General features: G+C 72.8%; 98 protein-coding genes and 1 riboswitch (2 of these 99 running past the window's edge). Of the genes, 51 read left to right on the forward strand and 47 right to left on the reverse strand.

Features of this window, described 5'->3' with window-relative positions; translation table 11 throughout:
* Positions 1–129 carry the end of a DUF998 domain-containing protein gene (locus ABZ621_RS03135; RefSeq protein ID WP_360600117.1) on the forward strand. 645 nt of this gene lie to the left of the window's left edge, so 129 of the gene's 774 nt are visible here — the last part of the coding sequence; its start codon lies beyond the left edge, outside the window; the stop codon is at positions 127–129.
* Positions 126–938, forward strand: a complete 813-nt coding sequence (locus tag ABZ621_RS03140) for an alpha/beta fold hydrolase (protein WP_360600119.1) — start codon at positions 126–128, stop codon at positions 936–938. The genes ABZ621_RS03135 and ABZ621_RS03140 overlap by 4 nt, the downstream gene beginning before the upstream one ends.
* Here the strand turns inward: ABZ621_RS03140 and ABZ621_RS03145 are convergent.
* The 4 genes from ABZ621_RS03145 to ABZ621_RS03160 form a co-directional block, all read right to left on the reverse strand.
* On the reverse strand, positions 923–1,342 hold the full coding sequence (locus ABZ621_RS03145) for a CBS domain-containing protein (protein WP_360600121.1): 420 nt from the start codon (positions 1,340–1,342) through the stop codon (positions 923–925). The two genes, ABZ621_RS03140 and ABZ621_RS03145, sit on opposite strands and share 16 nt — an antisense overlap.
* Before the next feature lie 126 nt (positions 1,343–1,468).
* Complete coding sequence (locus ABZ621_RS03150) at positions 1,469–2,104, reverse strand: DUF305 domain-containing protein (RefSeq protein ID WP_360600123.1); 636 nt, start codon at positions 2,102–2,104, stop codon at positions 1,469–1,471.
* Positions 2,101–2,778: a DUF3105 domain-containing protein gene (locus tag ABZ621_RS03155; protein ID WP_360600125.1), complete on the reverse strand. Its 678-nt coding sequence runs from the start codon at positions 2,776–2,778 to the stop codon at positions 2,101–2,103. The genes ABZ621_RS03150 and ABZ621_RS03155 overlap by 4 nt, the downstream gene beginning before the upstream one ends.
* 64 nt (positions 2,779–2,842) lie before the next feature.
* The gene (locus ABZ621_RS03160) at positions 2,843–3,256 is read right to left on the reverse strand and encodes a hypothetical protein (RefSeq protein ID WP_360600127.1); all 414 of its coding nucleotides are present in this window, start codon (positions 3,254–3,256) and stop codon (positions 2,843–2,845) included.
* Positions 3,257–3,459: 203 nt separating this feature from the next.
* Between ABZ621_RS03160 and ABZ621_RS03165 the strand changes: the two genes are divergently transcribed.
* A complete protein-coding gene (locus ABZ621_RS03165) occupies positions 3,460–4,821 on the forward strand; it encodes a glutamine synthetase family protein (protein ID WP_030755173.1) in 1,362 nt (453 codons plus the stop codon).
* 69 nt (positions 4,822–4,890) lie between these two features.
* Complete coding sequence (locus ABZ621_RS03170) at positions 4,891–5,394, forward strand: GNAT family N-acetyltransferase (protein ID WP_360600129.1); 504 nt, start codon at positions 4,891–4,893, stop codon at positions 5,392–5,394.
* Positions 5,395–5,407: 13 nt separating this feature from the next.
* On the opposite strand, the gene ABZ621_RS03175 is transcribed toward ABZ621_RS03170, so the two are convergent.
* Complete coding sequence (locus ABZ621_RS03175) at positions 5,408–5,839, reverse strand: VOC family protein (RefSeq protein ID WP_360600131.1); 432 nt, start codon at positions 5,837–5,839, stop codon at positions 5,408–5,410.
* Positions 5,840–6,036: 197 nt separating this feature from the next.
* Here ABZ621_RS03175 and ABZ621_RS03180 point away from each other — a divergent pair, with 197 nt between their 5' ends.
* Positions 6,037–7,320: a cytochrome P450 gene (locus ABZ621_RS03180; RefSeq protein WP_360600133.1), complete on the forward strand. Its 1,284-nt coding sequence runs from the start codon at positions 6,037–6,039 to the stop codon at positions 7,318–7,320.
* Positions 7,321–7,370: 50 nt separating this feature from the next.
* On the forward strand, positions 7,371–8,561 hold the full coding sequence (locus ABZ621_RS03185) for a cytochrome P450 (protein WP_360600797.1): 1,191 nt from the start codon (positions 7,371–7,373) through the stop codon (positions 8,559–8,561).
* 17 nt (positions 8,562–8,578) lie between these two features.
* Here ABZ621_RS03185 and ABZ621_RS03190 read toward each other — a convergent pair whose 3' ends face one another.
* Complete coding sequence (locus tag ABZ621_RS03190; RefSeq protein ID WP_360600135.1) at positions 8,579–10,630, reverse strand: PIG-L family deacetylase; 2,052 nt, start codon at positions 10,628–10,630, stop codon at positions 8,579–8,581.
* Positions 10,631–11,027: 397 nt separating this feature from the next.
* Here ABZ621_RS03190 and ABZ621_RS03195 point away from each other — a divergent pair, with 397 nt between their 5' ends.
* The 3 genes from ABZ621_RS03195 to ABZ621_RS03205 all read left to right on the forward strand — a co-directional run bounded on the left by ABZ621_RS03195 (position 11,028) and on the right by ABZ621_RS03205 (position 16,332).
* Positions 11,028–14,015 (forward strand): bifunctional [glutamine synthetase] adenylyltransferase/[glutamine synthetase]-adenylyl-L-tyrosine phosphorylase, encoded by a 2,988-nt coding sequence (locus tag ABZ621_RS03195; RefSeq protein WP_360600137.1) that lies wholly within the window; start codon positions 11,028–11,030, stop codon positions 14,013–14,015.
* Between the two features lie 49 nt (positions 14,016–14,064).
* Positions 14,065–15,009: an RNA polymerase sigma factor SigJ gene (sigJ, locus tag ABZ621_RS03200; RefSeq protein WP_360600139.1), complete on the forward strand. Its 945-nt coding sequence runs from the start codon at positions 14,065–14,067 to the stop codon at positions 15,007–15,009.
* A gap of 126 nt (positions 15,010–15,135) precedes the next feature.
* Complete coding sequence (locus ABZ621_RS03205) at positions 15,136–16,332, forward strand: FAD-dependent oxidoreductase (protein ID WP_360600141.1); 1,197 nt, start codon at positions 15,136–15,138, stop codon at positions 16,330–16,332.
* Positions 16,333–16,403: 71 nt separating this feature from the next.
* On the opposite strand, the gene ABZ621_RS03210 is transcribed toward ABZ621_RS03205, so the two are convergent.
* Positions 16,404–17,312, reverse strand: a complete 909-nt coding sequence (locus ABZ621_RS03210; RefSeq protein ID WP_360600143.1) for a phosphatase PAP2 family protein — start codon at positions 17,310–17,312, stop codon at positions 16,404–16,406.
* A gap of 82 nt (positions 17,313–17,394) precedes the next feature.
* Positions 17,395–18,429, reverse strand: a complete 1,035-nt coding sequence (locus ABZ621_RS03215) for a LacI family DNA-binding transcriptional regulator (RefSeq protein ID WP_360600145.1) — start codon at positions 18,427–18,429, stop codon at positions 17,395–17,397.
* 402 nt (positions 18,430–18,831) lie between these two features.
* Between ABZ621_RS03215 and ABZ621_RS03220 the strand changes: the two genes are divergently transcribed.
* The 8 genes from ABZ621_RS03220 to ABZ621_RS03255 all read left to right on the forward strand — a co-directional run bounded on the left by ABZ621_RS03220 (position 18,832) and on the right by ABZ621_RS03255 (position 32,457).
* Complete coding sequence (locus tag ABZ621_RS03220) at positions 18,832–20,109, forward strand: extracellular solute-binding protein (protein ID WP_360600147.1); 1,278 nt, start codon at positions 18,832–18,834, stop codon at positions 20,107–20,109.
* Between the two features lie 20 nt (positions 20,110–20,129).
* Positions 20,130–21,143, forward strand: a complete 1,014-nt coding sequence (locus tag ABZ621_RS03225) for a sugar ABC transporter permease (RefSeq protein ID WP_360600149.1) — start codon at positions 20,130–20,132, stop codon at positions 21,141–21,143.
* 41 nt (positions 21,144–21,184) lie between these two features.
* Positions 21,185–22,024, forward strand: a complete 840-nt coding sequence (locus ABZ621_RS03230) for a carbohydrate ABC transporter permease (protein WP_360600799.1) — start codon at positions 21,185–21,187, stop codon at positions 22,022–22,024.
* A gap of 50 nt (positions 22,025–22,074) precedes the next feature.
* Positions 22,075–23,730 carry an alpha-amylase family glycosyl hydrolase gene (locus tag ABZ621_RS03235; protein ID WP_360600151.1) on the forward strand — a complete coding sequence of 552 codons (1,656 nt, stop codon included), beginning with the start codon at positions 22,075–22,077 and terminating at the stop codon, positions 23,728–23,730.
* Positions 23,718–24,785 carry a LacI family DNA-binding transcriptional regulator gene (locus ABZ621_RS03240; RefSeq protein ID WP_360600153.1) on the forward strand — a complete coding sequence of 356 codons (1,068 nt, stop codon included), beginning with the start codon at positions 23,718–23,720 and terminating at the stop codon, positions 24,783–24,785. The genes ABZ621_RS03235 and ABZ621_RS03240 overlap by 13 nt, the downstream gene beginning before the upstream one ends.
* A 152-nt stretch (positions 24,786–24,937) precedes the next feature.
* Positions 24,938–26,653, forward strand: coding sequence for a carbohydrate-binding module family 20 domain-containing protein (locus tag ABZ621_RS03245; protein WP_360600155.1), 1,716 nt, complete (start codon positions 24,938–24,940; stop codon positions 26,651–26,653).
* A gap of 78 nt (positions 26,654–26,731) precedes the next feature.
* The gene (gene pulA / locus ABZ621_RS03250; RefSeq protein WP_360600157.1) at positions 26,732–32,029 is read left to right on the forward strand and encodes a pullulanase-type alpha-1,6-glucosidase; all 5,298 of its coding nucleotides are present in this window, start codon (positions 26,732–26,734) and stop codon (positions 32,027–32,029) included.
* Positions 32,030–32,124: 95 nt separating this feature from the next.
* The gene (locus ABZ621_RS03255; RefSeq protein WP_360600159.1) at positions 32,125–32,457 is read left to right on the forward strand and encodes an isomerase; all 333 of its coding nucleotides are present in this window, start codon (positions 32,125–32,127) and stop codon (positions 32,455–32,457) included.
* On the opposite strand, the gene ABZ621_RS03260 is transcribed toward ABZ621_RS03255, so the two are convergent.
* Positions 32,442–33,173, reverse strand: a complete 732-nt coding sequence (locus ABZ621_RS03260) for a TetR/AcrR family transcriptional regulator (protein WP_360600161.1) — start codon at positions 33,171–33,173, stop codon at positions 32,442–32,444. The two genes, ABZ621_RS03255 and ABZ621_RS03260, sit on opposite strands and share 16 nt — an antisense overlap.
* 37 nt (positions 33,174–33,210) lie before the next feature.
* On the opposite strand from ABZ621_RS03260, the gene ABZ621_RS03265 reads away from it, so the two are divergent.
* Positions 33,211–33,633 (forward strand): hypothetical protein, encoded by a 423-nt coding sequence (locus tag ABZ621_RS03265; protein ID WP_360600163.1) that lies wholly within the window; start codon positions 33,211–33,213, stop codon positions 33,631–33,633.
* Positions 33,634–33,637: 4 nt separating this feature from the next.
* Here ABZ621_RS03265 and ABZ621_RS03270 read toward each other — a convergent pair whose 3' ends face one another.
* The 4 genes from ABZ621_RS03270 to ABZ621_RS03285 form a co-directional block, all read right to left on the reverse strand.
* Positions 33,638–34,699, reverse strand: coding sequence for a PDR/VanB family oxidoreductase (locus ABZ621_RS03270; RefSeq protein WP_360600164.1), 1,062 nt, complete (start codon positions 34,697–34,699; stop codon positions 33,638–33,640).
* Positions 34,699–35,583 carry a metal-dependent hydrolase gene (locus ABZ621_RS03275; RefSeq protein ID WP_360600166.1) on the reverse strand — a complete coding sequence of 295 codons (885 nt, stop codon included), beginning with the start codon at positions 35,581–35,583 and terminating at the stop codon, positions 34,699–34,701. Before ABZ621_RS03275 ends, ABZ621_RS03270 begins: the two co-directional genes overlap by 1 nt.
* Positions 35,584–35,686: 103 nt before the next feature.
* On the reverse strand, positions 35,687–37,714 hold the full coding sequence (locus tag ABZ621_RS03280; RefSeq protein ID WP_360600801.1) for a hypothetical protein: 2,028 nt from the start codon (positions 37,712–37,714) through the stop codon (positions 35,687–35,689).
* A gap of 66 nt (positions 37,715–37,780) precedes the next feature.
* The gene (locus ABZ621_RS03285) at positions 37,781–38,581 is read right to left on the reverse strand and encodes a tyrosine-protein phosphatase (RefSeq protein WP_360600168.1); all 801 of its coding nucleotides are present in this window, start codon (positions 38,579–38,581) and stop codon (positions 37,781–37,783) included.
* Between the two features lie 169 nt (positions 38,582–38,750).
* Here ABZ621_RS03285 and ABZ621_RS03290 point away from each other — a divergent pair, with 169 nt between their 5' ends.
* Positions 38,751–39,416, forward strand: coding sequence for a hypothetical protein (locus ABZ621_RS03290; protein WP_360600170.1), 666 nt, complete (start codon positions 38,751–38,753; stop codon positions 39,414–39,416).
* 75 nt (positions 39,417–39,491) lie between these two features.
* Positions 39,492–40,994 carry a PepSY domain-containing protein gene (locus tag ABZ621_RS03295; protein ID WP_360600172.1) on the forward strand — a complete coding sequence of 501 codons (1,503 nt, stop codon included), beginning with the start codon at positions 39,492–39,494 and terminating at the stop codon, positions 40,992–40,994.
* Positions 40,995–41,001: 7 nt separating this feature from the next.
* Here the strand turns inward: ABZ621_RS03295 and ABZ621_RS03300 are convergent, their stop codons facing one another.
* The 4 genes from ABZ621_RS03300 to ABZ621_RS03315 form a co-directional block, all read right to left on the reverse strand.
* Entirely contained in the window at positions 41,002–41,526 is a 525-nt protein-coding gene (locus ABZ621_RS03300) for a winged helix-turn-helix domain-containing protein (protein WP_360600174.1), read from the reverse strand.
* Positions 41,527–41,895: 369 nt separating this feature from the next.
* Positions 41,896–42,927 carry a glutamine synthetase gene (gene glnII / locus ABZ621_RS03305; RefSeq protein WP_360600176.1) on the reverse strand — a complete coding sequence of 344 codons (1,032 nt, stop codon included), beginning with the start codon at positions 42,925–42,927 and terminating at the stop codon, positions 41,896–41,898.
* Between the two features lie 192 nt (positions 42,928–43,119).
* Positions 43,120–44,280, reverse strand: a complete 1,161-nt coding sequence (locus ABZ621_RS03310) for a hypothetical protein (RefSeq protein WP_360600178.1) — start codon at positions 44,278–44,280, stop codon at positions 43,120–43,122.
* Positions 44,277–45,680: a hypothetical protein gene (locus ABZ621_RS03315; RefSeq protein ID WP_360600180.1), complete on the reverse strand. Its 1,404-nt coding sequence runs from the start codon at positions 45,678–45,680 to the stop codon at positions 44,277–44,279. The genes ABZ621_RS03310 and ABZ621_RS03315 overlap by 4 nt, the downstream gene beginning before the upstream one ends.
* 196 nt (positions 45,681–45,876) lie before the next feature.
* Between ABZ621_RS03315 and ABZ621_RS03320 the strand changes: the two genes are divergently transcribed.
* Positions 45,877–46,827: a Gfo/Idh/MocA family oxidoreductase gene (locus ABZ621_RS03320; RefSeq protein WP_360600182.1), complete on the forward strand. Its 951-nt coding sequence runs from the start codon at positions 45,877–45,879 to the stop codon at positions 46,825–46,827.
* 15 nt (positions 46,828–46,842) lie between these two features.
* On the opposite strand, the gene ABZ621_RS03325 is transcribed toward ABZ621_RS03320, so the two are convergent.
* The gene (locus tag ABZ621_RS03325; RefSeq protein WP_360600184.1) at positions 46,843–47,205 is read right to left on the reverse strand and encodes an arsenate reductase family protein; all 363 of its coding nucleotides are present in this window, start codon (positions 47,203–47,205) and stop codon (positions 46,843–46,845) included.
* A gap of 123 nt (positions 47,206–47,328) precedes the next feature.
* Here ABZ621_RS03325 and ABZ621_RS03330 point away from each other — a divergent pair, with 123 nt between their 5' ends.
* The gene (locus ABZ621_RS03330) at positions 47,329–47,604 is read left to right on the forward strand and encodes a hypothetical protein (RefSeq protein ID WP_360600186.1); all 276 of its coding nucleotides are present in this window, start codon (positions 47,329–47,331) and stop codon (positions 47,602–47,604) included.
* Between the two features lie 79 nt (positions 47,605–47,683).
* Here the strand turns inward: ABZ621_RS03330 and glnA are convergent, their stop codons facing one another.
* Positions 47,684–49,105 carry a type I glutamate--ammonia ligase gene (glnA, locus tag ABZ621_RS03335; protein WP_360600188.1) on the reverse strand — a complete coding sequence of 474 codons (1,422 nt, stop codon included), beginning with the start codon at positions 49,103–49,105 and terminating at the stop codon, positions 47,684–47,686.
* Between the two features lie 221 nt (positions 49,106–49,326).
* Between glnA and ABZ621_RS03340 the strand changes: the two genes are divergently transcribed.
* Positions 49,327–49,794 carry an RDD family protein gene (locus ABZ621_RS03340; protein ID WP_360600190.1) on the forward strand — a complete coding sequence of 156 codons (468 nt, stop codon included), beginning with the start codon at positions 49,327–49,329 and terminating at the stop codon, positions 49,792–49,794.
* An 84-nt stretch (positions 49,795–49,878) separates the two neighbouring features.
* Here the strand turns inward: ABZ621_RS03340 and ABZ621_RS03345 are convergent, their stop codons facing one another.
* From ABZ621_RS03345 to lipB, 4 genes are all read right to left on the reverse strand, one after another.
* Positions 49,879–50,589, reverse strand: a complete 711-nt coding sequence (locus ABZ621_RS03345) for a DUF4191 domain-containing protein (protein WP_360600192.1) — start codon at positions 50,587–50,589, stop codon at positions 49,879–49,881.
* A 10-nt stretch (positions 50,590–50,599) separates the two neighbouring features.
* The gene (locus ABZ621_RS03350) at positions 50,600–50,815 is read right to left on the reverse strand and encodes a hypothetical protein (RefSeq protein WP_351109150.1); all 216 of its coding nucleotides are present in this window, start codon (positions 50,813–50,815) and stop codon (positions 50,600–50,602) included.
* A 240-nt stretch (positions 50,816–51,055) separates the two neighbouring features.
* Positions 51,056–52,024 (reverse strand): lipoyl synthase, encoded by a 969-nt coding sequence (gene lipA / locus ABZ621_RS03355; protein WP_360600194.1) that lies wholly within the window; start codon positions 52,022–52,024, stop codon positions 51,056–51,058.
* 102 nt (positions 52,025–52,126) lie between these two features.
* Entirely contained in the window at positions 52,127–52,936 is an 810-nt protein-coding gene (lipB, locus tag ABZ621_RS03360) for a lipoyl(octanoyl) transferase LipB (protein ID WP_360600196.1), read from the reverse strand.
* Positions 52,937–53,255: 319 nt separating this feature from the next.
* Between lipB and ABZ621_RS03365 the strand changes: the two genes are divergently transcribed.
* The gene (locus ABZ621_RS03365) at positions 53,256–54,755 is read left to right on the forward strand and encodes a regulator (RefSeq protein WP_360600198.1); all 1,500 of its coding nucleotides are present in this window, start codon (positions 53,256–53,258) and stop codon (positions 54,753–54,755) included.
* A 13-nt stretch (positions 54,756–54,768) separates the two neighbouring features.
* Here the strand turns inward: ABZ621_RS03365 and ABZ621_RS03370 are convergent, their stop codons facing one another.
* Together ABZ621_RS03370 and ABZ621_RS03375 are read right to left on the reverse strand one after the other, a co-directional pair.
* Positions 54,769–56,109 (reverse strand): NAD(P)/FAD-dependent oxidoreductase, encoded by a 1,341-nt coding sequence (locus ABZ621_RS03370; protein WP_360600200.1) that lies wholly within the window; start codon positions 56,107–56,109, stop codon positions 54,769–54,771.
* A gap of 186 nt (positions 56,110–56,295) precedes the next feature.
* On the reverse strand, positions 56,296–57,210 hold the full coding sequence (locus ABZ621_RS03375; RefSeq protein WP_360600201.1) for a TIGR01777 family oxidoreductase: 915 nt from the start codon (positions 57,208–57,210) through the stop codon (positions 56,296–56,298).
* A gap of 47 nt (positions 57,211–57,257) precedes the next feature.
* On the opposite strand from ABZ621_RS03375, the gene ABZ621_RS03380 reads away from it, so the two are divergent.
* The gene (locus tag ABZ621_RS03380) at positions 57,258–57,758 is read left to right on the forward strand and encodes a GNAT family N-acetyltransferase (protein ID WP_360600203.1); all 501 of its coding nucleotides are present in this window, start codon (positions 57,258–57,260) and stop codon (positions 57,756–57,758) included.
* A gap of 158 nt (positions 57,759–57,916) precedes the next feature.
* On the opposite strand, the gene ABZ621_RS03385 is transcribed toward ABZ621_RS03380, so the two are convergent.
* The gene (locus ABZ621_RS03385; RefSeq protein ID WP_360600205.1) at positions 57,917–58,570 is read right to left on the reverse strand and encodes a TetR family transcriptional regulator; all 654 of its coding nucleotides are present in this window, start codon (positions 58,568–58,570) and stop codon (positions 57,917–57,919) included.
* A gap of 118 nt (positions 58,571–58,688) precedes the next feature.
* Here ABZ621_RS03385 and ABZ621_RS03390 point away from each other — a divergent pair, with 118 nt between their 5' ends.
* The gene (locus ABZ621_RS03390) at positions 58,689–59,483 is read left to right on the forward strand and encodes an SDR family oxidoreductase (protein WP_360600207.1); all 795 of its coding nucleotides are present in this window, start codon (positions 58,689–58,691) and stop codon (positions 59,481–59,483) included.
* Between the two features lie 32 nt (positions 59,484–59,515).
* Here the strand turns inward: ABZ621_RS03390 and ABZ621_RS03395 are convergent, their stop codons facing one another.
* On the reverse strand, positions 59,516–60,040 hold the full coding sequence (locus ABZ621_RS03395; protein WP_360600803.1) for a DUF4240 domain-containing protein: 525 nt from the start codon (positions 60,038–60,040) through the stop codon (positions 59,516–59,518).
* 98 nt (positions 60,041–60,138) lie between these two features.
* Here ABZ621_RS03395 and ABZ621_RS03400 point away from each other — a divergent pair, with 98 nt between their 5' ends.
* Positions 60,139–61,068: an SDR family oxidoreductase gene (locus tag ABZ621_RS03400; protein ID WP_360600209.1), complete on the forward strand. Its 930-nt coding sequence runs from the start codon at positions 60,139–60,141 to the stop codon at positions 61,066–61,068.
* Here ABZ621_RS03400 and ABZ621_RS03405 read toward each other — a convergent pair.
* The 6 genes from ABZ621_RS03405 to ABZ621_RS03430 form a co-directional block, all read right to left on the reverse strand.
* Positions 61,059–62,024, reverse strand: coding sequence for a YafY family protein (locus ABZ621_RS03405; RefSeq protein ID WP_360600211.1), 966 nt, complete (start codon positions 62,022–62,024; stop codon positions 61,059–61,061). The two genes, ABZ621_RS03400 and ABZ621_RS03405, sit on opposite strands and share 10 nt — an antisense overlap.
* A 37-nt stretch (positions 62,025–62,061) precedes the next feature.
* Complete coding sequence (gene aceE, locus ABZ621_RS03410; RefSeq protein ID WP_360600213.1) at positions 62,062–64,764, reverse strand: pyruvate dehydrogenase (acetyl-transferring), homodimeric type; 2,703 nt, start codon at positions 64,762–64,764, stop codon at positions 62,062–62,064.
* Between the two features lie 274 nt (positions 64,765–65,038).
* Complete coding sequence (locus ABZ621_RS03415) at positions 65,039–65,662, reverse strand: GntR family transcriptional regulator (protein ID WP_360600215.1); 624 nt, start codon at positions 65,660–65,662, stop codon at positions 65,039–65,041.
* Positions 65,663–65,794: 132 nt separating this feature from the next.
* Positions 65,795–67,579: a 2-oxoglutarate dehydrogenase, E2 component, dihydrolipoamide succinyltransferase gene (gene sucB / locus ABZ621_RS03420; RefSeq protein WP_360600217.1), complete on the reverse strand. Its 1,785-nt coding sequence runs from the start codon at positions 67,577–67,579 to the stop codon at positions 65,795–65,797.
* A 62-nt stretch (positions 67,580–67,641) separates the two neighbouring features.
* Positions 67,642–69,030, reverse strand: a complete 1,389-nt coding sequence (gene lpdA, locus ABZ621_RS03425; protein WP_360600218.1) for a dihydrolipoyl dehydrogenase — start codon at positions 69,028–69,030, stop codon at positions 67,642–67,644.
* 299 nt (positions 69,031–69,329) lie between these two features.
* On the reverse strand, positions 69,330–70,835 hold the full coding sequence (locus ABZ621_RS03430; RefSeq protein WP_360600219.1) for a leucyl aminopeptidase: 1,506 nt from the start codon (positions 70,833–70,835) through the stop codon (positions 69,330–69,332).
* Between the two features lie 294 nt (positions 70,836–71,129).
* On the opposite strand from ABZ621_RS03430, the gene ABZ621_RS03435 reads away from it, so the two are divergent.
* Genes ABZ621_RS03435 through ABZ621_RS03455 form a run of 5 tightly spaced genes read left to right on the forward strand, consistent with a single transcriptional unit; the run spans position 71,130 to position 77,639 of the window.
* Positions 71,130–73,223 carry a hypothetical protein gene (locus ABZ621_RS03435; RefSeq protein WP_360600221.1) on the forward strand — a complete coding sequence of 698 codons (2,094 nt, stop codon included), beginning with the start codon at positions 71,130–71,132 and terminating at the stop codon, positions 73,221–73,223.
* A 28-nt stretch (positions 73,224–73,251) separates the two neighbouring features.
* The gene (gene pelF / locus ABZ621_RS03440; protein ID WP_360600223.1) at positions 73,252–74,787 is read left to right on the forward strand and encodes a GT4 family glycosyltransferase PelF; all 1,536 of its coding nucleotides are present in this window, start codon (positions 73,252–73,254) and stop codon (positions 74,785–74,787) included.
* A complete protein-coding gene (locus ABZ621_RS03445; RefSeq protein WP_360600225.1) occupies positions 74,784–76,217 on the forward strand; it encodes a hypothetical protein in 1,434 nt (477 codons plus the stop codon). Before pelF ends, ABZ621_RS03445 begins: the two co-directional genes overlap by 4 nt.
* Before the next feature lie 13 nt (positions 76,218–76,230).
* The gene (locus tag ABZ621_RS03450; protein WP_360600227.1) at positions 76,231–76,851 is read left to right on the forward strand and encodes a spherulation-specific family 4 protein; all 621 of its coding nucleotides are present in this window, start codon (positions 76,231–76,233) and stop codon (positions 76,849–76,851) included.
* A complete protein-coding gene (locus ABZ621_RS03455; protein ID WP_360600228.1) occupies positions 76,848–77,639 on the forward strand; it encodes an endo alpha-1,4 polygalactosaminidase in 792 nt (263 codons plus the stop codon). Before ABZ621_RS03450 ends, ABZ621_RS03455 begins: the two co-directional genes overlap by 4 nt.
* Positions 77,640–77,656: 17 nt before the next feature.
* Here the strand turns inward: ABZ621_RS03455 and ABZ621_RS03460 are convergent, their stop codons facing one another.
* Positions 77,657–78,841: a hypothetical protein gene (locus ABZ621_RS03460; protein ID WP_360600230.1), complete on the reverse strand. Its 1,185-nt coding sequence runs from the start codon at positions 78,839–78,841 to the stop codon at positions 77,657–77,659.
* A 68-nt stretch (positions 78,842–78,909) separates the two neighbouring features.
* Complete coding sequence (cobS, locus tag ABZ621_RS03465) at positions 78,910–79,674, reverse strand: adenosylcobinamide-GDP ribazoletransferase (protein WP_360600235.1); 765 nt, start codon at positions 79,672–79,674, stop codon at positions 78,910–78,912.
* Between the two features lie 76 nt (positions 79,675–79,750).
* On the opposite strand from cobS, the gene ABZ621_RS03470 reads away from it, so the two are divergent.
* Positions 79,751–80,515, forward strand: a complete 765-nt coding sequence (locus tag ABZ621_RS03470) for a hypothetical protein (RefSeq protein WP_360600237.1) — start codon at positions 79,751–79,753, stop codon at positions 80,513–80,515.
* Here ABZ621_RS03470 and ABZ621_RS03475 read toward each other — a convergent pair.
* From ABZ621_RS03475 to ABZ621_RS03490, 4 genes are all read right to left on the reverse strand, one after another.
* A complete protein-coding gene (locus tag ABZ621_RS03475; RefSeq protein WP_360600239.1) occupies positions 80,455–81,153 on the reverse strand; it encodes a hypothetical protein in 699 nt (232 codons plus the stop codon). The two genes, ABZ621_RS03470 and ABZ621_RS03475, sit on opposite strands and share 61 nt — an antisense overlap.
* An 8-nt stretch (positions 81,154–81,161) precedes the next feature.
* Entirely contained in the window at positions 81,162–82,952 is a 1,791-nt protein-coding gene (locus ABZ621_RS03480; protein ID WP_360600241.1) for a phosphatidylglycerol lysyltransferase domain-containing protein, read from the reverse strand.
* Between the two features lie 112 nt (positions 82,953–83,064).
* Positions 83,065–84,144, reverse strand: a complete 1,080-nt coding sequence (gene cobT, locus ABZ621_RS03485; RefSeq protein WP_360600805.1) for a nicotinate-nucleotide--dimethylbenzimidazole phosphoribosyltransferase — start codon at positions 84,142–84,144, stop codon at positions 83,065–83,067.
* Positions 84,145–84,226: 82 nt separating this feature from the next.
* The gene (locus tag ABZ621_RS03490) at positions 84,227–85,429 is read right to left on the reverse strand and encodes a bifunctional adenosylcobinamide kinase/adenosylcobinamide-phosphate guanylyltransferase (RefSeq protein WP_360600243.1); all 1,203 of its coding nucleotides are present in this window, start codon (positions 85,427–85,429) and stop codon (positions 84,227–84,229) included.
* A gap of 92 nt (positions 85,430–85,521) precedes the next feature.
* Between ABZ621_RS03490 and ABZ621_RS03495 the strand changes: the two genes are divergently transcribed.
* Positions 85,522–85,728, forward strand: coding sequence for a hypothetical protein (locus tag ABZ621_RS03495; RefSeq protein ID WP_189945085.1), 207 nt, complete (start codon positions 85,522–85,524; stop codon positions 85,726–85,728).
* 60 nt (positions 85,729–85,788) lie between these two features.
* Here the strand turns inward: ABZ621_RS03495 and ABZ621_RS03500 are convergent, their stop codons facing one another.
* The 3 genes from ABZ621_RS03500 to ABZ621_RS03510 all read right to left on the reverse strand — a co-directional run bounded on the left by ABZ621_RS03500 (position 85,789) and on the right by ABZ621_RS03510 (position 88,491).
* Positions 85,789–86,883, reverse strand: a complete 1,095-nt coding sequence (locus ABZ621_RS03500) for a trypsin-like peptidase domain-containing protein (protein WP_360600245.1) — start codon at positions 86,881–86,883, stop codon at positions 85,789–85,791.
* A 163-nt stretch (positions 86,884–87,046) separates the two neighbouring features.
* The gene (locus tag ABZ621_RS03505) at positions 87,047–87,823 is read right to left on the reverse strand and encodes a methyltransferase domain-containing protein (RefSeq protein WP_360600807.1); all 777 of its coding nucleotides are present in this window, start codon (positions 87,821–87,823) and stop codon (positions 87,047–87,049) included.
* Between the two features lie 65 nt (positions 87,824–87,888).
* On the reverse strand, positions 87,889–88,491 hold the full coding sequence (locus tag ABZ621_RS03510) for a DUF3043 domain-containing protein (protein WP_360600247.1): 603 nt from the start codon (positions 88,489–88,491) through the stop codon (positions 87,889–87,891).
* A gap of 282 nt (positions 88,492–88,773) precedes the next feature.
* On the opposite strand from ABZ621_RS03510, the gene ABZ621_RS03515 reads away from it, so the two are divergent.
* The 5 genes from ABZ621_RS03515 (at position 88,774) to ABZ621_RS03535 (ending at position 95,195) form a co-directional block, all read left to right on the forward strand.
* Entirely contained in the window at positions 88,774–89,571 is a 798-nt protein-coding gene (locus tag ABZ621_RS03515) for a PspA/IM30 family protein (RefSeq protein ID WP_360600249.1), read from the forward strand.
* Between the two features lie 21 nt (positions 89,572–89,592).
* A complete protein-coding gene (locus ABZ621_RS03520) occupies positions 89,593–89,871 on the forward strand; it encodes a hypothetical protein (protein WP_360600251.1) in 279 nt (92 codons plus the stop codon).
* 80 nt (positions 89,872–89,951) lie between these two features.
* On the forward strand, positions 89,952–91,193 hold the full coding sequence (locus tag ABZ621_RS03525; protein ID WP_360600253.1) for a histidine kinase: 1,242 nt from the start codon (positions 89,952–89,954) through the stop codon (positions 91,191–91,193).
* Positions 91,190–91,873, forward strand: a complete 684-nt coding sequence (locus tag ABZ621_RS03530; RefSeq protein WP_360600255.1) for a response regulator transcription factor — start codon at positions 91,190–91,192, stop codon at positions 91,871–91,873. The genes ABZ621_RS03525 and ABZ621_RS03530 overlap by 4 nt, the downstream gene beginning before the upstream one ends.
* A 157-nt stretch (positions 91,874–92,030) precedes the next feature.
* A complete protein-coding gene (locus ABZ621_RS03535) occupies positions 92,031–95,195 on the forward strand; it encodes an efflux RND transporter permease subunit (protein ID WP_360600257.1) in 3,165 nt (1,054 codons plus the stop codon).
* A 78-nt stretch (positions 95,196–95,273) separates the two neighbouring features.
* Here ABZ621_RS03535 and nadA read toward each other — a convergent pair whose 3' ends face one another.
* On the reverse strand, positions 95,274–96,458 hold the full coding sequence (gene nadA / locus ABZ621_RS03540; RefSeq protein ID WP_360600259.1) for a quinolinate synthase NadA: 1,185 nt from the start codon (positions 96,456–96,458) through the stop codon (positions 95,274–95,276).
* Positions 96,459–96,704: 246 nt separating this feature from the next.
* Here nadA and erpA point away from each other — a divergent pair, with 246 nt between their 5' ends.
* A complete protein-coding gene (gene erpA, locus ABZ621_RS03545) occupies positions 96,705–97,061 on the forward strand; it encodes an iron-sulfur cluster insertion protein ErpA (protein ID WP_169085577.1) in 357 nt (118 codons plus the stop codon).
* 94 nt (positions 97,062–97,155) lie between these two features.
* Here the strand turns inward: erpA and ABZ621_RS03550 are convergent, their stop codons facing one another.
* Positions 97,156–98,625 (reverse strand): hypothetical protein, encoded by a 1,470-nt coding sequence (locus tag ABZ621_RS03550; RefSeq protein ID WP_360600261.1) that lies wholly within the window; start codon positions 98,623–98,625, stop codon positions 97,156–97,158.
* Positions 98,626–98,692: 67 nt separating this feature from the next.
* Entirely contained in the window at positions 98,693–98,899 is a 207-nt protein-coding gene (locus tag ABZ621_RS03555; protein ID WP_030496813.1) for a hypothetical protein, read from the reverse strand.
* Positions 98,900–99,032: 133 nt separating this feature from the next.
* Here ABZ621_RS03555 and ABZ621_RS03560 point away from each other — a divergent pair, with 133 nt between their 5' ends.
* Positions 99,033–100,007: a carbohydrate kinase family protein gene (locus ABZ621_RS03560; RefSeq protein ID WP_360600263.1), complete on the forward strand. Its 975-nt coding sequence runs from the start codon at positions 99,033–99,035 to the stop codon at positions 100,005–100,007.
* A gap of 135 nt (positions 100,008–100,142) precedes the next feature.
* On the opposite strand, the gene ABZ621_RS03565 is transcribed toward ABZ621_RS03560, so the two are convergent.
* Positions 100,143–101,525: an aminotransferase class V-fold PLP-dependent enzyme gene (locus tag ABZ621_RS03565; protein WP_360600265.1), complete on the reverse strand. Its 1,383-nt coding sequence runs from the start codon at positions 101,523–101,525 to the stop codon at positions 100,143–100,145.
* A gap of 332 nt (positions 101,526–101,857) precedes the next feature.
* Here ABZ621_RS03565 and coxB point away from each other — a divergent pair, with 332 nt between their 5' ends.
* The 4 genes from coxB (at position 101,858) to ABZ621_RS03585 (ending at position 106,314) form a co-directional block, all read left to right on the forward strand.
* Positions 101,858–102,823, forward strand: a complete 966-nt coding sequence (coxB, locus tag ABZ621_RS03570) for a cytochrome c oxidase subunit II (protein ID WP_360600267.1) — start codon at positions 101,858–101,860, stop codon at positions 102,821–102,823.
* Positions 102,820–104,553, forward strand: coding sequence for a cytochrome c oxidase subunit I (gene ctaD / locus ABZ621_RS03575; RefSeq protein ID WP_360600269.1), 1,734 nt, complete (start codon positions 102,820–102,822; stop codon positions 104,551–104,553). Before coxB ends, ctaD begins: the two co-directional genes overlap by 4 nt.
* Positions 104,550–104,948 (forward strand): cytochrome c oxidase subunit 4, encoded by a 399-nt coding sequence (locus tag ABZ621_RS03580; protein WP_360600271.1) that lies wholly within the window; start codon positions 104,550–104,552, stop codon positions 104,946–104,948. Before ctaD ends, ABZ621_RS03580 begins: the two co-directional genes overlap by 4 nt.
* Positions 104,949–105,060: 112 nt before the next feature.
* On the forward strand, positions 105,061–106,314 hold the full coding sequence (locus tag ABZ621_RS03585; RefSeq protein WP_360600273.1) for an Ig-like domain-containing protein: 1,254 nt from the start codon (positions 105,061–105,063) through the stop codon (positions 106,312–106,314).
* 36 nt (positions 106,315–106,350) lie between these two features.
* Here ABZ621_RS03585 and ABZ621_RS03590 read toward each other — a convergent pair whose 3' ends face one another.
* Positions 106,351–106,752: a hypothetical protein gene (locus ABZ621_RS03590; protein WP_360600275.1), complete on the reverse strand. Its 402-nt coding sequence runs from the start codon at positions 106,750–106,752 to the stop codon at positions 106,351–106,353.
* Positions 106,753–106,954: 202 nt separating this feature from the next.
* Between ABZ621_RS03590 and ABZ621_RS03595 the strand changes: the two genes are divergently transcribed.
* From ABZ621_RS03595 to ABZ621_RS03620, 6 genes are all read left to right on the forward strand, one after another.
* Positions 106,955–107,575 (forward strand): heme-copper oxidase subunit III, encoded by a 621-nt coding sequence (locus ABZ621_RS03595; RefSeq protein WP_169085597.1) that lies wholly within the window; start codon positions 106,955–106,957, stop codon positions 107,573–107,575.
* 74 nt (positions 107,576–107,649) lie between these two features.
* Entirely contained in the window at positions 107,650–108,459 is an 810-nt protein-coding gene (locus ABZ621_RS03600) for a c-type cytochrome (RefSeq protein WP_360600277.1), read from the forward strand.
* On the forward strand, positions 108,456–109,508 hold the full coding sequence (locus ABZ621_RS03605; protein ID WP_360600279.1) for a Rieske 2Fe-2S domain-containing protein: 1,053 nt from the start codon (positions 108,456–108,458) through the stop codon (positions 109,506–109,508). The genes ABZ621_RS03600 and ABZ621_RS03605 overlap by 4 nt, the downstream gene beginning before the upstream one ends.
* Positions 109,505–111,130 (forward strand): cytochrome bc complex cytochrome b subunit, encoded by a 1,626-nt coding sequence (locus ABZ621_RS03610; protein ID WP_360600281.1) that lies wholly within the window; start codon positions 109,505–109,507, stop codon positions 111,128–111,130. Before ABZ621_RS03605 ends, ABZ621_RS03610 begins: the two co-directional genes overlap by 4 nt.
* A 130-nt stretch (positions 111,131–111,260) precedes the next feature.
* A complete protein-coding gene (gene trpD, locus ABZ621_RS03615) occupies positions 111,261–112,325 on the forward strand; it encodes an anthranilate phosphoribosyltransferase (protein ID WP_360600283.1) in 1,065 nt (354 codons plus the stop codon).
* Between the two features lie 86 nt (positions 112,326–112,411).
* Positions 112,412–112,528, forward strand: a riboswitch (SAM riboswitch).
* 207 nt (positions 112,529–112,735) lie between these two features.
* Positions 112,736–113,510, forward strand: the 5' portion of a protein-coding gene (locus tag ABZ621_RS03620) for an aminotransferase class V-fold PLP-dependent enzyme (RefSeq protein ID WP_360600285.1). The gene runs 662 nt beyond the window's last position; 775 of the gene's 1,437 nt are visible here — the first part of the coding sequence; the start codon lies at positions 112,736–112,738; its stop codon lies off the right edge, out of view.

Here is a 113,510-nt window from a genome sequence, read left to right on the forward strand (position 1 = left end):
CTCGGCGCCGCCCAGCGCCTCCAGGTGCTGCTCGTCGCCGCCTGGATCGCGCTCCTCGCCGCGTCGATGGCCCGGGAGGCCGCTCGTACGGGCGGAGCCGGCCGTATCGGGGAAGACACCCGACCATGACCTTCGTGCGCCTCGGGGGCCTCGCCCACCACGTCGCCGTCGACGGCGACGGACCCGTCTGCGTGCTCTCCGCCGGGCTCGGCCTCGCCTGGTTCGACTGGGACCCGGTCGTCCCGCTGCTCGCCCCGCACCGCACCGTCGTCCGCTTCGACCGTCCCGGCCACGGCCTGACCCAGGAGAGCACCACACCCCCCACCCTCGCGGGCGAGGCCGACCGGATCGCCGCCCTTCTCGACGCCCTGCGGCTGCCCGGGCCCGTCACCGTCGTCGGCCACTCGATCGCCGGACTGCACGCCGAGGGCTTCGCCCGCCTCCACCCCCACCTCACCGCCGCCCTGGTCCTCGTCGACTCCTCCGTCGAGGACCACCCCCGCCCCGGCGGCCCGGCCCTCGCCGCCGCCGCGGAGGCCGCCGGGACCGCGCTCACCGCCCTCGGCCTGCCCGCCGCCCTCGGCCCCGCGCTGCGCCGCCTCGCCGTCCGCCCCGACCCCGCACCGCCCGCCGAGGCCCGCCGCGTCTACCGCGCCTCACGCGTCTGGCGCGGCGCCCTGCGCGAGAACGCCTCCTACGGCTCCGTCGCCGCCGGACTCCTCGCCCTGCGCCGCGCGCGCCCCCTGCCGCCCGCCGCCCCCGTCACCGTCCTCGCCGCCCCCGACGGCTCCGCCCGCTGGGAGGACCGCCAGCGCACGCTGGCCCGACGGCTCGGCGCCCGCTACGTGGCGGCCGTGCCCTCGGGCCATCTGGTCATGCGGGACGCCCCCGGCACGCTCGCCCGGGTCGTCCTCCAGGCGCTTCAGGAAGCGGCGTAGACGCTCGCGCAGAACGCCTTCAGCTGCTCGTCCGACAGCTGCTGCGTCAGGTCGGCCTCGCTGATCATGCCGACGAGCCGCTTGTTCTCGATCACCGGGAGCCGCCGGATCTGGTGGCTCTGCATCTCCTCCAGGACCGCGCCCACGTCGGCGCCCGCGTCGATCCAGCGCGGCGTGCCCTCGACGATCGAGCCGCAGGTCACCTTCGCCGGGTCGTGTCCCATCGCCACACAGCGGACCACGATGTCGCGGTCGGTGACGATGCCGCACAGCCGCTCGTTCTCGTCGGCGACGGGGAGCGCCCCCACGTTCAGGTCGCGCATCAGCTGCGCCGCGCGGTCGAGCGTCTCGTGTTCCGGGATCCAACGGGCTCCCGGGTGCATGATGTCCTTCGCCGTGGTCATGGGGTGCGTACCTTTCGTCGAACGTCGTTGCACGTACGTCGTCCCCGAGCGCCTCTCATTCTCCTGGCACGCGTCGGCCCCCGCGACCGCAGCGGGTCACGGGGGCCGGGGTCCCGCGGGGCCGGATCAGTCGGTGGCGCCGCGCTTGCGGAGCATGTCCGCCATCAGCGCGATCTCCGACTCCTGGGCGTCGACCATGCCCTGGGCGAGGTCCCGCTGGATGTCCACCGAGCACTTCTGCACACAGCCCTGGGCCATGTGCACCCCGCCCTTGTGGTGGGCGGTCATCAGCCGCAGGTAGAGGATCTCGGCGTCCTTGCCGGACGCCTTCCGCAACGCGTCGAGCTGCGTGTCCGTTGCCATGCCGGGCATCAGCGCGCCGTCCTTGGCGGCGGCGTCACCGGTGACGGGCATGCCCATCCAGCTCATCGGCGCGGTGCCCGACTCGACCTTCGGCAGGCCCCACACGTCGAGCCAGCCGAGCATCATGCCGCGCTGGTTGGCCTGGGTGTTGGCGATGTCGTACGCGAGCCGGCGCACCGACTCGTCGGTCGTCCGGTCCCGGACGATGAAGGACATCTCGACGGCCTGCTGGTGATGGACCGACATGTCGCGGGCGAAACCGGCGTCCGCCGAGGCGGTGTCCGGGGTCCGCGGCGCCTCCTCGCGCTCCGCCGAGGCGACCGTGACGGCCCCCGCGGCGAACAGCACCGACAGGGCGACCGCGGTGACCGCCGCGTACCGGGTGCGACGGGCGCTCACTGGCCCATCCCGGCGCCGCCCATGCCGTCGGCGCCGACACCGCCGGTGCAGGCCGCACCCGGCTCCGGCGTCTGCTTGCCCTGCACGTACTTGGTGAAGAAGGCGTCGACGCGGGGGTCGCTCGCGCTGTCCACGGTGACCTGCTTGCCCCAGGCGGAGAGCATGATCGCGCCGGTCTGGTCGTCGACCGGGCTCATCAGCGTGTACGGGGTGTCGGAGACCTTCTCCTTCAGCGCCTTCACGTCGGCCTCGGCGGCCTTCTTGTTGTACGTCACCCACACGGCGCCGTGCTCCAGGGAGTGCACGGCGTTCACCTCGGGGACGGCCTTGTCGTAGACGTCGCCGTTGCAGTTCAGCCACACCGGGTGGTGGTCGCCGCCGACCGGGGGCTTGGTGTCGTACTTCACGGCGGTCTCGACGTGGTTGCGGCCCAGCTTCGCCGCGTCCCAGGACTGCTCGCCGGAGATGGGGGCCTTGGCGGCGGCCTCCTTGGCCTCCTCCTCGTCGGCCTTCTTCATCAGCACGAAGGTGCCGAAGCCGACGAGGCTCAGCACGACGACGGCGGAGACGCCGAGGGTGAGGAAGCGGTTGCGGCGCTCCCGGGCCTGCTCGGCGCGGCGCATCTCCTCTATTCGGGCGCGGCGGTCGGCGGTGGTGGAGCGGTTGGCGGCCATGGTGATGTCGTCCTTCTGGGAAAGATAAAGAGGGGGAAGTCGTCGTTCGGGGAAAGGCGCGGGCCTAGGTCCGGAGAACTTGAAGGACGTGCAGGTCCGGGGCGCGCGGCCGGACCCCGGGATCCCGCCCGGCACCCTCGCCGGCGAGCGCGTCGACGCGCGGCAGCCGGTCCTCGGTGTGCAGCGGCGGATCGAGGGGCGGGGCGCTGAGCACCGCGGGGGAGAGGGCCGGGAAGAGGGAGCAGTCGCCCCGGTCGTACGGGCAGACGTACGCGGCCCGTCCGGTGCCGGGGACGGGGGTGGCGGTGGGCCCGACGGAGGCCGGGGCCGCGGCCCGCTCGTGCCCCGGATGGCCGCCCGGCCCCGACGGACCGCTCCCCAGACAGACGAAGAGCGCGGCGAGGAGCGTCGCCACGGCACTCACCAGTGCCATGGGACGCGCGTGCCGGTACGGGCGTTCGAGCCGTAGGGCTCCCATGGGCGCAGATCGTAGTGGGAGAGGGGCCTCCGTGGGCCGAACGGGGTAGGACTTCCCCAGGTCCTCGGTTACCTGTGTCACATCCGAACAGGCACTATGGGTGTGCAACGTGCGCGAAACCATGTGGTGGGATGCTCAGGTGCCCCCCGATGTGCCCGAGGCGGTGGGAGCAGGCGGCCTGACCAGCGAGGATGGGTGTGGAAATGGACAAGCAGCAGGAATTTGTGCTCCGTACGCTCGAAGAGCGCGACATCCGCTTCGTGCGTCTGTGGTTCACCGACGTGCTCGGCTTCCTCAAGTCGGTCGCCGTCGCCCCGGCCGAGCTGGAGCAGGCCTTCGACGAGGGCATCGGCTTCGACGGCTCCGCGATCGAGGGCTTCGCCCGCGTCTACGAGTCCGACATGATCGCCAAGCCGGACCCGGGCACCTTCCAGATCCTGCCCTGGCGGGCCGAGGCCCCCGGGACCGCCCGGATGTTCTGCGACATCCTCATGCCGGACGGCTCGCCGTCCTTCGCGGACCCGCGCTTCGTCCTCAAGCGGGCCCTCGCCAAGGCGTCCGACCTCGGCTTCACCTTCTACACGCACCCCGAGATCGAGTTCTTCCTGCTGAAGGACAAGCCGCTCGACGGCTCGCGTCCCACCCCGGCCGACAACTCCGGTTACTTCGACCACACCCCGCAGAACGTCGGCATGGACTTCCGCCGCCAGGCGATCACCATGCTGGAATCGATGGGCATCTCGGTCGAGTTCTCCCACCACGAGGGCGCCCCCGGCCAGCAGGAGATCGACCTCCGGTACGCCGACGCGCTCTCCACCGCCGACAACATCATGACCTTCCGCCTGGTCATGAAGCAGGTGGCGCTCGAACAGGGCGTGCAGGCGACCTTCATGCCGAAGCCGTTCTCGGACTACCCCGGCTCGGGCATGCACACCCACCTCTCCCTCTTCGAGGGCGACCGGAACGCCTTCTACGAGTCGGGCGCCGAGTACCAGCTCTCCAAGGTGGGCCGCTCCTTCATCGCCGGCCTCCTCAAGCACGCGGGCGAGATCTCCGCCGTCACGAACCAGTGGGTCAACTCGTACAAGCGCATCTGGGGCGGCTCCTCCCGCACCGCCGGCTCGGGCGGCGAGGCCCCCTCGTACATCTGCTGGGGCCACAACAACCGCTCCGCCCTCATCCGCGTCCCCATGTACAAGCCCGGCAAGACCGGCTCCTCCCGCGTCGAGGTCCGCTCCATCGACTCCGGCGCCAACCCCTACCTGACCTACGCGGTCCTCCTCGCCGCCGGCCTCAAGGGCATCGAGGAGGGCTACGAACTCCCGGCCGGCGCCGACGACGACGTCTGGGCCCTCTCCGATTCCGAGCGCCGCGCCATGGGCATCGAGCCCCTCCCGCAGAACCTCGGCGAGGCCATCGCCCTCATGGAGAAGTCCGAACTGGTCGCCGAGACCCTCGGCGAGCACGTCTTCGACTTCTTCCTGAGGAACAAGAAGCAGGAGTGGGAGGAGTACCGCTCCGAGGTCACCGCCTTCGAGCTGCGGAAGAACCTGCCGGTGCTGTAGCCCCCTGGCGGGCGCGCGGCGGCGGGAATGGTGTTGCCGTGCGGGGGCGGGGTGTCCAGACTGCCCGGTATGACGATCGAATCCGTCGCCACCGGGCGACTGTTCCTGCACCCCCTGACCGTCGCCGAGGGCGAGCGGGTCGCCGCTCGTGAGCCGTTGCCGGGGGAGCGGTGGGCGGAGGGGTATCCGGGGGTGGGGGACCTCGCCTCGGTCGGCGCGTTTCTGCGGAGGTGCGCCGAGGACGGGGATCCGGGGGCGTTCCGTACGTATCAGATACGGCTCGCGGAGAGCGGGCTCGTCGTCGGAGGGATCGGGTTCCACGGGCCGCCCGGCGCGGACGGGGGCGTGACCGTCGGGTACGGGGTCGTGCCGGGGGAGCGCGGGAAGGGGTACGCCTCCGAGGCGCTCGCGGCGGTGATCGGCATCGCCCGGGCCGCCGGCGCGACCGAGCTGCGGGGTGATGCCGATCCCGCCAACGCCGCCTCCCACCGGGTCATGGAGCGGGCCGGGATGCGGCGCGTCTCGGACGGGGAGGGCGGTCTCGTGCGGTTCCTCGTGGAGCTGGGGGCGTAGGGAGGACCGGTCCTCAGCGGTCCGTGAGGTCCGAGGGGGCCTCCTGGACCACCCAGCCGTTGCCGTCGGGGTCCTCGAAGGTGAGGAAGGAGTTCCAGGTCCCGCCCTTGCCCTCCTCCCAGCCGGCCGCCCCGACGTGCATCACGGGGGAGACGTCGACGCCCGTCTCGACGAGCGCCTCCCGGGCCGCCTCGATGTCGGTGACGCACAGCTGGAGGCCGTGCAGGGTGCCCGGGGCCATCGTCTTCGTGCCGGGCATCTCCGGCATGCCGGAGAGCAGGGCGATGGAGCAGCGCGAGCCCGGCGGGGTCGCCTGGACGATCCGCGTCCCGGGGGCGACCTCGTCGTCCAGGTCGATGGCGAAGCCGCACTTCTCGGCGTAGAACTCCTTCGCCCGGTCCATGTCGGTGACGGGGACCGGGACGACTTCCAGTGTCCAGTTCATGCGACCACCGTCCCGCATCCGGTCCCGTCGTGCACGCCTTCCACGCCCGCGACTTGACGGAAATTCACCTTGCCTCCGGTCGACCGATCTGATCCTTTCGCTCGAAGGCTGAGACGGATCGGGAACGATCGCTTGGGCGTCACCCAACCTCCCTATAGTGAGCCCGCGTTGGCCGCACACCGCAGGAGACAGGACAGATGACGCCCTCCCCCACCGCCGGGCCCGCTTCCGATGCCGCACCTCCGCCCGGGTGCCCCGCGGCCGTCCCGCTCTCCGGGCCCGGCTTCCACACCGACCCGCAGGCCCTCTACCGGTCCATGCGCCGCGAGCACGGCCCCGTCGTTCCCGTGGAACTCCCCGGCGGCTTCCCCGCCTGGCTGGTCATCGGCTACCGCGAGGTCCACCAGGTCACCAGCGACCCCGAACTCTTCCCCCGGGACGTCGGCCTGTGGAACCAGTGGCCGCACGTCCCCGCCGACTGGCCGCTGCTCCCGATGGTCGGACAGCCCCTCCCCTCCATCTACTTCACCGCGGGAGAGGAGCACCGGCGGCACGTCCGGATGGTCGTCCCCGCCCTGGAGGCCGTCGACCCCTTCGAGATCCGCGGCCACTGCGAGCAGCTGGCCGACCGGCTCGTCGACGCCTTCTGCGCCCGCGGCACCGCCGACCTGGTCGCCGCCTTCTGCGAGCCCCTCCCGGTCCTCGTCCTCGCCCGGCTCGTCGGCTTCCCCGACGACGAAGGCGCCGACATCGCCCGGGTGCTGAAGGACCTCGCCGACGGCGGGCCCGAGGCGCAGAACGCCCACCGGCGGTTCGGCGAGCACATGGCCCGCCTGGTCGCCGCCAAGCGCGCCGAGCCCGGCGACGACGTGACCTCCCGGATGCTCGCCCACTCCGAGGAGTTCACGGACGAGGAGTACATGCTCGACCTGATGGCGATCACCGCCGCCGGGCACCTCACCACCGCCGACTGGATCGGCAGCTCCGTCCGGCTGATGCTCACCGAGGGAGAGTTCGCCGACTCCATGGCCCGGGGCCGCCGCAGCGTCGCCGACGCCATGACCGAGGTGCTGTGGGAGGAGGGCCCCACCCAGATCCTCGCCGGCCGCTGGCCGTCCCGCGACACCCGCCTCGGCGACCGGCGGATCAAGGCCGGCGACCTGCTGCTGCTCGGCCTCGGCGCCGCCAACACCGACCCGGTGATCCGGCAGGGCGCCCCCGCCGCCACCCCCGGCGAACGCGGCGGAGGCGGCGCCCACCTCGCCTTCAGCCACGGCGAGTACCGCTGCCCCTTCCCCGCCCAGGAGATCGCCGAGATCATCGCCAGGACCGGCATCGAGGTCCTCCTCGACCGGCTGCCCGACCTCGAACTCGCCGTCCCCGTGGGGGAACTGGTCCGACGCCCCTCCGCCTTCCTGCGCGGCACCACCGCCCTGCCCGTCCGGTTCACCCCCGTACCCACCACTGGAGACCCCTCGTGACCTGCCCGCACGCAGCCGCCCGGGACGCCGCTCCCGTCGTCGTCGACCCGATGGTCCAGGACCTCGACGGCGAGACCGACCGGATCCGCGCCGCCGGCCCGCTCGCCCGCATCGACCTGCTCGGCGTGCCCGCCTGGGCCGTCACCCGGCACGCCGACGCCCGCCGGCTGCTCGTCGACCCCCGGCTCGTGAAGGACATGGCCGCCTGGGACCTGTGGACCAGCGGAGCCGTCACCCACGCCTGGCCGCTCATCGGGATGATCGACGCCGGCCGCTCCATGTTCACCGTCGACGGCGAGGAGCACCGCCGGCTGCGCGCCAAGACCTCCCAGGCGCTGACCCCCCGCCGCCTGGAGGCGATCCGCCCCGACATAGAGAAGTTCACCGCCGAACTCCTCGACGCCCTGGAGGACGCCGGCCGGGACGGCTCCGTCGTCGACCTCAAGTCCGTCTTCGCGCAGCCGCTGCCGATGCGGGTCGTCGGCATGCTGATGGGCGTCGACCCCCAGGCCAACACCATGCTCACCCGGCAGTACAAGAAGTTCTTCTCGATGCTCACCCCGCAGGAGGAGCGGCTCGCCCTCCTCGCCGAGCTCGACGTCTTCTACACGGACCTGGTCCGCGCGAAGACCGCCCTGCCCACCGACGACCTGACCTCGGCGCTCATCCTCGCCGAGGACGGCGGCGAGCCGCTGACCGAGGAGGAGGTCGTCGGCAACCTCAAGGCGATGGTCGCCGCGGGCCACGAGACCACCATCGGCCTCGTCCTCAACGCCGTCCGCGCCCTGCTCGCCCACCCCGAGCAGCTGCGGAAGGTGCTGGCCGGCGAGGTCTCCTGGGAGACGGTCGTCGAGGAGACGCTGCGCTGGGACACCCCCACCACCCACCTCCTGATGCGGTTCGCCACCGAGGACATCGAGGTCGGCGACGCCGTGATCCCCAAGGGCGAGGGCGTGGTCATCTCCTATCGGGCGATCGGCCGCGACCCCGAGCAGCACGGCCCGGACGCCGACGCCTTCGACATCACCCGGCCGGCGCCCCACCGCCACATGACCTTCGGCCACGGCCCGCACATCTGCCCCGGCGCGGCGCTCTCCCGCGTCGAGGCGGGCATCGCCCTCCCGGCGCTCTTCGCCCGCTTCCCCGGGCTGCGCCTCGCCGTCCCGGACGAGGAGCTGCGCAACCTCCCGGTGATGACCCAGAACGACCTGGAGTCCTTCCCGGTCCTCCTCGGCGCCTGACCCGCGCGGGCCCGCAGTCAGCGGGGCGCCGGGACCCAGTGGAGGAGGCCGTCCTGGCCCAGGGCGGCCACCCCGCCCGGGCCCGCCGCCGGGGCGCCCGCGAGCGGGAAGCCCGAGAGGCGCCAGGCCCCGCCGTCCGCCGGCGGGGCCACCGCCAGGCGGCCGGTCCTGGAGCGGGCCGCGACCAGGCCGTCCGTCGCGCTCACCGGGCCGAAGCCGGCGACGTCGCCGGACGGCGGGGCGACCGGGACCGGCCCGGCGGTGCCCGCGAAGTCGGCGGCCTTCGGCGCGCCGGTGCCGGGCTCGCGGGACCAGAGCCGGACGCCGTCGCCGGCCGGCGAGGGGCCCGCGCTCAGCGCGAGCGTGGTCGCCGGCAGCCCGGTCGGCCGCGGCCCGGCGACCCGGCCGCCGCCCGGGCCACCGGTCCACATCAGGACCGAGCCGCGGGTTCCCGCGAAGACGTACGCACGCCCGGCGGCGTCCGTCGCCGCCACCGGGTCGCCGTGCAGCCCGGCGCCGCCGAGGCGGCGCCACGGCCCCCAGCCGCCGTCCGGCGTCCGCTCCCGTCCGGCGAGCCGGTGGTCGCCGTCGCGCAGGAAGAGCGAGACCCGCCCCGTGCCGTCCACGGTCACCGCGGGCGCGCTGATGTCCGGCGTCCGGTCGGCCTCGTCCCGCTTCCCGGGCGTGCCGAGCGAGCGCCACGCCCCGAACCGCCCGCCCGGCGCGGTCTGTTCGACGGTGACGACCTCGCGCCGGTAGCCGGCCGGGCCCGCGAACGTGGTCCGGGTGCCGAAGACCGCGATCCGCCCGTCCGCCAGCCGTACGGTGTCGACGCCGCCGTCGAGCCCGCCGCCGGGCAGCAGCTCGGGCCCCTTCCAGGCGTCGCCCCCGGGCGTCCGGTGCCAGGTCGCGAGCCGCCCGTCCTGGACGCCGAAGGCGCGCAGCCCGCCGTCCGCGCCCGCCTGGAGCCACCCGGTCGAGGCGCCCCGCGCGTACCGCACGGTGCCCGTCCAGCCCCGGCCCTGCGGCCGGTCCGCCATCTTCAGGTCGCCGCACCCCGCCGGGCTGCCGCAGTGGTCGGTCCCGTCCAGCCAGGCGTACGTCCGCAGGCTGCGCAGCTTCTCCTCGGCGGTGCGGCCGTCGAGGGCCTGCGGCAGCTCGGTGTTCGGATAGCCCAGGTAGCTCTGCACGCCGACGCGCGGATGCCCGGGCATCCGCGCGTACCGGTCGAGGGCCGCCTGCGCGAAGCGCGCCCCGTACGCGTGGTCCTGGTGGTCCCGCAGCCGTCCCGTCGCCGCGTCCGTGCCGGGCGTCGGGTCCAGGGTGCGGACGAAGGTGGGCCGGAAGCGGTCGAGCAGCCCCGTCAGGGTGGCCACGACCTGCTCCTTCGAGTACGCGAAGTCGGTGGCGACCGGCGTCCCCGAGGAGCGCAGCGAGCCGAGCGCGGATATCCGGCCGTGCCACAGACCGCGCAGGCTGTGCGGACGGTCGCCGTACGGCGAACCGGCCTCGCGGAGCTGGAGCCACACCAGCCGCACCCCGGGCCGGGCCCGCAGGGTGTCCAGCTCGGCCGCGCCCCCGCCGGCCGTGCGGATCGACGTCCGGTCCCAGGGGCTGGTGCGGTCGCCGGTGACCAGCTCGGCGTACGCGGCGCGGATGCCGTTCTGCCGGGCCTCGGCGTACGCGGGCTTGTCGGGCGCCGTCACGGCGGCCCGCCCGGCGCGGGCGTTGACGCCGTTCGCCTCGCCCGCCGTCAGGTACACGGTGGTCAGCGGGGTCCCGTCGGCGAGCGACTGCGCGGTGTCCGGGTTCATGAAGTACAGGTCGTCGTCCGGATGCGACACGAACTGCACGACGGAGGCCGGCGCGGTCCCCGCCGCCCGCGCGGCCGGGGACACCGACGCCGGCGCCGCGGCCGGTCCGCCGGCCGCCGGCTCCTCCTGCGCGGCCGTCGCCGTGAGCACGCCCGCGAGGGTGCCCCCGGCCAGCAGGGTCGCCATCCCGGCGACGACGGCGGCACGCCGGTGACGGAAGGGGCGTATGAGGCGGGTGTGACGGCGAACGGACATGGCTGCGGGAGGGCTCTCTACCTCGGGAACGGGTACGCGTCGGCGGCGACGGCGGCGGTGCGCGAGCCTCCGGCGGACGCGGTCGTGACGGCCGCGGCGACGGGACGGTCGACTCACATGGCTACAGGGCCGCAGCCGTCGGCGGGTTCCGAAAACGGCCCGATGTGCCCGAGGTCACGTGTGATCCGCGCCGGATCCGGGTAGGAGGACCCGGTTCCGCACGGCCCGCACGAGTCGGCCGAGCCGGTCGAACCGGCGGAGACACACCGACCCCGCACCGCCACTCGCCGGACCCCCTCGCCCCGCCCCGCACGCCCGGAACCCTCCCTGCGGATAGGCTCGATCCGTTCGGTCGGACGGGCCGGACGGGCCGGGCGGGCTGGAGGGAGCGGCGGAGATGACGGTGCCGGGGCGCAGGAGCAGTACGTTCTCCCGTCTGCTGCGGCACGGGTTCACCGATCCGTCCGGGGCCGAGCGGCTCCTCGACCTGCCCGAGCTCGCCGCGCTCCGCGAGGACCCGGTCCTGCTCGACGCGCTGGGGGCCACCGCCGACCCCGATCTCGCGCTGCGCGGGCTCGTCCGGCTGGCCGAGGCGCAGCCCGAGACCGAGCGGGGGACCTTCACCACCACGCTGCTCTCCGCCAAGCCCTTCCGGGACCGGCTGCTCGGGGTGCTCGGCGCGTCCGAGGCGCTCGCCGACCACCTGGCCCGGCATCCCGGCGACTGGGAGACCCTGGTCACCTACGAGGCGGTCGACCTGCACCCGGGGATCGCCGAGTTCGAGCGGGGGCTCGCCGGGGCGGCGGACCCGGTCGCCCTGCGGGTCGCCTACCGCCGCTGCCTCCTCGGGATAGCGGCCCGGGACGTCTGCGGCACCACCGACGTCGCCCAGACCGCCGCCGAGCTGGCCGACCTGGCCACCGCCACCCTGCGGGCCGCGCTCGCCCTCGCCCGGGCGGCCGAACCCGCCGACGCGGCCCAGTGCCGGCTCTCCGTGATCGCCATGGGCAAGTGCGGCGGCCACGAGCTGAACTACGTCTCCGACGTCGACGTCATCTTCGTCGGCGAGCCGGTGGAGGGCGCCGACGAGGGCAAGGCGCTCCAGGCCGCCACCCGGCTCGCCTCCCACCTCATGCGGATCTGCTCCGAGACCACCGTCGAGGGCACCATCTGGCCGGTCGACGCCAACCTCCGCCCCGAGGGCCGCAACGGCCCGCTCGTCCGCACCCTCTCCTCCCACGTCGCCTACTACCAGCGCTGGGCCAAGACCTGGGAGTTCCAGGCGCTGCTCAAGGCGCGCCCGGTGGCCGGCGACCCGGAGCTGGGGAGCGCGTACGTCGACGCCCTCTCCCCGATGGTCTGGCAGGCCGCCGAGCGGGAGAACTTCGTCACCGACGTGCAGGCCATGCGCCGCCGCGTCGTCGAGAACATCCCGGCCGCCCAGGTCGACCGCGAGCTGAAGCTCGGGCCCGGCGGCCTCCGGGACGTCGAGTTCGCCGTCCAGCTGCTCCAGCTGGTGCACGGCCGCAGCGACGCCACCCTGCACAGCGGCTCCACCCTGGACGCGCTCGCCGCCCTCGCCGCCGGCGGCTACGTCGGCCGCGCCGACGCGGCCCAGCTGGACGAGGCGTACCGCTTCCTGCGCGCCATGGAGCACCGCATCCAGCTGTACCGGCTGCGCCGCACCCACCTCGTCCCGGAGGGCGAGGAGGACCTGCGCCGCCTCGGCCGCTCCCTCGGCCTGCGCACCGACCCGGTCGCCGCGCTGAACAAGGAGTGGAAGCGGCACGCCTCCGTCGTCCGCCGCCTCCACGAGAAGCTCTTCTACCGGCCGCTGCTCGACGCCGTCGCCCAGCTGGCCCCCGGCGAGATCCGGCTCAGCCCCAAGGCGGCGGGCCAGCGCCTCGAAGCCCTCGGGTACGCCGACCCCGCCGCCGCCCTGCGCCACCTGGAGGCGCTGGCCTCCGGCGTCAGCCGCAAGGCGGCCATCCAGCGCCATCTGCTGCCGGTGCTGCTCGGCTGGTTCGCGGACTCGGCCGACCCGGACGCCGGCCTCCTCGGCTTCCGGAGGGTCTCCGACGCCCTCGGCAAGACCCCCTGGTACCTGCGGCTGCTGCGCGACGAGGGCGCCGCCGCCGAGAACCTCGCCCGGGTCCTGTCGGCCGGCCGCCTCGCCCCCGACCTGCTGCTGCGCGCCCCCGAGGCCGTCGCCATACTCGGCGACCCCGAGGGGCTGAAGCCGCGCGGCCGGGCCCACCTGGAGCAGGAGGTCCTCGCCGCCGTGGGCCGCGCGGACGACGCCGAGCAGGCCGTGGCCGCCGCCCGCGGGGTGCGCCGCCGCGAGCTGTTCCGCACCGCCGCCGCCGACCTCATCGACTCGTACGGCACCGAGGACAGCCCCCGCACCTCCGACCCAAGCGCCCTCGTCGACCGGGTCGGCGAGGCCGTCACCGACCTCAACGCCGCCACGATCGCGGGCGCCCTGCGGGCCGCCGTCCGCGCCGAGTGGGGCGACGAACTCCCCACCCGTTTCGCGGTCATCGGCATGGGCCGCTTCGGCGGCCACGAGCTGGGGTACGGCTCCGACGCCGACGTCCTCTTCGTCCACGAGCCGCGCGAGGGCGTCGACGAGCAGGAGGCCGCCAAGGCCGCCAACCGGGTCGTCACCGAGATGCGCCGGCTGCTCCAACTGCCCACCACCGACCCGCCGCTGCTGATCGACGCCGATCTGCGCCCGGAGGGCAGGAGCGGCCCCATGGTCCGCACCCTCGCCTCCTACGAGGCGTACTACCGCCGCTGGTCGCTCGTCTGGGAGTCGCAGGCGCTGCTCCGCGCCGCGCCGATGGCCGGCGACGCCGACCTCGGGCAGCGGTTCATCGAGCTGATCGACCCGCTGCGCTACCCCGCGGAGGGCCTCGGCGAGGACGCGGCCCGCGAGATCCGCCGCCTCAAGGCCCGCATGGAGTCCGAGCGGCTGCCGCGCGGCGCCGACCCCACCCTCCACGCCAAACTGGGCCGCGGCGGCCTCAGCGACGTCGAGTGGACCGTCCAGCTCCTCCAGATGCGGCACGGCTGGGCCGAGCCGGGGCTGCGCACCACCCGCACCCGGGTCGCGCTCTCCGCCGCCCACGCCGCCGGGCTGATCCCCACGGAGGAGGCGCAGACCCTCGACGAGGCCTGGGTGCTCGCCACCCGGGTGCGCAACGCGGTCATGCTCGTCCGAGGCCGCCCCGGCGACACCTTCCCCTCCGAGCCGCGCGAACTGGCCGCCGTGGGCCGCTACTTGGGCTACGCCCCAGGTCATGTCGGCGAACTGGTCGACGACTACCGCCGGATCACCCGCCGCGCCCGCGCCGTCGTCGACGAACTCTTCTACGGCTCCTGACCGTTGGGCCGGGGCTGCCGCGCCCCGGCCCGGCCGTTACGATCCCGGCATGCCCCTGCTCATGAGTGATGTGGACCGGTTCGAGAAGGCGCGCCCCCGCCTTGAGGCCATCGCCTACCGGATGCTCGGCTCGTCGGGCGAGGCCGAGGACGCCGTGCAGGAGACCTATCTGCGCTGGCAGGCCGCCGACACCGGGCGCATCGAGGTGCCGGAGGCCTGGCTCACCAAGGTCCTCACCAACTACTGCCTCAACCAGCTCACCTCGGCCCGCGCCCGCCGCGAGACCTACGTGGGCCAGTGGCTCCCCGAGCCGCTGCTCGCCGGCGACCCGATGCTCGGCCCCGCCGACACCGCCGAGCAGCGCGAATCCGTCTCGTACGCCGTCCTCGTCCTCCTGGAGCGGCTGACCCCGAACGAGCGGGCCGTGTACGTGCTGCGCGAGGCCTTCGGCTACGCGCACCGGGAGATCGCGGAGATCCTCGACATCGGCGAGGCCGCCGCCCAGCAGCTCTTCCACCGCGCCAAGAAGCACCTCGCGGACGGACGGGCCCGCACCGAGATCGACGAGGCCGCCGCCCGCAGGATCGTCGAGGAGTTCCTGGCCGCCGCCACCAGCGGCCGTACCGAACCCCTCGTCCGGCTGCTCACCCAGGACGCGTCCGCCATCGGCGACGGCGGCGGCAAGGTGCCCGCCCGGGCGAGCGCCTTCGAGGGTGCCCGCGCGGTCGCCACCTTCCTGCGCGGCCTCTTCAAGCCGAGCGACGCCAAGCGGGCCCTGGTCGGCGGCTCGCCCTCGTTCTACGCCACCACCGCCAACGGCGAGCCCGCGATCGTGGCCGTCGTGGACGGCCGGGTCGTCGGCATCACCTGCCTGGAGGTCACCCCGGACGGCATCGTCGCCCTCCGCAGTCAGGTCAACCCGGACAAGCTGGACCGGGCCACCGCGCGGTGGGCCGCCGAGGGCCACGGGGAGGCCCCGCTGTTCGCGTTCTGACCCCCTCTTTCGAGGTGTGACCCAGGTCACATTCGAATCCTGTCAGGAAACGCGGGGCCGCCCGGTTCAAGGTGCGTCACCACGCCGGAGAAACGGCGCGGACCCCGCCCAGACAGGAGCCCGGTCATGCAGCACCGCATCGTCGTCCTCGGAGCCGGCTACACCGGAGCCGTCGCCGCCGGCCGCCTCGCCCGCCGGCTGCGCCGCGAGGACGTCACCCTCACCCTCGTCAACGCCGAGCCCGACTTCGTCGAGCGGGTCCGCCTGCACCAGCTCGCGGCCGGCCAGGACCTCACCCCCCGCCCCTTCGCCGAGATGTTCGCCGGCACCGGCGTCGAGCTGAAGCTCGCCCGGGTCGCCGCCGTCGACGCCGCCCGCAAGACGGTCGCGCTGGACACCGGCGCCGGACGCGAGGAGCTGGCGTACGACTCCCTGGTCTACGCCGTCGGCAGCGGCTGGAACCACGGGGGAGTCCCCGGCGTCGCCGACCACGCCCACGAGCTGGCGAGCCGCCCCGGCGCCCTCCGGCTCCGCGCCCGGCTCGCCGGGCTGGAGGCGGGCGGGACCGTGGTGGTGGTCGGCGGCGGGCTGACCGGCCTGGAGGCCGTGACCGAGATCGCCGAGAGCCGCCCCGACCTCGACGTGGCCCTGGTCGCACGCGGCGCCTTCGGCGACTGGCTCTCCGAGAAGGGCCGCGCCCACCTGCGGAAGGTCGCGGCCGGGCTCGGCATCACCGTCCACGAGCACCAGTCGGTCGCCGAGGTGGCCGCGGACCGGCTGACCACCGCCGACGGCACGGTCGTCCCGGCCGACGTCACCGTCTGGACCACCGGCTTCGCCGTCCACCCCCTCGCAGAAGGCACCGGCCTCGACCTCGCCGCCGACGGCCGGATCGTCGTCGACGCCACCATGCGCTCGGTCTCCCACCCCGACGTCTACGCGATCGGCGACGCGGCGGCGGCCGTCGGCCCGGGCGGCAAGCCGCTCCGGATGTCCTGCGCCTCGGGCGTCCCCATGGCCTGGCAGGCGGCCGACGCCCTCGCCGCCCGGCTCACCGGCGTCAAGGTGCCCACGGTTCCCATCCGCTACGCCCAGCAGTGCGTCTCGCTGGGCCGCGGCGAGGGCCTGATCCAGTTCGTCACCGCGGACGACCGGGCCAAGGAGAAGGCCCTCACCGGCCGGCTCGCCGCCCGCTACAAGGAGCTCATCTGCAAGGGCGCCGCCTGGGGCGTCGCCCACCCGACCCTCGGCCTCCCCACCCGCCGCCGCCCCCTGGCCCGGCAGCGGGTCGCGGACGCGGTCCCGGCGGAGGCCACGGCCTGAAGGACCGGGCAGCGCCGAGGCCCCCGCCGAAGGGAACGGCGGGGGCCTCGGTCCTGCTCAGGGGCGGCGGATCATCTGCCGGAGCCGACCGGCTCCTCCTGGTCCGCCTGCTCCGCGGGCTTCTTCGGCACCGGGGCGGACGACTCGGGGGCGACGGCGAGCACCGGCTCCACCTGCTTCGACAGGCGGTGCGGCCAGGTGCCGTACCAGAAGTAGGCGACGAGGAAGCCGAAGGCGAGGCAGATCATGCCGCCGACGGCGTCCAGCCAGAAGTGGTTGGCGGTCGCGACGATCACGACCAGCGTGGCGGCCGGGTAGAGCAGGCCCAGGATCCGGGCCCAGGGCGCCTTCGCCAGGAAGAAGATGGTCAGCCCGCACCACAGCGACCAGCCGATGTGCATCGACGGCATCGCCGCGTACTGGTTCGACATGTGCTTGAGGTCGCCCGAGGCCATCGAGCCCCAGGTGTGGTGCACCAGGACCGTGTCGATGAAGTCCTTGCTCTCCATCAGCCGCGGCGGCGCGAGCGGGTACAGGTAGTAGCCGACCAGGGCCACGGCGGTGGTGGCGAACAGGACGGTGCGGAACGCCGCGTAACGGCCCGGCTGCCATCGGTACAGCCACACGAGCACACCGATGGTGACGATGAAGTGCAGCGTCGCGTAGTAGTAGTTCATCGTCACGATGAGCCACGTCACCGAGTTCACCGCGTGGTTGACGGCGTGCTCGAAGGCGAGGCCGAGGGACTCCTCGGTCCGCCAGATCCAGTCCGCGTTCTTCAGCGCCTCGGCCTTCTGCTCCGGCACCGCGTTGCGGATCAGCGAGTACACCCAGTAGCTGAGGCCGATCAGCAGCAGCTCGAACCAGATGCGGGGACGCCGGGGCGTGCGCGCACGCAGCCACGCCCATCGCCCGTCGGCCACGATGGGTGACGACGGGGTCGTCCGGTCGTCCAAACTCTTCACGGTCGTTTCACCCATAGGCAGAGAGTTTGCCAGATCCACGCCCCCCGACCGATCATCCCTCGGTCGGGTGTGCGGCGCACCCTCTCCCTCTCAGGTACTAGGTCCTGGCGGCGGGGGCCGGCGGCGCCGAGGCGGTGGAACCGCGGACGACCAGCTCCGGCATGAAGACGAACTCCGAGTGCGGGGCCGGGGTGCCGCCGACCTCCTCCAGGAGGGCGCGGACCGCCGCCTGCCCCATCGCCTGCACCGGCTGCCGGATGGTGGTGAGCGGCGGATCGGTGAAGGCTATGAGCGGGGAGTCGTCGAAGCCGACGACGGAGACGTCCCGCGGCACCTGCAGTCCCTGCTGGCGGGCGGCCCGGATGGCGCCGAGCGCCATCATGTCGGAGGCGCAGACCACCGCCGTGCACCCCTTGGCGATCAGGGCCGCCGTGGCCGCCTGGCCGCCTTCGAGCGTGTACAGGGAGTGCTGGATCAGTTCCTCGGACTCTTCCAGGGTGAGACCGAGGCGGTCCCGCATCCCCTTCTGGAAGCCCTCTATCTTGCGGAGCACCGGCACGAAGCGCTTCGGTCCGACGGCGAGCCCGATCCGGGTGTGGCCGAGGGCGGCGAGGTGGGTGACCGCCAGCTGCATCGCGGCCCGGTCGTCGGGGGAGACGAAGGGCGCCTGCACCTTGGGGGAGAAGCCGTTGATGAGGACGTACGGGACGCCCTTGCCGCGCAGCTGGTCGTAGCGGGAGGTGTCCGCGGTGGTGTCCGCGTGCAGCCCGGAGACGAAGATGATGCCGGCGACCCCGCGCTCCACCAGCATGTCGGTGAGCTCGTCCTCGGTGGACCCGCCGGGGGTCTGGGTGGCGAGCACCGGGGTGTAGCCCTGGCGGGTCAGGGCCTGCCCGATGACCTGCGCGAGGGCCGGGAAGATGGGGTTGTCCAGTTCGGGGGTGATCAGCCCGACGAGGCCGGCGCTGCGCTGGCGCAGCCGTACCGGTCGCTCGTAGCCGAGCACGTCGAGCGCGGCAAGGACGGATTCGCGGGTGGCGGTGGCCACACCGGGCTTGCCGTTGAGCACGCGGCTGACTGTGGCTTCACTGACCCCCGCCTGGGCTGCGATGTCGGCAAGCCGCGCGGTCATGAGAGTGGACTGTACCGGTCACAGCGCGTATTGCCCACCAGTGGGGCGGTGGCCGCCGGATGCAAGGCCGCCCGCAAGGTCTTGCAGTTCTTGCGGGGCGATACGGGGGGTGGTGGAGGCGGAACGGACCGTTCCGAACCTGGCGGAAGGTTCCGCCGTGCGGCACATACCGGACGAAGGGGCGGAAGGAGCCCCTCCGCGCCGCTGTCAAGCGGCCCTACGGCAACCTTCGGGACACGCCGATGTAACGATCCCCGGTCCTTGCAGAAATTTCACGCAAGGTCTTTCGGCTCGTTTTCATCCCTGTTACGTTCCTGGCAACCCGGAGCGCCGCGAGGGAGCGGTCGCAATGAGGAAGGTTCCAGCCCCTCGTCTCCCCGGGATCATGTTGAAGGAGTTCACATGCGGCGTGGCATAGCGGCCACCGCGCTGGTCGCGGCCCTGGGCGTCACCCTGGCGGCGTGCGGCGGGAGCGACAGCGGTTCCAACGGCGGCTCGAAGGGCTCGGGCGAGCTCTCCGGCACCGTGACGTGGTGGGACACCTCCACGGTCGGCTCCGAGGACAAGGTCTTCAAGAAGCTGGCCGAGGACTTCACCAAGAAGCACCCCAAGGTCACCGTCAAGTACGTGAACGTGCCCTTCGGTGAGGCCCAGAACAAGTTCAAGAACGCCGCGCAGTCCGGCTCCGGCGCCCCCGACGTGATCCGCTCCGAGGTCGCCTGGACCCCCGAGTTCGCCGACCTCGGCTACCTCGCCCCGCTGGACGGCACCGCCGCGCTGAAGGACCAGGACGACTTCCTGGAGCAGGCCGCCGCCTCCACCAAGTACAACGGCAAGACCTACGCCGTGCCGCAGGTCATCGACTCCATGGGCATCTTCTACAACAAGAAGATCCTCAAGGAGGCCGGTGTCGAGGTCCCGAAGAGCATCGCCGAGCTGAAGACCGTCTCCGCCGCCATCAAGGAGAAGACCGGCAAGACCGGCCTGTACCTCCGCGGCGACGACCCGTACTGGTTCCTCTCCTTCCTGTACGGCGAGGGCGGCGACATGGTCGACGCCGCCAACAAGAAGGTCACCTTCGACGACCCGGCGGGCGTCAGCGCGTTCAAGACGGTCAAGGACCTCGTCGACTCCAAGGCCGCGATCACCGACGCGACCAACGGCTGGGACAACATGCAGGCCGCCTTCAAGGACGGCAAGGTCGCCATGATGATCAACGGCCCGTGGGCCGTCGCCGACACCTACGCGGGCAAGGAGTTCGCCGACAAGGCGAACCTCGGCATCGCCCCCGTCCCGGCGGGCTCCGCCGGCCAGGGCGCCCCGCAGGGCGGCCACAACCTCGCCGTCTACGCCGGCTCCAAGAACCTCGACGCCTCCTACGCCTTCGCCGAGTACATGACCTCGGCCGAGAGCCAGGCCAAGGTCGCCAAGGAGCTCAGCCTCCTCCCGACCCGCCAGTCCTCCTACCTGCAGAAGGAGGTGGCCCAGAACGAGATGATCGCGTTCTTCAAGCCGGTCGTCGAGAAGGCCGTCGAGCGCCCGTGGATCCCCGAGGGCGGCAGCCTCTTCGAGCCGGTCAAGGTCGAGTACACCAAGGTCCTCACCGGCCAGACCACCCCGGAGGCCGGCGCCAAGGCCGTCGGCGACGCCTACCGCAAGCTCCTGAAGGACTGGAAGTAAGAAGGAAGGCAGGCCGACTGATGGCTGTGGACACTCCCAGCCAGTCGGTGGCGAAGGCCGCGGGCGAGCACGTCGCCCGCGGCCGGAGCCGCGGAACTGGTACCCCGCGACGGGCGGCGAAGCGCTCCCTCGCCACCCACTGGTACGCCTGGGCGATGGTGGCCCCGGTGGTGATCGTGATCGGCGTGATCATCGGTTATCCGCTGGTCCGCGGCATCTACCTGTCGTTCACCGACGCCAACGAGCGCAACGTCGCGCGGACGATCGGCGTCAACGAGATCCCGGCCACCTACGAGTTCATCGGCCTGGACAACTACACCGACGCGATCACGGGCAGCCAGTTCCTCGGCACCCTCGGCTGGACGGTCGTCTGGACCGTGTCCTGTGTGGCGCTCACCTTCGTCCTCGGCCTGGCCCTCGCCAACATCCTCAACCGGAAGATCGCCGGCCGCTCCGCCTACCGGATGATGATCATCCTGCCCTGGGCGGTCCCCGGCTTCGTCTCCGTCTTCGCCTGGCGCTTCCTCTACGACGAGCGCCGCGGCCTGCTCAACCAGATCCTCTCCGGAGTCGGCCTCGACGCCGTCCCGTGGCTGAACGACCCGCTGATGGCCAAGTTCGCCGTCATCGCCGTCAACGTCTGGCTCGGCGTCCCCTTCATGATGGTGGCCCTCCTCGGCGGTCTCCAGTCCATCCCCGGCGAGCTCTACGAGGCCGCCGAGATGGACGGCGCCAACGCCTGGCAGCGCTTCCGCAACATCACCATGCCGGGGCTGCGCTCCGTCTCCACCACGGTGCTGCTGCTCTCCACCATCTGGACCTTCAACATGTTCCCGGTGATCTTCCTGCTCACCCGGGGCGGACCCGGCGAGGCCACCCAGATCCTCGTCACCCAGGCCTACAAGTTCTCCTTCGAGATCAGCCCGCGCGACTTCGCCCAGTCGTCCACGTGGGGCGTCCTCATCCTGGTGCTCCTGATGATCTTCGCCGCGATCTACCAGCGCGTCCTCCGCAAGCAGGGAGAAGTCTGGTGACCACCACGACCCCCACGGCCCGGCACGCCGCCGCCCCGGCCATGAATGCCCCGATCCGCGGCCGCCGTTCGCCGCTCGCCTCGGTGGCGCTGCACCTCACCCTGATCGTCGCCTCCGTGGTCGCCGTCTTCCCGGTGCTGTGGGTCCTGCTGACCTCGCTCAAGCCCGCGAAGTACGCCACCACCACGGACTTCTTCAAGGAGACGACGTTCGAGAACTACACGAACCTGCTGAGGGACACCCCGTTCCTCACCTGGTTCGGGAACTCGCTCCTCGTCGCCGGACTCACCACGATCGTCGGCGTCTTCATCTCCGCCACCACCGGCTACGCCGTCAGCCGCTTCCGCTTCCCCGGCAAGCGCGGCCTGATGTGGACCCTGCTCATCACGCAGATGTTCCCGGTCGCCGTCCTCATCGTGCCGATCTACAACATCATGGCGTCGCTGGGGCTGCTCAACCAGTCGGCCGGCCTGGTCATCACCTACCTGACCATCGCCGTCCCGTTCTGCGCCTGGATGATGAAGGGCTTCTTCGACGGCATCCCGCGCGAGATCGACGAGTCGGGGTACGTCGACGGGCTCACCCCCTTCGGCACCTTCTGGCGGCTGATCCTGCCGCTCGCCAAGCCGGGCATCGCGGTGACCGCCTTCTACTCCTTCATCACCGCCTGGGGCGAGGTCGCCTACGCCTCCGCCTTCATGGTCGGCGACGAGAACCTGACGCTCGCCGGCGGTCTGCAGAAGTTCGTCAACCAGTACGGGGCCCAGTGGGGTCCGATGACGGCGGCCTCCGTCCTCATCGCCATCCCCGCGGCCCTGGTGTTCCTCTTCGCCCAGCGCCACCTCGTCACCGGCATGTCCGCCGGTGCCGTCAAGGGCTGACGGCCCTGAACGCCGATCCCGTACGCCCCTCCTTACCTCCCAGGGAAGACATGACCCAGCACCTCGCCACCGCCGCCGCCGACGCCCCCACCACCGGCACCGACACCGGCTGGTGGAGAGACGCGGTGATCTACCAGGTCTACCCGCGCAGCTTCGCCGACGGCAACGGCGACGGCATGGGCGACCTGGAGGGCATCCGCAGCCGGCTGCCGTACCTCAAGGAGCTCGGCGTCGACGCCGTCTGGCTCTCCCCCTTCTACGCCTCCCCGCAGGCCGACGCCGGGTACGACGTCGCCGACTACCGGGCCATCGACCCGATGTTCGGCTCGCTGCTCGACGCCGACGCCCTGATCCGCGAGGCCCACGACCTGGGCCTGCGCATCATCGTCGACCTGGTCCCCAACCACTCCTCCGACCACCACGAGTGGTTCCAGCGCGCCCTGCGCGAGGGCCCCGGCTCCCCGCTGCGCGAGCGCTACCACTTCCGTCCGGGCAAGGGTGTCAACGGCGAACTGCCGCCCAACGACTGGGAGTCCATCTTCGGCGGCCCCGCCTGGACCCGGGTCGAGGACGGAGAGTGGTACCTGCACCTCTTCGCGCCCGAGCAGCCGGACTTCAACTGGGAGCACCCGGCCGTCCGCGACGAGTTCCGCTCGATCCTGCGCTTCTGGCTCGACATGGGCGTCGACGGCTTCCGCGTCGACGTCGCCCACGGCCTGGTCAAGGCCGCCGGCCTGCCCGACATCGGCGCCCACGACCAGCTGAAGCTGCTCGGCAACGACGTCATGCCCTTCTTCGACCAGGAGGGCGTCCACGAGATCTACCGCTCCTGGCGGCAGATCCTCGCCGAGTACGACGGACAGCGCGTCCTCGTCGCCGAGGCCTGGACCCCGACCGTCGAGCGCACCGCCAACTACGTGCGCCCCGACGAGATGCACCAGGCGTTCAACTTCCAGTACCTGGGCACTCACTGGGACGCGGCCGAGCTCCGCACCGTCATCGACGCCTCCCTGGAGGCGATGCGCCCGGTCGGCGCCCCCACCACCTGGGTGCTGTCCAACCACGACGTCACCCGGCACGCCACCCGCTTCGCCAACCCGGCGGGCCTCGGCACCCAGCTGCGCACCCCGGGCGACCGCGAGCTCGGCCTGCGCCGGGCCCGCGCCGCGACCCTGCTGATGCTGGCGCTGCCCGGCTCCGCCTACGTCTACCAGGGCGAGGAGCTCGGCCTGCCGGACGTCACCGACCTGCCCGACGAGGTGCGCCAGGACCCGTCCTTCTTCCGCGCCAGCGGCCAGGACGGCTACCGCGACGGCTGCCGGGTGCCGATCCCGTGGACCGTCGAGGGCTCCTCGTACGGCTTCGGCGGCGGCGGCTCCTGGCTGCCGCAGCCGGCGGCCTGGGGGAGCCTGAGCGTCGAGGCGCAGACCGGCGACCCCGGCTCCACCCTGGAGCTGTACCGCAGCGCGCTCGCCGTGCGCCGCGAGCGCCCCGAACTCGGTGCGGGCGAGGCCGTGGAGTGGCTGGAGGCACCCGAGGGTGTGCTCTCCTTCCGCCGCGACGGCTTCGTCTGCACCGCCAACACCACCGGCCGGGCCATCACCGTCCCGCTGCCCGGCCGGTATCTCCTCTCCAACGAGGACATCAGGATCGTCGACGACGCCGCGGAAGTGCCGGCGGACACCACCGTCTGGTGGGCGGTGTGACGATCCCCCCGCCGCGGGGCACCGGCAACGGTGCCCCGCGGCTCGCGGACATCGCGGCCCAGTCCGGGGTCAGCGAGGCCACCGTCAGCCGGGTCCTCAACGGCAAGGCGGGGGTGGCCGGCGCGACCCGGCACAAGGTGCTCGCGGCGCTCGACGTGCTCGGCTACGAGCGTCCCGTACGGCTCAAACGCCGCAGCGCGGGCCTCGTCGGGCTCGTGGTGCCCGAGCTGACCAACCCGATCTTCCCGGCCTTCGCCCAGGTCGTCGAGCAGGTCCTGGCCGGGCACGGCTACACGCCGGTGCTCTGCACCCAGATGCCCGGCGGCGCCACCGAGGACGAACTGGTCGACCAGCTCGTCGAGCGCGGGGTGGCCGGCATCGTCTTCCTCTCCGGGCTGCACGCGGACGCCTCCGCCGACCCGGCGCGCTACGGCCGGCTGACCGAGCGGGGCGTGCCGTACGTCCTCATCAACGGCTACCACGAACGGATCGACGCCACCTTCGTCTCCCCGGACGACCGGGCCGCGGCCCGGATGGCCGTGCGCCACCTGGCCGAGCTGGGGCACGAGCGGATCGGCCTCGCCATCGGGCCCACCCGCTACGTGCCCTCGCGCCGCAAGGCGGAGGGCTTCGCCGCCGAGCTGTACGAGTCCCTCGGCGTGGAGCGGGCGGAGGCCGAACGCTTCGTGCGGCCCACCCTGTTCGGCGTCGAGGGCGGGCACGCCGCCGCCGAGATCCTGCTCGACGAGGGGTGCACGGGCATCGTGTGCGGCTCCGACCTGATGGCGCTCGGCGTCGTCCGGGCGGCCCGCGCCCGGGGCCTCGACGTGCCCCGGGACGTCTCCGTCGTCGGCTTCGACGACTCCCCGCTGATCGCCTTCACCGACCCGCCGCTGACCACCGTGCGCCAGCCCGTGCAGGCCATGGCGACGGCGGCCGTCGGCGCGCTCCTGGAGGAGATCGAGGGCAATCCGGTGCAGCGCACCGAGTTCGTCTTCCAGCCGGAGCTGGTCGTGCGCGGTTCCACCGCGCAGCCGCCGCACGCGGCGCCGTAACTCCTTGCGCAATCCCTTGCGATGGGCGTGCGTGAAGTATTGACCGCACGCCTGTACGCCCCTACGGTCGCGGCTGAAAACAGTTGCTGAGAATTTCGGCAACTTCTTGCGAACAGCTCTCGACACGACAGGGACGTCGTCCAGGAGGAAGCATGGCAAGAAAGACCGTGGCCGCTGCACTCGCCCTTGTGGCGGGAGCCGCTGCGGCCGTCACGGCGAACGCCCCGGCCCAGGCCACCCCGCCGGGGACCAAGGACGTCACCGCGGTGATGTTCGAGTGGAACTTCGCCTCGGTGGCCCGCGAGTGCACCGACCGCCTCGGCCCCGCCGGCTACGGCTACGTCCAGGTCTCCCCGCCCCAGGAGCACCTCCAGGGCAGCCAGTGGTGGACCTCGTACCAGCCCGTCAGCTACAAGATCGCCGGCCGTCTCGGGGACCGCGCCGCCTTCGCGAACATGGTGAACACCTGCCACGCCGCCGGCGTGAAGGTGATCGCGGACTCGGTCATCAACCACATGGCCAACGGCTCCGGCACGGGAACGGGCGGGACCCCGTTCTCCAAGTACGACTACCCGGGCCTCTACTCCGGCTCCGACATGGACGACTGCCGGGCCACGATCTCGACCTACCAGGACCGGGCCAACGTCCAGAACTGCGAGCTCGTCGGCCTCCCCGACCTCGACACGGGCGAGGAGTACGTCCGCGGGAAGATCGCCGGCTACCTCAACGACCTGCTCTCGCTGGGCGTCGACGGCTTCCGGATCGACGCCGCCAAGCACATGCCGGCCGCCGACCTCGCGGCCGTCAAGGCCAAGCTGACGAATCCTTCCGTCTACTGGAAGCTGGAGGCCATCCACGGCGCCGGCGAGGCCGTCTCCCCGAGCGAGTACCTCGGCAGCGGCGACGTCCAGGAGTTCCGCTACGCCCGCGACCTCAAGCGCGTCCTGCAGAACGAGAAGCTCGCCTACCTGAAGAACTTCGGCGAGGCCTGGGGCCACATGCCCTCCGGCCAGTCCGGCGTCTTCGTCGACAACCACGACACCGAGCGCGGCGGCGACACCCTCAACTACAAGGACGGCGCGAACTACACCCTCGCCTCCGTCTTCATGCTCGCCTGGCCCTACGGTTCCCCGGACGTCCACTCCGGCTACGAGTGGACCGACAAGGACGCCGGACCGCCGGGCGGCGGCCAGGTGAACGCCTGTTACACCGACGGATGGAAGTGCCAGCACGCCTGGCGCGAGATCTCCTCCATGGTCGCCTTCCGCAACACCGCCCGCGGCGAGGCCGTCACGAACTGGTGGGACAACGGCAACAACGCGATCGCGTTCGGCCGCGGCTCCAAGGCGTACGTGGCCATCAACCACGAGTCCTCCGCCCTGTCCCGCACCTTCCAGAGCTCCCTCCCGGCCGGCACCTACTGCGACGTGCAGTCGAACACCGCCGTGACGGTGAACGCCTCCGGCCAGTTCACGGCCACCCTCGCCGCGAACACCGCCCTCGCCCTGCACACCGGGGCCGTGAACTGCGGCTCGGGCACCCCGACGACCCCGCCGACGACCCCGCCGCCGGCCACCGCGGGCGCCTCCTTCAACGTCACCGCCACCACCGTGATGGGCCAGAACATCCACGTGGTCGGCAACCGCGCCGAGCTCGGCAACTGGGCCCCGGCCGCCGCCCTCAAGCTCGACCCCGCCGCCTACCCGGTGTGGAAGCTGACGGTGAACCTGCCCGCCGGAACGGCCTTCGAGTACAAGTACGTCCGCAAGGACGCGGCCGGGAACGTCACCTGGGAGTCCGGCGCCAACCGCACCGCGACCGTCCCCGCCTCCGGCCAGGTCGTCCTGAACGACACCTTCCGCAGCTGAGCTGAGCTGAGCCTCCTCCCTCCGCAGGGCCGCCCCGACCGGGGCGGCCCCCTCTTCCCGTACCTCCAGGGAGCCCCCGTGATACCCAAGCGAACGGCCGTGGCGCTCGCCGCCGCCCTCGTCGCCGCCCTCGTCCCGGCCCTGCCCGCGACGGCCGCGCCCCGCCCGCCGGCCCCGCCCTCCGACCGGACCCTCGCCGCCGAACCGGCCCGCCAGGACCTCACCCGCGAGCAGTTCTACTTCGTGCTGCCCGACCGGTTCGCCAACGGCGACACCTCCAACGACAAGGGCGGCCTCACCGGCAGCCGTACCGCCACCGGCTTCGACCCCACCGACAAGGGCTTCTACCAGGGCGGCGACCTCAAGGGGCTCACCCAGCGCCTGGACTACATCAAGGGCCTCGGCACCACCGCCATCTGGATGGCGCCGATCTTCAAGAACCGGCCCGTGCAGGGCGAGGGCAAGGACGCCAGCGCCGGCTACCACGGCTACTGGATCACCGACTTCACCCAGGTCGACCCGCACTTCGGCACCAACGACGACCTCAAGAAGCTCATCGCCGCCGCCCACGCCAAGGGCATGAAGGTCTTCTTCGACGTCATCACCAACCACACCGCCGACACCGTCGACTACGCCGAGAAGAAGTACGGCTACCGCCCCAAGGGCGCCTACCCGTACCTCGACAAGGACGGCCGCCCCTTCGACGACCGCACCGCGATCGGCGAGGTCGACGCCGGCTCCTTCCCGTACACCCCCGTCGCGCGCGGCGGCGACAAGGTCCCCGCCTGGCTCAACGACCCGACGATGTACCACAACCGCGGCGACTCGACCTGGCAGGGCGAGTCCGCCGAGTACGGCGACTTCGTCGGCCTCGACGACCTGTGGACCGAGCGCCCCGAGGTCGTCGAGGGCATGCGGAAGATCTACGAGACCTGGGTCCGCGACTTCGACATCGACGGCTTCCGCATCGACACCGTCAAGCACGTCGACCTCGACTTCTGGACCCAGTGGGCCACCGCCCTCGACGCCTACGCCAAGAAGCGGGGCCGCGAGGACTTCTTCATGTTCGGCGAGGTCTACTCCGCCGACACCACCGTCACCGCCCCCTACGTCACCCGCGGCCGGCTCGACGCCACCCTCGACTTCCCCTTCCAGGACGCCGCCCGCGCCTTCGCCTCCCAGGGCTCCGGCGCCGACCGCCTCGCCAAGGTCTTCGCCGAGGACTACCGGTACACCACCGACAAGGCCAACGCCTACGAGCAGGTCACCTTCCTCGGCAACCACGACATGGGCCGCTTCGGCACCTTCCTGAAGCAGGACAACCCGAACGCCTCCGACGCCGAACTCGTCCGCCGCGCCACCCTCGCCAACGAGCTGATGTTCCTCTCCCGCGGCAACCCGGTGGTCTACTCCGGCGACGAGCAGGGCTTCACCGGCGCCGGCGGCGACAAGGACGCCCGCCAGCCCCTCTTCGCCAGCCAGGCCGCCGACTACCTCGACGACGACCGGCTCGGCACCGACCGCGGCCACGACACCGACGCCTACGACACCGGCCACCCGCTCTACCGGTCGATCGCCGCCCTGTCCAGGCTCACCCGCGAACACCCCGCCCTCCGCGACGGCGTCCAGCAGGAGCGCTACGCCGAGGGCTCCGTCTACGCGGCCTCCCGCACCGACGCGCGGCAGCGCGTCGAGTACCTGGTCGCCGCCAACAGCGCCACCGAGCCGAAGACCGTCACCCTCCCCGTCGACTCCGCCTCCTTCCGCACCCTGTACGGCGGCCAGGGCGCCGTCACCGCGAAGGACGGCACGGTCACCGTCACCGTCCCCGCCCTCTCCACCCTCGTCCTCCGGGCCGACCGGCCCCTCCCGGCCGTCACCGGGAAGCCGTCCGTCGCCCTGAAGGCCCCCGCCGCCGGCTCCACCGGCACCGTCGAGCTCACCGCCGACGTCACCGGCGACGCCCTCAGCCGGGTCGTCTTCGCCGCCCAGGTCGGCAACGGCCGCTGGCAGACCCTCGGCACCGCCGACCACGCCCCCTACAAGGTCACCCAGCACGTGACCGCCCCCGCCGGCACCCCGCTCCGCTACAAGGCCGTCGTCGTCGACGCCGCCGGACACACCGCGAGCGCCACCGCCGCCACCACCGCGGGCGCGCCGCCGGTCCCCGAGAAGCCCGTCGCCGTCGAACGCCCCTACGCGATCGTCCACTACCGGCGCGAGGACGGGGACTACGACGGCTGGACCCTGAACGCCGCCGGACAGCGGGCCGCCTTCACCGGCCGCGACGCCCACGGCGCCTTCGCCTGGGTGAAGGTCCCCGAGGGCGCCTCCTCCGTCGCGTACACCGTCGAGAAGGACGGCGCCGCCGACGGCCCCCAGCGCACCATCCAGCTCGGCCGCACCGGCGAGGTCTGGATCACCCAGGGCCAGGACGGCCAGTCCGACACCGACCCGGCCCCCACCGCCCCGGACAAGACCAAGGCCGTCATCCACTACCAGCGCCCGGACGGGAACTACGACGGCTGGGGCCTCCACCTGTGGACCGGCGCCGCCCAGCCCACCGACTGGTCCAAGCCCCTCCTGCCCACCCGCGTCGACGCCTACGGCGCCGTCTACGAGGTGCCGCTCGCCGAGGGCGCCACCTCCCTCTCGTACATCCTCCACAAGGGCGACGAGAAGGACCTCCCCACCGACCAGTCCCTCGACCTCGCCGCCACCGGCCACCAGGTCTGGCTCCTCGCCGGGCAGCCCAAGCACCTCCTGCCGACCACCGGCGGCGCGCCCGCCCTCGACCTCGGCAAGGCCGAGGCCCAGTGGATCGACCGGAACACCGTCGTCTGGAAGGTGAAGGCGAACGACTCCACCAGCCAGCAGCTCGTCTACGCCCCCGACGGCGGCATCACCGTCACCGACGGCGCCCTCAGCGACGAGGGCCGGTGGCTCCGGCTGAACGCGGGCAGCCTCACCGAGGCCCAGAAGGCGAGGTTCCCGCACCTCAAGGACTACCCCGCCTTCACCGTCGACCCCCGCGACGCCGACCGGGTCCGCGCCTCCCTGCGCGGCCAGCTGCTCGCCACCCAGCGGGCCGCCAACGGCGCCCTGCTCGCCGCCACCGGCGTGCAGACCGCCGGCGTCCTCGACGACCTGTACGCGGCCAAGGCCACCACCCGGTCCCTCGGCCCGGTCTTCCGGGCCGGCCGGCCGACCCTCTCCGTGTGGGCCCCGACCGCCCAGTCCGTCGCCCTCGAACTCGACGGCAGGACCGTCCGCATGCGGCGCGACGACGCCACCGGCGTCTGGTCCGTCACCGGCGACCGGTCCTGGACCGGCAAGCCCTACCGGTACGTCGTCAAGGTCTGGGCGCCGACCGTCGGCAAGCTCGTCGAGAACCGCGTCACCGACCCGTACTCGACCGCCCTCACCGCCGACTCCGCCCGCAGCCTCGTCGTCGACCTCGCCGACCCGAAGCTCGCCCCGGCCGGCTGGAACACCCTGCGGAAGCCGGCCGCCGTGCCGCTGCGCGACGCCCGCATCCAGGAACTCCACGTCCGCGACTTCTCGATCGCCGACGCCACCGCGAAGGCCGACCACCGCGGCACCTTCCTCGCCTTCACCGACCGGGACAGCAAGGGCTCGAAGCACCTCAAGGCCCTCGCCGACTCCGGCACCAACTACGTCCACCTCCTCCCGGCCTTCGACATCGGCACCATCCCCGAGAAGAAGTCCGGCCAGGCCGAACCCGCCTGCGACCTGAAGGTCTACGCCCCCGACTCCGAGGAGCAGCAGGCCTGCGTCGCCGAGGCCGCCGCGAAGGACGCGTACAACTGGGGCTACGACCCCCTGCACTACACGGTCCCCGAGGGCTCCTACTCCACCGACCCGGACGGCACCCGCCGCACGGTCGAGTTCCGGCAGATGGTCCAGGCCCTCAACGGCCAGGGCCTGCGCACCGTCATGGACGTCGTCTACAACCACACCGTCGCCGCCGGACAGTCCGACAAGTCCGTCCTCGACAGGATCGTCCCCGGCTACTACCAGCGCCTCCAGGCCGACGGCACCGTCGCCACCTCCACCTGCTGCGCCAACACCGCGCCCGAGAACGCCATGATGGGCAAGCTCGTCGTGGACTCGGTCGTCACCTGGGCCAGGCAGTACAAGGTCGACGGCTTCCGCTTCGACCTCATGGGCCACCACCCCAAGGAGAACATCCTCGCCGTCCGCGCGGCCCTCGACGCCCTGACCGTCGAGAAGGACGGCGTCGACGGCAAGGCGATCGTCCTCTACGGCGAGGGCTGGAACTTCGGCGAGATCGCCGACGACGCCCGCTTCGTCCAGGCCACCCAGAAGAACATGGCCGGCACCGGGGTCGCCACCTTCTCCGACCGGGCCCGCGACGCCGTCCGAGGCGGCGGCCCCTTCGACGAGGACCCCGGTGTCCAGGGCTTCGCCTCCGGCCTCTACACGGACCCCAACGCCTCCACCGCCAACGGCACCCCGGAGCAGCAGAAGGCCCGGCTCCTGCACTACCAGGACCTCATCAAGGTCGGCCTCAGCGGCAACCTCGCCTCCTACTCCTTCACCGACACCTCCGGGCGCACGGTCAAGGGCTCCGAGGTCGACTACAACGGCGCCCCGGCCGGCTACGCCGCCGTCCCCGGCGACGCCCTCGCCTACGCCGACGCCCACGACAACGAGACCCTCTACGACGCCCTCGCCTTCAAGCTGCCGGCCGGCACCACCGCCGCCGACCGGGCCCGCATGCAGGTCCTCGCCATGGCCACCGCCACCCTCTCCCAGGGCCCGGCGCTCTCCCAGGCCGGCACCGACCTGCTCCGCTCCAAGTCCCTCGACCGCAACTCGTACGACAGCGGCGACTGGTTCAACTCGATCCACTGGGACTGCCGCGACGGCAACGGCTTCGGCATCGGCCTCCCGCCGGCCGCCGACAACAAGGCCAAGTGGGGCTACGGCAAGCCGCTCCTCACCCACCCGAACCTGACGGTCGGCTGCGACGAGATCGACGGCGCCTCCGCCGCCTACCGGGACCTCCAGCGGATCCGCGCCACCGAGCCCGGCTTCTCCCTGGCCACGGCCGGGCAGGTGCAGGAACGGCTCTCCTTCCCGCTCTCCGGCACCGAGGAGACCCCCGGCGTCATCACCATGCGCCTCGGTGACCTCGTCGTCGTCTTCAACGCGACCCCGGGCGAGAGCGAGCAGACCGTCGCCGCCCTGGCCGGCACGGCCTACGGCCTGCACCCGGTCCAGGCGAACGGCTCCGACGCCGTGACCAAGTCCGCCTCCTACGAGGCCGGTTCGGGCACCTTCACGGTCCCGGCCCGCACGGTCGCCGTCTTCAAGGCCGCCACGACCTGACCAAGTCGTCGCGAAGGTCCCGGCCGTCCTTGTGCGGCCGGGACCTTCGTCGTGAGGCTGGGACCGGACACCCCGGACCCGCACGAGAGGCCGTCATGCCGCAGATCACCGTCGACCATTCCGTCCCCTTCGACCGGCGGGCCTTCGCGCTCGACCTCCACGGCCTCGTGGCGGAGACCGTCCGCACCTCCGTCGGCAACTGCAAGACCCGCTTCCGCGAGGTCGCGGAGACCGTCGTCGGCGACGGCGCCACCGACGCCGCCCTGGTCCACATCGAGATCGCCCTGGCCTTCGGGCGGACCGACGCGCTCAAGACCCACCTCGCGCAGGGCGTGCTCGCCCTCCTGGCCCGGCACCTCAAGGGCGCCGAGGGCGTACGCCTCGCCGTCGAGGTCCGCGACCTCGAAAACGCCTACCGCAAGGCCTGATCCGGCACGACGGGCAGGGGGGCCGGAGCCGGCGCCAGCGCGAGCAGCCGGCCCACCAGCTCGGCGAACGGGCCGTCCGCCGGTTCGTCGGCCAGCACCGCCGTCAGCACCTTCGCCGTCTGCTCGTCGTGGACCGCGCTCACCGCCGTCAGCGCCGCGAAGTCGTGCACCAGCTTCCGCTCCAGCTCCGCGCGCGGCACCCGCCGCCCGTCCAGCCACAGCAGCGCCGTCGACTCCGCGAGCGACACCCAGGACCGCACGACGAGTTCGAGCCGGGGCGAGGGGTCCGCCACCCCGAGGTGGGCCACGATCTGCTCGTACGCGGCCTGCCGCACCTCGTCGATCATCGCGTTGGTCGTCGACGAACCCACCGCGGGACCACCCCGCATCAGCGCCGCGAAACCCGGCCCGTGGTCGTCGACGAAGTCGAAGAAGCGGCCCATCACCCGCAGCAGCCGAGCACCGAGGGGGCCCTGCGGCGGCTCCAGGAAGCGGGCCGCGAGCTCGTCGGCCGCGCGCCGCAGCGCCGCCTCGTACAGGCTCTGCTTGCCGGGGAAGTAGTGGTAGACCAGCGGCCGGGAGATGCCCGCGGCGGCGGCGATCTCGTCGATGGAGACCTCGTCGGGGGAGCGGCTGCTGAAGAGTTCGAGGGCCACCCCGATCAGCTGCTGCTTGCGCTCCTCGACGCCCATCCTGCGCCGCACACCGGTCGTCATACGAACAGCCTATCGGGGTCCGTTACGCTCCTCGTCCATGACAGCTTCCGACCAGGAAACCCCGGCCGCCGAGAACCCCGAGACCTCCGCGCCGGACGAGCCGGACGAGCCCGACGAGGCGCCGGAGGAACAGGAGTCGGAGGAGGACGCGCGGGAGGACGCGCGGGAGGACGCGCAGGAGGACGACGGCGAGCGGTCCGGCGCGGGCATGACCCCCAAGCAGGCGAGGCGGCTGCGCGTGGCGGCCGCCTCGGTCCTGCTGGTGGCGATGGGCGTGATCCTCGTGATCCGTCTCGCGAGCCGGACCTCCGTGCTGGTCGTCGGCGTCTACGGCCTCGCGATGATCCTCTGCGGGATCGTCATCGAGCTGGCCCGCAACGGCCGTACCCGGCTCGGCACCTGGCTGCTCGTGGGCGGCCTCGCGGCCGCCCTCGCCTTCGACTGGCTGATCCTTCCCTGACGTCCTAGAGGTCGAGGACGAGCTTCTTCCCGGCGCAGCGTGAGACGCATATCAGCATCGAGTCCGCCCGCTCCGCGTCGGTGAGCAGCTCGTCCCGGTGGTCGACCTCGCCCTCCAGGACGGTCTGCCGGCAGGTGCCGCAGAAGCCCTGCGTGCAGGAGTACATGAGGCCCGGCACCTCCTCCCGTACGGCTGCGAGCACCGACTGGCCGGCGGCGACGGACACCGTCCGCCCGGAGCGCCGGAGTTCGACCTCGAAGGGGGTGCCGTCGGCCGGGGCGAGCGCCGAGAAGCGCTCCAGGCGCGGCGTGCGGCCCTCCGGCAGCGCGGCGGAGACGGCGTCCATCAGCCCGTCGGGGCCGCAGCAGTAGACCTGCGTCTCGGCCGGTGTCCGCGCCAGGAAGGACAGGTCCGGATACCCGTCCTCGTCCTCCGCGACCACCGTCACCCGGTCCCCGCCGAGCCGGACCAGATCCGCCAGGTACGGCATGGTGGCGCGGGACCGTCCGCAGTAGACGAGGCGCCAGTCGGCGCCCGCCGCCTCGGCGGCCCTGGCCATCGGCAGGACCGGGGTGATCCCGATGCCGCCGGCGACGAAGACGTACGCGGGGGAGTCGACCAGCGGGAAGCGGTTGCGTGGCCCGCGGATCTCGATCTCGGCGCCCTCGTGGAGCTGTTCGTGCACCTCGCGCGAGCCGCCCCGGCCGCCCTGCTCCTCGCCGATGAGCCGGGTCGCGATCCGGTAGACGTCCGCCTGGGCCGGGTCGCCGCACAGCGAGTACTGCCGGACCTGCCCCGAGGGAAGGACGACGTCGACGTGGGCGCCGGGCTCCCAGGACGGCAGCCGCTCGCCCTCCAGGCGCAGTTCGACGACGCCGTCGGCGGGGACGGCCCGGCCGGTGACGAGCACCCGGCGCGGGACGGTCGCCCCGCGCCCGTATCCGGAGACCGGCGTCTCCAGGGACGGCATCGGCCACAGCGGCGCGGTCGTCATCCGGGAGCGGACCGCCCGGCGGACGAGGAGCGCGGCGCCGGCGACGAGGGCGACGGTGGTGAACCGGGGCATCAGCGGCCTCCGTTGGCGCCGGGGGAGGAGGCGAGGTAGGCGACGGCCTGCGCGGTGTCACCCTCCTGGGAGGGGTGGTAGGCGCGGCTCAGGTAGCGGGGGATCGAGCGCAGCATGGCCGGGGTGGACGGCAGCACGCCCTCGCGTCCCTTGCGGTAGAAGTCGGCCCAGGCGACCTTCGGGTCGAGCAGGGCCGGGTCGTTCTCCATGAAGAAGCGGACCCCGCGCTGCCAGAGGAAGACGAGCGCGGAGAAGGCGAGCGCCCAGGTGCGGGCGCGGCGCCGGTAGCCGCCGTCGAGGTGCATGAAGAGGTCGAAGGCGACCGCCCGGTGCTCGACCTCCTCGGCGCCGTGCCAGCGCAGCAGGTCCATCATCATCGGGTCGGCGCCCCGCCGGTCCAGCTCGTCGGCGTTGAGCACCCAGTCGCCGAGGAAGGCGGTGTAGTGCTCGATCGCGGCGATCAGCGCGACCCGCTCCATCAGCCACCAGCGGCGGGCCCGGCCCGGCGGCAGCGTCCGGTCGCCGAGCAGCTTCTCGAAGAACCAGTCGACCTGCGCGGTGTACGGCGTCGGGTCGAGCCCCTGCCGGCGCAGGTGCGGCAGCACGTCGTCGTGCGCCTGCGAGTGCACGGCCTCCTGCCCGATGAAGCCGATGACGTCCTCGCGCAGCCGGTCGTCGGTGATGTACGGCAGCGCCTGCTGGTAGACGTGCACGAACCACCGCTCCCCGGCGGGGAGGAGCAGGTGCAGCACGTTGATCGTGTGGGTGGTGAAGGGGTCGCCGGGAACCCAGTGGAGCGGCGTCTCCTGCCAGTCGAAGGCGACCTTGCGCGCCTTGAGCTCGACGTGCTCCGACGCCACCGGTGCAGGCTGCGTATTAGACATGTCGTCAATGTACTGAGGAGTAAGCACCGGGAACAGAGTCGTGCAGGGGCTTTCTGGGCAGCGGTACGGGCCCGGCTCCCGCACCGCGACCGGGCGTCCGGGCTCAGCGCAGGGCGGGCATGCGGCGGCCGTCCTCCAGGGTGGCGCTCAGCTCCGCGCGGGCCCCCGCCGACGCCTTCGCCGCCAGGACCGGCCCCTCGGCCCGGGCCGTGACCCCGCCCTCGACCCGCACCGACGCCAGGTCGGGGCCGCCCGCGGCCAGCACGTACCAGCCGCCGGCCGGCGCCTGCCACAGCGCCCCGGCCAGCACCCTCGGCTCCCGCACCCCGCACGCGGGCGCGTCCTGCGCGCGGGCGGCGAGCGCGGCCGGGACCTTCGGGTCCGGCGGCAGGAACTGCGCGAGGACCCGGCTGCCGGTGCCCCGCCAGGTCTCCGCCCGGGTGCACACCCAGGCCGCCCGTCCCGCGCCCTCCGGCAGCGACTGCCGGGCGAACCGCCAGGCCCGCACCGAGCCCACCCCCTGTCCGAGGACCGTCGTCAGCTGGCACGCCGTCCGCGCCCAGACCGCCCGCGCCTCACGGCCCGTGGCGTCCACGGGCGCGCCGGGCGGCCCCCACAGCAGCCGGGCCGGCACCAGCTCGCCGAGGTCGCCGAGCAGCCGGCCGCCGGAGCCGTCCGTCACCTGGAGGGTGTTCCACCGCGCGCACTCCTCCGCGAGCGCGGGGCTCGGCACCGCGTCGGTCACCCCGTGCGCGTCCCGCCCCAGCGCCCACGGCTCCTTGCCGGGCATCAGCAGGTCCCGTACGGCCGTCCCGGTCACCCACGGCGCGGTCAGGTAGCGGACGTTGCCCGCCGCCCGCGTCACCACGACCGCGCTCGCCCCCGGCCCCTCCGCGCCGTCGGTGCGGGCGAAGTCGAGCGCGGCGCCCGCCGTCCCCTCCACCGGCTCGGCGTACCGCACGATCCGCAGCCCGTCGTGGAACAGCACCACCCGGGCCGCGTCCACCCGCCCCGCGAACAGCAGCTGGGGCGGCCCCATCGGCGGCCCGACCGGCGTGCCCGGCGTCGCCGAGGACTCCACGGCCCCGCCGGGCCGCGCCCACACCGCGAGCGCCCGCCGCAGCAGCGGCGCGTCCCCGGCGAGTTCCCCGCGCGCGGGCCACACCGAGAAGTCCCGCCGTACGGCCCCGGGCCAGACGGCCGGCGCGACCCGCCGCACCTTCGCCGGGTCGAGCGCGGCCTCGGCGGCGGGGTTGCGGGCGTAACTCGGCGCCGCAGCACCGTTTCTGCCCCAGCCGTCACCCGGCAGCCCGAGCAGCGCCCCGCACACGAGCAGCGCCACCACCCCCACCAGGACCGCCCGCCCGTGCTGCCGCCGCCGCAGCAGGTCCCCGGGCCGCGCCTGGAGCGTGCACGGGTCGAACTCCGCCGATTCGAGCAGCGAGGCGCCCCCGAGCCGGGGCCCGGGGGCGGGGACGGGGGCCGGGGGAGAGACCGGGGCGCGCCCGGGCCCGGCCTGCTCGGCGACCCGCTCGGCGGGGGCCGCAGTCTCCTCGTCCTCCTCCAGCGCGGCCAGCTCCGCCAGCGCGGACCCCGGATCCCCGGCGCCCGCCGCGGCGAGCACGCGGAGGACCTCCGCGTCGCCCTGCCGCTCCAGACCGCGCAGCACGTACGCGGCCCGGGCCGGGGCGGAGAGCCGGGCGAGCAGCTGGTCCAGGGCGAGTTCGTCCGCCCCGCCCGCCCGGGGGAACAGCCGCAGCCCCCACACCTGCGGCAGCAGCGGCGGCAGCTGCGCCCGGCGCGGCACGGCGAGCCGCCGCAGCGGCAGCCCGGCGACCAGCGCCTGCCGCAGCACCTCGCCCCGCACGTACGCGTACCCGGGATCCACCGCGTCCTCGGGCCGCCGGGGCTCCGGCACGGCGGGCCCCGGCACCCGCCGGCGCGGCAGCGCCCGCTGCACCAGCGCGTGCGCGGTCAGCACCCGCCGCTTGCGGCCCATCGTCGGCGGCAGGACCAGATAGGCGATGCGGACGAGCCGCGGATAGCGCTCGACGAGGGCGGCCTCGGCCTGCTCGACGTCGACGGGGCCCACGGGCGAGGGAACGAGATCCTGGGTGCTCACGTTCAGCAGAACGAGCGATTCTTGCGATGGTCACCCCGGCCGGGCCCGCGCGCCGCCCGGCTCCGGCGGTCCGCCTCAGGCCGCGTACACCGTCAACCGCTCCCGGAGCAGCGCGATCGCCTCCTCCGGCACCCCGAGCCCGTCCCGTACGTACGCCTCCACCGAACCGTGCCGCTCCGCGACCTCCTCCAGGCCCGCGTCCAGGTACTCCGGCAGCACCCCGATCATCGCGAGCGCCAGGTCCGGGTCGCCGCCCTGGGTGACGAAACCCTCGATCATCGGCGCGAACGCCTGCCGCACCGCCGGGTTCACCGCCAGGTACTCCTCCCGCACCGTCGCCTCGTCCGCGCCGAGCAGCGCGAGCACCACCGTCGCCCCCCAGCCCGTACGGTCCTTGCCCGCCGTGCAGTGGAAGAGCAGCGGTCCGGCCCCCGGCGCCGCCAGCTCGACGAGCAGGGTGCGGTAGGAGGCGCGGGCGGAGGGGCTGCCGACGAAGGCCCGGTAGGTCGCCCGCATCGCGTCGACGATCCGTCCGCCCCCGAGGTGCCGCTCGGCGAGCGCCGGGTCGGTGAGCAGCGTCTTCAGCCGCGCGGCCGGCGGAAGCCCGCTCGCCGCCAGGTGGTCGGCGAGCACGTCCGCGACGAGCAGCCGGGCGCCGTCCGGCAGCCGGTCGGGCCGGTCGGCGCGCTCGGCGGCGGTCCGCAGGTCGACGACGGTCCGCAGCTTCAGCCCCGCCACCACGGCCTCGTCCGGTTCGAGCCGGTCCAGCTGCGCCGACCGCAGCACGAGTCCGTCCCGCACCGACCGCCCGTCGCCCAGCGGTACTCCGCCGAGGTCCCGGAGGTTGGCGACGGAGGTGGCGGCGATCGCGGGCATGGGCGGTACTCCTCCGACGGGACGCGGCCGGGGCACGGCCGGGACACGGCACTCTCTCCCGACCGTAACGGCCGGATCCGCACTCGGCACCAGCAGACGAAGTAGTCCGTTCCGTACCACCGGGAGGTGGTCTGTCCAGTCCCCCGGACGGGTGACACCATGTCCCCCGATGACGCACCCACTCTCGCCGCTGCGCGCCCTGAGAGCCGCCCTGTTCGCGGTCGTGTGCGTCGTCCTGGCAGCGGTGGGGCATTCGTCCATGTCTGTCCACACCCTTGACCCGCTCGCCCTCCTCGCCGCCTTCGCCGTCACGGCCGCCGGCGCCTGGTGCGCGGCCGGCCGCCGGCGCGGCCCGGTCGCCTGCGCGGCCGGCCTGCTGGCCGCCCAGGGCGCCCTCCACCTCACGTTCTCGCTGACGGGCGCCCACCCGGCGGCCGCACCGGCGACGGCGACGGCGACGAGCCACGGGGCGCACGGGGAGCACGCGGTGCACGGCGCCCACGGCACCGCCACCGCCGCACCCGAGGCGCTCCTCGACGGCGGGGCCGGCATGCTCGCCGCGCACCTGCTGGCCGCGCTGGTCTGCGGGCTGTGGCTGGCGCGCGGCGAGGCCGCGTTCTTCGCGCTGGCGGAGGGGGCGTCCAGGCCGCTGCGGCGACTGTTCGCCGTTCCGCTCGGTCCCGTCGCCGTCCCCGGCGACCCGCGTCGCCCGGTGCGCCGGCCGCGCCGGGGCGCCCGGCGGCCGCACGTCGTCGTCCTCGCGTCCGTCCTCTCCCGGCGCGGGCCGCCCCGCCCGGCCCTCACCCGCGCCACGGTCCTCGGTCCGCTCGTCTGACGTCCGCCGGGGGCCGCTTCCCCCTGCCCGACGGCAGGCCCCCACCGGACCCCTCACGAGACTCCGAGGACAGTCATGACCATCGACGACCCCGCACGCCCTGACGCGGCCGAAACAGCCGAAACAGTCGACACGGCCCAAACAGCCGAGACGGCCGAGAAGCCCGAGACGGCCGAGACGGCCGAGGCGCCCGAGACGGCCGAGAAGCCGGCCTCGCCGGCGTCCCGCCGCGGCGCCTGGACCGCCCTCCGGCCCCTCCTCCTCCGGCTCCACTTCACCGCCGGTCTCCTCGCCGCCCCCTTCCTCCTCGTCGCCGCCCTCAGCGGGCTGCTCTACGCGCTGTCCTTCCAGGCCGAGAAGGCCGTGTACGCGCACGAGCTCTCCGTCCCGGCCGGCGACACCGTCCTGCCGCTGGACCGCCAGGTCGGCCTGGCCCGCGAGGCGAACCCGGACGGCACCGTCACCGCCGTCTGGCCCGGCGCCGAACCGGGCGCGACCACCCGCGTCCTGATGGCCGACCCCGACGCCCCCGAGGGCACCTCGCTCGCCGTCTTCGTCGACCCGTACACGGGCGAGGTGCGCGGGCAGCTGCCCAGCTACGGCAGCAGCGGCGCCCTGCCGCTGCGCACCTGGATCGACGGCCTGCACCGCGACCTCCACCTCGGCGAACCCGGCCGGATCTACAGCGAGCTCGCCGCGAGCTGGCTCTTCGTGCTGGTCCTCGGCGGCCTCGTCCTCTGGTTCGCCCGGCGCCGCACCAGGCGGCGGGCGCTGCTGCTGCCGGAGCGCGGCCCCAAGTCCCGCCGCCGCACCCTCTCCTGGCACGGTTCGGTCGGCCTCTGGGCCGCCCTCGGTCTGCTGCTGCTCTCCGCGACCGGCCTGACCTGGTCCCGGTACGCCGGCGAGAACATCGGCGCCCTGCAGGACGGTCTCGGCGGCGCCACCCCCACCCTCTCGGCCGGTGTCGAGGGCGGCACGGGCGGCGGGGGCGGCGAGCACGCGGGCCACGGCCCCGGCCACCAGCCGGCCGACCCCGCCCCGGCGCCCACCGCCGACATCGGCGTCGACCGCGCCGTCGCCGCCGCCCGCGCCGCCGGGATCGACAGCCCCTCGATAGCCGTCACGCTGCCCGCCGAGGGCAGGGGTTACGTCGTGAAGGAGACCGACAAGCAGTTCCCGGTCGAGCTGGACCAGGTCGCCCTGGACCCGGCCGACGGCACGGTCCTCGACCGGCTCTCCTTCTCCGAGTATCCGCTCCTCGCGAAGCTGACCCGGATCGGCATCGACGCCCACACCGGCGTCTTCCTGGGCCTGTTCAACCAGCTGGCCCTCGCCGCCCTCGCCCTCGCGCTGGTCCTGATGATCGTCTGGGGCTACCGCATGTGGTGGCTGCGCCGCCCCCGCCGCCCGGTCGGCCGGGGCGCCTGGGGGAAGCTGCCGGTGACGCTCCTGCTGCCGCTCGCGGCGACGGCCGCGGTCGTCGGCTGGTTCGTCCCGCTGCTCGGCGTCAGCCTGCTGGTGCTCCTGGCGGCGGAGGTCGTCCTCGCCCTGGTGAACCGGCGGGCGAGGACGCGCTAGCCGCCGGTCAGGGCAGGTACTTGTAGCCGACCCGCCGCACGGTCTGGATCGTGCGGCGGTGCTCGGCGCCCAGCTTGCGGCGCAGCCGGGCCACGTGGACGTCGACCGTCCGCCCGTCGCCCACGTGGCCGTACCCCCACACCGTCTGCACCAGCTGGTCGCGGGTGTGCACCCGGTACGGGTGGGCGACGAGATGGGCGAGCAGCTCGAACTCCAGATACGTCAGGTCGAGCGCCCGCCCGTCGACGGTGGCGATCCGCCGCTCGTCGTCGATGGCGACCGGCCCCTCGGCCCCGGCCGGCACCGGTGCGGGCGGTTCCTGCTCGGCCGGCAGCAGCACCAGGTAGCCGACCATCGGCGGCCGGCCGGGCAGCGTGGGCAGGGCGTGCGGGGGCGCGGGCAGCAGCGTGGCGCCCGGCGGCAGGAAGTCGGCGACCCGGGCGAGCCCGGCGACCTCGTCGGGGGCGACGGCGCGCAGGCGGGGGCGGGCGGCGGGGGCGAGCGGGGCGGCGGCGGCCTGGACATGGGCCATGGGAGGACTCGGCTTTCTCGCGTGAAGAAACGGACGGACAGGCGTCGTACGTCACTGCGCGTCGGCCGAAGGCCGCGGACCGGACAGGTCTCCGGTCGGGGTTTTAGAGGGCCGACGCGTTCCTCACGCGCCGACAGCACCGGTCGAAGTCGTGGTGCTGGCGGGAAGGCCAGAACGGCTCGAGGTCGTGGCGACCCCGCGCGCTGTCGTTCCGCTCCATGCTGGCCATATCCCTATTAAACCAGGAGGGAACGCCGGAGCGAAGGGGTGTCCACGGGAAGAGACGCCCGCCGGACGACGGGACGCCCGCCGAACGCGAAGGTGCCCGCCGGGCGAACCGGCGGGCACCTTCGGGGAACTGGCGGGCGATCAGACCTGGCCGGCCTTCTCCAGCGCCTCGCAGCAGGTGTCCACGATGAGGCGGGTCACCACGTACGGGTCGACGTTGGCGTTCGGGCGGCGGTCCTCGATGTAGCCCTTCTGGTCCTGCTCGACCTGCCACGGGATGCGGACCGAGGCGCCGCGGTCCGAGACGCCGTAGGAGTACTCGTCCCACGGGGCGGTCTCGTGCAGGCCCGTCAGGCGCTCGTCGATGCCGGCGCCGTAGTTCTTGACGTGGTCGAGCGGCTTCGAGCCCTGGCCCAGCGACTCGCACGCGGTGATGATCGCGTCGTAGCCCTCGCGCATCGCCTTGGTGGAGAAGTTGGTGTGCGCGCCCGCGCCGTTCCAGTCGCCCTTCACCGGCTTCGGGTCGAGGGTCGCGGAGACGTTGAAGTCCTCGGCCGTGCGGTAGAGCAGCCAGCGGGCGATCCACAGCTGGTCGGAGACCTCCAGCGGGGCCAGCGGACCGACCTGGAACTCCCACTGGCCGGGCATGACCTCGGCGTTGATGCCGGAGATGCCGAGACCGGCCTTGAGGCAGTTCTCCAGGTGCGCCTCGACGATCGGACGGCCGTGGATCTCGTCCACGCCGACGCCGCAGTAGTAGCCGCCCTGCGGGGCCGGGAAGCCGTTGACCGGGAAGCCGAGCGGACGGGTGCCCTCGAAGAAGGTGTACTCCTGCTCGATGCCGAAGATCGGCTCCTGGGCGGCGTACGTGGCGGCGACCTCGGCCAGCGCGGCGCGGGTGTTGGAGGCGTGCGGGGTCATGTCCGTGTTGAGGACCTCGCACAGCACCAGGACGTCGTTGCCGCCGCGGATCGGGTCCGGGCAGGAGAAGACCGGCTTGAGGACACGGTCCGACGCGTGGCCCTCGGCCTGGTTGGTGCTGGAACCGTCGAAGCCCCAGATCGGCAGCTCCGCCAGCGGCAGACCCTCGCCCGCGATGATCTTCGTCTTGGAACGAAGCTTCGCGGTCGGCTCGGTGCCGTCGATCCAGATGTACTCAGCCTTGAAGGTCACGGGGTCATCCTTAGGGCGTGGCGTGCTGCTGCGGGTGTCGTCCGCGGCGGCTCGCGGCGCTGCGAGAAGCTGCGGGGCGGCGCCGAACGTCCGGCCGGTGACCCGGCCCGCCGCCCGTGGCGCCTTTCGTGTGACCGCAGCTTCGCAACACGGGATTTCCCGGCGGTTGCCCGTTTGTGAACCCCGTGTTACTCAGCCTTCCTGTGATACGCGCGCCGCCCGTGCGAGGCCGTGCGCGTCGAGCAGCGGGCCGAAACCGGCCGACCGGATCCGCCGGACCAGCTCCTCGCCCGAGACGCCCAGCGCCTCGGCCGTCCGCCCCGGGTGCCAGTCGCAGGACGCCAGCCGGCGCAGCAGGTACCCCCGCCTGACCTGCGCGTCCGAGAGCCGGAAGGTCTTCAGATACGCCGTCCGCCCCTTGCGGTCGGTGATCAGCTCGCCGATGTGCTGCTCCCGCCCGTCCCGCAGGAACGGCGGCAGGAAGCGGTACAGCGAGAAGGGCCCCGTCCGGTACGCCCGCTCGAAGGCGTACGGCGTCTCCAGGAGGTCCCGCGCCATCAGCCCGTCGTGCGCCACCGCCCAGCGCCGCTCCTGCTCCCGGGCCGCCGCCCGCAGGTCCGCGAGGTTCCGGATGCCGCCGGCGCCGTCCCTGATCCGGGCCGCGAACTCGGGCACCGGCGCGCCGTAGTGCGCGTACTGGTGCACCAGCTCGCCGTACAGGTCCTCCACCAGCGTCGGATGCAGCAGCCGGTAGTCCTCCGGATGCGGCACGACGAAGGCCGCGGCCAGCGCGTCCGCCGCGTACACCAGGACCCCGCACTGGCCCGGGTGCACCTCGAAGACCCGCAGCGCCTCCGCGAGCCCCGGCACGTCCACGCCCGCGTACGCCGCCTCCGCCCGCGGCGGGAGACCCCGCCGCAGCGCCTGCCGCGACCACTCCTCCCACAGCACCGTCGGCCCGCCGAAGTGCAGCGAGAGATACCCGTCCAGGGCGAGGTGGAGCGGCAGGAACCGCAGTCGGCGCTCGCCGCGCCGCCGCTTGGCGAGCCGGTGGTGCGGGGCGCGGACGGGCACGACGGCCCGCGGCGCGTCCCCGAGCCGGGTGCCGTACGCCGCCTCCTCCCGGCCCGTCCCCGACCAGTCGGCGACGAAGCCGTGCGGGACGTACGAGGTGTAGACGGTGCCGTCGCCGACGTCCACGGAAGAGGGCCCGTCCCCGTGGGTCCGCTCGTACACCTCCCGGTGCAGCCGCAGCCCCTCGACCGGCTCCTCCCGCACCAGCGGCACGAGCCGGATCCCGCCCCACACCTGCGCGGCCCGCACGTCGAGCCCGGTGAGATCGATCCGCGTCACCGTCCCGCCCCCTTCTCGTGCTCCGCCAGGAAGTCCGCCACCCGCCGGTCCAGATAGGCGCGCAGCTCCGTGAGCCCGGTCCGCCCCTCGGCGAACCCGGCGATCTCCACGAGCGCCGGCAGGTCCTCCGCGTCCCGGATGCCGACGGCCGGCACCGACGGACCGAGCCGGCGCACGTCGAACACCCCCGCGTCGTATACGGGGTTCACGTGCACGGCCGCCGTCCGCCGCTCCGGGTCGAGCCGCGACCGCCACACCCGCAGCACCTCGCCCGCCAGGCCCGGCGGCGCGTTGTCCCAGCCGTCCGAGACGACCACCAGCCGCTCGGGCCGGCCGTCGAGCGCGTCGAGGATCCGCAGCCCCAGCGGAGTGGGCCCGTACGGCCTGACCAGCAGCGGATCCGTACCGCCCGAGGTCCACAGACCGGTGTACGCCCCCGGGGCCGCCAGCGCCTCCAGGAGGAAGTGGCAGCCCAGCGCCACCGCCAGCGGCCGGCGCCGCTTCACCGCCGAACCCGACGAGGAGAAGCTGTCGTCGAGGACGGCCGCGACCCGCCCCCAGCTCCCCGCGTACGGCCCCGCCGCCCGCCGCGCCGCCGCCCGCAGCGCCCCGGTCAGCTCGGCCCGCCGCGCCGCCCGCTCGGCGAACGGCAGCGCGAGCACGTACAGCGCCAGCCGGGTCAGCGGCATCACGGCCAGATCGGGGGCTCCCGCGGTCCGGGCGCTCCGCAGCCGTTCGAGCCGGGTCATCCGGGGCGCGATCCGCTCCAGGAACACCGCCCGGTCCACCCCGTGGCGCGCCGCGAACCCCTCGGCGACCGTGAACGGCAGCTCGTACAGCGCGTCCTCGGCGTAGTGGGCCCGCCGGTACGCCTCCAGGGTCCGGTTCTCGTACCGCACCCGGCGGCCGGGCGCGAAGAGGAAGTCGCCGGTCTCGGCGTCGGCGGCCGGCACGTGCGCGTGCTTGAGGGCGGCCTTCACCCCGGGCCGGTACTTCACGGCGTCGAGCGCCGGATCCGGCCGGGCGGCCAGCCACTCCCGCACGATCGCGCGCGTGCGCCGGTTGTTCACCCCGGTCTCGCGCAGCGTCCGGAACAGCCGGTAGACCCGCGGCGGCGCCATCCGCGCCAGCCGGGCCGCCACCAGGCGCCCCTCGCCGTCCCCCGCCTCGCCCGGTGTGCGCAGCAGCTGCTCGACGACGAGCGCGGCGTTGTGGTCGTTGATGTCGAGCGCGAGGCACGCGGCGTACAGCGGCCGGTAGTTGACCCGTACGTACTCGTGCAGGAAGGCGAGCGACAGCCGCTGTTCGGCGGCGGAGGAGCGGAACTCCCGCTGCCCGGTGGCGGTCACGGCCGCGTTGACGAACAGCAGCACGTCCTCCGCGGCGACGAGCTCGGACACGGCGCCCCCTGTCTTTCGCGTGTCGGGGTGCCGGCCGGGGAGAGGGAGCACGATCAGCGAAGACGTTGCTTTACAAGGCAGGTATCGGAAGTCGTACCGAAGTCCCGCGGCCGGCACCCGAGCACGCTAGACGCCGCGGACCCCCCACCGCCACCGCTTTCCCGCCCGCCCGCGCCCACACGGCAGACTGGCCCCCATGCCCACGCACAGCACCCTCCCCACCGTCTCCACCGTCCCCGCCCTCCCCGACCGCCCCCGCATAGGCCTCCTCGGCACCGGCCCGTGGGCGGCCCGCACCCACGCCCCGGCGCTCGCCGCCCACGAGGGGGTGGAGTTCCACGGGGTGTGGGGCCGCCGCCCGGAGGCCGCCGCCGAGCTGGCCGCGGCGCACAACGCGCGCGCGTACGACGACGTGGACGCCCTCCTCGACGCCTGCGACGCCGTCGCGTTCGCCCTCCCGCCGGACGTCCAGGCGCCGCTCGCCGCCCGCGCCGCCCGGGCCGGCCGCCACCTCCTCCTCGACAAGCCGCTGGCGACCACGGTCGAGGCGGCCCGCGAGGTCACGGAGGCGGTCGCGGAGACGGGCGTCGCCTCGGTCGTCTTCTGCACCCTGCGCTTCGCCCCGGAGACGGCCCGCTGGATCGAGGAACAGCGGGCGACGGGCGGCTGGTACGTGGCCGAGGCCCGGTGGCTCGGCTCCCTCTACGGCCCCGGCGCCGACAGCCCGTACGCGGCGAGCCCCTGGCGCCGCGAGAAGGGCGGCCTCTGGGACGTGGGCCCGCACGTCCTCTCGGTCCTCGTCCCGGTCCTCGGCGACGTCACCCGGGTGCGGGCGGCGAAGGGCCCGGACGACACCCACCACCTGGTCCTCGGCCACACGACGGGCGCGAGCAGCACGGCCACGCTCACCCTGAGCGCCCCGCCGGCGGCGGCGGGCGCGTCCCTCACCCTCCACGGCACGGCGGGCAGCACCACCCTCCCGGCCTGGAACGGAGCCCGGCCCGCCTACACCGAGGCGATCACCGCCCTGCTCACCGCGGCCCGCACCGGCACCCCCCACCCCTGCGACGCCCGCTTCGCCCTCCGCCTCACCGAACTCCTCACGGAGGCGGAGGCGGAGGCGGAGGCGGAGGCGACGCCCCTCTGAGCGCGCGGACGGCGGCTAACCCCGGCCGAGGGCGTCCCGGACGGCCTCCTCGGTGCGGCCGACGACGGCCGTACCGTCGTCGGCGGTGATGAGGGGCCGCTGGATGAGCTTCGGGTGGGCGGAGAGCGCCTCGATCCACCGCTCCCGGTCACCCGGCTCCCGCCCCCACTCCTTCACGCCGAGCTCCTTGGCGACGGCCTCGCCGGTCCGCGTGATGTCCCACGGTTCGAGCCCGAGCCGTCCGAGCACGGCCCGGATCTCGTCCGCGGAGGGCACGTCCTCCAGGTACTTCCGGACGGTGTACTCGGCCCCCTCGGCGTCGAGCAGGGTGAGGGCGCCACGGCACTTGGAACAGGCGGGATTGATCCAGATCTCCATCCCTCCAAGCTACCCCCAAACCCCGTCCGACCAGGCCCGATTGTCAGTGCCCCGCACTAGAATGGGAGTCGAAGGCAAGGGCCCCGGGGAGGGCCCCCGCCACCGTTCGCCAGGAGGTAGCCCATGGCAGTCGCCGTGATCCGCAGGCCGTCCATCGAACCCTTCACGCCCGTCGAGAAGAAGGCCCTTCCGGCCGGGCGCCCCCGCGAGTGGTACGTCACGCACAACCGCCGCCTGAAGGCCATGCGCCTCGCGATCGCGCTCCTCGACTCCGGCGTCTACGTCCCGAGGAGGGCGACCAACGCCACCATCCGCACGATGGCCGAGCGCATAGGCATCCACCCGCCCTCGAACCTCACCTGCCGCATGGTCCGCACCTTCATCCGCGACAAGCGCTGACCCCCGGCGAAGGCGAAGGCCGCCGCCCCCGGAATCCCGGGGACGGCGGCCTTCGTGGTGGTGCGGGGTGCCTCGCGGTTTAGAGGTCGTAGTAGAGCTCGAACTCGTGCGGGTGCGGGCGGAGCTGGATCGGGGCGATCTCGTGGGTGCGCTTGTAGTCGATCCAGGTCTCGATCAGGTCGGAGGTGAAGACGCCGCCGGCCTGGAGGTACTCGTTGTCCTCCTCCAGGGCCCTGAGCACGGCCTCCAGGTTGGTCGGGACCTGCGGGACGCTCGCGTGCTCCTCGGGGGCGAGCTCGTACAGGTCCTTGTCGATCGGCTCCATCGGCTCGATCTTGTTCTTGACGCCGTCGAGGCCCGCGAGGAGGAGGGCGGAGAAGGCGAGGTACGGGTTCGAGGACGGGTCCGGCGCGCGGAACTCGACGCGCTTGGCCTTCGGGTTCGAGCCCGTGATCGGGATGCGCATGGCGGCGGAGCGGTTGCGCTGCGAGTAGACCATGTTGACCGGCGCCTCGAAGCCCGGCACCAGACGGTGGTAGGAGTTCACCGTCGGGTTGGTGAAGGCGAGCAGCGACGGGGCGTGCTTGAGGATGCCGCCGATGTAGTAGCGGGCGGTGTCCGAGAGGCCCGCGTAGCCGGCCTCGTCGTAGAACAGCGGGTCGCCGTTGGCCCACAGCGACTGGTGGACGTGCATGCCCGAGCCGTTGTCGCCGAAGATCGGCTTCGGCATGAAGGTCGCGGTCTTGCCGTTCCGCCAGGCGACGTTCTTGATGATGTACTTGAACAGCATCAGGTCGTCGGCCGCGGCGAGCAGCGTGTTGAACTTGTAGTTGATCTCGGCCTGGCCGGCGGTGCCCACCTCGTGGTGCTGGCGCTCGACCTGCAGGCCGACCTTCTCCAGCTCCAGGGACATCTCGGCGCGCAGGTCGGCGAAGTGGTCGACCGGCGGGGCCGGGAAGTAGCCGCCCTTGTAGCGGACCTTGTAGCCGCGGTTGTTCTCCTCGGAGCCGGTGTTCCAGGCGCCGGCCTCGGAGTCGATGTGGTAGAAGCCCTGGTTCGCGGAGGTCTCGAAGCGGACCGAGTCGAAGACGTAGAACTCGGCCTCGGGGCCGAAGTACGCGGTGTCGGCGATGCCGGTGGAGGCCAGGTACGCCTCCGCCTTCTTCGCGATGTTCCGCGGGTCACGGCTGTACTGCTCGCCCGTGATCGGGTCGTGGATGAAGAAGTTGATGTTGAGCGTCTTGTCGCGGCGGAACGGGTCCAGGCGGGCCGTCGAGAGGTCGGCGCGCAGCGACATGTCGGACTCGTGGATGGCCTGGAAGCCGCGGATCGACGAGCCGTCGAAGGCCAGCTCCTCGGACGGGTCGAAGGCCGTCGCCGGGATCGAGAAGTGCTGCATCACGCCGGGAAGGTCGCAGAAGCGGACGTCGACCATCTTGACGTCCTCGTCCTTGATGAACTTCGCGACTTCTTCGGCGTTCTGGAACCCGTGCTTGGACATCCAACTCCTCCTACTCCCGGCCCGGGGAGGGGCGGGGTTGCAGCTCGGTGATGCACCAGTGCGGTGGCGCACGCTCGTACCCGACCCTAGGCAGTCGGGATTTCTCAAGCATGACCCATTTGTTTCGTCGAAGTTAACCGGGACGTGTGGCGGCCCTCCGTGTCGCGCCTCAGCCGCACCCGGACCGAAGTGATCGAAAACGGGCGCAGTACGGTGGTCGGGTGGACAACAGGCAAGCACTCGGATCGTGGCTCTCCGGCCCCCGTGCCGCGGCGGAGCAAGCAGGCGTGGACTTCGGTTACCGGGGGCAGCAGCTGGGCCTCCCCGAGGAGGGCCCCGGCTCCATCGCCCGCCCGGGCGCGCGGCTCGGCGCGCTCGCCGTGGACTGGGGCCTGTGCCTGCTGATCGCATACGGTCTCATCACCGACGGCTACGGGCAGGCGACCAGCAACTGGGCCCTGCTCATCCTCTTCGCCCTGAACGCCCTCACCGTCGGCACCGTCGGCGCCACCCCGGGCAAGCTCCTCTTCCGCCTGCGGGTCGTCTCGGCCGCGGGCGGCCGGCTCTCGCTGCCCCGCGCCGTGCTCCGCGCGGCCCTGACCTGCCTGGCGATCCCCGCCCTGGTCTGGGACCGGGACGGCCGCGGCCTCCACGACCGCTTCTCCGGCGCCGTCCAGGTGCGGGTCTGAGCCGGAGCGGTACCCACGACAGAAGGCGGTGCCCCGGACCTCTCGGAGGTCCGGGGCACCGCCTTTTCCGGTTCTTCGTGCGCGTCAGCGCATCTTTCCGCCGCGCGGCATCTTCATGCCCTTGGGCATCGGGCCCTTCGGCAGCGGCATGTTGCTCATGAGATCGCCCATCGCGCGCAGCCGGTCGTTGGCCGCCGTCACCTGGGGGCCGCTGAGCAGCCGGGGCAGCTTCAGCATCTTGGTGCGGACCTTCTTGAGCGGGACCTGGCCCTGCTCCTCGTCGTTGCCGACGACGATGTCCGTCACCGGCACGTCGACCAGGATGCGGGCCATCTTCTTCTTCTCGGCCACGAGGAGGGGCTTCAGCCGGTTCGGGTTGCCCTCGCCGACCAGGACGATGCCCTGGCGGCCGACGGCCCGGTGCACCACGTCCTGGCTGCGGTTCATCGCGACCGCCGGGGTGACCGTCCAGCCGCGCCCGATGTTCTGCAGCACCGCCGCGGCCGCGCCCGGCTGGCCCTCCATCTGCCCGAAGGCCGCCCGCTCGGCGCGCCGGCCGAAGACGATCGCCATCGCCAGGAGCGCCAGGACGAAGCCCAGGATGCCCAGGTAGACCGGGTGTCCGATCAGGAAGCCGATACCGAGGAGGACACCGAGTACGACGATGCCCACGCCGGCCACGACGAGCCCGACCTTGGGGTCGGCCTTCCGGGTCATCTTGTACGTGAGGGCGATCTGCTTCAGTCGCCCTGAGTTCGCGGCGTCAGCGCCGCCCGTGTTTGCCTTCCTCGCCATGCCTTGAAGTCTACGTGGCCCGCGACGTCCGGCCAGACGCGGCCTCCAGCACGTGCTGGGCCTCGATGCGGTCCTTGGCGCGGCGGCGGTCCTCCAGGACGGAGGTCCAGGCGTTGCGGCGGGCGGTGCGCTGGCCGGCGCCCAGGAACAGGGCCTCGACGGCCCGCAGGGCGCCGGTGACGGACGGGAGGGCACTGACGCGGACGTGCGTCGACGCGGCCGGCATGGAGGGGTCCTCTCTCGGGAGCGGGTGAGACGAGGTGGGGGGCGAGCGGATGGTGGCGGTGCGTGGAACCATGCTCACAGAACGGTGTTACCAGGGCATGACCCGACGGTCAAACCCTGATGAAACGCTGATGCGGAACCCCCGGACGGCGGAGCGGCCCGCACCGCCCCGCTGAACTGCGGGGCCGTACGGGCCGCTCTCCCGTCGGCTCTACCGATGGGTAACAACATGTGCGGGGACTCACACCGCCTGGACGGCCTCCACCGTCGCGCCGCGCTTCTCGATCGCCTGCTGGTACAGACGGCCGGCGCGGTACGAGGAGCGGACCAGCGGGCCCGACATCACGCCGGAGAAGCCGATCGCGTCGGCCTCCTCCTTGAGCTCCACGAACTCCTGCGGCTTCACCCAGCGCTCCACCGGGTGGTGCCGGACGGAGGGGCGCAGGTACTGGGTGATCGTGATGAGCTCGCAGCCCGCGTCGTGCAGCTGCCGCAGCGCCTCGCTGACCTCCTCGCGGGTCTCGCCCATGCCGAGGATCAGGTTGGACTTCGTGACCAGACCGTAGTCGCGGGCCTGGGTGATGACGTCCAGCGAGCGCTCGTAGCGGAAGCCGGGGCGGATCCGCTTGAAGATCCGCGGGACGGTCTCGACGTTGTGCGCGAAGACCTCGGGGCGGGAGTCGAAGACCTCCTTGAGGAGCTCCGGCACCGCGTTGAAGTCGGGGGCGAGCAGCTCGACCTTGGTGCGGCCGTCGGCGCGCTCGGCGGTCTGCTGGTGGATCTGGCGCACGGTCTCGGCGTACAGCCAGGCGCCGCCGTCCTCCAGGTCGTCGCGGGCGACGCCGGTGATGGTGGCGTAGTTCAGGTCCATCGTGACGACCGACTCGCCCACGCGACGCGGCTCGTCGCGGTCGAGGGCCTCCGGCTTGCCGGTGTCGATCTGGCAGAAGTCGCAGCGCCGGGTGCACTGGTCACCGCCGATGAGGAAGGTCGCCTCGCGGTCCTCCCAGCACTCGAAGATGTTGGGACAGCCCGCCTCCTGGCAGACCGTGTGCAGGCCCTCGCTCTTCACGAGGCTCTGCATCTTCGTGTACTCCGGACCCATCTTCGCGCGGGTCTTGATCCACTCGGGCTTGCGCTCGATGGGGGTCTGGGCGTTCCGGACCTCCAGGCGCAGCATCTTGCGTCCGTCGGGGGCGACTGCGGACACATCGGCTCCTGTAGCTTCGATTCTTCGGCGCACACCAGGGTACGCCCGTTGCTTCCATGCCTTGCTACGTCTGGCCAACCCGTGGCCAGAGCCCGGCATTCCTCAGGCGGACGCCGTCTCCACCGGCCGCTCGATCTCGCGCGGCTTGAGCTCCGCGTTCTCCAGCACGTCCCGCAGGTGCCTCTCGACCACCGGGAGGACCTCCTCGACGGTGATGTCGCGGCCCAGCTCGTTGGCGAGCGAGGCGACGCCCGCGTCGCGGATGCCGCACGGGATGATCCGGTCGAACCAGGCGTTGTCCGGGTTCACGTTGAAGGAGAAGCCGTGCATCGTGACGCCCTTGGCGACGCGGATGCCGATGGCGGCCAGCTTCCGGTCCTCGCGGCGCTGGCCGGCGTTGGAGGGGGCGTACTCGGGGCCGTGCAGCCGCGGGTCGAACTCCTCGTCCGTCAGCCGCGGGTCGAAGTCCAGCGAGAGCCCGCCGAGGGAGGGCCGCTGCTCGACCGGGTCGCCGAGGACCCAGACGCCGCTGCGCCCCTCGATCCGGGTGGTCGCCACGCCGAACTCGGCGGCGGTCCGGATCAGCGCCTCCTCCAGGCGGCGCACGTGCGCGACGACGTCCACCGGGCGGGGCAGCTTGAGGATGGGGTAGCCGACCAGCTGGCCCGGGCCGTGCCAGGTGATCTTGCCGCCGCGGTCGACGTCGACGACCGGGGTCCCGTCGAGCGGGCGCTCGCTGTCCTGCGTGCGCCGGCCCGCCGTGTAGACCGGCGGGTGTTCCAGGAGCAGACAGGTGTCGCCGATCTCGTCGGCGAACCGCGCTGCGTGCACCTCGCGCTGCTTGTCCCAGGCCGTCCGGTACTCGACGGCGTCCGTGCCGAAGCCCAGGCGGACGAATTGCAGCTCACTCACGGCCATGCCTCCTCCTGGGTGCCCGCGGCCGGGTTCCGGGGATCGTCCCGGGGCGGGAGCCGGCCCGGCACCCTGCGTCTTACGCGCCCCTGCCACTGTACGGCGGCGCGCCGCGAACCCATCGGGCAGGTGGAGACGGGTGCGGGCCCGGGCCGCTGTCAGCGCGAAGTGGCAACGAGGGTTCCGGTTCCTCACACGATCGGATGAATGTGGGGCGAAGCTGGCGGTACGGGCCGGGATGACCGCTACATTCACGCCGTTCCATGAGGGTCGAAAACGGGCTGCCACCTGCGCCCGAAGGCAGGAGACCGCACAGCCGATGACGGAACGACCACCGCAGCGCGTCCCGAACCGCCAGCTCGCCGCGCTCATCGCCGAGGCCGGGTTCTCCAACGCCGGGCTCGCCAGAAGGGTGGACCAGCTCGGTCTGGAGCACGGGCTCGACCTGCGGTACGACAAGACCTCCGTGACCCGCTGGCTGCGCGGGCAGCAGCCGCGCGGCACCACGCCGGCCCTCATCGCCGAGGTCTTCACCCGCCGCCTCGGCCGCCGCCTCACCGCCCAGGACCTCGGCCTCGACGCCTGCGCGCCGGTCTACGCGGGCCTGGAGTTCGCCGCCACCCCCGAGGAGGCCGTCGACATCGTCAGCGGCCTGTGGCGCAAGGACTCCGGCAGCCACGCCGAGCTCCGCAAGATCGCCTTCACCCCGGCCGGCCTCGTCGTGCCCAGCCGCGACTGGCTCATCGGCCGCGCCGACGACCGCGTCGCCCGCGGCGAGCCGGTGCCCCCGCCGCCACCGGTCCGCCCGGCCGCCCCCGGCGGCCCGGTCCGCGCGATCGGGACCCAGGACCCCCGGGTGCCGCCGCAGGGCCGCTACTCCGTGCCCCGCCAGCGCGGCACGGAACGCGGCCCCGGCCAGCGCGTCACCGGCGGCGACATCGCCGCCCTCCGCTCCGTCGGCGACCTCTTCCGCACCCTCGACCACGCCTACGGCGGCGGCCACGCCCGCCAGGCCCTCGTCCGCTACCTGGAGCACGAGGCCGAGCCGATGCTCCGCGGCACCTACGGCGAGGCCACCGGCCGGCGCCTCTTCGCCGCCGCCGCCGACCTCACCCGGCTCGCCGGCTGGACCTCGTACGACATCGCCGCCCACGGCCTCGCCCAGCGCTACTTCGTCCAGGCGCTGCGGCTCGCCCAGGCCGCCGGGGACCGGGCCTACGGCTCGTACGTCCTGCTCACCATGAGCTGCCAGGCCGTCTACCTCGGCCACGGGCGCGAGGCCGTCCAGCTCGCCCGGGTCGCCCAGCAGGGCGTCGGCTCCGCCGCGCCCCCGGTCGTCCAGGCGATGCTGCACGCCATCGAGGCCCGGGGACACGCCGTCCTCTCCGAGGCCCGGGCGTGCAGCTCCGCCCTCGTGCGGGCCGAGCGGGCCCTGGAGTCCGCCCGGCCCGGCGACGAGGTGCCCTACTGGGCCCGCGCCTTCGACGAGGCCCAGCTCGCCGACGAGCTGAGCCACTGCCACCGCGACCTCCAGCAGTACCGCCCCGCCGCCCAGCACGCCGAGCGGGCCCTCCAGCTCCGCGCCCCCGGCTACGCCCGCAGCCGGCTCTTCTGCCGGGTCGTCCTCGCCACCGCCCGGCTCGCCCTCGGCGAGCTGGACCAGGCGTGCGCCCTCGGCGCCGAGGCCGCCCAGCAGGCCGCCGAGATGCGCTCGGCCCGCGCGATCGAGTACGTCCGCGAATTCGAGCGCCGCCTGGAGCCCTACCGCGACGCCCCGCCCGTCCGCACCTACCGCGACCGCGTCTCCGCCCTCGGCTGACCGGGGCCCGGCGTCAGGCCGCCTCCTCCTCCGTCTCCTCCAGGACCGCGGGGCGCAGCCCCAGGTCGGCGAGGACGGCGTCCGCGGCGCGCTCGCCGGAGGCCAGCGTGGAGCGCAGGGTGCCCGCCGCGCGGTGGTCGCCGCAGACGTACAGGCCCGCGAGCAGCCGCACCGAGCGGCAGGGGTCGTGCGCCGGGGGAGTCGCCAGGACCGCGTCCCGGGTGTGGTGCAGGGCCAGCAGCTCCCACTCGTCCGTGGAGGTGCCGTACAGCGCCGCCAGGTGCTTGCGGACCCGCCGCTCGGCGTCGTCCGGCGGCGTCCCGAGGACCGTCGAGGTGATCAGCGGCCGGCCCGCCGGCGCCCGCGTCGGGTCCACCGCGCTCATCACCGCCGTGTGCGCCACCGGCCCGCCCGGGTCCGACTCCAGGAGCAGCGTCGGGTCCGCCGTCGGCGCCGCCGGCGCCGTGTGGTGCACCACCGTCACCGGGTGGTACGCCGGGACCCGCAGGCCCGGCAGGAGTCCGGCGGCGCTCCGCGCCCCGGTCGCCAGGACCACCGCCCGGCAGCCGACCGGCCCGTGCTCCGCCGTGTCGACCCGGGCCACCGACACCGCCGTGACCCGGACGCCGGTCCGCACCGTGCCCGGTGGCAGCAGCGCCGCGAGCCGCTCCGGGACCGCCGCCGCGCCGCCCTCCGGCACCGACACCCGGCCCCGCGCGAAGGCCCGCAGCGCCAGGTCCGCCCGCCGGCTCGACACCGCCAGGTCCGGGTCGGCGAGGAGGGCCGCGAGCAGCGGCCGCAGCACCGTCTGCACGGTCCTGGCCGGCAGCCGGCCCGCCAGCGCCTCCCGCGCGGTCCGCTCGGGCCGGGCGAGCAGCCGCTGCGTCGGCGTCGCCGCGAGCCGCACCAGCGAGGCGCCGAGCCGCGCCTGGTCCAGGGAGGCCGCCGGATGCCGGGGGGCGCTCGCGAGGGCGCGCGCCACGGTGAACGCGCCCCTGCGGGTCCTCGGGTGCGGGGCGCCCCAGCGCGCGTACCGCCCGTCGGTGTGGATCAGCACCCCGGGCGCGAAGGGCCGCGGCACCAGGCCGCCGAGCCCCGGCAGGGCCCGCAGTTCCTCGGGGGCGAGGGTGAGCAGCCGGCCCACCCGGTCGAGCCGGAAGCCGTCGGTCTCGCCGGTGGCGTGCCGGCCGCCGATGTGCGGCCCGGCCTCCAGGACGGCGACCGAGAGCCCCGCCCCGGTGAGCCGCCGGGCCGCCGTGAGCCCGGCGATCCCCGCGCCCACGACGACGACGTCGACGTCCTCGATGTCGTTCGCGTGCTGTGCCTGCTGTGCGCTGCGTGCGGTACTGAGCACGTGCCCCTCCCCAGGTCTGCGCCGCCTGTTGGTGGCCTATGCCCCCAACCGGCCCCCGGAATGCCCGAGTTCGCGATCCATGTCGACTGGTGGCCACCGAGGGTAGGCAGCGCTCCCACGGCACCGGGCCCGCGCGCGGCGGGCTTGCCGGAGCACGGGGGAGCGCAGGGAGCGCTCGGGCGCGGCTCAGCGGGGCGCGGCGGCCCGGATCGACGCGTCGATGGTGGGGAAGGCGAAGGCGAAGCCGGAGGAGAGCAGGCGCCCGGGCAGCACCCGCTGGCTGCCGAGGACGTCGGCGGCGAAGTCCCCGAGGACCAGCTTCAGGGCGGCGGCGGGGACCGGGAAGGGGGTCGGGCGGCGCAGGACGCGGCCCATGGCGGCGGTCACCTCGCGGTTGGTGACCGGCTCGGGGGCGGTGAGGTTCACCGGCCCGGAGAGCGTCGGAGTGTCCATCAGGTGGCGCAGGGCGGCGACCTCGTCGTGGAGCGAGATGAAGGACCAGTACTGCCGGCCGTCGCCCATCCGTCCGCCGAGCCCGGCCCGGAAGACCGGGAAGAGCCGCCCCCAGGCGCCGCCCTGACGGGCCACCACCAGTCCGGTGCGGGCGTACGTCACCCGGATCCCGGCGTCCTCGGCGGGCGCCGCGGCGGCCTCCCACTCCACGCACACCGAGGGCAGGAAGCCGGAGCCGGCCGGGGCGCTCTCGTCCACCGGGAGGCTGCCGGTGTCGCCGTAGAAGCCGAGGGCGGTGCCGCAGACCAGCGTCTCGGGCGGCTCGGCGAGCCCGGCGAGGGTCCGGGCGATCGCGGTGGTGCCGAGCACCCGGCTGTCCCGGATCTCCTTCTTGTACGCCTCGGTCCACCGGCGCTCGCCGACGCCGGCGCCCGCCAGGTGCACGACCGCGTCGACGCCGACGAGCCCGGCCCCGTCCACGTACAGCCGCTTCGGGTCCCACTCGACCTCGTCGGCGGTCCTGGCCGGGCGGCGGACGAGCCGCAGGACGTCGTGCCCGTCGGCGCGCAGGGAGCGGACGAGGGCGGCGCCGATGAGCCCGGAGGCCCCGGTGACGGCGACGCGCTTGCGGTGGGCGGAAGGCTGCATGCCCCCATCCTGCCCGGTGGCCGGCCGGGCGTGGCAGAGTGGCCGCCATGACCGAGCCGGAGAGCTTCGTGATCCGCACCGCCGTCCCGGGCGACGCCGAGCCGCTGGGCCTGCTGGACCGGGCGACCTGGTCGACGCTGCACGCGGTGGCGCCCGCGCCCTCGGAGCCGTACCCCCCGTTCTTCGACGAGCGCCACTCGCCGGAGGACTACCTCGTCGCGGAGTACGACGGCGCCCTCCTCGGCTACGTGCGGGTGGGGCGCCCCACGCCGCTCGCCTCCAACGCCCACGTCCGCCAGATCCAGGGCCTCGCCGTCGCCGACGAGGCCCGGGGCCGCGGGGTGGGCCGGGCGCTGCTGCGGGCGGCCCTGGCGAAGGCGGCCGCCGACGGCGCCACCCGGATCACCCTGCGGGTCCTCGGCCACAACGGCCCGGCCCGCGCCCTCTACGCGGCCGAGGGCTTCACCGTCGAGGGAGTCCTCCCCGGCGAGTTCGTCCTCGACGGCGAGCCGGCCGACGACGTCCAGATGGGCCGCTCGCTCCCCTAGGCCGTGTCTTTCGGATCAGGCCGGGCTCGCGACGCCTGGCACCGCGCCTCGCCGCGTTGTCGTCAGTCGCCGATGCTCCGCATGGACTCCCTCCTCCGCCTTGCGATGCACGGCACCAGACGCCGCGAGCTGATCCGGCCTGATCCGAAAGACACGGCTTAGGGCCTGTCCCACAGCGCCACCCCGCCCATCAGCTCGCGCAGGCAGCGCAGGGCGAGGGCGGCGGGGGAGCCGGGGCCCTCCACGGGGGCGTCGTCGGACTCGGCCCAGCTCTCCAGGGCGATCCGGATCGCGTCGGTGGCGGCCGCCGCGGCGAGCCGGACCTCCAGCGGGTCGGCGCCGGGGCCGGCGAGGGCGGCCAGGACCTCGCGGAGGCGTTCCTCCGACTCCTGGTTGACCCGGTACCAGACCGCGCGCAGGGCCGGGTCCTCGGCCGAGGCGCGCAGCAGCCCCCGGGTCCAGCGCAGGCCCTCCGCCCCGGCCTCGTCGACCGGGGTGAGGGAGGCGGCGATCGAGCCCTCCAGGGCGGCCGTCAGGGGCGTGCCGGGGGCGGTGGCGGCGAGCGACTCCCGCCAGCGGTCGGCGCCGCCCGCGAGGAGCGGGGCGACGGCGTCCTGCTTGGAGCGGAAGTAGCGGTAGAAGGTGCGCAGTGCGACCCCGGCCCGCTGGGCGATGGACTCCGCGGTGGTGGCGTCGGGCCCGTCCTCGCTGAACAGCTCGGCCGCCGCGCGGGCGATGTCCAGCTGTGTGGCGGCCTTGCGGCGCTGGGTCAGGGAGGGGGGCGCGGTCGTCGGCTCGGGTCGGTGGCTCACCGTACGAGGGTACGCCCCGGGGCTCCGGGAGTGCATGAATTGCAAGGATGGCAAAACGTGCCACTTCGGCGTACGGTGGTCGCCAGGCAGAGAAGCTTGACATCGAGAGGTCACCGCCATGAACCAGCTCACCCGTTACGAAGGACGCCGCGCACTCGTCACCGGCGGCGGCTCCGGCATCGGCCAGGCCACCGTCCTGCGCATGCTCGCCGAGGGCGGCCGCGTCGTCGCCGCCGACATCAGCGAGGACGGCCTCAAGGACACCGTCGCCAAGGCCGGCGACGCCGCCGGCCGCCTCACCACGGTCGTCGTCGACGTCGCCGACGAGGAGTCCGTACGCGCCGGCGTCGCCGCCGCCGTCACCGCACTCGGCGGCCTGGACGTGCTGGTCAACGCGGCCGGCGTGCTCCGCTCCTCGCACACCCACGAGACCGGCCTCGACTCCTTCGAGCAGGTGCTCCGGATCAACCTGACGGGCACCTTCCTCATGATCCGCGAGGCCATACCCGCGCTCCTGGAGGGCGACGGCGCCGCCGTCGTCAACTTCTCCTCCACGTCCGCGATGTTCGCCCACCCCTACATGGCGGCCTACGCGGCCAGCAAGGGCGGCATCCAGTCCATGACCCACGCGCTCGCCGCCGAGTACGCCAAGCAGGGCATCCGCTTCACCGCCGTGCAGCCCGGCTCCATCTCCTCCGGCATGACCGACGGCTCCGGCGCCAGCAAGCAGTCCGTGGGCCCCGGCCTCCCCGCCGACGCCGACATGTCGCTCTTCACGAAGCTCGCCCCCGCCCTCGGCCAGGGCTTCGCCGGCCCCGAGACCGTCGCCGGCGTCGTCGCGATGCTCGCCTCCGAGGACGGCCGCTTCATCACCGGCACCGAGGTCCGTGTCGACGGCGGCACCCACTTCTGAGCGCCGCCCCCGGTTCAGGCCCGGCCCGCCGGTCAGGGCCTGAACCGCTCCCACAACCGGGGCAGCCGGGCCGCGAGCGCCTCCTCGTCGGCCAGGTCCAGCGGTACGCCCTCCGGGTCGCCGTCCGGCATCACGATCCCCAGGTCCGGCGTCTCCGTCCCGGTCAGCGTCTCGTACGCCTCGTCCGCCGCGAAGCCGAGCTCCTCGCCGTCCCCGTCCAGTTCCGGGTCGAACTCCTCCAGAAGCCCCGCGAGCTCGTCCGGATCGGCGACCCCGCCCTCGTACACCTCCCGGCCCTGCCCGATCAGCCAGCAGCGGAAGGCGTCGAAGCCCTCCTCGGCCGCCCCCGCCCCGTCGAGCAGCACCGCCGCCGCGCCCCACACGTCCCAGTGGTACGCGCGGTTGAACCGGGCCTCGAAATGGCGCGCGTAGTCGAGCACCGTGTCCGGATCCAGCCGGGTCAGCCGCTCCACCAGCAGATCCGCCTGCTCCTCGGGATCGCCCTCGGCGTCCGCGCGGGAGGCGTCGATGAGCTCCCAGAACTCGGTCTCGTCCATCACGGGACCAGCATCCTGGTTCCCCGACCCCGACGCACCCGGAAAGTCCGGATTCCATCCGGACAGAAGATGTCGGGTATTCCTGCCAGCCTGGAACCATGACCACCGAAACCACGCCGCTGCACGGACGGATCTGCCTCGTCGCCGGAGCCACCCGGGGCGCCGGACGGGCCATCGCCGTCCAGCTCGGCACCGCCGGAGCCACCGTCTACGTCACCGGCCGCACCACCCGCGAGAAGCTCAGCGAGGTCGGCCGCGCGACCGAGACCATCGAGGAGACCGCCGAACTGGTGACCGCCGCCGGCGGCCGGGGCATCGCCGTCCCCACCGACCACCTCGACCCCGAGCAGGTCCGCGCCCTCGTCGACCGGATCGACCGCGAACACGGCCGGCTCGACGTCCTCGTCAACGACGTCTGGGGCGGCGAACACCTCCTCGTCGACACCTTCGGCAAGAACACCTGGGACGTCGACCTCGCCGGCGGCCTGCGGATGCTCGAACTCGGCGTCCGCACCCACCTCGTCACCTCGCACACCGCGCTGCCGCTGCTCATCCGCCACCCCGGCGGCCTCGTCGTCGAGGTCACCGACGGCACCGCCGCCTACAACGACACCCACTACCGCGAGAACCTCTTCTACGACCTCGCCAAGAACGCGCCGATCCGGATGGCCTTCGGCCTCGCGAAGGAACTCGCCGGCAGCGGCGGCACCGCCGTCTGCGTCAGCCCCGGCTGGCTCCGCTCCGAGCAGATGCTCTCCCACTTCGGCGTCACCGAGGACACCTGGCGCGACGCCACCGAACAGCTCCCCGACTTCGGCGTCTCCGAGTCCCCGGTCTACGTCGCCCGGGGTATCGCCGCCCTCGTCGCCGACCCGGACCGCGCCCGCTGGAACGGCCGGTCGCTCGACAGCGGCATGCTCGCCCGCGAGTACGGCCTGACCGACGCGGACGGCTCCCGGCCCGACTCCTGGGGCTTCATCCTCGCCAAGGAGACCGACCCCGCCACCCGGGTCGAGGACTACCGGTAGCGCTCCGCCGCCGCCCGCGCGGCCTCGGCGAAGCGCGCGCGCAGGGAGGCGGGGGCCACCACCTCCGCCTCCGGGCCGAGCCCGAAGAGCTGCCCGAAGGCGACCTCCTCGTTCTCCACCCGGAGCGTCGCCGTCACCCGGCCGTCGCCCTCCGGCACGGCTCCCGCCAGCGCCTCCTCGGCCGCCGCCCGGTCCGTCACGTACGGCAGCCGGCGCGCCCCCTCCGGCGTCAGCCGCACCACCGCCTCGGCCCGCAGCAGCGAGCGCGCGAACTCCGCCGCGCGCTCCGCCCAGAAGGCCGCCAGGTCGAAGTCCGGGTCGCGCTCGAACCGCTCCCCGCCCACCGCCACCGCCGTGAACCGGTCCACCCGGTAGGTGCGGTACGAGCCTCCGGCGCGGGCGCAGACGTACCAGACGCCCGCCTTCAGGACGAGCCCGTACGGATCGAGGTCCCGCTCGACCTCCTCGCCGTCGCCCCGCCGGTAGCGCGCCGAGAGCCGGCGGTCGTCCCAGACCGCCTCCGCCACCGCGGGCAGCAGCTCCGGCGTCTCCGGCTCCCGGTACCAGGCGGGCGCGTCCAGATGGAAGCGGCGGGCCGCCGAACCCGGCGCGTCCGCCAGCGACGGCAGCAGCGCCGCCGACACCTTCAGCCGGGCCGCCGAGGCCGCGTCCTGCAGGCCCATGTCCCGCAGCGCGCCCGGCAGCCCGGACAGGAACAGCGCCTCCGCCTCGTCCCTGGCGAGCCCGGTCAGCCGCGTGCGGTACCCGCCGACCAGCCGGTACCCACCGGTCCTGCCCCGGTCCGCATACACGGGAACCCCCGCCTCCGAGAGGGCGAGGGCATCACGCGTGACGGTCCGCTCCGACACCTCCAGCTCGGCGGCGAGCTCGGCCGCCGTCATGGACGGGCGGTTCTGGAGGAGCAGGACCATCTTGATGAGTCGGGCGGCGCGCATGACTCACATCATGCGCGCCGCCACCGACAACCGACCCCTACAGGCCGTAGCGCTCGCGCGCCTCCTTCACGGCCGTGGCCGGGACCTCGCCGCGGCGGGCGAGCCGGGCCAGGGACGCGGCCACGATCGACTGGGCGTCGACACCGAAGTGGCGGCGGGCCGCGGCGCGGGTGTCCGAGAGGCCGAAGCCGTCGGCGCCCAGCGACGAGTAGTCCTGCTCGACCCACTGCGCGATCTGGTCAGGGACCTGGCGCATGTAGTCGGAGACCGCCAGGACCGGCGACTCGACGCCCGCGAGGGCCTGGCGCACGTACGGCACGCGCTCCTCGCCGCGCAGGAGGGCGGCGTCCGCCTCCAGGGCGTCGCGGCGCAGCTCGGTCCAGGAGGTGGCGGACCACACGTCGGCGCCCACGCCCCACTCCTCGGCGAGCAGCTTCTGCGCCTCAAGGGCCCAGTGGATCGCGGTGCCCGAGCCGAGCAGCTGGATCCGGGGGGCGTTGGCGGGCAGCGTCAGGCCGGCCGACTCCGCGGTGTTGAAGCGGTAGAGGCCCTTGACGATGCCCTCGTCGACGCCCGCGTGGCCCGGCTTGGCCGGCTGCGGCATCGGCTCGTTGTAGACCGTCAGGTAGTAGAAGACGTCCTGGTCCTCGCCCGGCGCGGCCTCGCCGTACATCCGGCGCAGACCCTCCTTGACGATGGCCGCGACCTCGTAGGCGAACGCCGGGTCGTAGGTCAGGGCGGCCGGGTTGGTGGCCGCGATGACGGGGGAGTGGCCGTCGGCGTGCTGCAGGCCCTCACCGGTCAGCGTCGTACGGCCGGCGGTGGCGCCGACGAGGAAGCCGCGGCCGAGCTGGTCGCCGAGCTGCCACATCTGGTCGGCGGTCCGCTGCCAGCCGAACATCGAGTAGAAGATGTAGAACGGGATCATCGTCTCGCCGTGCGTGGAGTACGCGGTCGACGCGGCGATGAAGTCGGCCATCGAGCCGGCCTCGGTGATGCCCTCGTTCAGGATCTGGCCGTTGACGGCCTCCTTGTAGTACATCAGCTGGTCGCGGTCGACCGGCTCGTACGTCTGGCCCTTCGGCGAGTAGATGCCGAGCGAGGGGAAGAGGGACTCCATGCCGAAGGTACGGGCCTCGTCCGGGACGATCGGGACCCAGCGCTTGCCGGTCTCCTTGTCGCGGACCAGGTCCTTCACCAGACGGACGAAGGCCATCGTGGTGGCGACCGACTGCGAGCCGGAGCCCTTGTCGAAGGAGGCGAAGGCCTTCTCGGACGGGGCCGGGAGCGGCGCGACCGGGTGGACGCGGCGGGCCGGGGCGGGGCCGCCGAGGGCAGCGCGGCGCTCCTTGAGGTAGCGGACCTCGGGGGAGTCGGCGCCCGGGTGGCCGTAGGGCACCACGCCGTCGACGAACTGGGCGTCCGAGATCGGCAGCTCAAGAAGGTCACGCATGTTCTTGAACTCGTCCGTCGTCAGCTTCTTCATCTGGTGGTTCGCGTTCTTCGACGCGAAGCCCTCACCCAGGGTGAAGCCCTTGACGGTCTGCGCCAGGATCACGGTCGGGGCGCCCTTGAACTCCACGGCGGCCTTGTACGCGGCGTACACCTTGCGCGGCTCGTGGCCACCGCGCGAGAGGTGGAAGCACTCCAGGATCTTGTCGTCGGAGAGCAGCTGCGCCATCGCGACGAGCGCCGGGTCCTTGCCGAAGAAGTCCTGGCGGATGTAGGCGGCGTCACGGGTCTGGTACGTCTGGACCTGCGCGTCCGGCACCTCGCGGAGGCGGCGGACCAGGGCGCCGGTGGTGTCGAGCGCGAAGAGCTCGTCCCAGGCGTTGCCCCAGAGGCTCTTGACGACGTTCCAGCCGGCGCCGCGGAACTGGGCCTCCAGCTCCTGCACGATCTTGAAGTTGGCGCGGACCGGGCCGTCGAGACGCTGCAGGTTGCAGTTGATGACGAAGGTCAGGTTGTCCAGACCCTCGCGGGCCGCGAGCGCGAGTGCCGCGGTCGACTCGGGCTCGTCCATCTCGCCGTCGCCGAGGAAGGCCCAGACGTGCGAGGCGGAGACGTCCTTGATGCCGCGGTTGGTCAGGTAGCGGTTGAAGCGCGCCTGGTAGATCGCGGAGAGCGGGCCGAGGCCCATGGAGACGGTGGGGAACTCCCACAGCCAGGGCAGGCGGCGCGGGTGCGGGTAGGAGGGCAGGCCGTTGCCGCCCGACTCCTGCCGGAAGTTGTCGAGGTGCGACTCGTCCAGGCGGCCGTCGAGGAAGGCGCGGGCGTAGATGCCGGGGGAGGCGTGGCCCTGGATGTAGAGCTGGTCGCCGGAGCCGTCCCCCTCCTTGCCCTGGAAGAAGTGGTTGAAGCCGGTCTCGTAGAGCCAGGCCGCGGAGGCGAAGGTGGCGATGTGGCCGCCGACGCCGTGCTTCGAGCCGCGGGTGACCATCGCGGCCGCGTTCCAGCGGTTCCACGCGGTGATCTTCCGCTCCATCTCCTCGTCGCCGTCGACGGCGGGCTCGGAGGAGGTGGGGATGGTGTTGACGTAGTCCGTCTCCAGGAGCTTGGGCAGGGCCAGGCCCGCGCCCTCGGCGTGCTGGAGCGTGCGGCGCATCAGGTAGGCGGCCCGGTGAGGGCCGGCGGCCTTGGTGACGGCGTCCAGGGAGGCCGCCCACTCGGCGGTCTCCTCGGTGTCACGGTCCGGGAGCTGGTCGAGCTCGCTCGGAATCTTGCCTACGGGATCGGTCATGATCGCCGCCTTCCGGACAGATGGGGGTGGAGATAAAAACGGTGGCCTTGTCTGGCAGGACAGGGCTGTGGGCCGGGTGACGGCCCGCCGAAGACTGTAAACCGCCGATCGATGATCGATCAAAGGGTTGAAGGAGGAAACCTCTTCAGATCGAGAAAGTCGGCACAGGGTGCCGCGAAAAGGGGCACCCGGTGCCTTGTCTTCGAACGGTCCCGAAACGCTCGAAGCCCCGTCGAAACGGGGCTTGGATACGGCTCTGAGCAGGGAAAACGCTTCAGGCGCGAGGAGCGCAGCCCAGCACGTGCGCCTTCACCAGGGCGCCGATGTTCGGATCGCCCCGGCGGAAGGCCTCCACCAGCTCCTGGTGCTCCTCCGCGTACGACTTCTGCACCGTTCCCAGCCAGCGGATCGACAACGCCGTGAAGACCTCGATGCCGAGCCCCTCCCAGGTGTGAAGCAGCACACTGTTTCCGGCCGCCTTCACCAGCTCGCGGTGGAAGGCCACCGTGTGCCGGACCTGTGCCGTGCCGTCGGAGGTCGCGTCGGCCTCGTACAGCGCCGCCACGTGCGGTTCGAGGGTCGAGCAGTCGGACGAGAGCCGGGGCGCGGCCAGCTCGGCCGCGATCTGCTCCAGACCGGCCCGGACCGGATAACTCTCCTCCAGGTCGGCCGCGGTGAGGTTGCGGACCCGGACGCCCTTGTTCGGCGCCGACTCGATCAGCCGCAGCGACTCCAGCTCCCGCAGCGCCTCGCGGACCGGGGTCTGGGAGACCTCCAGCTCGGTCGCGATCCGGCGCTCCACGATCCGCTCGCCCGGCTTCCAGCGGCCGCTGACGATCCCCTCCACGATGTGCTCGCGGATCTGCTCGCGCAGCGAGTGGACGACGGGGACGGTCATGGAGCGGCTCCTCCGGGAGTTTCGTGACCCTTAGACAATACGGCGGTGTCCCCGCCCGGACACACATCCGGACGGGGACACCGCTGGTGAGGCTCGTTACGTTGCCTCCGAGGCGGAAAGCCTCATCGCGCCTTACAGGCCGAGGTCCACCTCGAACTCGCCGGCCTCCAGGATCGCCTTGACGGCCGTCAGGTAGCGGGCGGCGTCGGCGCCGTCCACCAGGCGGTGGTCGTACGACAGCGACAGGTAGGTCATGTCGCGGATGCCGATGACCGTGCCCTCGGCGGTCTCGATGACGGCCGGACGCTTCACCGTGGCGCCGATGCCCAGGATGGCGACCTGGTTCGGCGGAACGATGACGGTGTCGAACAGCGCACCGCGCGAACCGGTGTTGGAGATGGTGAAGGTGGCGCCGGCCAGGTCGTCCGGCGTGATCTTGCCGGCGCGCACGGCGCCCGCGAGCTCCGCGGTCTTCTTGGAGATGCCGGCGATGTTGAGGTCGCCCGCACCCTTGATGACCGGGGTCATCAGACCCTTCTCGGAGTCCACCGCGATCCCGATGTTCTCGGAGTCGAAGTAGGTGATCGTGCCCTCGTCCTCGTTGATCCGGGCGTTGATGACCGGGTGGGCCTTCAGCGCCTGGGCCGCCGCCTTCACGAAGAACGGCATCGGGGAGAGCTTGACGCCCTCACGGGCGGCGAAGGCGTCCTTGGCGCGGGCGCGCATCTGCATCAGCTTGGTGATGTCGACCTCGACGACCGAGGTCAGCTGGGCCTGCGAGTGCAGCGCCTTCATCATGTTGTCGCCGATGACCTTGCGCATGCGGGTCATCTTGACCGTCTGGCCACGCAGCGGGGAGACCTCGAGGGCGGGAGTCCGCGAAGAGGCGGCCGCGGCGGCGGCCGGAGCGGCGACGGGGGCGGCAGCGGCGGCCTTCTTGGCCTCGGCGGCCGCGAGGACGTCCTGCTTGCGGATGCGGCCGCCGACGCCGGAGCCCTTGACGGCCGCCAGGTCGACACCGTTCTCGGTGGCGAGCTTGCGGACCAGCGGGGTCACGTAGGCGCCGTCCTCCGCCGGAGCGGCGGCCGGGGCCGGCGTGGCCGGGACCGGGGTGACGACGGCCGGCGCGATCGACGGCGCGGCCGGGGCGACCGGAGCCGGGGCGGCGGCCGGAGCGGCCGGGGCGACCGGCGCGGGGGCCGGAGCCGGGGCGGCCGGGGCCGGAGCCGCGGCGGCCGGGGCCGGAGCCGCGGCGGGGGCGGCCGGAGCCGGGGCCGGGGCGGCGGCCGGAGCGGCACCCGCGGCACCGATGACGGCGAGCTTGGCGCCGACCTCGGCGGTCTCGTCCTCGGCGACGACGATCTCCAGGAGAACGCCGGAGGCGGGGGCGGGGATCTCGGTGTCGACCTTGTCCGTGGAGACCTCGAGCAGCGGCTCGTCGGCCTCGACGGTCTCGCCGACCGACTTCAGCCAGCGGGTGACGGTGCCCTCGGTGACGGACTCGCCGAGCGCCGGCAGCACGACGTCGGTGCCCTGGGCGCCGCCGGCGGGGGCGGCGGCCGGAGCGGCCTCGGCGGCGGGCGCCGGGGCGGCCGGGGCCTCGGCCACGGGGGCCGGGGCGGCGGCCGGAGCCGGAGCGGCCTCGGCGGCGGGGGCCGGGGCGGCGGCGGGGGCGCCCGTGCCGTCGTCGATGATGGCGAGCTCGGCGCCCACCTCGACGGTCTCGTCCTCGGCCACCTTGATGGAGGCGAGGATGCCGGAGGCGGGGGCGGGGATCTCGGTGTCGACCTTGTCGGTCGAGACCTCGAGCAGCGGCTCGTCAGCCTCGACGCGCTCGCCCTCGGCCTTGAGCCAGCGGGTGACGGTGCCCTCGGTGACGCTCTCGCCGAGCGCCGGCAGGGTTACGGAAACCGACATGGTTTCAGTTGCTCCTAACGAATTGCGGAAGTTTGTCGTCGCGCCCTGTGATGACGTGAGCGTCAGTCGTGTGCGTGCAGCGGCTTGCCGGCCAGGGCCAGGTGGGCCTCGCCGAGCGCCTCGTTCTGGGTCGGGTGGGCGTGGATGAGCTGCGCCACCTCGGCCGGCAGCGCCTCCCAGTTGTAGATCAGCTGCGCTTCGCCGACCTGCTCGCCCATGCGGTCGCCGACCATGTGGACGCCGACGACGGCACCGTCCTTGACCTGCACCAGCTTGATCTCGCCGGCGGTCTTCAGGATCTTGCTCTTGCCGTTGCCGCCGAGGTTGTACTTGAGGGCGACGACCTTGTCCGCGCCGTACAGCTCCTTGGCCTTGGCCTCGGTGATGCCGACGGAGGCGACCTCGGGGTGGCAGTACGTCACCCGCGGCACGCCGTCGTAGTCGATCGGGACGGGCTTCAGGCCGGCCAGCCGCTCCGCGACGAGGATGCCCTCGGCGAAGCCGACGTGCGCCAGCTGGAGGGTCGGGACCAGGTCGCCGACGGCGGAGATCGTGGGCACGTTGGTGCGCATGTACTCGTCGGCCAGGACGTAGCCGCGGTCCATCGCGACGCCCTGCTCCTCGTAGCCGAGGCCGGCCGAGACCGGGCCGCGGCCGATGGCGACGAGCAGCACCTCGGCCTCGAAGGTCTTGCCGTCGGCGAGGGTGACCTTCACGCCGTTCTCGGTGTACTCGGCGCTCTGGAAGAAGGTGCCGAGGTTGAACTTGATGCCCCGCTTGCGGAAGGCGCGCTCCAGGAGCTTCGAGCTGTTCTCGTCCTCGACCGGCACGAGGTGCTTCATGCCCTCGATCACCGTCACGTCGGTGCCGAAGGACTTCCACGCGGAGGCGAACTCGACGCCGATCACACCGCCGCCGAGGATGATGGCGGACTCCGGCACACGGTCCAGGGTGAGGGCGTGGTCCGAGGTGATGATGCGGTTGCCGTCGATCTCCAGGCCCGGCAGGGACTTCGGCACGGAACCGGTCGCGAGGAGGATGTGGCGGCCCTCGACCCGGCGCCCGTCGACGTCGACCGAGGTGGGGGAGGACAGATGACCGGTGCCCTCGATGTAGGTCACCTTGCGCGAGGCGACGAGACCCTGCAGACCCTTGTACAGGCCCGCGATCACGTCGTCCTTGTACTTGTGCACGGCCTTGATGTCGATGCCCTCGAAGGAGGCCTTGACACCGAACTGCTCGGCCTCACGGGCCTGGTCGGCGACCTCGCCGGCGTGCAGCAGGGCCTTCGTCGGGATGCAGCCGTTGTGCAGGCAGGTGCCGCCGAGCTTGTTCTTCTCGATGAGTGCGACGTCCAGGCCCAGCTGCGCTCCGCGCAGCGCCGCGGCGTAACCGCCGCTACCGCCGCCGAGGATCACTAGGTCGAAAACGGTGCTGGCGTCGTTCGCCACGTCACGTCCTCCATGCATGTGCGCTCGTCGCCGGTCGTCGATGACCGGGCGGCGGCTCCGGTGTCCGGCCGCATTATTTCGGCCCTGTGGTGGGGGCCCTGTCCTGCCGAGAACCCATCTTCGCACTTGTTGACGGATGGCGGGACGCGGGGCCGGTGGATGAGACCGGGCGATCCTCCGTCCGGCCGCCCGAGCAGGCGTACGAAGCTACGGATTTCGTCGTCGGCGAACAACGGCGGAAGGCCCCGGAGCCGCAGCGTCCGGGGCCTTCCGTCACCTCGGCCGGTCCGGCCGCCGGCTCAGAGCTCGCCGGCCGCCGTCAGCTCGGCGAGACGGACCAGGGTGCGGACCGAGGAGCCGGTGCCGCCCTTGGGGGTGTAGCCGAACGGGGCGCCCTCGTGGAAGGCGGGGCCCGCGATGTCCAGGTGCGCCCAGGTGATGCCCTCGCCCACGAACTCCTGGAGGAACAGGCCGGCGATCAGGCCGCCGCCCATCCGGACGCCCATGTTCGCCATGTCGGCGGTGGGGGAGTCCATGGTCTTGCGCAGGTCCGCGGGGAGCGGCATCGGCCAGGACTGCTCGCCGACCTCACCGGCGATCTCGTGGATCGCGGTCCGGTAGTCGTCGTCGTTGGCCATGATGCCGAAGGTGCGCTCGCCCAGTGCGAGGACCATGGCGCCGGTCAGCGTCGCCACGTCGATGATCGCGTCCGGGTGCTCCTCCGACGCCTTGGTGATCGCGTCGGCGAGGACGAGGCGGCCCTCGGCGTCGGTGTTCAGGACCTCGACGGTCTTGCCGCCGTACATGCGCAGGACGTCACCCGGGCGGGTGGCGGAGCCCGACGGCATGTTCTCGGCGAGGGCGAGCCAGCCCGTGACGTTGACCTCCAGGCCGAGGCGGGCCGCGGCGACGACGGTGGCGAACACGGCGGCGGCGCCGCTCATGTCGCACTTCATCGTCTCGTTGTGGCCGGCCGGCTTGAGGGAGATGCCGCCCGAGTCGTAGGTGATGCCCTTGCCGACCAGCGCCAGCGTCCGCTCCGCCTTCGGGTGGGTGTAGGCGACGCGGACCAGGCGCGGCGGGTTCACCGAGCCGGCGCCGACGCCGAGGATGCCGCCGAAGCCGCCCTTGGCGAGCGCCTTCTCGTCGAGGACCTGCACCTTGAGGCCGTGCTCCTTGCCGGCGGCCTGGACGGCGGCGGCGAAGGTGGCCGGGTACAGGTCGTTCGGCGGCATGTTGATCAGGTCGCGGGCGCGGTTGATCTCCTCGGCCACGGCGAGAGCGCGGTCCGCGGCGGCCTTGTGGGCCTTGTCGCGCGGCTTGGCGCCGAGCAGCGCCACCTCGGCGAGCGGCTTCTTGCCGTCCTTCTGCTCCTTGAGGGCGTCGAAGGAGTACGCGCCGAGCAGCGCGCCCTCGGCGATGGCGCCGGCGGCCTCGGCCGAGGCGACCGGCAGCGCGAACGCGGCCTTCTTCGTGCCGGACAGGACGCGGGCGGCGGTGCCGGCGGCGCGGCGCAGGGTCTCGGAGTCGTACGACTCGCCTTCCTCGGGGGCGGAGCCGAGGCCGACGGCGAGCACGACGGGGGCCTTCAGGCCGGCGGGCGCGGGCAGCTTGGTCGCCTCACCCTCTCCACCCGAGGCGCCCAGGGTCTCCAGGACGGCGGCGAGCCTGCCGTCGAACGCCTTGTCGACGGCCTCCGCGCCCGGGGCGACGACCAGCGTCTTCCCGGCCTTCGCGACGCCGACGACGAGGGCGTCGGCACGCAGCGTCGCCGCTCCGGCAGTGCTGAGAGTGAGAGCAGTCACGGTGGTGAATTCTCGCTTCCATTGAGTTCTGTGGCGGTCGAGGGATGGGCCGACCGAGCCCGCCGCATCGTATTTCGGCCCGATGAGCGCCGAGAACGAGCCTACGCTCGCTCACCCGGTTCGCTCACCGCGGCTTCGATTCACTCATCCGAGGTGTCTCTTTCATGTTTGTCCTTCCGGCTGTCGTGCCGACGCCACACTCGCCTCATTCGCACAAGCGCGGCCTTCACGCCTTCGCTTCATCTCCACAGGTACCCCCGAACCGGGGGCCCTGCCGAGGGGGGACACCACACCATGCACGCGAACAGATCCCGCACGCCCGCGGCCGCGCCGAGCACCTCCGGCAAGCGGACGGTGCCGCACCGCGCCGGCCGCACCGCCGGGGCGCTCGCCGCCGCCGCGCTCCTCGCCACCGTGGTCCCGTCCGCGCAGGCCGCGGCCGCCCCCGCGCCCCGGATCGACCTCACCGTCCTGGTCGTCGACGACGGCGGCACCGCCATCGAGGCCATCACCGCCGAGCTGAAGGGCTCCGGCGTCCCGTACCGCACCGTCGACCTGAACGACCCGAACCGGCCCGTCCTCACCCCCGCCTTCCTCAGCGACACGGTCGACGGCCGGCCCCGCGCCAAGTACCAGGGCGTCGTCCTGCCCCACGAGACCGCCTTCGGCCCCGACTCCGCCGAGCACACCGCCCTCCAGACGTACGAGCGGACCTTCGGCGTCCGGCAGGTCGACGCGTACACCTGGTCCCACCCCGGCGTCGGCCTCGACTACACCACCGACGGCGGCTGGTCCGGCGTCCTCGACGGGGTCACCGCCGGCGTCACCCCGGCCGGGAAGGCCGGCCCCTTCGGCTACCTCGCCGGCAGCCTGACCTTCGAGGACAACGACCCGTCGGTCTCCGAGAGCTACGGCTACGCGGGCCGCCCCCGGACCGGCTTCACCAGCTACGTCGACATCCCCGTCGACGGCACCGAGGGCGGCCGGGCCAGCCTGGTCGGCGAGTACGCCGCCGACGGGCGCCGCGAACTCGTCGTCACCTTCGCCTACAACCAGCACCAGCGGCAGTTCCGCGCCCTCTCCCGCGGCATCGTCGAATGGCTCACCCAGGGCGTCCACCTCGGGCAGTCCCGGAACTACCTCTCCGTCCACGTCGACGACGTCTTCGCCCCCGACGCCCGCTGGGACACCGTCCGCGACTGCACCCCCGGCGACCTCGACTGCGTCGGCGGAGACCCCGAGGCCGAGAACCCCATCCGGATGACGGCCGCGGACGCCACCTACGCCGCCGCCTGGCAGAAGGCCTCCGGCTTCACCCTCGACATGGTCTACAACGGCGGCCAGGGCGAGCAGTGGAAGACCGAGCACGGCGGCAGCGACCCGCTCGCCGCCCGGCTGATCGCCGACCGCGCCCAGTACCGCTGGATCAACCACACCTACACCCACCCCTACCTCGGCTGCGTCCAGGACAACACCACCGTCCCCTGGCGGTGCGCCACCGACGCCTCCGGCAGCACCCTCTGGGTCAGCCGCGCCGAGCTCTCCGCGCAGATCCGGAACAACGTCAACTGGGCTGTGGGCAAGGGCATCTCCGTCGACCGCTCCGAACTCGTCACCGGCGAGCACTCCGGCCTGAAGACCCTGCCCCAGCAGCCCGTCGACAATCCGAACCTCGCCGGCGCCCTCGCCGACAACGGCGTGAAGTGGACGGCCAGCGACAACTCCCGCGAGCCCCGCCAGCGGGCCGTCGGCGCCGCGAAGACCGTGCCCCGGCACCCCATGAACGTGTACTACAACGTGGGCACCGCCGCCGAGATGGCCGACGAGTACAACTGGATCTACACCTCCCGCGCCGACGGCGGCAGCGGCATCTGCGAGGACAACCCGGCCTCCACCTGCCTGCCCGCCCCGCTCGACACGGCCACCGGCTACGCGGCGCACATCGTCCCGCAGGAGGCCCGCACCGCCCTCGGCCACGTCGTCGCCAACGACCCCCGGCCGCACTACGTCCACCAGTCGAACCTGGCCGAGGAGCGCCTCCTCTACCCGGTCCTCGACAAGGTCCTCGCCGACTACCGGGCCCTCTTCGCGGCGAACACCCCGATCGTGAACCCCCGTCAGAAGGACGTCGGCACCGAGCTGACCCGCCGCGACGCTTGGGACGCCGCGCTCGCCGCCGGCAAGGTCACCGCCTACCGCATCGGCACCACCGTCACCGTCAAGGCACCCTCCGGCGTCCAGGTCCCCCTCACCGCACCCGAGGGCACCCGCAAGCAACTCGTCCTCGGCACCACCGCCTTCGGCACCGCCTACGCCGGAAGCCGCTCGGCGTGGACCGCGCCCGAGCTGCTCCAGACCGCCGTCACACTCCAGCTCCCGACCGCCTGACCAGCACGTTCTGGGGGGAACACACACCATGCCGAGCAGTGGCCGTCACGTCACCATGCTCACCGAAGGCACCTACCCGCACGTCCACGGCGGCGTCAGCACCTGGTGCGACCAGCTCGTCCGGGGCATGCCCGAGGTCACCTTCGAGATCCTCGCCCTCACCGGCAGCGGCCGCGAACCCGTCACCTGGGAGCTGCCGCCCAACGTCACCCGGCACACCGCGTTCCCCCTCTGGGGCCACCCGCGGGGACCGGCCGCGCCCACCCGGGCGCGCCGGCCCCCGCGGGGGCGCGCACGCCGCCGCTTCCTCGCCTCCTACGAGCACTTCCTGCTCGCCCTGCTCGACCCGGACGCCGGCCACGACCTCGCCGGGCCCCTGTACGAGCTGGCCGCCCTCGCCCGCGAGGGCCGGCTCACCCCGGCGCTGCGCTCCGAGGCGGCCCTGCGCTCCCTCATGTGGATCTGGACCATGCCGCACCTGCCGACGCGTGCCGCCGGGCCCACCGTCCACGACGCCCTCACCGCCACCGACCTGCTCGAACACGCGCTGCGGCCGCTCGGCGCCCGGATAGCCGACGGCAGCGTGGCGCACGCCGTCTCCAGCGGCCTCGCCACCCTGCCCGCGCTCGCCGCGCAGCACTTCGAAGGGGTGCCCTTCCTGCTCACCGAACACGGCATCTACCTCCGCGAGCGCTACCTCGGCTACCGCACCGAGGCACAGCGCTGGCCCGTGAAGGCCCTCATGCTCGGCTTCTACCGCGAGCTCAACTCCCTCGGCTACCGCCAGGCCGACCTCATCACCCCCTGCAACCAGTACAACCGGCGCTGGGAGGAGCGCGGCGGCGCCCCCGCCGACCGCATCCGCACCGTCTACAACGGCGTCGACCCGGCCCTCTTCCCCGAGGCCGGACCCGAACCCGAGACCCCCACGCTCAGCTGGTGCGGCCGGATCGACCCGATCAAGGACCTGGAGACCCTGATCCGGGCGTACGCGATCTCCCGCGCCGAACTCCCCGAGCTGCGGCTCCGCCTCTTCGGCCCCGTCCCCGCCGGGAACGAGGACTACCGCACCCTCCTGGAGAAGCTCGCCGCCGAACTCGGCGTCGCCGACGGCGTCTCCTTCGAGGGCCGCGTCTCCGACGTGCCCTCCGCCTACTCGGCCGGCAGCGTGGTGATGCTCTCCTCCATCAGCGAGGGCTTCCCCTTCTCCCTCATCGAGGCCATGTCCTGCGGCCGGGCCACCGTGTCGACGGACGTCGGAGGGGTGCGGGAGGCGGTCGGCGACGCCGGCGTCGTCGTCCCGCCCCGCGAACCGGCCGTCATGGCCGCCGCGGCCTCCGCCCTGCTGCGCGACGGCGCCCGCCGCGCCGAGCTGGGCCGGCAGGCCCGGCAGCGGGTGATCGACGAGTTCACCCTGCACCGCTCGGTCGACGGCTTCCGCCGCATCTACCGCGAACTCGCCGCCCCCCGCGCCGCCCCGGCGCCCGCCGCCCCGCCGCTGCGCGTCAGCATCCCGTCCCCGCGCCGAGGCGCGCCCCGAGTCCCCGAAGGCACCCCGGCATGAGCGGCTCCCTCTGGCTGAAACCCCCGACCACACCCCCGTCCCTGCCGGTCCTCCCCCGCCCGGGCCACCGGACACCCCATGCGCACGACGGACCCGGCACCGCGCCCGACCCGCTCGACGAGCTGGCCGGCCGGCTCGACGCGTTCGTGGCGGCCGCCGTGCATCCGGACGAGATAGCCGCGCTGCTCGAATCGGACGGCATGACCGACGACCACATCCGGCTCACCTACGGGCGGAACGATTCCTTCGCGCTCGCCGAGGACCTGTACGCGCGCGTGCCCCGGCGCCACCCCGAGCCGCCCGGGAAGGAGCGGAGCGGCCCGGGCCCCGCCGAAGGGCTCGGCGCCTGCCTGCTGCGCGGCCTCGTCTTCGCGCTGCCCGGCCTCGCCTACGTCCTCGCGGGACCGCTGCTCGCCGGACCGCAGGGGCGGTACGGGCTGCCCGCCGGCACCGTGCCGCTGCTCGCCGGGGCCGTCACCGGCTGGGTCTGGAACCAGGCCCTCTCCCACCGCGCCCACACCTGGCTCGGCCTCGGCGACCGGGCCGCCGCCGCCCGCGCCCTGCTCACCGGAGCCCCGGCCGGCGCGCTCGCCGGCACCGCCGTCGCCCTCGCCGCCGCCCGCGACGGCGAACTCCCCGCCGCCGTCTTCGCCGCGGGCCAGTCCCTCTACCTCGGCGCCGCCACCGTCCTCCTCGTCCTCGGCCGCGAACGGGCCCTGCTCGCCGCCCTGCTGCCGCTCCTCGGCGCCCTCCCCGCCCTCCGCTGGGACCTGCCCGGCCCGCTGCGCGTCGCCCTGCCGGCCCTCTCGCTCACCGCCGCCTGCCTGGTCGCCGCCCACGCGCTGGGCCCCGGCACCGCGCGCGGCGCCGCCGGGCGGGGCGGACCGCCGCTCGCGGCCTCCGTCCCGTACGGCCTCTTCGGCCTCGGCAGCGGCGTCCTCGTGCTGTACGCCGGACTCGGCGACGCCCTCGCCACCGGCAGCGGCGCGGTCATCGCGCTCACCCTCTCCATGGGGCCCGCCGAATGGCTGCTGCACCGCTTCCGGGGCGGCAGCCTCGCCCGGCTGCGCACCCTCACCACCGCCCGCGAGTTCCGCCGCGCCGTCACCGGCACCCTCGTCCTCTGCCTCGGCGGCTACCTGACCGTGCTCCTCGGTCTCCTCCTCGCCGCCACCCTGCTCTGGCCGGACACCCCCTGGCCGACGCCGGAGCGCCTGCTCACCCTGCTGCTCCTCGGGACCGTGCTCTGGCTGGGGCTGCTCCTCCAGGCGTTCGGCGCCGTCCTCGGCGCGGCGGCCGTCTGCCTGCTGGCCGCCGCCGCGCAGACCCTGGAACCGGCGGCGGGCACGCTCGCCGCCGGGGCGGCGGCCGTCGCGCTGGCCGTCCTCACCCGTGCTCTGCTGGTACGACCGACCGCCCACCGCCTCTAGAAGGGCACCGCCCGTGAAACGTTCCCTCCTCGTGCCGTTCTACGAGCACCCCGCCGACCGCCCCGAGGGCTGGGCGGCCCTGTTCGCGGCCGCGCCGGCCCTCCACGGGGTCGTCCTCAATCCGGCGGACGGCGCCGGCGAGGCCCCCGACCCGGCCTTCGCCGAGGCCGCCGAGCGGCTGCGCGCCGCCGGCGTGCGGATCCTCGGCTACGCGGACACCGCCTACGGCCGCCGCCCGCACGCCGAGGTCGTCGCCGACCTGCTCCGCCACCGCGACTGGTACGGCGCCGACGGGGCCTTCCTCGACCAGGTCGCGACCGCGCCCGACGCCCTCCCGCACTACCGCCGTCTCGCCGTCGCCGCGCGGGCCGCCGGCGCGGCGACCCTCGTCCTCAACCACGGCACCCACCCCGACGACGGATACGCCGAACTCGCCGACCTGCTGGTCACCTTCGAAGGCCCCTGGGACACCTACCGCACCCTCGACCTGCCGGCCGCCCCGCACCACTGCCACCTCGTCTACGCGGCCCCGCCCGGCTTCCGCCCCGCGACCGAGATCCACTGCGCGGTGCCGGGCACGGGCGCCCACCCCTGGGGGACCCTGCCGCACGGGATCCCGGAGCCCGCCCGGTGAGACGCCTCCTGCCGCTCCTCGCGGCCCTCCTCCTGCTGGCCACGGCCTGCACCACGACCCCCGCCCCCGACCCCAAGCCGGAGGAGACGGAACGCTGGCGTCCGACGGCCGGGCTCGCCTGGCAGTGGCAGCTCAGCGGGCGGCTCGACCCGACCGTCGACGTCCCCGTCTACGACATCGACGGCTTCGACCATTCGGCCGCCACCGTCGCCGACCTGCACCGCCGCGGCCGGAAGGTGATCTGCTACCTCTCCACCGGCGCCTGGGAGGACTTCCGCCCCGACGCGGACCGCTTCCCGAAGTCCGTCCTCGGCAGGAGCAACGGCTGGGCCGGCGAACGCTGGCTCGACATCCGCCGCACCGACGTCCTCGAACCCCTCATGGCCGAACGCGTCGAGATGTGCCGGGCCAAGGGCTTCGACGCCGTCGAACCCGACAACATGGACGGCTACCGCAACCGCACCGGCTTCCCCCTGACCGCCGCCGACCAGCTCGCCTACAACCGCCTCATCGCCCGCCTCGCCCACGACCGCGGCCTGGCCGTCGGCCTCAAGAACGACCTCGACCAGATCCCCCAGCTCCTCCCCGACTTCGACTTCGCGGTCAACGAGCAGTGCGCCCAGTACGCCGAGTGCGAGCTCCTGGCCCCCTTCGTCGCCGCGGGCAAACCCGTCTTCCACGCCGAGTACGAACTGACCCTGCCCCAGTTCTGCCCCCAGGCCCGCGAACTGGGCCTCAGCTCCCTCCGCAAGCGCTACGCACTCGACGCCTGGCGGCAGTCCTGCTGAGGCCCAGGGGCCGGGGGCTACGAGAGCCGGAAGCAGGTGACCGAGCCCTTGCCGCGTTCCCGCCATTCCGCCGGGGACGACCAGGCGTGCCAGGTGCGGGGCCCCTTCACGTCGGCGCAGGCACGCGCGGCGCGCTCCCGGACGGCGTCCGGTCCCGGGTAGGCGCCGTCCAGCTCGTGCTGCCCGGTGATCCTGACGTCGTGGCGGCCGTCGCAGGACACGCGGGTCACCAGCCTGCGGTGGCGCATCCCCGTGTCGAGGTCCACGCAGCTCCCGGGCGCGGCCTCGTACAGCGAGACGACCGATCGGGCGGCGTCCAGGACCCGCCCGTCCGGGGCGGTGCCGACGGCAGGCGTGGGCGGGCCGAAGTCGCCCAGGGTCAGGTCGATTCGGAGCCCGGTCACCTCCGTGAGCGCGCTGTCCTTCGTGGTGGGGAGGACGGCGGCGAGGTCGGCCCTCGCCCGTACGATCCGGCCCTCGCCGTCGACCTCGACCGTCACCGGGACGGGCGCGCCGCCGGAGCCGGCGAAGAGCGGCTCCGGCGCCAGCTCGTTCCGCAGATCCTCTGGGAAGAGCGCGTAGGCGTGGGCGAGCGGGAAGTCCGCCCGGTAGGTCCGGCCGCCGCCCGGTACGGCCCCGCCCCCGGCCTTCGGCCGCACGCCGCTCAGCACCTCCAGGAGCGTGCCGCCGACGGCGCTCTCGGTGCCCCGGAGGTGGCTGACGGAGTCGATGCCCCAGTGCGGTTCGATGTCGCCTTCGTACCGCAGCCAGTACCCGGCGGAGCCGGCCCGGAAGTGGATGGCGCGCGTGTCGACGGTGTACCGCCCCCGTGCCGTGCCGGTCTCCAGGGCGGCCAGGCGGCCGAGGAGCGTGTCCCGCGCGGTCTCGGGGAAACCGGGGGCGATCCGCCAGTCGCTCGACGCCTCGCCGCGCGCGCCGGCGAAGTCCACCCGGCCGGTGACGGTCTGCACGGCCGTGGTCCGTCCGGAGGTGAAGGTGACGCTCTGCCGGAGGGAGGCGCCGCCGGTCTCCTGGGTGTGCCGGAGGGCGAGGAAGACCTGGCGGGCCGGCGGCGCCGAGAAGACAGGGTGGGCGGGGGGCGCGGCTGCGGTGTCCCCGCCGAAGCCGGTGCAGGCGCCCAGGAGCAGGGCGGCGACGGTGGCGAGTACGGCGGAACGGGCGGCGGAGCGGCGTCTGTTCATGCCCTGATGACCCGGTGGAGCGGGAGATGGTTGCCCGCCGGGAGATCACGAAGCGGTCACCCCGGCGCTCAGCCCAGCGTCAGCGCCACCAGGGTCGCCGTCGCGGCGGTCTCCTCCACGGCGCCGAAGACGTCGCCGGTGACGCCGCCGAAGCGGCGTACGCAGCGGCGGAGGAGGAGCGCGGCGGCGGCCAGGCCCGCGCCGGCGGCGAGGACGGCGTGGACGGCGTCGTACGGGGACAGGAGGAGGCCGGAGGCGGCGGCGAGGAGGAGGACGGCGGCGGTGCAGAGGGTCGCGGAGCGGACCGGCACCGTGTCGGCGACGATCGCGCCGAGGCCCTCGGGCCGGGCCGCGGGGACGCCCTGCCGGGAGGCGTGGGTGAGGGCGAGCCGGGCGACCGTGGCCGCCAGGACGGCGGCGACCGCCCCGTGCGCCCAGCCCTCCCCGTACAGCTCGTAGACGGCCGCGACCTGCGCGAGCAGGACGAGGACGAGGGCGATGACGCCGAACGGGCCGATGTCGGACTGCTTCATGATGCGCAGCGCGTCCTCGGCCGGCTTGGCGCTGCCGAGGCCGTCGGCGGTGTCGGCGAGGCCGTCGAGGTGGAGGCCCCGGGTGAGGACGGCGGGGACGGCGACGGTGACGACCGCGGCGACGAGGGGGCCCGAGCCGAGGGGGAGGAGCACCCCGCCGGCCGCCGCGGCGACCAGGCCGACGACGAGTCCGGCGAGCGGCGCGCAGAGCATGCCGGCGCGCGCCGCGTCCCGGTCCCAGCGGGTGATGCGGGCGGGGAACACGGTGAGGGTGCCGAAGGCGAAACGCAGGCCGTCCATCCGGGCAGGGTAATCGCCGGATCAGGACGGTAGATTGCGCCTAACGGACAAGAGGTGCATTTCAGAACGGGGTGGCATGGGTCACTGGTTCTCCCGCAACATCCTGGAGCCGGGGAAGCTGCCGATGCTCCTCGCGCTGACCTCGTTCGTCCTGACCTTCCTGGTCACCCGGACGGTCACCCGGCTGATCCGCGCCGGGAAGGGCCCGTTCCGGAACGTTTCCTCGGGCGGGGTCCACATCCATCACGTCGTGCCCGGCGTGGTCCTCACCGTGCTCGGCGGCTTCGGCGCGGTCGCCAGCGGCCGGCACGGCCTCGGCGCCGCGGCCTTCGCCGTCGTCTTCGGGATCGGCGCCGGGCTCGTCCTGGACGAGTTCGCGCTCATCCTCCATCTCGACGACGTGTACTGGTCGGAGGAGGGCCGGCAGAGCGTCGAGGTCGTGGTGCTCACCGCCGCGCTCGTGCTGCTGCCGCTCAGCGGCTTCTCGCCGCTCGGCGTCGACGACGTCACCGAGGAGGAGCGCCAGGACCGGGTGAGCTTCCTCCTCACCCTGGCCCTGAACTTCCTGCTCATCCTGGTCGCCCTGGTCAAGGGCAAGCTGCGGATGGCGCTCGTCGGGGTCTTCGTGCCGTTCGTGGCGATCGTCGGCGCCGTCCGCCTCGCCCGCCCCGGCTCCTGGTGGTGGCGGCGCTTCTACAGCCGCCGCCACCGGGCACGCGCGCGGGGCACGGTCCGCGCCTACCGGCACGACAAACGCTGGACCCGGGTGCGGCGGAGGGTTCAGGACCTGATCGGCGGCTTCCAGGAACGCGTCCCGGGCCGCGGCTCCGACGCCCCCTGACCCCGCTTCCGCCAGGCCAGGAAGGCCATCAGCGCGAGCACCCCGGCGATGGCCGCCAGATGCTCCTTGCCCGCGAGGTTCGGCTTGACGACCACCTCGACCACCATCGCCACCACGACGGCCGCGCCCGTCCAGTACGCGCGCTTGCGCCAGCACACGTAGACGGCGAGGCCGACCACCGCCGCCGACGGGCCGGTGTCCACCACCCGCGCGTCGGAGGCCGGAAGCCCGAAGGGGGTGTCGGGGCCCAGGGCGATGCCCACGCGCGCGTACAGCGTCCCGCAGAGCGTCGCCAGATAGGCGATCCCCAGCGTCCGCCACCGCCCGAGGCACAGCTCCGCGATCCCGAAGACCAGCAGGACCTGCGCGAGCGCGCCCCAGACCGGCAGGTCGAGCGCGGGGACGAAGAGCGAGAGCGGGGTCCGCAGGAGGGCGAGCCACAGCGGGTCCTCGGCCCGTACGGCCCCGATCGCCTGGACCGGCCCGTACCCCCACTCCTGGTTCTGCGCGAACTGGAACAGCGCGGTCAGGCAGACCGCCGACAGCGTCAGCGGCACCGCCCCCCACCGCCGGGCCGACAGCTCCCCCCGTACGGTGGCGAGAAGCGGCCCCCACTCGCGCCGGGCGAACCGCCGCACGGCGGGGCTCAACGCCCGCCCGCCAGATGCTTGCGGTGCAGCCGCCCCCGAGGACTTCGTCCAGGGGGTGCCCCCAGCAGCCGGGGCGCCTCCAGGAAGCCCTCGGCGCGCCCGGCGGAGACGCCGATGCGCGGCAGGTCGGCGCTCTTCTCGAAGAGCATGAAACGCGGCTCCCAGATCGGTCGGTACTTGGCGTTGGCCCGGTACAGCGACTCGATCTGCCACCAGCGGGAGAAGAAGCTGAGCAGTGAGCGCCACAGCCTCAGCACCGGTCCCGCGCCGAGCTTCGAGCCGCGTTCGAAGACGGAACGGAACATCGCGAAGTTCAGTGAGACCTGAGTGATCCCGATCTCCTTCGCCCGCTGGAGGAGCTCGATCACCATGAACTCCATCAGCCCGTTCTCGGAGTCCCGGTCACGCCGCATCAGGTCGAGCGAGAGCCCCTTCGGCCCCCATGGCACGAAGGAGAGCAGCGCCCGCAGCTCGCCGGTCCCGTCGGTGCACTCCAGCATCACGCACTGCCCGTCGCGCGGGTCCCCGAGCCGGCCGAGCGCCATCGAGAAGCCGCGCTCGGTGGCGCCGTCCCGCCAGTCGTCGGCCTTGCGCAGCAGCTCCGCCATCTCCTCGGCGGGAATCGTGTCGTGGCGCCGGATCCGCACCTCGTACCCGGCCCGCTTGACCCGGTTGTACGCCTGCCGCACGGTCCGCATCGCCCGCCCGTCCAGGGTGAACTCGTCGGTCTCCACGATCGCCTCGTCGCCCAGCTCCAGGGCGTCGAGACCGTGCCGGGCGTAGATCACCCCGGCTTCCTCGCTCGCGCCCATCACCGCCGGGATCCAGCCGTGCTCCCGCGCCTCGGCGAGCCACGGCTCGATCGCCCCCGGCCAGGCCTCGGGGTCGCCGATCGGGTCTCCGGAGGCGAGCGAGACCCCGCCCACCACCCGGTAGGCGATGGCGGCCTTCTCGCTCGGCGACCAGACCACGCTCTTCTCGCGGCGCAGCGCGAAGTAGCCGAGCGAGTCCCGCTCCCCGTGCTTGTCGAGCAGCGCCCGCAGCCGCTCCTCGTCCTCCTCGGTCAGCGGGTCGACCGCCCGGCGGGAGCGGAAGGCGGCGAAGAGCACCGCGAAGAGCAGCAGCGTGGACATCACGTTGATGACCACGTCGACCCAGCCGGGGGTGGTGATGGCGGGGAAGCGGGAGTCGTCCGTGGCCAGCGTGATCAGCCGCATCACGCCGTACCGCCAGCGCTCCAGGAAGGTGGAGGTGCCGGTGGTGGCCGTGTTGGTGACGGTCACCAGGAGGGCGGCGAGCAGCGAGGTGACGAGCAGGCCGCCGACGGCGACGACCGCCGCGAGCAGCGGGTTGGAGCGGTCGCCCTTCGCGTAGAACTCCTTGCGGCCGAGCAGCAGCGCGGCGAAGAAGGCCGCGGTCAGGGTCAGCGAGATCCAGTTCTGGGCGTGCTGCCGGACCTCGGGGAAGATCATCACCAGCGCGAAGAGCAGCAGGAACAGCCCGCACAGCACCGTGTTGAGGATCCAGGCGGCCCGCTTGCGGCGGCGCATGGTGATCGCCAGGAAGAGCGTGAAGACGCCGGAGGCGAAGCCCGCCGTCAGCATGTACGGCGTGAAGTAGTCATCCTCGTTGTGCCGGCGCAGGTCCTGTCCCAAGGAGACCCAGACGGCGCTCAGGAGGTTGACGAACGTGACGGCGCGGAGGTACCAGACGGCGAACGCGGCACTCCGCCGCGAGCGGTCGGTGCCCCGGGGCGTTCCTTCGGCGGACAAACGGACCTCTCCCATGAAAAGCGATCATATGGGGCACCGCTTGCCATGCGGCGACGCCGGAGGCGGCCGTCCGCGCGTCGCGGACGGCCGCCTCCGGGCCTCACCGATTCCGGTGGTGCGCTCCCCGTCAGACCGCCCCGGCGGGGGCGGCCGCGCCCGCGGCGGTCGGCTCCGGGCGCTCGGGCAGCTCGGCGGCGAGCGCCGCCGCGGCCCGGACGAGGGGAAGCGCGAGCAGTGCCCCGGTTCCCTCACCCACGAGGACGCCCTGGTCGAGCAGGGGGTTGAGCGCCATCCGGTCCAGCGCCTTCGCCTGCGCCGGCTCCCCGGACACCTGGCCCGCCAGCCACCAGTCCGGCGCCCGGAACGCCGCCCGCTGCGCCACCAGCGCACAGGCCGCGCCCACCACGCCGTCCAGGATCACCGGCATCCGCCGCACCGCCGCCTGCAGCAGGAAGCCGGTCGTCGCCGCCAGGTCCGCCCCGCCGACCGCGCCGAGCAGCGCCAGCTGGTCGCCGAGCACCGGCCGGGCCCGCCGCAGCGAGTCCCGGATCGCCGCGCACTTGCGCATCCACGCCAGGTCGTCGATCCCCGCGCCGCCGCGCCCCGTCACCACCGAGGCGTCCGTGCCGCACAGCGCCGCGATCAGCGTCGACGCCGGGGTCGTACCGCCCACGCTCAGATCGCCGAGCACCACCAGATCGGTGCCCGAGTCGGCCTCCTCGTCGGCGATCGCCATCCCGAGCCGCACCGCCGCCTCGGTCTCCTCCGGCGTCAGCGCGTCCTCGACGTCGATCCGGCCGCTGCCGCGCCGTACCCGGTGCCGGGTCACCGACTCCGGCAGCAGCTCCGGGTCGCAGTCCAGGCCCGCGTCCACGACCCGCACCGGCACGTCCATCGAGCGGGCCAGCACCGCCAGCGGGCTCTCCCCGTCGAGCAGCTCCCTGACCAGGACGTGCGCGGTCCCGGCCGGGCGGCCCGACACCTCCTGCGCGGCGATGCCGTGGTCACCGGCGAAGACGACCACCTTCGGCTGCGCGATCGCCCGCACCCGCACCGCAGACTGGGCGGCCGACAGCCACTCGCCCAGCTCGTCGAGGCGGCCGAGCGCGCCCGCGCGGACGGCGAGCCGCTCCCGGCGCTCCTCGGCGTCACGCCGGATCCCGCCGTCGGGGCGCTCGATCAGATCGGAGAAGTCGTCGAGATTCAGGGGGTCCATCGGTCATCCGCCTTGTGACATCAGCGAGGTTCGGCACAGGTCCGTAGGGACCGGCTCCTTCGGGATCAGCACCCTACCCGCGCAACACCAGGGTCTGACCGGCGACCACGAGGACCACCTGCTCGCACTCGTCCCCGAAGGCCGCGTTGAGCCGCCCCAGCTCGTCCCGGAAGCGCCGCCCCGCCGCCGTCGCCGGAACCACGCCCGAGCCGACCTCGTTCGTCACCGTCACCACCGTCCTGCGGGTCGCCCGCACCGCCGCCACCAGCTCCGCCGTCCGCTCCCGCAGCGCCGCCTGTCCGCCGTCCGCCCAGACGGCGTCGTCCCAGGCGCCCACCCGGTCCATGGCGTCCGTCAGCCACAGCGACAGACAGTCGATCAGCAGCGCCGGCCCCTCCTCCGCGAGCAGCGGTACGAGATCGGTGGTCTCGGCCGTACGCCACGAGCCCGGCCGCCGCTCCCGGTGCAGGCTCACCCGCTCCGCCCACTCCGGGTCGCCCGCGCGGGTCCCGCCGGTCGCCACGTACACGACCTCGGGGAAGGTCTCCAGGCGCCGCTCGGCCTCCACCGACTTGCCCGACCGCGCCCCGCCCGTCACCAGCGTCCGGCGCGGCACCACCGGCAGCTCGTGGTACTCGCCCAGGTACAGCACCGTCCCGTCCGGCACCGCCCGCGCCCCGGCCGCCGCGAGCCGCCGGTCCAGCTCGCCGCCGGCCGGCGCGTCATGGTCCAGATGGACGGCGATCACCTCCGTGCCGGGCCCCACCGCACCACTCGCCCGCAGCCGGGCCAGCGCGTCGGGACGGCCCGTCACGTCCGCCGCCACCAGGTCGTACGGCTCCTGGTGGTTCTCCGCGAGCCCGGCCGGCGCCCCGCCGCGCGGCAGGTAGAGCAGCCGCTCGCCCTCGGCCGACACCACCTCGTAGCCGGTCCCCGGCGAGTCCATCGGCACCGCCCGCACCCGGTGCCCGCTGATCAGCGTCAGCTCCCGCCCGTCGGGCACCCGCCCGGCCGTCGGCAGCCCCGCCGGCAGCTCCACCGGCGGACCGTCGTGCGGATACGTCAGGAGCACCTGCCGCACCCCCACCAGCGAACGCCCCGCACGGGCCGCGGCGAGCGCCGCCCCCGGGGTGAGGTCGAGCAGCAGAGCCCCGTCCACGAGGAGCGCGGTCGCGGCACGCGCGCGTGCGCCGCGGGAGGACGCGCACACCGCGCAGGGGCAGTCGGGGCGGGGCAGGCCGAGCGGGGAGCCGGTGCCGAGCAGAGTCAGTTCCACGCTCTGAATCCTCCCGCGCCCCCGCGCGCGGTGCTCGCCCGGCTACGCTGCGGGCAGGAAACCGATCATCCGGTGAGCCCCAGGAGGCGGACATGGCATGGACGTGGCGGTTCGAGAAGTCCGACGGCACGGAGGTCACCCCGGTGGTGACCCCGGAGGACTTCACCACGCAGGGCGACGCCGAGAGCTGGCTGGGCGAGCACTGGCGCGATCTCCTCGCCGGCGGCGCCGACCAGGCGACCCTCTCCGAGGACACCGTCAAGATCTACGGCCCGATGCCCCTGGACGCGGGGGAGTAGGACCGCTGGACGCGGGGGAGTAGGACCGCCGCGCACGCGGCCCGCGGGGCCGGGGGCCGCTCACATCTCGCCGAGCGTGACCTCCGCCTCGCGGGTCGCCGTGCCCCGCACGTAGGTGACGTCCACCTCGTCTCCCGGCTTGCGGTCCGCCAGGGACTCCGCGAGCGAGGTGATCGTCGTGATGTCGTCGTCGGCGAGCCGGGTGATCACGTCGCCCGCCCGCAGCCCGGCGTCCGCCGCCGCCCCGCCGGCCTCGACCTCCACGACGGCCACGCCCGTCGGCTCGTACTCGTCGTCCAGGAGGGTGCGGCCGGTGATGTCGAGGGCGGCCCGGCCGGAGTCGGTGACCTTGCCGTCCTCGATGATCTGGTCGGCGACCGTCCGCACCATCGACGAGGGGATCGCGAAGCCGATGCCGGGCGCCGCGCCGCCGCCCATCTGCGGGTCGCTCGCCGCCAGCGTCGGGATGCCGATGACCCGGCTGTCCAGGTCGACCAGCGCGCCCCCGCTGTTGCCGGGGTTGATCGCCGCCGAGGTCTGCACCATGTTCCCGATGGTCGCCCCGGTGCCGCCGCCGGTCCGGCCCTCGCTGACCGTCCGGCCGGTGGCCGAGACGATGCCCTGGGTGACGCTGCCGGACAGCCCGAGCGGAGAGCCCATCGCCAGCACGATCTGCCCCATCTGCACTTCCGTCGAGTCGCCGAACTCGGCCGGCTTGAGCCCGCCGGGCACCGACTCCAGACGGATCACCGCGAGGTCCTGCTCCGGATAGGCCGCGACCAGCCGGGCCGCCACCGGCTGCCCGCCGGTGGCGGCGGTGACCTGGAAGGACGTCTCCTCGCCGACCACGTGGGCGTTGGTGACGATGTGCCCCTTGTCGTCGTAGACGACGCCGGAGCCGAGGCTCTCCGAGGCTTCGATCTGCACCACCGACGGCAGGACGTTCCTGATGACGGCCTGGTAGTCGTCCTGGAGGTCGTTCGCGGCGAGCGGCGCCGCCTGCGCGGTGGTCCGCTCGGGCGCGTCGGCCGCGCCGGAACCGGAACCGGAGCCGGACGAGCACCCCGCGGTCAGCGCGGCGGCGCAGATCCCCGCGGCGAGGGGCAGGACGAGACGTCGGGAGCGGGCACGGGAGCGGGCACGGGAGGCATCCATGTCCGGAGTATCCGTTCCGTCCCCTTCTTCGTCCCGGTGGACGCCGCCGATCAGGCGTACGTCCCGGAAGACCGGGCAGGGGTAGGGACCGGGAGCAGGCGATACGGAAAAGGGCCGGCGCGCCGCGTCGGCGCACCGGCCCCTCAGGCCACGGGGGACGGGCTCAGCCCCGCACCCCGCACAGGTGCAGCAGCGCCGCCACCCGCCGGTACGGATCCGTCCGGCCCGCCCGCTCCTCGGCGGCGAGCAGCCGCTCCAGCTCCTCGGCGGCCGGCAGCCCCGCCTCCGGCGGGACGCCGTCGGTGAAGACCCGCACCCCGTACCAGGCGTGCAGCGGCGCCGCGATCCCCGCGAGCGTCGCCGTCAGCGCGTCGAGGCGGTCGGCCCGCACCTTCACGCCGTCGTCGTCCTGGTAGACGTCCGTGTCGAAGCCGGCCAGCGCGCCCGCCCAGTCCCCGGCGAGCCCCGGCCGCATGGCGAGGGCGTCCGCGTTCCGTACCACCAGGGAGAGCAGGCCGCCGGGCGCCAGCATCCGGGCCAGGCCCGCGAGCAGCGCGTCCGGCTCGTCGGCGTACATGAGCACGCCGTGGCACAGCACCACGTCGAAACTGCCGGGCAGGAAGTGGACGCCGGTCTCGCGGCCGTCGCCCTCGATGAGCCGGACCCGCTCGCGGATCCCGGCCGGCTCGGTCGCCAGCGACTCCCGGGCCGCTTTCAGCAGCTCGGGGTCGGACTCCAGGCCCGTGACGGTGTGCCCGGCCCGGGCCAGCCGCAGCGCCTGCGTACCGGCCCCCATGCCCGCGTCGAGGATCCTCAGCCGCTGTCCCACCGGGTAGCGGCCGGTTATCTGCTCGTCGACCTGACGGGCGACGATCTCCTGCCGGATGGTGTCCCGCAGCCCGCCGTGACCGGCGGGCCAGTGGACGACCGCGGGCAGCACGGGAGCGCCCGCCCCGGTGGCGGCCACGCCGAACGCGTGGCCGCCGGAGACCGAGCCGTCCGCGCTCAGGGCCGCTCTCCGCGCTTGACCTGCGGCTTCGGCAGCCGCAGACGGCGCATCTGGAGCGTGCGCATCAGGCCGTAGGCGATCGCGCCGCGCTTCGGCTCGTTCGGGAAGCGCTCGTTGAGCTGCTTCCGCAGACGGATCCAGATGCCGATGGAGTCGATGATGATCAGGACGATCACACCGAGCCACAGCAGCAGCGAGATGTTCTGCAGCGAACGGTTGGTGTTGCCGAAGAGCGAGAGCACGAGGATGACCACGGCCATCGGCAGGAAGAACTCGGCGATCGCGAACCGCGAGTCGACGAAATCGCGCACGAACCGGCGCACCGGGCCCTTGTCACGGGCCGGCAGATAACGCTCGTCACCGCTGTTCAGCGCCTCGCGCTGACGCGTCAGGTCGGCTCGCCGCGCCTCACGCTGGCGCTTGGCGGCGTCCTTGCGGTCGAGCGGGGCGCTCTGCGCACGACGGCGCTGGGTCTGGGCCTCACTCCGCTTCGGGGTCGGGCGGCCCTTGGGGGCCTCGGGGTCGCGGGGCTGCTTGGAGAGGTCCGCCGTCACCTTCTCGGTGGGGGCCTTCTCATCCTTCGAACGGCTACGGAACACAAAACCCAAGGGTACGGGGTAGCGGGCATGGAACCCCAGCCCGGGAGGGAACGATCCGCTCACAGCCGGCGTCGTAGCCGGTACGCACACGAGGACGCAGGGCACGCCAGGGGTCTCCCCGAGATCCTTCTACTCCTCCCGCCGGAGACGGGAGGTGCCGCAGTCGTCCTTGGGGAGGAGCGCATCCCGCTCCGAACAGTGCGGTAATGGAGGCAGGGACCGTACTGTGGATCCTGACGAAGAGCTGGTGCCGAGTCCGTCAGAAGGGGGCGCGCGAAGCCCATGAGCGGTGTCATGAAGCGTATGGGGATGATCTTCCGCGCGAAGGCGAACAAGGCCCTTGACCGGGCCGAGGACCCGCGCGAGACGCTCGACTACTCCTACCAGAAGCAACTGGAGCTGCTGCAGAAGGTGCGCCGCGGTGTCGCCGACGTCGCCACCTCCCGCAAGCGGCTCGAACTCCAGCTGAACCAGCTGCAGGGCCAGTCCGCCAAGCTGGAGGACCAGGGCCGCAAGGCACTGGCCCTCGGCCGCGAGGACCTCGCCCGCGAGGCGCTGTCCCGCCGGGCGGCGCTCCAGCAGCAGGTCAGCGACCTCGAAGTGCAGCACCAGACGCTCCAGGGCGAGGAGGAGAAGCTCACCCTCGCCGCGCAGCGCCTCCAGGCCAAGGTCGACGCCTTCCGCACCCGGAAGGAGACCATCAAGGCCACCTACACGGCCGCCCAGGCCCAGACCCGGATCGCCGAGTCCTTCTCCGGCATCTCCGAGGAGATGAGCGACGTCGGCCTCGCCATCCAGCGGGCCGAGGACAAGACGGCCCAGCTCCAGGCCCGGGCCGGTGCCATCGACGAGCTGCTCGCCTCCGGCGCCCTCGACGACCAGTCGGGTCTCGCCAAGGACGACATCCAGGCCGAGCTGGACCGCCTCTCCGGCGGCACGGACGTCGAGCTGGAGCTCCAGCGCATGAAGGCCGAGCTGGCCGGGGGCCCCTCCGCTCAGCAGCAGGCCATCGAGGGCGGCGCCACGGGCACTCCGCAGCAGAACCAGCAGCAGAACCACCCCCGCTTCGACAAGCAGTAGCCGACCGGCAGAGGACGCGTCATGATCGTACGGATCATGGGGGAGGGCCAGCGCGAGCTGGCCGACAGCCACTTCGCCGAGCTGAACAAGCTCGACGACGAGTTGCTGCGCGAGATGCAATCGGGCGACGAGGAGGGCTTCCGCCGCACCCTGGCGGCCCTCCTCGACGCCGTCCGCACCCTGGGCGCCCCCCTCCCGGACGACGCCCTGGAACCCTCGGAACTCATCCTCCCGTCCCCGGACGCGACCCTGGACGAAGTCCGCGAGATGCTCTCGGACGACGGCCTGATCCCCGGTTAGGCGTGGCCACACCGGACGGCGCCCCGGGCGGCGCCGGAGCCGCCGCTCCCCCCGCCCCCCAGGACCCGTACCGTTCCCCGGTGACCCGCACCCACCTGGCCACCCGCCTGAGGGACCGCCTCCGCGACCACCCCCTCGCCTTCGACGCCGCCCTGGCCGGAGGCGTTCTCGTCGCGATGATCGCCGCCTCCTTCACCGACCCCCACGGCAGCGCCACCGGCCCCACCTTCGGCGACCGCGTCCCCACCCTCCTCGGCGTCGGGATGATGCTCGTCACCGCCGTCGCCCTCGTCTTCCGCCGCCGCAGACCCTTCGCGGTCCTCGCCTTCACCTCCGCGCTCGCCCTCGTCGAGCTGCTCGGCGAGACCCGCCCGGCCCCGGTCACCATCGGCGTCGTCGTCGCGCTCTACACCGTCGCCTCCCGCACCGACCGCCCCACCACCTGGCGCGTCGGCCTCGCCACCATGACCGCCCTGGCCGCCGCCGCCATGGCCTTCGGCCCGACCCCCTGGTACGCCCAGGAGAACCTCGGGGTCTTCGCCTGGACCGGCATGGCCGCGGCCGCCGGCGACGCCGTCCGCAGCCGCCGCGCCTTCGTCGACGCGATACGGGAGCGCGCCGAGCGCGCCGAGCGGACCCGCGAGGAGGAGGCCCGCCGCCGCGTCGCCGAGGAACGGCTCCGCATCGCCCGCGACCTCCACGACGTCGTCGCCCACCACATCGCCCTGGTCAACGTGCAGGCGGGGGTCGCCGCCCACGTCATGGACAAGCGCCCCGACCAGGCCAAGGAGGCCCTCGCCCACGTCCGCGAGGCCAGCCGCTCCGCCCTCGACGAGCTCCGCGTCACCGTCGGCCTGCTCCGCCAGTCCGGCGACCCCGAGGCCCCCACCGAGCCCGCCCCCGGCCTCGCCCTCCTCGACGGGCTCCTCGCCGGCTTCCGCAAGGCCGGGCTGCCGGTCTCGCTGGCCCGCACCGACGCCGGCCGCCAGCTCCCCTCGGCCGTCGACCTCGCCGCGTACCGGATCGTCCAGGAGGCGCTCACCAACGTCCGCAAGCACGCCGGTCCCGACGCCCGCGCGGAGGTGAGCGTCGTCCTCGTGGGCCGTACGGTCGAGATCACCGTCCTCGACGACGGCGCCCCGCAGCCCGGACCCGCCCCGGAGCCCTCCGGCGGCCACGGACTGCTCGGCATGCGCGAGCGGGTCACCGCGCTCGGCGGCGTCCTCACCGCGGCACCCCGCTACGGCGGCGGCTTCCGCGTCCAGGCGATACTGCCGCTGACGCCCGGGACGGCCCGGGAGCCGGGGGAGGACGCACGATGACCATCCGGGTACTGCTCGCCGACGACCAGGCCCTGCTGCGCAGCGCCTTCCGGGTGCTCGTGGACTCCGAGCCCGACATGGAGGTCGTCGGGGAGGCCGCCGACGGCGCCCAGGCCGCCGCCCTCGCCCGCAGCGAACGGCCCGACGTCGTCCTCATGGACATCCGGATGCCCGGCACCGACGGCCTCGCCGCCACCCGCGCGATCACCGCCGACCCCGACCTCGCCGACGTCCGCATCGTCATGCTCACCACCTTCGAGATCGACGAGTACGTCGTGGAGTCGCTGCGCGCCGGCGCCTCCGGCTTCCTCGGCAAGGGCGCCGAACCGGAGGAGCTGCTCGGCGCCATCCGGATCGCGCACGCCGGCGAGGCGCTGCTCTCCCCGGCCGCCACCAAGGGCCTGATCGCCACCTTCCTCGCCCAGAGCGCCGCCGCCGACCCGGTCGGCGCCCGGGTGGACGCGGGCCGGCTCGCCGCGCTCACCGCCCGGGAGCGCGAGGTCCTCGTCCTGGTCGGCGGCGGTCTCTCCAACGACGAGATCGCCGAACGGCTCGACGTCAGCCCGCTCACCGTGAAGACCCACGTCAACCGCGCCATGGCCAAGCTCGGCGCCCGCGACCGCGCCCAGCTGGTGGTCACCGCGTACGAGACGGGACTGGTACGCCCGAGGGTTGACTGACCCCACCGGGCGGCGTACTCCATACGCGGTACGCGCCGGCCCGGAAACGGGCCCGGGGGGCGAGGAATCCGTCCCCCGGATGGCCGATCCTGGGCGCTGGGGGGCGCTCCTGGCTGCCCGCCGCCTGCCGACGAGTACGCCACGGAAGAGAGACCCCATGTCCTGGCTGTCCAGATTCAGCCTCGCGCAACGGGCCCTGATCGGGCTGATGTCCATCGTCGCGATCGTCTTCGGACTGATCGCGATACCCCAGCTGAAGCAGCAGCTGTTCCCGTCGATCGAGCTCCCGATGGTCTCGATCATCGCCCCGTACCAGGGCGCCTCTCCCGACGTGGTCGAGAAGCAGGTCGTCGAACCGCTGGAGAACAACCTCAAGGCCGTCGACGGCATCAAGGGCATCACGTCCACCGCCTCCGAGGGCAGCGCCGTCATCATGGCCTCCTTCGACTACGGGGACGAGTCGACCAAGCAGCTCGTCGCCGACGTGCAGCAGGCCGTGAACCGCGCCCGGGCGCTGCTGCCCGACACGGTCGACCCGCAGGTCGTGGCCGGCTCCACCGACGACATCCCGACCGTCGTCCTCGCCGCCACCTCCGAGAAGGACCAGCAGGCGCTCGCCGACCAGCTGGAGCGGACCGTCGTGCCCGCCCTGGAGGACATCGACGGCGTGGGCCAGGTCAGCATCGACGGAGTGCAGGACCTCCAGGTCTCCGTCACCCCCGACGAGCGCAAGCTCGCCGCGGCCGGCCTGACCTCCATGAACCTCGCCGAGGCGCTGCGGGGCGGCGGCGGCACCATGCCCGCCGGCTCCTTCTCCGAGGCGGGCAAGAGCCGTACCGTCCAGGTCGGCGGCGGCTACACCTCGCTCCGGCAGATCCAGGACCTTCGCGTCAAGCCCGCGCAGGGCAAGGCGGTCCGGCTCGCCGACGTCGCCACCGTCGAGCAGGAGGAGTCCGCCCGGGTCTCGCTGACCCGCACCAACGGCAAGCCCAGCCTCGCCGTCATGGCCACCATGGACAAGGACGGCAGCGCCGTCGCCATCTCCGAGGCCGTCGAGGAGAAGCTGCCCGAGCTGCGCAAGCAGCTGGGCGCGGGCGCCGAGCTGACCGTCGTCTCCGACCAGGGCCCGGCCGTCGCCAAGTCGATCTCCGGCCTCACCACCGAGGGCGCCCTCGGCCTCGTCATGGCCGTCCTGGTGATCCTGGTCTTCCTCGCCTCGATCCGGTCGACGCTGGTCACCGCGGTCTCCATCCCGCTCTCGGTCGTCCTCGCGCTGATCGTGCTGTGGACCCGCGACCTCTCCCTCAACGTGCTGACGCTGGGCGCGCTCACCATCGCCATCGGCCGGGTCGTCGACGACTCGATCGTGGTCCTGGAGAACATCAAGCGTCACCTCGGTTACGGCGAGGACCGTCAGTCCGCGATCGTCACGGCCGTGAAGGAGGTGGCCGGCGCGGTCACCTCCTCGACCCTGACGACGGTCGCCGTCTTCCTGCCGATCGGCCTGGTCGGCGGCATGGTCGGCGAGCTGTTCGGTTCCTTCAGCCTCACCGTGACGGCCGCCCTGCTGGCCTCGCTGCTCGTCTCCCTGACGGTCGTGCCGGTGCTCTCGTACTGGTTCCTGCGCGCCCCCAAGGGCACCTCCGAGGACCCGGACGAGGCCCGCAGGCTCGCCGAGGAGAAGGAGGCGAAGAGCCGCCTCCAGCGCGCGTATGTGCCGGTCCTCCGCTTCGCCACCCGCCGCCGTCTCACCAGCGTGGCCATCGCCCTCGTCGTCCTGGTCGTCACCTTCGGCATGGCGCCGCTGCTGAAGACCAACTTCTTCGACCAGGGCGACCAGCCGGTCCTGACGGTCAAGCAGAAGCTGGAGCCGGGGACCTCCCTGGACGCCTCCGACGAGGCCGCGAAGAAGATCGAGAAGGTCCTCGCGGACACCGAGGGCGTCAAGGACTACCAGGTCACCGTCGGCTCCTCCGGCTTCATGGCGGCCTTCGGCGGCGGCACCGGCGCCAACCAGGCCTCCTTCCAGGTGACCCTGGAGGAGTCCGCCTCGTACGAGAAGACCCGCGACGCCATCGAGTCGGCCCTCGGGAAGCTCGACGGCGTCGGCGACACCTCGATCTCGGCCGGCGACGGCTTCGCCGCCCAGGACCTGAGCGTCGTCGTGAAGGCCGGCGACCGGGAGCTGCTCCAGAAGGCGTCCGAGCAGGTCCAGAAGGCCGTCGCGGAGCTGAAGGACGTCACCGACGTCCAGAGCGACCTCTCCCAGTCGGTCCCGCGGATCTCGGTGCGGGCCAACGAGAAGGCGGCCGACGCGGGCTTCGACGACACCACCCTCGGCATGATCGTCGCCCAGGCCGTCCGCGGCACCCCCGCCGCCAAGGCCACCCTGAACGACACCGAGCGGGACGTCCTCATCACCTCGGCCGCCCCGGCCGCCACCCTCGACCAGCTGAAGGCGCTGCCGCTCGGCCCGGTGAAGCTCGGTGACATCGCCACCGTCGAGCTGGTCCCCGGCCCGGTCTCCATGACCCGGATCGACGGCGCCCGCGCGGCGACGATCACGGCCAAGCCGACCACGGACAACACCGGCGCCGTCGGCACCGCGCTCCAGTCGAAGATCGCCGGGCTCGACCTGCCGGAGGGCGCCTCGGCCTCCGTCGGCGGCGTCTCCGAGGACCAGAGCGAGGCCTTCCTCAACCTGTTCCTGGCGATGCTCGCTGCCGTCGCGATCGTCTTCATGCTGCTCGTGGCGACCTTCCGGTCGCTGATCCAGCCGCTGATCCTGCTGGTCTCCATCCCGTTCGCCGCCACCGGCGCCATCGGCCTCCTGGTCGCCACCGGCACCGCGATGGGCGTCCCGGCGATGATCGGCATGCTGATGCTCATCGGCATCGTCGTGACGAACGCGATCGTCCTGATCGACCTGATCAACCAGTACCGGGCGCAGGGGTACGGCGTCGTCGAGGCCGTCGTCGAGGGCGGCCGGCACCGGCTCCGCCCGATCCTGATGACGGCCCTGGCGACGATCTTCGCCCTGCTGCCGATGGCCCTCGGCATCACCGGCGAGGGCGGTTTCATCGCCCAGCCGCTCGCCGTGGTCGTCATCGGCGGTCTGATCAGCTCGACCCTGCTGACCCTCCTCCTCGTCCCGACGCTCTACGCGATGGTCGAGCTCCGCAAGGAGCGCCGCGCGAAGAAGAAGGCGGCGAAGAAGGGCGCGAAGAAGACCGTGAAGGGCAAGGACGGCGAGCAGACGACGATCCCGGAGCAGCCGGACGTCACCCCGCTCGACGCGAGCCTCCTCGACGCCCTGGACTGAGGTCCCGGGTGACGGACGGAAGGGGCGGCCCCACGGACTCGTGGGGCCGCCCCTTCCGGCGTACGTACGGGAGAACCGTTACGGCAGGGCCAGCATCCGCTCCAGCGCCAGCTTCGCGAACGACTCCGTCTCCCGGTCGACCTCGATCCGGTTGACCAGGTTCCCCTCGGCCAGCGACTCCAGCGTCCACACCAGGTGCGGGAGGTCGATCCGGTTCATGGTCGAGCAGAAGCAGACCGTCTTGTCGAGGAAGACGATCTCCTTGCCCTGGTCGGCGTAACGGTTCGCCAGGCGGCGGACCAGGTTCAGCTCCGTGCCGATGGCCCACTTCGAGCCGGCCGGCGCCGCCTCCAGGGTGTTGATGATGTACTCGGTCGAGCCCACGTAGTCCGCGGCGGCGACGACCTCGTGCTTGCACTCCGGGTGGACCAGCACGTTCACACCGGGGATCCGGGCGCGCACGTCCGCGACCGACTCCAGCGAGAAACGGCCGTGCACCGAGCAGTGACCCCGCCACAGGATCATCTTGGCGGCCCGCAGCTCCTCGGCGGTGAGGCCGCCGCCCGGCTTGTGCGGGTTGTAGACCACGCAGTCGTCCAGGGACATGCCCATGTCGCGGACGGCGGTGTTCCGGCCCAGGTGCTGGTCCGGCAGGAAGAGCACCTTCTCGCCCTGCTCGAAGGCCCAGCCCAGCGCCCGCTCGGCGTTGGACGAGGTGCAGATGGTGCCCCCGTGCTTGCCGGTGAAGGCCTTGATGTCCGCCGAGGAGTTCATGTACGAGACGGGGACGGTGACGTCCGCGATCCCGGCCTCGGTGAGCACGTCCCAGCACTCGGCGACCTGCTCGGCGGTGGCCATGTCGGCCATCGAGCAGCCGGCCGCGAGGTCCGGCAGGACGACCTTCTGGTCGTCGCCGGTGAGGATGTCGGCCGACTCGGCCATGAAGTGCACGCCGCAGAAGACGATGTACTCGGCCTCCGGCTTGGCGGCGGCGTCACGGGCGAGCTTGAAGGAGTCCCCGGTGACGTCGGCGAACTGGATGACCTCGTCGCGCTGGTAGTGGTGGCCGAGCACGAAGACCTTGTCCCCGAGCTTCTCCTTCGCCGCGCGGGCCCGCTCCACCAGGTCCGGGTCGGAGGGAGACGGCAGGTCGCCCGGACACTCCACGCCGCGCTCGCTCTTCGGGTCGGCCTCGCGGCCGAGCAGCAGCAGGGCGAGCGGCGTCGGCTGGACGTCCAGGGTGGTGTTCTGGGCGGTGGTCACGTCACGCACCCTTTCTTCGGGGGGAGCTTCAAAAGCCTTTTCGTCTAAATGACGCTATCTATCATAACCCCTTCACGTCATTCTGACGATGGCCATAGTGTCGATGTGACGAATTCGCCTTCCGCGTCTCTGGACAGGGTGTGCGAGCATGAAGGAGGGAAATCCCACCCGACCCGGAATGAATCCGGGGCACCGCCGGTTGTCACCGTCGGCAAGCAGTCTCCGTACAACCCGGGAGAGATGTAGATGTCCGTATCGGACGAGACCAGCACCGTCACCGACGGCATCCTTCTGAGCGACGCCGCCGCGGCCAAGGTCAAGGCTCTGCTCGACCAGGAAGGCCGTGACGACCTCGCGCTGCGCGTCGCCGTCCAGCCCGGTGGCTGCTCCGGCCTCCGCTACCAGCTGTTCTTCGACGAGCGCACGCTCGACGGCGACGTCGTCAAGGACTTCGACGGCGTGAAGGTCGTCACCGACCGCATGAGCGCCCCGTACCTCGGCGGTGCCTCGATCGACTTCGTCGACACCATCGAGAAGCAGGGCTTCACGATCGACAACCCGAACGCCACCGGCTCCTGCGCCTGCGGCGACTCGTTCAGCTAAACCGTCGCGGAGCGCCGAAGAGGGCGGTGGCCCGGGAGACCGACCTCCCGGGCCACCGCCCTCTCCGCATGCCCGACGACGGTGTGCCCGACGCCTACCTGCGCGGCACCGCCTCGTCGCTCGCCGCGTCCACCACCGGACGGTCGCCGAGCGGCGCCGCCAGGGTCACCTCCACGGTGATCTCCTTGGCGACCAGGATGCAGGCCTCCTGCTCCGGGTCCAGCAGCTTCTCCTCGATCCGCACCCGCACCTGCCGCGGGTCCTCCGCGGCGTGCGCCGTGTACGCGTGGCACACCCCGCCCCAGAAGGTCACCGCCAGCGTCCGCCCGTCACCGCCGACCGTGAAGGACTCGATCCGCCGCACCGGCGCCGTCCCCTCCGAGGGCTCCGGCGCGACCGGCTCGGGCGACGGCGTCGCCGGCGGCACCAGGAACTCCGCCGCCACCGCCGTCGAGGTCACCGTGTACGGCGCCGAGTCCGCCGGATCCGCGGTGAACAGCCACGTCGGCACAAGCAGCCGCCCGTCCGCCGTGTCCGTCGCCGCCAGGCCGAGCACCGCGCCCGTCACCGGCACCTGGCGCGGCGGGGCCATGTCCACGATCGTCTGGCAGGGCGCCTCCTTCCCGGCCCCGTCCGGCGCCTGCGGCTCCCCGGCCGGCGGATCCGTGGCGCAGCCGCCGATGCCGATCGGACCCGTGCCCTTCGACGCCTCGTTCAGCTGCGCCAGCGCCCGCTCCGCCGACACCACCGGGTACGTCGCGCCCTCCGCCGGCTCCTTCAGCGTCCCGCTGCCCGCGACCGGCCGCCCGTCCGGGCCGATGTGCAGCCCCGTCGACCAGCCGTAGGTGGGCAGCCCGCCGATCACCGGATCGGCGTTCACCACCCGCACCGAGCCGTTCATCACCTGCGTCGCCGACACCTTGGCGTCGTCCTGCCCCAGCGCCTTCAGCACCGGCGCGGCCGCCGCCCTCGCCGCGGCCTCGCTCACCGGGGAGCCGCCCGCCGGCGGCTTCGCCTCGCCCGGCGGCGGACACGCCTTCCCCTTCAGGCAGGTGTCGCCGGCCGGACCGCCGTCGTACCAGGAGTACGTCCAGCTCCCCGGCGCCTGCCGCGCCACGTCCAGGCGCGGCCCCTGGCCGTCCTTCTCCGGCCGGATCGTCCACACGTCCCCGACCAGCGCCGGGCGCCCCTCGACGCCGAGGGCCACGGCCAGCCTGGTCACCTCCTCGGAGGTGACCAGGCCTTCCGGCCGGTGGACCGCGGCCGACGAGGGCCCCTGGGGGAGTGGGCCCTCGGCTCTGTAGACCGTCCCGTTCGGGCCGCCGCCCGGGTCGGGCTCGCCCGGCGCGATCCCCGCGTCCGGGGCCGTACCGCCGCTCCCGCCCCCGAGCCGCAGGAGCGGCGGCGCGGTCGCCGCCGCCGCGCCCTTCGCCTCGGTCCCGGCTTCGCCCTCGTCACCGGCGGCGGTCAGATACAGCCCACCGCCACCGGCCAGCAGCACACCCGCCGCCACCGAGGCGACGAGCGCGGTCCGCCGCCCGCGTCCGCTCTCCGTACCGCTCACCGCAACGCTCCCTCGTGTCGTTCGGACACCGTTGGGACGGGGCGGGGGCGCGGTCGGTTCCGTCCCGTCAGCCGCCGTACTCGGCGGTGGCGGCGATCAGCCGCGCCGACGCGTCCGGGACGACCACCCCGTGGATCGAGGCGGGGGAGACCGGGGCCGGCGCCGGATCGGCCGGCGTCACCCAGTGCGGGACCATCCGGGCACTGGCCCCGCGCAGCTCGGCGAGGCTCAGTTCGGACTCGTGTCGCTCACGCGGAGCGGGGTACGTGGTCATGGGCGCACCGTATGCACCACCCGCCCCCGGAGAAAAGGCCTACTCTGGGGTAGTTTCCACTGTTCGGCAGCGGCCCCCGCAGCGGCTACCGTGGATCGTCATCGCCCTTTACACCCGCAGGAGCGTCCCAGCCGTGCGTATCGCAGTCACCGGCTCCATCGCCACCGACCACCTCATGACCTTCCCCGGCCGGTTCGCCGACCAGCTCGTGGCCGACCAGCTCCACACGGTGTCCCTGTCCTTCCTCGTGGACAACCTCGACGTCCGCCGGGGCGGCGTCGGCCCCAACATCTGCTTCGGCATGGGCCAGCTCGGCGGCAACCCGGTCCTCGTCGGCGCGGCCGGCTACGACTTCGACGAGTACCGCGCCTGGCTCGACCGCCACGGCGTCGACACCGGCTCGGTCCGCATCTCCGAGGTCCTGCACACCGCGCGCTTCGTCTGCACCACGGACAAGGACCACAACCAGATCGGCTCCTTCTACACCGGCGCCATGAGCGAGGCCCGGCTCATCGAGCTCAAGGCCGTCGCGGACCGGGTGGGCGGGCTCGACCTCGTCCTCATCGGCGCGGACGACCCCGAGGCGATGCTCCGCCACACCGAGGAGTGCCGGACCCGGGACATCCCCTTCGCCGCGGACTTCTCGCAGCAGATCGCGCGCATGAACGGCGAGGAGATCCGCACGCTCCTCGAAGGGGCGACGTACCTCTTCTCCAACGAGTACGAGAAGGGCCTCATCGAGTCGAAGACCGGCTGGACCGACGAGGAGATCCTGTCCCGCGTCGGCCACCGCGTCACCACGCTCGGCTCGCGCGGCGTCCGCATCGAGCGCGTCGGCGAGCCGGCGATCGAGGTCGCCTGCCCGGAGGAGGAGGCCAAGGTCGACCCCACCGGCGTCGGCGACGCCTTCCGCGCGGGCTTCCTCACGGGTCTCTCGTGGGGCGTCGGCCTGGAGCGGGCCGCGCAGATCGGCTGCATGCTGGCGACGCTGGTCATCGAGACGCTCGGCACGCAGGAGTACACGCTGCGCCGCGCCAACTTCATCGAGCGCTTCACCAAGGCCTACGGCGAAGAGGCCACCGCCGAACTCCAGGCCCACCTCTCCTGACCCCCCGCCCGGCGCCCGTCTGCCGGGCCTGGGCTTCCGCGCCCGAACCCGCACCCGCTGTACGGCTCCGTACGGGTGCGGGTTCGGGCGCATGTGCGGGGGCACCCGCGGAGGGTGCCGTTCCGGCAGGCGGTGTCAGGAGCTGCGGCGGACCGTGTACGCGTGGGCGCCTCCGGGGGCGGCGGCTTCGCCCACGTACTCCTGGCCCCGCATCTCGCACCACGCCGGGATGTCGAGCCGCGCCGCCTCGTCGTCGGCGAGCACCACCACCGTCCCCCCCACCCGCACCGTCCCGATCACCTTCGCCAGCTCGATCACCGGGATCGGGCACCGCTTCCCGACCGCGTCGACGACCAGCTCCTCCGCGAGCGCGGGCTCGGCCGCCGCCGGCACCGCGCCCAGCCGCTCCCGTACCGACGCCACGACCCCCGGCAGCACCGCCAGGAAGCGGTCGACGTCCGCCTCCTCCGTGCCGGCCGGCAGCGAGACCCGTACGTTCCCCTCGCTCAGGACGCCCATCGCGCGCAGCACATGGCTGGGCGTCAGCGTCGAGCTCGTACACGACGAACCGGACGAAACGGAGAAACCCTCCCGGTCCAGCTCCGCGAGCAGCGTCTCCCCGTCGACGTACAGACAGGAGAAGGTGACGAGGTGGGGCAGGCGCCGCACCGGGTCGCCGACGACCTCCACGTCCGGCACCAGCTCCGGCACCCGCGCCCGGATCCGGTCCACCAGGGCCCGCAGCCGCGCGCCCTCCGCCGCCGCCTCGGCCCGCACCGCCCGCAGGGAGGCCGCCGCCGCGACGATGGCCGGCAGGTTCACGAAGCCGGGCGCGCGCCCCGACTCCCTTTCGTCGGACGGCCCTTGGGGGGCGAAGCGGACGCCCTTGCGCACCGCGAGCAGCCCGACGCCCGCCGGCCCGCCCCACTTGTGCGCGCTCGCGGCGAGCAGCGACCACCCCTCCGGCACCGGCCCCCAGCCCAGCGACTGCGCCGCGTCCACCAGGAGCGGCACCCCGGCCGCCCGGCAGGCCTCGGCGGTCTCGGCCACCGGCTGCTCGGTGCCGACCTCGTGGTTGGCCGACTGGAGGCAGGCCAGTGCGGTCCCCTCGCCCAGCGCCGCCGCGAAGGCCGCCGGGTCCACCGCCCCGGTCCGCCCGACCGGCACCTCCGTCACCTCGCCGCCGGCCGCCGCGTGCGCCTCGCCGGCGTGCAGGACGGAGGAGTGTTCGACGGCCGACACCACGAGCCGCCGGCCCACCCGCCGGCGCCCGGCGAGCGCGCCCGACACGCCCGAGTGGACCGCGCGCGTCCCCGAAGGAGTGAAGACGAGTTCGTCGGGGCGACAGCCCACCGCCTCCGCCGCCGCCTCACGCGCCGCGTCGAGCAGCAGCCGGGCCCGCCGCCCCTCCCGGTAGAGCCGGGCGGGGTCGGCCCATCCCTCGTCGAGGGAGGCGAGCAGCGCCTGACGGGCGACGGGGTGCAGGGGAGCGGCGGACGCGGCGTCGAAGTACGGCATCCGCCCACCGTAGGGCCTGCCCCGGCGCCGCCCGCCCGCGCCCCGCGGATCCCCGGGGCGCCGCGGGTGAAGCCCCGTCAGGAGTGCGCCCCGGTGGGCCCTGAGACCCCCGAACGGGCGCTTCCGGTCCCTCTCCGGAACCTTTGCGTCCATCCCTTCGGGGACTCGGACGGCGCGTTGGGCACCCTCCCCGCGCGACCCCAAATAGCGTCCAGTAGGGTTTGGTCCGCATAAACATCCAAACCCCTGCCCGCGGCCGGGGCGGCGACCGACCAGCGAGACGGACGGCCGTGGCCGACCAACGCGGGCCGAGACTCTCGGGAAGGCGCTACGTGAGTCCCAACGGCTCCGACCGCTCGTCGCGGCGCCCGATGCGGCGGAAGCTGCCGCAGGTGCTGACTGCGGGCCTGATCCTGGCGACAGCCACCGGCTGCTCGTACAACTGGGAAGACTTCCCCCGCCTGGGCATGCCCACCCCCGTCACGGAAGAGGCGCCTCGGATCCTCTCCCTGTGGCAGGGCTCGTGGGCCGCCGCGCTCCTCACCGGCATCCTGGTGTGGGGCCTCATCCTGTGGTCGGTCATCTTCCACCGGCGCAGCCGGACCAAGGTCGAGGTACCTCCGCAGACCCGCTACAACATGCCCATCGAGGCGCTGTACACGGTCACCCCCCTCATCATCGTCTCGGTGCTCTTCTACTTCACCGCGCGCGACGAGTCGAAGCTCCTTGCCCTCTCGGACAAGCCGGCCCACACGATCAACGTGGTCGGCTACCAGTGGAGCTGGGGCTTCAACTACATCGAGGACGTGCCCGGCGTCGAGGGTGACGCGAAGACGGACGAGAACCTCGCGTCCATTCCGGACAAGTACATCAAGCAGTTCCCGGAGAACGCGGGTGGCGTCTACGCCGCCGGCATCCCCGGCGACCGCAACCCGCAGACCGGCAACCCGGGCCCGACCCTGTGGCTGCCGAAGGGCGAGAAGGTCCGCTTCGTCCTCACCTCGCGTGACGTCATCCACTCCTTCTGGGTGGTGCCGTTCCTCTTCAAGCAGGACGTCATCCCGGGCCACACCAACGTCTTCGAGGTCACCCCGACCCAGGAGGGCACCTTCCTCGGCAAGTGCGCCGAGCTGTGCGGTGTCGACCACTCCCGGATGCTCTTCAACGTCAAGGTCGTCTCCCCGGAGCGCTACCAGGCGCACCTGAAGGAGCTGGCCGAGAAGGGCCAGACCGGCTACATCCCGTCCGGCATCGAGCAGACGGACCCGGCCAGGAACGCGGAGAAGAACCAACTGTGAGCATCCCCAACGAAACCAAGGGTGCCGCGGCTGAGGACTCGTACGAGAACGAGCTGCCCGTCCGCCGCAAGCAGCCCGGCAATGTGGTGGTGAAGTGGCTGACCACCACCGACCACAAGACCATCGGTACGATGTACCTGGTCACCTCGTTCGTGTTCTTCATCATCGGCGGCCTGATGGCGCTCTTCATGCGCGCCGAGCTGGCCCGTCCGGGCACGCAGATCATGTCGAACGAGCAGTTCAACCAGGCGTTCACGATGCACGGCACGATCATGCTGCTGATGTTCGCGACGCCGCTGTTCGCCGGATTCGCGAACTGGATCATGCCGCTGCAGATCGGCGCGCCCGACGTGGCGTTCCCGCGGCTGAACATGTTCGCCTACTGGCTGTACCTCTTCGGCTCGATCATGGCGGTGGCCGGCTTCCTCACCCCGCAGGGTGCGGCCGACTTCGGCTGGTTCGCCTACTCCCCGCTGTCGGACGCGGTCCGCTCGCCGGGTGTCGGCGCCGACATGTGGATCATGGGTCTGGCCTTCTCCGGCTTCGGCACGATCCTCGGTTCGGTCAACTTCATCACCACGATCATCTGCATGCGCGCCCCGGGCATGACGATGTTCCGCATGCCGATCTTCACCTGGAACGTGCTGCTGACCGGTGTCCTGGTCCTGCTCGCCTTCCCGGTCCTGGCGGCGGCGCTCTTCGCCCTTGAGGCGGACCGGAAGTTCGGTGCCCACGTCTTCGACGCGGCCAACGGCGGAGCCCTGCTCTGGCAGCACCTCTTCTGGTTCTTCGGACACCCAGAGGTGTACATCATCGCGCTGCCGTTCTTCGGCATCGTCTCCGAGGTCATCCCGGTCTTCAGCCGCAAGCCGATGTTCGGCTACATCGGTCTGGTGGCCGCGACCATCGCGATCGCCGGTCTCTCCGTGACGGTGTGGGCGCACCACATGTACGTCACCGGAGGCGTGCTCCTCCCGTTCTTCTCCTTCATGACGTTCCTCATCGCCGTACCGACCGGCGTGAAGTTCTTCAACTGGATCGGAACGATGTGGAAGGGCTCGTTGTCCTTCGAGACCCCGATGCTCTGGACGATCGGCTTCCTGATCACCTTCACCTTCGGTGGTCTGACCGGTGTCATCCTGGCCTCGCCCCCGATGGACTTCCACGTCTCCGACTCGTACTTCGTCGTGGCGCACTTCCACTACGTGGTGTTCGGCACCGTCGTCTTCGCGATGTTCGCCGGCTTCCACTTCTGGTGGCCGAAGTTCACCGGCAAGATGCTGGACGAGCGCCTGGGCAAGATGACCTTCTGGACGCTGTTCATCGGCTTCCACGGCACCTTCCTGGTGCAGCACTGGCTCGGTGCCGAGGGCATGCCGCGTCGTTACGCGGACTACCTGGACGCCGACGGCTTCACCGCGCTGAACACGATCTCGACGATCTCGTCGTTCCTCCTCGGTCTGTCGATGCTGCCGTTCTTCTACAACGTGTGGAAGACGTCCAAGTACGGCAAGAAGGTCGAGGTCGACGACCCGTGGGGCTACGGCCGTTCGCTCGAGTGGGCGACGTCCTGCCCGCCGCCGCGGCACAACTTCCTCACGCTGCCGCGGATCCGTTCGGAATCGCCCGCGTTCGACCTGCACCACCCTGAGATCGCGGCTGTCGACCAGCTGGAGAACAAGCCGCACGAGGCCGCGGCCCTCACGGGCAGCAAGGAGGCCGGCAAGTGAAGATCCAGGGCAAGATGTTCATCTGGCTGAGCGTCTTCATCCTTGCCATGGCGGTCCTCTACGGCGTCTGGAGCAAGGAGCCGGTCGGCACGACGGCGCTCTTCCTGGCCTTCGGCCTCTCCATCATGATCGGCTACTACCTGGCCTTCACGGCCAAGCGTGTCGACGCGATGGCCCAGGACGACAAGGAGGCCGACGTCGCGGACGAGGCCGGCGAGGTGGGCTTCTTCGCCCCCCACAGCTGGCAGCCGCTGTCGCTGGCCCTCGGTGGAGCGCTCGCGTTCCTCTCGATCGCGATGGGCTGGTGGATCATGTACTTCTCCGCCCCGCTGATCCTGGTCGGCATCTGGGGCTGGGTCTTCGAGTTCTACCGCGGTGAGAACCAGAACCAGTAGCAGTACCCCGTAACACCCCGAGGGGCCCGGTCACTTCGTACGCGAAGCGGCCGGGCCCCTCTTTTGCCGCGCTCGGCGCGCCCGGGCGCGGAACAGTCCTTAGCGTGAGGTCATGAACGACACGCCGCGCATTCGGACTGTTCTGAGCTGCACACTCCTGGCCCTCACCGTGACCGCGGGCGCGACGGCGTGCGCGGGCTCCGACGGGCATCCGCTGTCGGCGAGCCCGTACGACGCCGCCGACCAGGTCGCCTTCGCGGCGGCCGACGGCACCCGTCTCGACCCGGAGAAGCCGCTGGAGATCACGGCCACGGGCGACGACGGGCGGATCAGCGACGTCACCGTCACCGACGCGGCGGGCCGCCACCTGGCGGGCGAACTCACCGCGGACGGGCGTACGTGGCGCTCCACGGGCTCGCTGGCCGCCGGGACCCGCTACACCGTCAGGGTGGCCACGGAGGACGAGGACGGGGCCCCAGGCGCCCGTACGTACAGCTTCGAGACGGCTCCGGCCAAAAGGGCCCTGACCGTCACCTTCGGGCCGGAGGCGGGCACGTACGGCGTCGGACAGCCGATCACCGCCGACCTCAGCCTCGCCGTCAAGGACCGGGCCGCGCGCGCCGTCGTCGAACGGGCCCTCAAGGTCCGCTCCACGCCCGCCGTCGAGGGCTCCTGGTACTGGGTGGACGACAAGAAGCTGCACTTCCGGCCCAAGGAGTACTGGCCGGCCGGCACGCTCGTCTCGGTCACCGGCAACCTCGACGGGCTCCGCGTCGGCGACAAGCTCTACGGCGGCCCGTCCAAGCCGCTCCGGCTGAAGATCGGCGACCGGATCGAGGCCGTCGCGGACGCCGGGTCCCACTACATGACGGTGCGGCGCAACGGAGAAGTGATCAACACCATTCCGGTGACCACCGGAAAACCGGGCTTCTCCACCCGTAACGGGATCAAAGTGGTGCTCGGCAAGGAGTACTACGTCCGCATGCGCGGCACCAGCATCGGCATCTCCGAGGGCAGCTCGGAGTCGTACGACCTGCCGGTGTACTACGCCACCCGGGTCACCTGGAGCGGCGAGTACGTGCACGCCGCCCCCTGGTCCGTCGGCTCCCAGGGCGTCGCCAACGTCAGCCACGGCTGCGTCGGCATGTCCACCGGCAACGCCGCCTGGTTCTACGAGACCGTCCGCCCCGGCGACATCGTCAAGACCGTCAACAGCTACGGCGACATGATGGACCCCTTCGGCAACGGCTTCGGCGACTGGAACCTGTCCTGGGACAAGTGGCGCCGAGGCAGCGCCCTGGTCGCCGAGAAGGGTGACCCCACGGCCACCGAAGACGCCAAGGCCCGCCTCAGGCCGTCTCTTTAGAGGGCTCGGTTCGCCTCCGGGCGCTGTGAGCCGGGCTCACGCCCCGATCGAGAGGCGGGTGCGCAGCAGGGCCGCCAGGGACGCCGCGAACTCGACCGGTTCCACCGGAAGGGTGACCGCGGCGTCCGCGCGGCTCCAGGTGGCCAGCCAGGCGTCCTGCGGGCGGCCGATGAGCAGCAGCACCGGCGGGCAGTGGAAGACCTCGTCCTTGATCTGCCGGCAGACGCCCATGCCGCCCGCGGGTACGGCCTCGCCGTCGAGGACGCAGACGTCGATCCCGCCCTCGTCAAGCCGCTTCAGCACGGCCGGGAGCGTGGCGCACTCCACGAACTCCACGGGCGGCACGTCGGCCGCGGGCCGCCGCCCGGCGGCGAGCCGGACCTGCTCCCGGGTGTTCGCGTCGTCGCTGTAGACCAGGACCGTGGCACTCGACTGCATCGTTCCTCCGTCCGGAAGGCGGGCCGGTCGTCCTCGACCGGTGCGCGGGATGCTACTCCGCTCCACACCCCGTCAACACCCGTTCAACACCTGTTCGAAGGGTGTCGGGAGGGCCCGGCGATGGGCCGTTCGGGCTGGACACACCCCTCTGACACTCCGAACGGCACCCCCCGGAGTGAGGGCGGGATAAGCGACCGACATAATGTCGGTCGTGGCGACAGTAACGACAGTAGATACCGGGCACGCGCACCCGTCGGTCAATCGACCGAACCTCACCAGCGTCGGAACCATCATCTGGCTGAGTTCCGAGCTGATGTTCTTCGCGGCCCTCTTCGCGATGTACTTCACCCTGCGATCGGTGACCGGTCCCGAGTTCTGGGCGGAAAAGGCCGCGGCCTTGAACTTCCCGTTCTCGGCGACCAACACCACGATCCTGGTGCTCTCCTCCCTCACCTGCCAGCTCGGCGTCTTCGCCGCGGAGCGGGGCGACGTGAAGAAGCTCCGGACGTGGTTCATCATCACGTTCGTGATGGGTGCGATCTTCATCGGCGGCCAGGTCCTCGAGTACACCGAGCTGGTCAAGCACGAGGGCCTCTCGCTCTCGTCGGACCCGTACGGCACGGTGTTCTACCTGACCACCGGCTTCCACGGCCTGCACGTGACGGGCGGTCTCATCGCCTTCCTGCTGGTCCTCGGCCGGACGTACGCCGCCAAGAGGTTCACTCACGAGCAGGCAACCGCCGCCATCGTCGTGTCCTACTACTGGCACTTCGTCGATGTCGTCTGGATCGGCCTCTTCGCCACGATCTACATGATCAAGTAGTCGGTCACCGCCGGTCACGGCGGACCGACATCCAGCAAGCATCGACGCAGAAGATCCTGACACCGGGGTAATCCGTGAAAAAGCTCTCCGCACGACGACGCCATCCGCTGGCGGCGGTCGTCGTCCTACTTCTCGCGCTGGCGGCCACGGGGGGGCTGTACGCCGCGTTCGCGCCCGCGGGCACGGCGAAGGCCGATGAAACCGCCCAGTCCCTCGCCATCGAGGAGGGCAAGAAGCTCTACTCCGTCGGCTGCGCCAGCTGCCACGGAACCGGCGGTCAGGGCACCACTGACGGCCCGTCCCTGGTCGGCGTGGGCTCCGCCTCCGTGGACTTCCAGGTCGGCACCGGCCGTATGCCGGCGCAGCAGCCGGGTGCCCAGGTCCCGAAGAAGAAGGTCATCTACACGCAGGCCGAGATCGACCAGCTCGCGGCGTACGTGGCCTCCCTCGGCGCCGGCCCGGCCACGCCGAACGAAGGCCAGTACAGCCCCGAGGGCGCCGACATCGCGAAGGGTGGCGAGCTGTTCCGCACCAACTGCGCGCAGTGCCACAACTTCACCGGCGAGGGCGGCGCGCTGACGCACGGCAAGTACGCCCCGACCCTTGAGGGCGTCAGCCCGAAGCACCTCTACGAGGCCATGCAGACCGGCCCGCAGAACATGCCCTCCTTCCCGGACACCACCATGCCGGAGAAGGAGAAGAAGGACATCATCGCGTACGTGAAGGCCGTCAACGGCGACGAGACCGCGAGCCCGGGCGGCCTGTCGCTCGGTGGCCTCGGCCCCGTCTCCGAGGGCCTGTTCGCCTGGATCTTCGGTCTGGGTGCGCTGATCGCAGTTGCCATCTGGGTCGCGGCCCACACCGCTAAGGCCAAGAAGTCATGAGTACCCAAGAGATTCCAGAAGAGAACCTGCCTGCAGGGCAGGACACCGCGCACGGCGCGGTGAAGGTCGCGGACAACCCGTTCGCCGACCCGGGCCTTCCGCCCCACAAGCCGCGTGTCCAGGACATCGACGAGAAGGCGGCCCGGCGCTCCGAGCGCGCCGTCGCCTTCATGTTCGTGCTGTCGATGCTGGCCACCGTCGGCTTCATCGCCTCGTACGTGATCTTCCCGGTCGACAAGATCGTGTACATCTGGCCCTTCGGTCACGTGTCCGCGCTCAACTTCGCGCTCGGCTGGACCCTCGGCCTCGCGCTCTTCTTCATCGGCGCGGGTGCGGTCCACTGGGCCCGTACCCTCATGTCCGACGTCGAGATCGCCGACGAGCGTCACCCGATCGCGGCCACGCCCGAGGTCAAGGCGAAGGTCATGGCGGACTTCGCGGCCGGTGCCGCCGAGTCCGGCTTCGGCCGCCGCAAGCTCATCCGCAACACGCTCTTCGGCGCGCTGGCCCTGGTGCCGCTCTCCGGAGTCATGCTGCTGCGCGACATGGGTCCGCTGCCCGAGCGCAAGCTCCGCACCACGCTGTGGGCCAAGGGCAAGCTGCTCATCAACATGAACACGCACGAGCCGCTGCGTCCCGAGGACGTCGCCGTCGGTTCGCTGACCTTCGCGATGCCCGAGGGCCTCTCGGAGCACGACCACAACTTCCAGGTGGAGATCGCCAAGGCCGCCCTGATGATCGTCCGGATTCAGCCGGAGGACATCAAGGACAAGCGCGAGCTCGAGTGGTCGCACGAGGGCATCGTCGCCTTCTCGAAGATCTGCACCCACGTCGGCTGCCCGATCTCGCTGTACGAGCAGCAGACGCACCACGTGCTCTGCCCGTGCCACCAGTCCACCTTCGACCTGTCCGACGGCGCCCGAGTCATCTTCGGCCCGGCCGGTCACGCCCTCCCGCAGCTGCGGATCGGCGTGAACGACAAGGGCTTCCTCGAAGCGCACGGCGACTTCGACGAGCCCGTCGGTCCCGCATTCTGGGAGCGCGGATGAGCACTGTGACCAACACGCAGAAGAAGGCGCCCGCCGGTGAGCGGGTCGCCGACTGGGCCGACGGCCGCCTGGGGATCTACACGCTGGCCAAGGCCAACATGCGGAAGATCTTCCCGGACCACTGGTCCTTCATGCTGGGCGAGATCTGCCTCTACAGCTTCCTCATCATCATCCTGACGGGCGTCTATCTGACGATGTTCTTCCACCCGTCGATGAACGAGGTGGAGTACGCCGGCTCGTACGTCCCGCTCCAGGGACAGCTGATGTCCGAGGCGTTCAACTCGACCATGCACATCTCCTTCGAGGTGCGCGGTGGTCTGCTCATCCGGCAGATCCACCACTGGGCGGCGCTGATCTTCCTCGCCGGCATGTTCGTGCACATGATGCGCGTCTTCTTCACCGGCGCGTTCCGCAAGCCGCGTGAGATCAACTGGCTGTTCGGCTTCCTGCTGTTCTTCCTGGGCATGTTCACCGGCTTCACCGGTTACTCGCTCCCGGACGACCTGCTCTCCGGCACCGGTGTCCGCTTCATGCAGGGCGCGATCCTGTCGGTGCCGATCGTCGGCACCTACCTGTCGATGTTCCTCTTCGGCGGCGAGTTCCCCGGCGGCGACTTCGTCGCCCGGTTCTACTCGGCGCACGTGCTGCTGCTCCCCGGCATCATGCTGGGCCTGGTGGTCGCGCACCTGATCCTGGTGTTCGTCCACAAGCACACGCAGTTCGAGGGCCCCGGCCGGACGAACAAGAACGTCGTCGGCATGCCGCTGCTCCCCGTGTACATGGCGAAGGCCGGAGGCTTCTTCTTCCTGGTCTTCGGCGTCATCGCGGTGATCGCCGCGGTCGCCTCGATCAACCCGATCTGGGCGCTCGGCCCGTACCGCCCGGACCAGGTGTCCACCGGCGCCCAGCCCGACTGGTACATGGGCTTCGCCGAGGGTCTGATCCGTGTCATGCCGGGCTGGGAGATCAACCTGTGGGGCCACACGCTGGTCCTCGGCGTGATGATCCCGCTGGCGATCTTCCCGGCGGTCCTCGCGGCCATCGCGGTCTACCCGTTCATCGAGTCCTGGATCACGGGCGACAAGCGCGAGCACCACATCGCGCAGCGCCCGCGCAACGCTCCGACGCGCACCGCCTTCGGTGTCGCCTGGATCACCGCGTACATGATCATGCTCGTCGGTGGTGGAAACGACCTCTGGGCGACCCACTTCCACCTGTCGATCAACTCGATCACCTGGTTCGTGCGGATCTTCTTCTTCGTCGGCCCGGTCATCGCGTTCATCGTCACCAAGCGGATCTGCCTCGGCCTCCAGCGCCGGGACAAGGACAAGGTGCTGCACGGCCGCGAGTCCGGCATCATCAAGCGCCTGCCGCACGGTGAGTTCGTCGAGGTCCACGAGCCGCTCAGCCAGGGCGAGCTGTACAAGCTCACCGCGCACGAGCAGTACGAGCCCGCCGCGCTGCCGCCGGCCGTCGACGAGAACGGCGTCCAGCGGAAGGTCGGCGCGATGGAGAAGCTCCGGGTCAAGCTCAACAAGGGCTACTACGGCGACGACAACCAGGTCGCCAAGCCCACCCTTGAGGAGTACAAGGAGATCCAGAGCGGCCACGGCCACCACTGAGACCCTCCTGACCTCCTGATGTAGGTCGCCACGGCGAGAGCCCCGTCCATTCGATGGACGGGGCTCTTTGCCGTTCCCGCGGATCGATAGGCTGGACCCCGTATCCGACGCACGATCATCAGGAGCTGCCATGAGCGCTGTGACCCCCGCTGGAGGACCTACCACGGCGGGCCGCTCCTGGCCCGTCCTCCTGAACGGCCTCCTGGAGGGGAAGAACCTCTCCGCCGACGACACCGCCTGGGCGATGGACCTGATCATGAGCGGCGAGGCGACCGACGCCCAGATCGCCGGCTTCATGGTGGCGCTGCGGGCCAAGGGCGAGACCGTCGAGGAGATCAGCGGGCTGGTCCGGACGATGTACGCGCACGCCAACACCATCGAGGTGCCCGGACCGGCCGTCGACATCGTCGGTACCGGCGGCGACGGCGCCAAGACCGTCAACATCTCCACGATGGCCTCGATCGTCGTCGCCGGCACCGGCACGAAGGTCGTCAAGCACGGCAACCGCGCCGCCTCCTCCGCCTCCGGCTCCTCCGACGTCCTGGAGAAGCTCGGCATCAACCTCGGCCTCACCCCGGCGCGGGTCGCCGAGGTCGCCGAGGAGGCCGGCATCACCATCTGCTTCGCGGTGAAGTTCCACCCCTCTCTCCGGCACGTCGCCGCCGCCCGCGGCCAGCTCGGCATCCGCACCACCTTCAACGTGCTCGGCCCGCTCACCAACCCGGCCCGGGTCCGCGCCCAGGCCGTCGGCGTCGCCGACCCGCGGATGGCGCCGATCGTCGCCGGGGTCTTCGCCGAGCGCGGGAACTCGGCCCTGGTCTTCCGCGGCGACGACGGCCTGGACGAGCTGACCATCACCGGCACCTCCCGGGTGTGGGTGGTCCGGGACGGCGCCGTCCGCGAGGAGGTCTTCGACCCGAAGGACGCCGGCATCGACTACGCGCCCCTGGAGGCGCTGCGCGGCGCCGACGCCTCCTTCAACGCCGATGTGGCCCGCCGGCTCCTGGCCGGCGAGACCGGTCCCGTACGGGACGCGGTGCTGCTCAACGCGGCGGCGGCGCTCACCGCCCTGGAGCCCGGCGAGGGCACCCTCGCGGAGCAGCTGCGGGCCGGGATGGCGCGGGCCGCCGAGTCGATCGACTCCGGGGCCGCCCGCGCGGCCCTGGACCGCTGGATCGCCGCCAGCAACGCCTGAGCCGCCCGCCGCGGTCCGCGCGACACCCGTTCCGGAATGCGGACGGGGTTGCGCGGACCGCGAGCGGTGGCATACGTTCGGCGACAGGTCATGAGTGACAGCCCTCAAGCCCCGGCTGGCTGTCCGGCAACCCTCCGTCCGTGGCGGGGTGCCCCGGGTGAAGACCAGGCCGTGGACAGCAAGGTCCTCGGCAAGCGCGGACCCCTGCGCCATCCCTGGGGTCCTGGTCCTCGAGGGAGCGGTCTCGTGAGCAAGCGAATGCGTTAGGGCCTCCGGCCCCTTCTTCCCACCCTCCGTACGGCCCCCTCGCGTCGCCGTGCGTCGAGGTCGACACCCGTATGCGGTACGCCGGTTCGCGTCGCCCTGCGGGTCCTTCACGCCACTCGCCTGTACCGCCGGGAGATACCGCCATGTCCGCATGCCCGAACACCGCCGCCGACACCGCCTCCGCCTCCGTCGAGACCTCCGCCTCCGTCGAGACCTCCTCCTCCGCCGAGTCCGCCGACGCCTGCTGCACCGGGCCGCTGCCCGTGCTCGGCCGGGACGTCACCGTCCCGCTCGTCACCGGCGGCGAGGTGACCTACGCGGCCCTCGACTACGCGGCCAGCGCCCCCGCCCTCCAGCGCGTCTGGGACGACGTCGCCGCCTACGCCCCGTACTACGGCAGCGTGCACCGGGGCGCCGGCTACCTCTCCCAGCTCTCCACCGACCTCTTCGAGCAGAGCCGCGCCACCGTCGCCGCCTTCCTCGACTGCCGCGACGGCGACCAGGTCGTCTTCACCCGCTCCACCACCGACTCGCTCAACCTGCTCGCCCAGGCCGTCCCCGCCGACTGCCAGGTCTTCGTCTTCGAGACCGAGCACCACGCCTCCCTGCTGCCCTGGCGCGACGCCCAGGTGACGTACCTCAACGCCCCGCGCACCCCCGCCCAGGCCGTCGAGACCCTGGAGCGGGCCCTCGCCGACCGCGACCCCTACGGCCCGGCCCTGGTCTGCGTCACCGGCGCCTCCAACGTGACCGGCGAGCTGTGGCCGGTGCGCGAACTCGCCGCCGCCGCCCACGCGCACGGCGCCCGGATCGTCCTCGACGCCGCCCAGCTCGCCCCCCACCACCCGGTCTCCGTGAAGGACCTGGACGTCGACTGGGTCGCCTTCTCCGGACACAAGCTGTACGCGCCCTTCGGCT

This window comes from Streptomyces sp. NPDC007863 (genome assembly GCF_040633895.1).
In the GTDB taxonomy this organism is placed as follows: domain Bacteria; phylum Actinomycetota; class Actinomycetes; order Streptomycetales; family Streptomycetaceae; genus Streptomyces.

Coding starts and splice junctions, on each gene's coding strand:
- ABZ621_RS03160 (WP_360600127.1), bottom strand. CDS start 3,256: ATGGGAGCCCTACGGCTCGAACGCCCGTACCGGCACGCGCGTCCCATG.
- ABZ621_RS03460 (WP_360600230.1), bottom strand. CDS start 78,841: ATGAACAGACGCCGCTCCGCCGCCCGTTCCGCCGTACTCGCCACCGTC.
- ABZ621_RS03260 (WP_360600161.1), bottom strand. CDS start 33,173: ATGACGACCGGTGTGCGGCGCAGGATGGGCGTCGAGGAGCGCAAGCAG.
- ABZ621_RS03285 (WP_360600168.1), bottom strand. CDS start 38,581: ATGCCCGCGATCGCCGCCACCTCCGTCGCCAACCTCCGGGACCTCGGC.
- ABZ621_RS03185 (WP_360600797.1), top strand. CDS start 7,371: ATGGTCCAGGACCTCGACGGCGAGACCGACCGGATCCGCGCCGCCGGC.
- ABZ621_RS03325 (WP_360600184.1), bottom strand. CDS start 47,205: ATGGAGATCTGGATCAATCCCGCCTGTTCCAAGTGCCGTGGCGCCCTC.
- ABZ621_RS03140 (WP_360600119.1), top strand. CDS start 126: ATGACCTTCGTGCGCCTCGGGGGCCTCGCCCACCACGTCGCCGTCGAC.
- pelF (WP_360600223.1), top strand. CDS start 73,252: ATGCCGAGCAGTGGCCGTCACGTCACCATGCTCACCGAAGGCACCTAC.
- ABZ621_RS03170 (WP_360600129.1), top strand. CDS start 4,891: ATGACGATCGAATCCGTCGCCACCGGGCGACTGTTCCTGCACCCCCTG.
- ABZ621_RS03225 (WP_360600149.1), top strand. CDS start 20,130: ATGGCTGTGGACACTCCCAGCCAGTCGGTGGCGAAGGCCGCGGGCGAG.
- ABZ621_RS03400 (WP_360600209.1), top strand. CDS start 60,139: ATGACCACCGAAACCACGCCGCTGCACGGACGGATCTGCCTCGTCGCC.
- ABZ621_RS03265 (WP_360600163.1), top strand. CDS start 33,211: ATGACAGCTTCCGACCAGGAAACCCCGGCCGCCGAGAACCCCGAGACC.
- ABZ621_RS03495 (WP_189945085.1), top strand. CDS start 85,522: ATGGCATGGACGTGGCGGTTCGAGAAGTCCGACGGCACGGAGGTCACC.
- ABZ621_RS03390 (WP_360600207.1), top strand. CDS start 58,689: ATGAACCAGCTCACCCGTTACGAAGGACGCCGCGCACTCGTCACCGGC.
- ABZ621_RS03275 (WP_360600166.1), bottom strand. CDS start 35,583: ATGTCTAATACGCAGCCTGCACCGGTGGCGTCGGAGCACGTCGAGCTC.
- ABZ621_RS03295 (WP_360600172.1), top strand. CDS start 39,492: ATGACCATCGACGACCCCGCACGCCCTGACGCGGCCGAAACAGCCGAA.
- ABZ621_RS03535 (WP_360600257.1), top strand. CDS start 92,031: ATGTCCTGGCTGTCCAGATTCAGCCTCGCGCAACGGGCCCTGATCGGG.
- cobS (WP_360600235.1), bottom strand. CDS start 79,674: ATGGACGGCCTGCGTTTCGCCTTCGGCACCCTCACCGTGTTCCCCGCC.
- ABZ621_RS03350 (WP_351109150.1), bottom strand. CDS start 50,815: ATGCCGGCCGCGTCGACGCACGTCCGCGTCAGTGCCCTCCCGTCCGTC.
- ABZ621_RS03180 (WP_360600133.1), top strand. CDS start 6,037: ATGACGCCCTCCCCCACCGCCGGGCCCGCTTCCGATGCCGCACCTCCG.
- ABZ621_RS03210 (WP_360600143.1), bottom strand. CDS start 17,312: ATGGGTGAAACGACCGTGAAGAGTTTGGACGACCGGACGACCCCGTCG.
- ABZ621_RS03230 (WP_360600799.1), top strand. CDS start 21,185: ATGAATGCCCCGATCCGCGGCCGCCGTTCGCCGCTCGCCTCGGTGGCG.
- glnA (WP_360600188.1), bottom strand. CDS start 49,105: ATGTCCAAGCACGGGTTCCAGAACGCCGAAGAAGTCGCGAAGTTCATC.
- aceE (WP_360600213.1), bottom strand. CDS start 64,764: ATGACCGATCCCGTAGGCAAGATTCCGAGCGAGCTCGACCAGCTCCCG.
- ABZ621_RS03610 (WP_360600281.1), top strand. CDS start 109,505: ATGAGCACTGTGACCAACACGCAGAAGAAGGCGCCCGCCGGTGAGCGG.
- ABZ621_RS03395 (WP_360600803.1), bottom strand. CDS start 60,040: ATGGACGAGACCGAGTTCTGGGAGCTCATCGACGCCTCCCGCGCGGAC.
- ABZ621_RS03215 (WP_360600145.1), bottom strand. CDS start 18,429: ATGACCGCGCGGCTTGCCGACATCGCAGCCCAGGCGGGGGTCAGTGAA.
- ABZ621_RS03445 (WP_360600225.1), top strand. CDS start 74,784: ATGAGCGGCTCCCTCTGGCTGAAACCCCCGACCACACCCCCGTCCCTG.
- ABZ621_RS03270 (WP_360600164.1), bottom strand. CDS start 34,699: ATGCCCCGGTTCACCACCGTCGCCCTCGTCGCCGGCGCCGCGCTCCTC.
- ABZ621_RS03255 (WP_360600159.1), top strand. CDS start 32,125: ATGCCGCAGATCACCGTCGACCATTCCGTCCCCTTCGACCGGCGGGCC.
- ABZ621_RS03555 (WP_030496813.1), bottom strand. CDS start 98,899: ATGACCACGTACCCCGCTCCGCGTGAGCGACACGAGTCCGAACTGAGC.
- ABZ621_RS03290 (WP_360600170.1), top strand. CDS start 38,751: ATGACGCACCCACTCTCGCCGCTGCGCGCCCTGAGAGCCGCCCTGTTC.
- ABZ621_RS03345 (WP_360600192.1), bottom strand. CDS start 50,589: ATGGCGAGGAAGGCAAACACGGGCGGCGCTGACGCCGCGAACTCAGGG.
- ABZ621_RS03205 (WP_360600141.1), top strand. CDS start 15,136: ATGCAGCACCGCATCGTCGTCCTCGGAGCCGGCTACACCGGAGCCGTC.
- ABZ621_RS03585 (WP_360600273.1), top strand. CDS start 105,061: ATGAACGACACGCCGCGCATTCGGACTGTTCTGAGCTGCACACTCCTG.
- ABZ621_RS03190 (WP_360600135.1), bottom strand. CDS start 10,630: ATGTCCGTTCGCCGTCACACCCGCCTCATACGCCCCTTCCGTCACCGG.
- ABZ621_RS03480 (WP_360600241.1), bottom strand. CDS start 82,952: ATGGGAGAGGTCCGTTTGTCCGCCGAAGGAACGCCCCGGGGCACCGAC.
- ABZ621_RS03470 (WP_360600237.1), top strand. CDS start 79,751: ATGGGTCACTGGTTCTCCCGCAACATCCTGGAGCCGGGGAAGCTGCCG.
- ABZ621_RS03595 (WP_169085597.1), top strand. CDS start 106,955: ATGTCGGTCGTGGCGACAGTAACGACAGTAGATACCGGGCACGCGCAC.
- ABZ621_RS03245 (WP_360600155.1), top strand. CDS start 24,938: ATGGCAAGAAAGACCGTGGCCGCTGCACTCGCCCTTGTGGCGGGAGCC.
- ABZ621_RS03195 (WP_360600137.1), top strand. CDS start 11,028: ATGACGGTGCCGGGGCGCAGGAGCAGTACGTTCTCCCGTCTGCTGCGG.
- ABZ621_RS03500 (WP_360600245.1), bottom strand. CDS start 86,883: ATGGATGCCTCCCGTGCCCGCTCCCGTGCCCGCTCCCGACGTCTCGTC.
- ABZ621_RS03330 (WP_360600186.1), top strand. CDS start 47,329: ATGGCAGTCGCCGTGATCCGCAGGCCGTCCATCGAACCCTTCACGCCC.
- trpD (WP_360600283.1), top strand. CDS start 111,261: ATGAGCGCTGTGACCCCCGCTGGAGGACCTACCACGGCGGGCCGCTCC.
- ABZ621_RS03145 (WP_360600121.1), bottom strand. CDS start 1,342: ATGACCACGGCGAAGGACATCATGCACCCGGGAGCCCGTTGGATCCCG.
- ABZ621_RS03405 (WP_360600211.1), bottom strand. CDS start 62,024: ATGCGCGCCGCCCGACTCATCAAGATGGTCCTGCTCCTCCAGAACCGC.
- ABZ621_RS03565 (WP_360600265.1), bottom strand. CDS start 101,525: ATGCCGTACTTCGACGCCGCGTCCGCCGCTCCCCTGCACCCCGTCGCC.
- ABZ621_RS03320 (WP_360600182.1), top strand. CDS start 45,877: ATGCCCACGCACAGCACCCTCCCCACCGTCTCCACCGTCCCCGCCCTC.
- ABZ621_RS03300 (WP_360600174.1), bottom strand. CDS start 41,526: ATGGCCCATGTCCAGGCCGCCGCCGCCCCGCTCGCCCCCGCCGCCCGC.
- ABZ621_RS03380 (WP_360600203.1), top strand. CDS start 57,258: ATGACCGAGCCGGAGAGCTTCGTGATCCGCACCGCCGTCCCGGGCGAC.
- ABZ621_RS03520 (WP_360600251.1), top strand. CDS start 89,593: ATGATCGTACGGATCATGGGGGAGGGCCAGCGCGAGCTGGCCGACAGC.
- ABZ621_RS03605 (WP_360600279.1), top strand. CDS start 108,456: ATGAGTACCCAAGAGATTCCAGAAGAGAACCTGCCTGCAGGGCAGGAC.
- ABZ621_RS03165 (WP_030755173.1), top strand. CDS start 3,460: ATGGACAAGCAGCAGGAATTTGTGCTCCGTACGCTCGAAGAGCGCGAC.
- ABZ621_RS03175 (WP_360600131.1), bottom strand. CDS start 5,839: ATGAACTGGACACTGGAAGTCGTCCCGGTCCCCGTCACCGACATGGAC.
- ABZ621_RS03435 (WP_360600221.1), top strand. CDS start 71,130: ATGCACGCGAACAGATCCCGCACGCCCGCGGCCGCGCCGAGCACCTCC.
- ABZ621_RS03515 (WP_360600249.1), top strand. CDS start 88,774: ATGAGCGGTGTCATGAAGCGTATGGGGATGATCTTCCGCGCGAAGGCG.
- ABZ621_RS03155 (WP_360600125.1), bottom strand. CDS start 2,778: ATGGCCGCCAACCGCTCCACCACCGCCGACCGCCGCGCCCGAATAGAG.
- ABZ621_RS03365 (WP_360600198.1), top strand. CDS start 53,256: ATGACGGAACGACCACCGCAGCGCGTCCCGAACCGCCAGCTCGCCGCG.
- ABZ621_RS03415 (WP_360600215.1), bottom strand. CDS start 65,662: ATGACCGTCCCCGTCGTCCACTCGCTGCGCGAGCAGATCCGCGAGCAC.
- ABZ621_RS03375 (WP_360600201.1), bottom strand. CDS start 57,210: ATGCAGCCTTCCGCCCACCGCAAGCGCGTCGCCGTCACCGGGGCCTCC.
- sigJ (WP_360600139.1), top strand. CDS start 14,065: ATGCCCCTGCTCATGAGTGATGTGGACCGGTTCGAGAAGGCGCGCCCC.
- ABZ621_RS03590 (WP_360600275.1), bottom strand. CDS start 106,752: ATGCAGTCGAGTGCCACGGTCCTGGTCTACAGCGACGACGCGAACACC.
- ABZ621_RS03530 (WP_360600255.1), top strand. CDS start 91,190: ATGACCATCCGGGTACTGCTCGCCGACGACCAGGCCCTGCTGCGCAGC.
- ABZ621_RS03220 (WP_360600147.1), top strand. CDS start 18,832: ATGCGGCGTGGCATAGCGGCCACCGCGCTGGTCGCGGCCCTGGGCGTC.
- ABZ621_RS03235 (WP_360600151.1), top strand. CDS start 22,075: ATGACCCAGCACCTCGCCACCGCCGCCGCCGACGCCCCCACCACCGGC.
- erpA (WP_169085577.1), top strand. CDS start 96,705: ATGTCCGTATCGGACGAGACCAGCACCGTCACCGACGGCATCCTTCTG.
- sucB (WP_360600217.1), bottom strand. CDS start 67,579: ATGTCGGTTTCCGTAACCCTGCCGGCGCTCGGCGAGAGCGTCACCGAG.